The organism is Streptomyces sp. EDA2-14 (genome assembly GCF_054963755.1).
In genome coordinates this window covers 226,897-341,515 of record NZ_JBUEGE010000003.1, presented here as the reverse complement: position 1 = coordinate 341,515, position 114,619 = coordinate 226,897, and the positions used below count along the sequence as shown (strand labels likewise).

Annotated in this window: 96 protein-coding genes (2 of these 96 running past the window's edge); 54 read left to right on the top strand and 42 right to left on the bottom strand. The window is 71.9% G+C overall.

Annotated features, from left to right (window positions below; translation table 11 throughout):
- The 3 genes from ACY34M_RS11335 to ACY34M_RS11325 form a co-directional block, all read left to right on the top strand.
- On the top strand, nt 1–602 hold the 3' portion of the coding sequence (locus tag ACY34M_RS11335; RefSeq protein ID WP_462718285.1) for a TauD/TfdA dioxygenase family protein. 334 nt of this gene lie to the left of the window's left edge; the window shows 602 of its 936 coding nt (coding positions 335–936); the start codon falls outside the window, past its left edge; the stop codon is at nt 600–602.
- A gap of 97 nt (nt 603–699) precedes the next feature.
- Nucleotides 700–1,998 carry an MFS transporter gene (locus ACY34M_RS11330; protein ID WP_462718284.1) on the top strand — a complete coding sequence of 433 codons (1,299 nt, stop codon included), beginning with the start codon at nt 700–702 and terminating at the stop codon, nt 1,996–1,998.
- A 113-nt stretch (nt 1,999–2,111) separates the two neighbouring features.
- On the top strand, nt 2,112–3,827 hold the full coding sequence (locus ACY34M_RS11325) for an aldehyde dehydrogenase family protein (RefSeq protein WP_462718283.1): 1,716 nt from the start codon (nt 2,112–2,114) through the stop codon (nt 3,825–3,827).
- 153 nt (nt 3,828–3,980) lie between these two features.
- On the opposite strand, the gene ACY34M_RS11320 is transcribed toward ACY34M_RS11325, so the two are convergent.
- From ACY34M_RS11320 to ACY34M_RS11305, 4 genes are all read right to left on the bottom strand, one after another.
- Nucleotides 3,981–4,283 (bottom strand): SHOCT domain-containing protein, encoded by a 303-nt coding sequence (locus ACY34M_RS11320; protein WP_462718282.1) that lies wholly within the window; start codon nt 4,281–4,283, stop codon nt 3,981–3,983.
- A gap of 50 nt (nt 4,284–4,333) precedes the next feature.
- The gene (locus tag ACY34M_RS11315) at nt 4,334–4,774 is read right to left on the bottom strand and encodes a DUF6325 family protein (RefSeq protein ID WP_462718281.1); all 441 of its coding nucleotides are present in this window, start codon (nt 4,772–4,774) and stop codon (nt 4,334–4,336) included.
- Between the two features lie 158 nt (nt 4,775–4,932).
- Nucleotides 4,933–6,852, bottom strand: coding sequence for a potassium channel family protein (locus ACY34M_RS11310; RefSeq protein ID WP_462718566.1), 1,920 nt, complete (start codon nt 6,850–6,852; stop codon nt 4,933–4,935).
- Nucleotides 6,853–6,991: 139 nt separating this feature from the next.
- Nucleotides 6,992–8,239, bottom strand: coding sequence for an MFS transporter (locus tag ACY34M_RS11305; protein WP_462718280.1), 1,248 nt, complete (start codon nt 8,237–8,239; stop codon nt 6,992–6,994).
- A gap of 367 nt (nt 8,240–8,606) precedes the next feature.
- Between ACY34M_RS11305 and rsgA the strand changes: the two genes are divergently transcribed.
- The 3 genes from rsgA (at nt 8,607) to ACY34M_RS11290 (ending at nt 11,846) form a co-directional block, all read left to right on the top strand.
- Nucleotides 8,607–9,743, top strand: a complete 1,137-nt coding sequence (gene rsgA / locus ACY34M_RS11300; protein ID WP_462718279.1) for a ribosome small subunit-dependent GTPase A — start codon at nt 8,607–8,609, stop codon at nt 9,741–9,743.
- Between the two features lie 196 nt (nt 9,744–9,939).
- Complete coding sequence (locus tag ACY34M_RS11295) at nt 9,940–11,322, top strand: bifunctional transcriptional activator/DNA repair enzyme AdaA (protein WP_462718278.1); 1,383 nt, start codon at nt 9,940–9,942, stop codon at nt 11,320–11,322.
- Between the two features lie 8 nt (nt 11,323–11,330).
- Complete coding sequence (locus tag ACY34M_RS11290) at nt 11,331–11,846, top strand: methylated-DNA--[protein]-cysteine S-methyltransferase (RefSeq protein ID WP_462718277.1); 516 nt, start codon at nt 11,331–11,333, stop codon at nt 11,844–11,846.
- A 22-nt stretch (nt 11,847–11,868) separates the two neighbouring features.
- On the opposite strand, the gene ACY34M_RS11285 is transcribed toward ACY34M_RS11290, so the two are convergent.
- The 4 genes from ACY34M_RS11285 to ACY34M_RS11270 form a co-directional block, all read right to left on the bottom strand.
- On the bottom strand, nt 11,869–12,537 hold the full coding sequence (locus ACY34M_RS11285; RefSeq protein ID WP_462718276.1) for a 4'-phosphopantetheinyl transferase family protein: 669 nt from the start codon (nt 12,535–12,537) through the stop codon (nt 11,869–11,871).
- Nucleotides 12,538–12,566: 29 nt separating this feature from the next.
- Nucleotides 12,567–13,223, bottom strand: coding sequence for a DedA family protein (locus ACY34M_RS11280; protein WP_462718275.1), 657 nt, complete (start codon nt 13,221–13,223; stop codon nt 12,567–12,569).
- 76 nt (nt 13,224–13,299) lie between these two features.
- Nucleotides 13,300–13,782, bottom strand: coding sequence for a DUF456 domain-containing protein (locus ACY34M_RS11275; protein WP_462718274.1), 483 nt, complete (start codon nt 13,780–13,782; stop codon nt 13,300–13,302).
- A gap of 58 nt (nt 13,783–13,840) precedes the next feature.
- On the bottom strand, nt 13,841–14,821 hold the full coding sequence (locus ACY34M_RS11270) for a helix-turn-helix transcriptional regulator (protein WP_462718273.1): 981 nt from the start codon (nt 14,819–14,821) through the stop codon (nt 13,841–13,843).
- 192 nt (nt 14,822–15,013) lie between these two features.
- On the opposite strand from ACY34M_RS11270, the gene ACY34M_RS11265 reads away from it, so the two are divergent.
- The 3 genes from ACY34M_RS11265 to ACY34M_RS11255 all read left to right on the top strand — a co-directional run bounded on the left by ACY34M_RS11265 (nt 15,014) and on the right by ACY34M_RS11255 (nt 23,061).
- A complete protein-coding gene (locus ACY34M_RS11265) occupies nt 15,014–18,769 on the top strand; it encodes a S8 family peptidase (RefSeq protein ID WP_462718272.1) in 3,756 nt (1,251 codons plus the stop codon).
- A gap of 1,413 nt (nt 18,770–20,182) precedes the next feature.
- The gene (locus ACY34M_RS11260; protein ID WP_462718271.1) at nt 20,183–21,226 is read left to right on the top strand and encodes a protein phosphatase 2C domain-containing protein; all 1,044 of its coding nucleotides are present in this window, start codon (nt 20,183–20,185) and stop codon (nt 21,224–21,226) included.
- A gap of 89 nt (nt 21,227–21,315) precedes the next feature.
- Entirely contained in the window at nt 21,316–23,061 is a 1,746-nt protein-coding gene (locus ACY34M_RS11255; RefSeq protein WP_462718270.1) for a pyruvate dehydrogenase, read from the top strand.
- A 6-nt stretch (nt 23,062–23,067) separates the two neighbouring features.
- Here the strand turns inward: ACY34M_RS11255 and ACY34M_RS11250 are convergent, their stop codons facing one another.
- The gene (locus ACY34M_RS11250; protein WP_462718269.1) at nt 23,068–26,130 is read right to left on the bottom strand and encodes an alpha-mannosidase; all 3,063 of its coding nucleotides are present in this window, start codon (nt 26,128–26,130) and stop codon (nt 23,068–23,070) included.
- Nucleotides 26,131–26,348: 218 nt separating this feature from the next.
- On the opposite strand from ACY34M_RS11250, the gene ACY34M_RS11245 reads away from it, so the two are divergent.
- Complete coding sequence (locus tag ACY34M_RS11245; RefSeq protein WP_462718565.1) at nt 26,349–26,849, top strand: ATP-binding protein; 501 nt, start codon at nt 26,349–26,351, stop codon at nt 26,847–26,849.
- A 30-nt stretch (nt 26,850–26,879) separates the two neighbouring features.
- On the opposite strand, the gene ACY34M_RS11240 is transcribed toward ACY34M_RS11245, so the two are convergent.
- Together ACY34M_RS11240 and ACY34M_RS11235 are read right to left on the bottom strand one after the other, a co-directional pair.
- The gene (locus tag ACY34M_RS11240; protein ID WP_462718268.1) at nt 26,880–27,965 is read right to left on the bottom strand and encodes a DUF2637 domain-containing protein; all 1,086 of its coding nucleotides are present in this window, start codon (nt 27,963–27,965) and stop codon (nt 26,880–26,882) included.
- A gap of 187 nt (nt 27,966–28,152) precedes the next feature.
- The gene (locus ACY34M_RS11235) at nt 28,153–29,007 is read right to left on the bottom strand and encodes a (2Fe-2S)-binding protein (protein ID WP_462718267.1); all 855 of its coding nucleotides are present in this window, start codon (nt 29,005–29,007) and stop codon (nt 28,153–28,155) included.
- Between the two features lie 137 nt (nt 29,008–29,144).
- Between ACY34M_RS11235 and ACY34M_RS11230 the strand changes: the two genes are divergently transcribed.
- The gene (locus ACY34M_RS11230) at nt 29,145–29,903 is read left to right on the top strand and encodes a GntR family transcriptional regulator (protein ID WP_462718266.1); all 759 of its coding nucleotides are present in this window, start codon (nt 29,145–29,147) and stop codon (nt 29,901–29,903) included.
- A gap of 83 nt (nt 29,904–29,986) precedes the next feature.
- On the opposite strand, the gene ACY34M_RS11225 is transcribed toward ACY34M_RS11230, so the two are convergent.
- Nucleotides 29,987–30,748, bottom strand: coding sequence for a hypothetical protein (locus ACY34M_RS11225; protein ID WP_462718265.1), 762 nt, complete (start codon nt 30,746–30,748; stop codon nt 29,987–29,989).
- Nucleotides 30,749–30,878: 130 nt separating this feature from the next.
- Complete coding sequence (locus tag ACY34M_RS11220) at nt 30,879–32,630, bottom strand: PucR family transcriptional regulator (RefSeq protein WP_462718564.1); 1,752 nt, start codon at nt 32,628–32,630, stop codon at nt 30,879–30,881.
- A gap of 357 nt (nt 32,631–32,987) precedes the next feature.
- On the opposite strand from ACY34M_RS11220, the gene ACY34M_RS11215 reads away from it, so the two are divergent.
- From ACY34M_RS11215 to ACY34M_RS11195, 5 genes are all read left to right on the top strand, one after another.
- Nucleotides 32,988–33,890, top strand: coding sequence for an FAD binding domain-containing protein (locus ACY34M_RS11215; protein WP_462718264.1), 903 nt, complete (start codon nt 32,988–32,990; stop codon nt 33,888–33,890).
- The gene (locus ACY34M_RS11210) at nt 33,890–34,468 is read left to right on the top strand and encodes a (2Fe-2S)-binding protein (protein WP_462718263.1); all 579 of its coding nucleotides are present in this window, start codon (nt 33,890–33,892) and stop codon (nt 34,466–34,468) included. Before ACY34M_RS11215 ends, ACY34M_RS11210 begins: the two co-directional genes overlap by 1 nt.
- Nucleotides 34,469–34,473: 5 nt before the next feature.
- The gene (locus ACY34M_RS11205) at nt 34,474–36,864 is read left to right on the top strand and encodes a xanthine dehydrogenase family protein molybdopterin-binding subunit (protein ID WP_462718262.1); all 2,391 of its coding nucleotides are present in this window, start codon (nt 34,474–34,476) and stop codon (nt 36,862–36,864) included.
- 164 nt (nt 36,865–37,028) lie between these two features.
- Nucleotides 37,029–38,480, top strand: coding sequence for an NCS2 family permease (locus ACY34M_RS11200; RefSeq protein ID WP_462718261.1), 1,452 nt, complete (start codon nt 37,029–37,031; stop codon nt 38,478–38,480).
- Nucleotides 38,481–38,524: 44 nt separating this feature from the next.
- Nucleotides 38,525–39,661 carry an XdhC family protein gene (locus tag ACY34M_RS11195; protein WP_462718260.1) on the top strand — a complete coding sequence of 379 codons (1,137 nt, stop codon included), beginning with the start codon at nt 38,525–38,527 and terminating at the stop codon, nt 39,659–39,661.
- Nucleotides 39,662–39,849: 188 nt separating this feature from the next.
- On the opposite strand, the gene ACY34M_RS11190 is transcribed toward ACY34M_RS11195, so the two are convergent.
- Both ACY34M_RS11190 and ACY34M_RS11185 read right to left on the bottom strand, forming a co-directional pair.
- On the bottom strand, nt 39,850–40,308 hold the full coding sequence (locus ACY34M_RS11190; protein WP_462718259.1) for an SRPBCC family protein: 459 nt from the start codon (nt 40,306–40,308) through the stop codon (nt 39,850–39,852).
- Between the two features lie 127 nt (nt 40,309–40,435).
- On the bottom strand, nt 40,436–43,447 hold the full coding sequence (locus ACY34M_RS11185) for a glycoside hydrolase family 3 protein (RefSeq protein ID WP_462718258.1): 3,012 nt from the start codon (nt 43,445–43,447) through the stop codon (nt 40,436–40,438).
- A gap of 573 nt (nt 43,448–44,020) precedes the next feature.
- Between ACY34M_RS11185 and ACY34M_RS11180 the strand changes: the two genes are divergently transcribed.
- From ACY34M_RS11180 to ACY34M_RS11170, 3 genes are all read left to right on the top strand, one after another.
- Complete coding sequence (locus ACY34M_RS11180) at nt 44,021–45,808, top strand: hypothetical protein (protein WP_462718257.1); 1,788 nt, start codon at nt 44,021–44,023, stop codon at nt 45,806–45,808.
- A 140-nt stretch (nt 45,809–45,948) separates the two neighbouring features.
- Complete coding sequence (locus ACY34M_RS11175) at nt 45,949–46,503, top strand: MarR family winged helix-turn-helix transcriptional regulator (RefSeq protein ID WP_462718256.1); 555 nt, start codon at nt 45,949–45,951, stop codon at nt 46,501–46,503.
- A complete protein-coding gene (locus tag ACY34M_RS11170) occupies nt 46,500–49,052 on the top strand; it encodes an MFS transporter (RefSeq protein WP_462718255.1) in 2,553 nt (850 codons plus the stop codon). The genes ACY34M_RS11175 and ACY34M_RS11170 overlap by 4 nt, the downstream gene beginning before the upstream one ends.
- 116 nt (nt 49,053–49,168) lie before the next feature.
- Here the strand turns inward: ACY34M_RS11170 and ACY34M_RS11165 are convergent, their stop codons facing one another.
- Nucleotides 49,169–50,692, bottom strand: coding sequence for a glycosyl hydrolase family 18 protein (locus ACY34M_RS11165; RefSeq protein WP_462718254.1), 1,524 nt, complete (start codon nt 50,690–50,692; stop codon nt 49,169–49,171).
- A 1,056-nt stretch (nt 50,693–51,748) separates the two neighbouring features.
- Between ACY34M_RS11165 and ACY34M_RS11160 the strand changes: the two genes are divergently transcribed.
- Entirely contained in the window at nt 51,749–52,075 is a 327-nt protein-coding gene (locus ACY34M_RS11160; RefSeq protein WP_462719459.1) for a hypothetical protein, read from the top strand.
- A 45-nt stretch (nt 52,076–52,120) separates the two neighbouring features.
- Here ACY34M_RS11160 and ACY34M_RS11155 read toward each other — a convergent pair whose 3' ends face one another.
- Nucleotides 52,121–52,507 carry a fic family toxin-antitoxin system, toxin component gene (locus ACY34M_RS11155; protein ID WP_462719458.1) on the bottom strand — a complete coding sequence of 129 codons (387 nt, stop codon included), beginning with the start codon at nt 52,505–52,507 and terminating at the stop codon, nt 52,121–52,123.
- On the bottom strand, nt 52,504–52,815 hold the full coding sequence (locus tag ACY34M_RS11150) for a type II toxin -antitoxin system TacA 1-like antitoxin (protein WP_462719457.1): 312 nt from the start codon (nt 52,813–52,815) through the stop codon (nt 52,504–52,506). Before ACY34M_RS11150 ends, ACY34M_RS11155 begins: the two co-directional genes overlap by 4 nt.
- 760 nt (nt 52,816–53,575) lie before the next feature.
- On the opposite strand from ACY34M_RS11150, the gene ACY34M_RS11145 reads away from it, so the two are divergent.
- Both ACY34M_RS11145 and ACY34M_RS11140 read left to right on the top strand, forming a co-directional pair.
- Entirely contained in the window at nt 53,576–54,196 is a 621-nt protein-coding gene (locus tag ACY34M_RS11145; RefSeq protein ID WP_462719456.1) for a 2OG-Fe dioxygenase family protein, read from the top strand.
- 30 nt (nt 54,197–54,226) lie between these two features.
- A complete protein-coding gene (locus tag ACY34M_RS11140) occupies nt 54,227–54,841 on the top strand; it encodes a LysE family translocator (protein ID WP_462719455.1) in 615 nt (204 codons plus the stop codon).
- Between the two features lie 50 nt (nt 54,842–54,891).
- On the opposite strand, the gene ACY34M_RS11135 is transcribed toward ACY34M_RS11140, so the two are convergent.
- Both ACY34M_RS11135 and ACY34M_RS11130 read right to left on the bottom strand, forming a co-directional pair.
- The gene (locus ACY34M_RS11135; protein WP_462719454.1) at nt 54,892–55,125 is read right to left on the bottom strand and encodes a hypothetical protein; all 234 of its coding nucleotides are present in this window, start codon (nt 55,123–55,125) and stop codon (nt 54,892–54,894) included.
- A gap of 375 nt (nt 55,126–55,500) precedes the next feature.
- Nucleotides 55,501–56,661: a magnesium and cobalt transport protein CorA gene (locus ACY34M_RS11130; RefSeq protein ID WP_462719453.1), complete on the bottom strand. Its 1,161-nt coding sequence runs from the start codon at nt 56,659–56,661 to the stop codon at nt 55,501–55,503.
- A 118-nt stretch (nt 56,662–56,779) separates the two neighbouring features.
- Here ACY34M_RS11130 and ACY34M_RS11125 point away from each other — a divergent pair, with 118 nt between their 5' ends.
- The gene (locus ACY34M_RS11125) at nt 56,780–57,883 is read left to right on the top strand and encodes a winged helix DNA-binding domain-containing protein (protein ID WP_462719452.1); all 1,104 of its coding nucleotides are present in this window, start codon (nt 56,780–56,782) and stop codon (nt 57,881–57,883) included.
- Between the two features lie 27 nt (nt 57,884–57,910).
- On the opposite strand, the gene ACY34M_RS11120 is transcribed toward ACY34M_RS11125, so the two are convergent.
- Both ACY34M_RS11120 and ACY34M_RS11115 read right to left on the bottom strand, forming a co-directional pair.
- On the bottom strand, nt 57,911–58,555 hold the full coding sequence (locus ACY34M_RS11120) for a LysE family translocator (protein ID WP_462719451.1): 645 nt from the start codon (nt 58,553–58,555) through the stop codon (nt 57,911–57,913).
- A 103-nt stretch (nt 58,556–58,658) separates the two neighbouring features.
- The gene (locus tag ACY34M_RS11115) at nt 58,659–59,486 is read right to left on the bottom strand and encodes a LuxR C-terminal-related transcriptional regulator (RefSeq protein WP_462719475.1); all 828 of its coding nucleotides are present in this window, start codon (nt 59,484–59,486) and stop codon (nt 58,659–58,661) included.
- Nucleotides 59,487–59,659: 173 nt separating this feature from the next.
- Between ACY34M_RS11115 and ACY34M_RS11110 the strand changes: the two genes are divergently transcribed.
- Together ACY34M_RS11110 and ACY34M_RS11105 are read left to right on the top strand one after the other, a co-directional pair.
- Complete coding sequence (locus ACY34M_RS11110) at nt 59,660–61,345, top strand: AMP-binding protein (RefSeq protein WP_462719450.1); 1,686 nt, start codon at nt 59,660–59,662, stop codon at nt 61,343–61,345.
- On the top strand, nt 61,342–62,964 hold the full coding sequence (locus ACY34M_RS11105) for an AMP-binding protein (RefSeq protein WP_462719449.1): 1,623 nt from the start codon (nt 61,342–61,344) through the stop codon (nt 62,962–62,964). Before ACY34M_RS11110 ends, ACY34M_RS11105 begins: the two co-directional genes overlap by 4 nt.
- Nucleotides 62,965–62,988: 24 nt before the next feature.
- Here ACY34M_RS11105 and ACY34M_RS11100 read toward each other — a convergent pair whose 3' ends face one another.
- Together ACY34M_RS11100 and ACY34M_RS11095 are read right to left on the bottom strand one after the other, a co-directional pair.
- Nucleotides 62,989–63,495, bottom strand: a complete 507-nt coding sequence (locus ACY34M_RS11100; protein ID WP_462719448.1) for a GNAT family N-acetyltransferase — start codon at nt 63,493–63,495, stop codon at nt 62,989–62,991.
- A gap of 55 nt (nt 63,496–63,550) precedes the next feature.
- Nucleotides 63,551–64,252 carry a hypothetical protein gene (locus ACY34M_RS11095; protein ID WP_462719447.1) on the bottom strand — a complete coding sequence of 234 codons (702 nt, stop codon included), beginning with the start codon at nt 64,250–64,252 and terminating at the stop codon, nt 63,551–63,553.
- Between the two features lie 219 nt (nt 64,253–64,471).
- Between ACY34M_RS11095 and gcl the strand changes: the two genes are divergently transcribed.
- Nucleotides 64,472–66,259, top strand: coding sequence for a glyoxylate carboligase (gcl, locus tag ACY34M_RS11090; protein ID WP_462719446.1), 1,788 nt, complete (start codon nt 64,472–64,474; stop codon nt 66,257–66,259).
- Between the two features lie 173 nt (nt 66,260–66,432).
- On the opposite strand, the gene ACY34M_RS11085 is transcribed toward gcl, so the two are convergent.
- Nucleotides 66,433–67,620 (bottom strand): cytochrome P450 family protein, encoded by a 1,188-nt coding sequence (locus ACY34M_RS11085; RefSeq protein WP_462719445.1) that lies wholly within the window; start codon nt 67,618–67,620, stop codon nt 66,433–66,435.
- Between the two features lie 32 nt (nt 67,621–67,652).
- Nucleotides 67,653–68,498: a patatin-like phospholipase family protein gene (locus ACY34M_RS11080; protein ID WP_462719444.1), complete on the bottom strand. Its 846-nt coding sequence runs from the start codon at nt 68,496–68,498 to the stop codon at nt 67,653–67,655.
- Between the two features lie 128 nt (nt 68,499–68,626).
- On the opposite strand from ACY34M_RS11080, the gene ACY34M_RS11075 reads away from it, so the two are divergent.
- A complete protein-coding gene (locus ACY34M_RS11075; protein WP_462719443.1) occupies nt 68,627–69,280 on the top strand; it encodes a TetR/AcrR family transcriptional regulator in 654 nt (217 codons plus the stop codon).
- Between the two features lie 414 nt (nt 69,281–69,694).
- Here ACY34M_RS11075 and ACY34M_RS11070 read toward each other — a convergent pair whose 3' ends face one another.
- From ACY34M_RS11070 to ACY34M_RS11060, 3 genes are all read right to left on the bottom strand, one after another.
- Nucleotides 69,695–71,152, bottom strand: a complete 1,458-nt coding sequence (locus tag ACY34M_RS11070; protein WP_462719442.1) for a catalase — start codon at nt 71,150–71,152, stop codon at nt 69,695–69,697.
- A 211-nt stretch (nt 71,153–71,363) separates the two neighbouring features.
- A complete protein-coding gene (locus ACY34M_RS11065; RefSeq protein ID WP_462719441.1) occupies nt 71,364–72,260 on the bottom strand; it encodes a 2-hydroxy-3-oxopropionate reductase in 897 nt (298 codons plus the stop codon).
- 53 nt (nt 72,261–72,313) lie between these two features.
- Complete coding sequence (locus ACY34M_RS11060; RefSeq protein WP_462719440.1) at nt 72,314–73,150, bottom strand: TIM barrel protein; 837 nt, start codon at nt 73,148–73,150, stop codon at nt 72,314–72,316.
- 268 nt (nt 73,151–73,418) lie between these two features.
- On the opposite strand from ACY34M_RS11060, the gene ACY34M_RS11055 reads away from it, so the two are divergent.
- The 11 genes from ACY34M_RS11055 to ACY34M_RS11005 all read left to right on the top strand — a co-directional run bounded on the left by ACY34M_RS11055 (nt 73,419) and on the right by ACY34M_RS11005 (nt 85,450).
- Nucleotides 73,419–74,201 carry a hypothetical protein gene (locus tag ACY34M_RS11055; protein WP_462719439.1) on the top strand — a complete coding sequence of 261 codons (783 nt, stop codon included), beginning with the start codon at nt 73,419–73,421 and terminating at the stop codon, nt 74,199–74,201.
- A complete protein-coding gene (locus tag ACY34M_RS11050) occupies nt 74,198–76,459 on the top strand; it encodes a hypothetical protein (protein WP_462719438.1) in 2,262 nt (753 codons plus the stop codon). The genes ACY34M_RS11055 and ACY34M_RS11050 overlap by 4 nt, the downstream gene beginning before the upstream one ends.
- Nucleotides 76,456–78,078: an ABC transporter substrate-binding protein gene (locus ACY34M_RS11045; protein WP_462719437.1), complete on the top strand. Its 1,623-nt coding sequence runs from the start codon at nt 76,456–76,458 to the stop codon at nt 78,076–78,078. Before ACY34M_RS11050 ends, ACY34M_RS11045 begins: the two co-directional genes overlap by 4 nt.
- 49 nt (nt 78,079–78,127) lie before the next feature.
- On the top strand, nt 78,128–78,394 hold the full coding sequence (locus ACY34M_RS11040) for a hypothetical protein (RefSeq protein WP_425828061.1): 267 nt from the start codon (nt 78,128–78,130) through the stop codon (nt 78,392–78,394).
- A gap of 50 nt (nt 78,395–78,444) precedes the next feature.
- Nucleotides 78,445–78,756, top strand: a complete 312-nt coding sequence (locus ACY34M_RS11035; RefSeq protein WP_462719474.1) for a helix-turn-helix domain-containing protein — start codon at nt 78,445–78,447, stop codon at nt 78,754–78,756.
- A 160-nt stretch (nt 78,757–78,916) separates the two neighbouring features.
- Nucleotides 78,917–79,423, top strand: a complete 507-nt coding sequence (uraD, locus tag ACY34M_RS11030) for a 2-oxo-4-hydroxy-4-carboxy-5-ureidoimidazoline decarboxylase (protein WP_462719436.1) — start codon at nt 78,917–78,919, stop codon at nt 79,421–79,423.
- 18 nt (nt 79,424–79,441) lie between these two features.
- On the top strand, nt 79,442–79,849 hold the full coding sequence (gene uraH / locus ACY34M_RS11025) for a hydroxyisourate hydrolase (RefSeq protein ID WP_462719435.1): 408 nt from the start codon (nt 79,442–79,444) through the stop codon (nt 79,847–79,849).
- Nucleotides 79,850–79,854: 5 nt separating this feature from the next.
- Nucleotides 79,855–80,790: a factor-independent urate hydroxylase gene (pucL, locus tag ACY34M_RS11020; protein WP_462719434.1), complete on the top strand. Its 936-nt coding sequence runs from the start codon at nt 79,855–79,857 to the stop codon at nt 80,788–80,790.
- An 87-nt stretch (nt 80,791–80,877) separates the two neighbouring features.
- Nucleotides 80,878–82,290 (top strand): nucleobase:cation symporter-2 family protein, encoded by a 1,413-nt coding sequence (locus tag ACY34M_RS11015; RefSeq protein WP_462719433.1) that lies wholly within the window; start codon nt 80,878–80,880, stop codon nt 82,288–82,290.
- Between the two features lie 43 nt (nt 82,291–82,333).
- Nucleotides 82,334–83,719, top strand: a complete 1,386-nt coding sequence (locus tag ACY34M_RS11010) for an 8-oxoguanine deaminase (protein WP_462719432.1) — start codon at nt 82,334–82,336, stop codon at nt 83,717–83,719.
- Between the two features lie 357 nt (nt 83,720–84,076).
- On the top strand, nt 84,077–85,450 hold the full coding sequence (locus ACY34M_RS11005) for a nucleobase:cation symporter-2 family protein (protein WP_462719473.1): 1,374 nt from the start codon (nt 84,077–84,079) through the stop codon (nt 85,448–85,450).
- Nucleotides 85,451–85,496: 46 nt separating this feature from the next.
- On the opposite strand, the gene ACY34M_RS11000 is transcribed toward ACY34M_RS11005, so the two are convergent.
- From ACY34M_RS11000 to ACY34M_RS10985, 4 genes are all read right to left on the bottom strand, one after another.
- Nucleotides 85,497–86,441 carry a hypothetical protein gene (locus ACY34M_RS11000; protein WP_462719431.1) on the bottom strand — a complete coding sequence of 315 codons (945 nt, stop codon included), beginning with the start codon at nt 86,439–86,441 and terminating at the stop codon, nt 85,497–85,499.
- 211 nt (nt 86,442–86,652) lie between these two features.
- Nucleotides 86,653–87,075, bottom strand: coding sequence for an acyl-CoA thioesterase (locus ACY34M_RS10995; RefSeq protein WP_462719430.1), 423 nt, complete (start codon nt 87,073–87,075; stop codon nt 86,653–86,655).
- Nucleotides 87,076–87,160: 85 nt separating this feature from the next.
- Nucleotides 87,161–87,787, bottom strand: coding sequence for a hypothetical protein (locus ACY34M_RS10990; protein ID WP_462719429.1), 627 nt, complete (start codon nt 87,785–87,787; stop codon nt 87,161–87,163).
- 86 nt (nt 87,788–87,873) lie between these two features.
- A complete protein-coding gene (locus ACY34M_RS10985) occupies nt 87,874–88,467 on the bottom strand; it encodes a histidine phosphatase family protein (protein WP_462719428.1) in 594 nt (197 codons plus the stop codon).
- 218 nt (nt 88,468–88,685) lie between these two features.
- Between ACY34M_RS10985 and ACY34M_RS10980 the strand changes: the two genes are divergently transcribed.
- Together ACY34M_RS10980 and ACY34M_RS10975 are read left to right on the top strand one after the other, a co-directional pair.
- A complete protein-coding gene (locus ACY34M_RS10980) occupies nt 88,686–91,634 on the top strand; it encodes a DEAD/DEAH box helicase (protein WP_462719427.1) in 2,949 nt (982 codons plus the stop codon).
- On the top strand, nt 91,631–92,944 hold the full coding sequence (locus tag ACY34M_RS10975) for an SWIM zinc finger family protein (protein WP_462719426.1): 1,314 nt from the start codon (nt 91,631–91,633) through the stop codon (nt 92,942–92,944). Before ACY34M_RS10980 ends, ACY34M_RS10975 begins: the two co-directional genes overlap by 4 nt.
- 39 nt (nt 92,945–92,983) lie before the next feature.
- On the opposite strand, the gene ACY34M_RS10970 is transcribed toward ACY34M_RS10975, so the two are convergent.
- Nucleotides 92,984–93,220, bottom strand: coding sequence for a hypothetical protein (locus ACY34M_RS10970; RefSeq protein ID WP_462719425.1), 237 nt, complete (start codon nt 93,218–93,220; stop codon nt 92,984–92,986).
- 350 nt (nt 93,221–93,570) lie between these two features.
- Entirely contained in the window at nt 93,571–94,779 is a 1,209-nt protein-coding gene (locus ACY34M_RS10965) for a pyridoxal phosphate-dependent aminotransferase (protein ID WP_462719424.1), read from the bottom strand.
- 113 nt (nt 94,780–94,892) lie between these two features.
- On the opposite strand from ACY34M_RS10965, the gene ACY34M_RS10960 reads away from it, so the two are divergent.
- The 7 genes from ACY34M_RS10960 to ACY34M_RS10930 all read left to right on the top strand — a co-directional run bounded on the left by ACY34M_RS10960 (nt 94,893) and on the right by ACY34M_RS10930 (nt 101,296).
- Nucleotides 94,893–95,528, top strand: a complete 636-nt coding sequence (locus tag ACY34M_RS10960) for a winged helix-turn-helix transcriptional regulator (RefSeq protein ID WP_462719423.1) — start codon at nt 94,893–94,895, stop codon at nt 95,526–95,528.
- Between the two features lie 293 nt (nt 95,529–95,821).
- A complete protein-coding gene (locus tag ACY34M_RS10955) occupies nt 95,822–96,604 on the top strand; it encodes an MHYT domain-containing protein (protein ID WP_462719422.1) in 783 nt (260 codons plus the stop codon).
- Nucleotides 96,605–96,676: 72 nt separating this feature from the next.
- Nucleotides 96,677–98,938 (top strand): sensor histidine kinase, encoded by a 2,262-nt coding sequence (locus tag ACY34M_RS10950; RefSeq protein WP_462719421.1) that lies wholly within the window; start codon nt 96,677–96,679, stop codon nt 98,936–98,938.
- Nucleotides 98,935–99,375: a roadblock/LC7 domain-containing protein gene (locus ACY34M_RS10945; RefSeq protein ID WP_462719420.1), complete on the top strand. Its 441-nt coding sequence runs from the start codon at nt 98,935–98,937 to the stop codon at nt 99,373–99,375. The genes ACY34M_RS10950 and ACY34M_RS10945 overlap by 4 nt, the downstream gene beginning before the upstream one ends.
- On the top strand, nt 99,372–99,803 hold the full coding sequence (locus ACY34M_RS10940; protein ID WP_462719419.1) for a DUF742 domain-containing protein: 432 nt from the start codon (nt 99,372–99,374) through the stop codon (nt 99,801–99,803). The genes ACY34M_RS10945 and ACY34M_RS10940 overlap by 4 nt, the downstream gene beginning before the upstream one ends.
- Entirely contained in the window at nt 99,784–100,362 is a 579-nt protein-coding gene (locus tag ACY34M_RS10935; protein WP_462719418.1) for a GTP-binding protein, read from the top strand. The genes ACY34M_RS10940 and ACY34M_RS10935 overlap by 20 nt, the downstream gene beginning before the upstream one ends.
- A 19-nt stretch (nt 100,363–100,381) precedes the next feature.
- Complete coding sequence (locus tag ACY34M_RS10930) at nt 100,382–101,296, top strand: HipA family kinase (RefSeq protein WP_462719472.1); 915 nt, start codon at nt 100,382–100,384, stop codon at nt 101,294–101,296.
- 8 nt (nt 101,297–101,304) lie between these two features.
- Here ACY34M_RS10930 and ACY34M_RS10925 read toward each other — a convergent pair whose 3' ends face one another.
- On the bottom strand, nt 101,305–101,937 hold the full coding sequence (locus tag ACY34M_RS10925; protein WP_462719471.1) for a class I SAM-dependent methyltransferase: 633 nt from the start codon (nt 101,935–101,937) through the stop codon (nt 101,305–101,307).
- A gap of 58 nt (nt 101,938–101,995) precedes the next feature.
- Between ACY34M_RS10925 and ACY34M_RS10920 the strand changes: the two genes are divergently transcribed.
- The gene (locus ACY34M_RS10920) at nt 101,996–102,679 is read left to right on the top strand and encodes a TetR/AcrR family transcriptional regulator (RefSeq protein WP_462719417.1); all 684 of its coding nucleotides are present in this window, start codon (nt 101,996–101,998) and stop codon (nt 102,677–102,679) included.
- Between the two features lie 45 nt (nt 102,680–102,724).
- Here the strand turns inward: ACY34M_RS10920 and aceB are convergent, their stop codons facing one another.
- Nucleotides 102,725–104,347, bottom strand: coding sequence for a malate synthase A (gene aceB / locus ACY34M_RS10915; protein WP_462719416.1), 1,623 nt, complete (start codon nt 104,345–104,347; stop codon nt 102,725–102,727).
- A gap of 200 nt (nt 104,348–104,547) precedes the next feature.
- Nucleotides 104,548–105,159, bottom strand: coding sequence for a nucleotidyltransferase family protein (locus tag ACY34M_RS10910; protein WP_462719415.1), 612 nt, complete (start codon nt 105,157–105,159; stop codon nt 104,548–104,550).
- Between the two features lie 232 nt (nt 105,160–105,391).
- On the opposite strand from ACY34M_RS10910, the gene ACY34M_RS10905 reads away from it, so the two are divergent.
- Complete coding sequence (locus ACY34M_RS10905) at nt 105,392–105,709, top strand: DUF5955 family protein (protein WP_462719414.1); 318 nt, start codon at nt 105,392–105,394, stop codon at nt 105,707–105,709.
- A 24-nt stretch (nt 105,710–105,733) separates the two neighbouring features.
- Here ACY34M_RS10905 and yczR read toward each other — a convergent pair whose 3' ends face one another.
- The gene (gene yczR / locus ACY34M_RS10900; RefSeq protein ID WP_462719413.1) at nt 105,734–107,212 is read right to left on the bottom strand and encodes a MocR-like transcription factor YczR; all 1,479 of its coding nucleotides are present in this window, start codon (nt 107,210–107,212) and stop codon (nt 105,734–105,736) included.
- Between the two features lie 113 nt (nt 107,213–107,325).
- Here yczR and ACY34M_RS10895 point away from each other — a divergent pair, with 113 nt between their 5' ends.
- Nucleotides 107,326–107,829, top strand: a complete 504-nt coding sequence (locus tag ACY34M_RS10895; protein ID WP_462719412.1) for a universal stress protein — start codon at nt 107,326–107,328, stop codon at nt 107,827–107,829.
- Between the two features lie 5 nt (nt 107,830–107,834).
- On the opposite strand, the gene ACY34M_RS10890 is transcribed toward ACY34M_RS10895, so the two are convergent.
- Both ACY34M_RS10890 and ACY34M_RS10885 read right to left on the bottom strand, forming a co-directional pair.
- On the bottom strand, nt 107,835–108,458 hold the full coding sequence (locus ACY34M_RS10890; RefSeq protein WP_462719411.1) for a response regulator: 624 nt from the start codon (nt 108,456–108,458) through the stop codon (nt 107,835–107,837).
- Nucleotides 108,455–109,642, bottom strand: coding sequence for a sensor histidine kinase (locus ACY34M_RS10885; RefSeq protein WP_462719410.1), 1,188 nt, complete (start codon nt 109,640–109,642; stop codon nt 108,455–108,457). The genes ACY34M_RS10890 and ACY34M_RS10885 overlap by 4 nt, the downstream gene beginning before the upstream one ends.
- A 136-nt stretch (nt 109,643–109,778) precedes the next feature.
- On the opposite strand from ACY34M_RS10885, the gene ACY34M_RS10880 reads away from it, so the two are divergent.
- Both ACY34M_RS10880 and ACY34M_RS10875 read left to right on the top strand, forming a co-directional pair.
- The gene (locus ACY34M_RS10880; RefSeq protein ID WP_462719409.1) at nt 109,779–110,852 is read left to right on the top strand and encodes an ABC transporter permease; all 1,074 of its coding nucleotides are present in this window, start codon (nt 109,779–109,781) and stop codon (nt 110,850–110,852) included.
- Nucleotides 110,849–111,547, top strand: coding sequence for an ABC transporter ATP-binding protein (locus tag ACY34M_RS10875; RefSeq protein WP_462719408.1), 699 nt, complete (start codon nt 110,849–110,851; stop codon nt 111,545–111,547). Before ACY34M_RS10880 ends, ACY34M_RS10875 begins: the two co-directional genes overlap by 4 nt.
- A 151-nt stretch (nt 111,548–111,698) precedes the next feature.
- Here the strand turns inward: ACY34M_RS10875 and ACY34M_RS10870 are convergent, their stop codons facing one another.
- Complete coding sequence (locus ACY34M_RS10870; protein WP_462719407.1) at nt 111,699–112,499, bottom strand: IclR family transcriptional regulator; 801 nt, start codon at nt 112,497–112,499, stop codon at nt 111,699–111,701.
- Between the two features lie 226 nt (nt 112,500–112,725).
- On the opposite strand from ACY34M_RS10870, the gene allB reads away from it, so the two are divergent.
- Nucleotides 112,726–114,078, top strand: coding sequence for an allantoinase AllB (gene allB / locus ACY34M_RS10865; protein ID WP_462719406.1), 1,353 nt, complete (start codon nt 112,726–112,728; stop codon nt 114,076–114,078).
- 4 nt (nt 114,079–114,082) lie between these two features.
- Nucleotides 114,083–114,619, top strand: the beginning of a protein-coding gene (gene alc / locus ACY34M_RS10860) for an allantoicase (RefSeq protein ID WP_462719405.1). The gene runs 597 nt beyond the window's last position; the window shows 537 of its 1,134 coding nt (coding positions 1–537); its start codon is at nt 114,083–114,085; its stop codon lies beyond the right edge, outside the window.

The following is a 114,619-nucleotide window of genomic DNA, read 5'->3' as shown; positions in this document are numbered from 1 at the left end:
TCCCGAAGACGGAGACCGTGGGCCTGTCCCGGCTCGCCAAGGACGCCAAGGCGGCGGGCAACAAGAACATCTGGCACAGCGACCACTCGTTCATGGCCAACCCCTCGCTCGGCGCCGTGCTGCGCGCCGTCGAGGTGCCCGCCGCGGGCGGCGACACCATGTGGTGCGACATGGGCGCCGCCTACGACAACCTCCCCGACGACCTCAAGGAGCGGATCGAGCACCTCGTCGCCGTCCACGACTGGGAGGCCAGCTGGGGCGCGCTCATGAACGGCGAGCAGAAGGCCGCCTTCCGCGCCGACTGGCCCGAGGTCGAGCACCCCGTCGTGGTGCGCCACCCGCGCAGCGGCCGCAAAACGCTGTACGTGAACGAGCCGTTCACCCGGTACATCAAGGGCCTGTCCGAGGAGGAGAACCGCGAACTCCTCGACATCCTGGTGCTCCAGGCGCGCATCCCCGAGTTCCAGATCCGCTTCCACTGGGAGCCCGACTCGATCGCGATCTGGGACAACATCGCCGTCCAGCACTACGCGGTCAACGACTACTTCCCGGCCAAGCGCGTCATGGAGCGCATCGCCATCGCCGGAGTGCCGCTCTCCTGAGCCGGACCCGACCCGGCCCGACCCGGCCCGCACCGCACGCCGGCCGTGGTGCGGGCCGGTTCCCCCACCACCCCTGCCCATTCCTCCAGGAGGCTCCATGACCGCGGCACCGACCCTGTCCCAGCAGCCCGCGGGGGACGCCGAGGTCACCCGTGGCGGCAGCGCCCGCGCATGGACGGTGACCGCGCTCCTCGTGGTCTTCATGATGGTCAACTTCGCGGACAAGTCCGTGCTCGGCCTCGCCGCCGACGAGATCCGCGCCGATCTGCACCTGAGCGCCACCCGGTTCGGGCTCGCCAACAGCGCGTTCTTCCTGCTCTTCTCCGTCGCCGCGATCGTCGTCGGGATGGCGGCGGACCGGGTGTCGCCGAAGCTGCTGCTCCTGGTGATGGCCGTGCTGTGGTCCGTGGCGCAGGTGCCCGCGGCGATCGGCGGGGGACTGGCCGTGCTCATCGGCTCGCGCGTGTTCCTGGGCGCCGCCGAGGGCCCGGCCTTCCCCGTCGCCCAGCAGGCCACGCTGTCCTGGTTCCCCGACGACAGGCGGAACCTGCCCGGCGCGCTGATCACCATCGGCATCACGCTCGGCGTGATCGTCTCCTCGCCGGGCCTGTCCTGGGTGATCCGGCACCACGGCTGGCGCTCGGCGCTGTGGGTGCTCGCCGGGATCGGCGTGGTGTGGGCGGTGCTGTGGTCCCTGTTCGGCGCGGACAGCCCGCGGACCCGCGCCGCGAAGTCCACCGGGGCCGTGGACGACGGCGCGCCCGCCGTCCCGTACCGGAAGATCTTCGCCAGCCGCACCTGGATCGGCAGCACCCTCGCCTACTTCATGAGCTACTGGTCCGTGGCGCTGATGCTGGTGTGGATGCCCTCGTACCTGCGCAACGCCCTCGACTACTCGGCGTCCACCGCGAGCAGGCTGATCGTCGCGCCGTGGGCGGTCGGCGCCGTCGTCCTGCTCGGACAGGCCGCGCTCACCGGGCGGCTCATGCGGCGCGGCGTCGGCAGCCGCACGGCCCGCGGACGGGTCGGCGGAAGCATGCTCGCCGTCGGCGCCGTCTGCTGCCTCCTCGTACCGTTCGTCGACTCGGTGCCCGCGCAGACCGTGCTCGTCTCCCTCGGCTTCGGCTTCAGCGGTTCCTACGCCACCGTGGCCGCGACCACCGTCGCCGAACTCGCCCCGCCCGCCCGCGGCGGTGGCGCCCTCGGTCTCATGAACGCCCTCGTCACGGTGTCCGGACTGCTCGCGCCCGCCGTCGTCGGCGCCCTCGTCGACGCGCAGGGCGACGCCGGATACCAGCACGCCGTGCTCGTGACCGGGGTCCTCGTCGCGGTCGGCGCCGTGCTCGCGTTCGCCCTGATCGACCCGGAACGCGATCGCGCCCGGTTGACCGGGTGAGCATGCGTCATCCAGCCTGCCCTTACCGGCGGTTACGCCGAATGGCATGATCGCCTCAAGGAACAGCCCCTCCCCGCTCGACCCACCCCCACCCGCGTACCAAGGAGTTGACCGTGAGCGCCGCAGCCGCACTCGACACCTCACCGCTCGACCAGGCCGTCCGTGACCTGCGCGAGCACGCCGCGTCCTGGACCGCGACCCCGCTGGACGAGCGGATCGCGCTCCTGGAGCGGACGCTGCCGCGGATCTCCGAGGGCGCCGCCGCGATGGTCGCCGACGCGGCCGCCGCCAAGGGCTACGCCGAGACCTCCCCGTGGGCCGCCGAGGACTGGATCACCGCGCCGTGGGCCCTCGCCCAGCCGATCACCGCCTACCTGCACGTGCTGCGACGCCTCGCCGCGGGCAAGGAGCCGGTCGACCCCAAGTCCGTCCGCAGCCACGAGGGCCGCACCGTCGTCGACGTGTTCCCGACCGTCGCCACCGACCGGCTGCTGCTCAACGGCTTCACGGCGCAGGTGTGGACGCTGCCCGGCACCACCCGCGAGCAGGTCCTGGACCGCGCGGCGGGGGAGTACCGGGGCCGCGCCGCCGAGCCGACCGTCGCGCTCGTCCTCGGCGCGGGCAACGTCGCCGCGATCACCCCGCTGGACATCCTCCAGAAGCTGTACGCGGAGGGCGAGGTCGTCATCGCCAAGATGAACCCCGTCAACGCCTATCTGCGCCCGCACTTCGAGAAGGTCTTCGCCGAGTACGTCGACCGCGGCTGGGTGCGCTTCGTCGACGGCGGCGCCGCCGAGGGCGCGTACCTCACCCAGCACGAGGACATCGACACCATCCACGTCACGGGCAGCGACCGCACCCACGACGCCATCGTGTGGGGCACCGACGAGCAGGCACAGGAGCGCCGCGCCGCGGACACGCCGCTCAACGACAAGCCGTTCACCAGCGAACTCGGCGGCGTCAGCCCCTGCATCGTGGCGCCGGGCCCGTGGAGCGACGCCGACTTCCGCTTCCAGGCCGAGCACATCGTCACCAGCAAGCTCAACAACTCGGGCCACAACTGCATCGCCACACAGGTCCTCGTCGTCCCCCGCGAGTGGGACGGCACCGAGAAGCTGCTCGCCGAGATCCGCAAGGTGCTGCGCGCACTGCCCGCGCGCCCCGACTACTACCCGGGCGCCGCCGACCGCGTCGGCAAGGTCACCGAGGCCCACCCGCAGGCCGAGAAGCTCGGTATCGACGACTCCTGCCGCGTCCTGGTCCCCGAGATCGAGGGCATGGACGACGTCATGCTCACCGACGAGGTGTTCGCCAGCGCGCTCGGCGTGGTCGGTCTCCCCGGCGCCGACGCGCCCCACTTCCTCGCGGCGGCCACCGAGTTCGCCAACGACAGGCTCCCCGGCACCCTCGGCGCCACCCTGATCGTCCACCCGAAGACGGAGCGCGCCCACGCGGGCGCCGTCTCCGACGCGATCGCGGGGCTGCGCTACGGCACGCTGGGCGTCAACGTCTGGTCGGCCTTCGGCTTCCTGCTCGGCTACACCCCGTGGGGCGCCTTCCCCGGCAACGACCGCAAGGACATCGGCAGCGGAATCGGCTTCGTGCACAACGCGTTCATGCTGGAGGACATCGAGAAGACGGTGGTGCGCGCGCCGTTCGCCCCGTCCCCGCGCGGCCTGTTCACCGGCTCGCCCTCACTCTCCCCGCGCCCCCCGTTCTACGTCACGAACCGCACGGGCCTGACGACGATGAAGCGCCTCACGGACTACACGACGAACCCGTCCCCGACCAAGCTCCCGGCCATCTTCGCGTCGGCACTGCGCGGCTGACCGGCGCATCAAGCCCCTGGCCCCGAATCCTTCCAGCCCCGCCGGCGATTGAGGCGCGGGGTCCGGGGCAGAGCCCCGCGGCGCAGGAACGGAGCGCCGCAACAGAACTCCGGTCGGCCCACCGTGTGGGGCGGTGGGCCGGCCGGCGCCCCCTCACCCGTTGAGCACCCGCGCCTTCTCCACCGCGAACTCCTCCTCCGTGAGCACCCCTTGCGCCTTCAACTCGGCGAGCGCCTGAAGCTGCGACACCCGATCCGTCCCACCGGCGGCAGGAGCAGGCGCTGGCGCGGGCGCCGCCTGCGCCTGGTACGCCGCCCCGGCGTCCATCTGGCGCCGCATCTCACGGTCGGACATCCTCCGGTTGACCCCACGGGAAACGGCCGTGCCGGTGGCGGAGATCGCCGCGGTGCGGGCGATGGTGCCAAGGAGTCCGGGCCGTCCGAATCGTTGCGGCATGCTGACCGTCCTCTTCGTTCTCTTCGTACGCTCTTGTGACGTCGGGGTTGTCAGGCCGTGGCGAGGGCTTCGATGGCCTCGTCGACGGTCCCTCGCGGAATCCGCTCCAGCATCAGCACCTGTCCCTTGGAGTCGCGCACGGCCGCGCCGAGCCGGGCGGCCCAGGTGTTCTCCCAGGCCAGGACGAGCGCGGAGGACTCGGCCCGAAGACTGTCGGCGACGGTCTTCAGGTCCTCGTCGCTGAGCAGGTCGAAGCGCACGTCGGCGACCTGCTGGAACACCTCGGTGACCTCGGGGTCGCCGAGCTCGACGACGTCGACGGACCCGTCGGCCGCCTTTCGGATGAAGCACAGGTCGAGGATGCGGACGGTCCCGTCCTTCTGCAGGTCCCGCAGTGCGGGAGCGATCTCGCCGTTGAACCGGTTGCCGTCGAAGGCGAGCACGGCGACGTCGACCGGACCGACGGTGTCGGCATTGAGGCCACTGGCCACGAGCGAGCACCTTCCCTAGGTTTCCGTAGCTTTCCGTATCGAGTGACGCATACGAACCACGTAAATCAGGCGAGCCAGGAAAATCAGGCGAACCTGATCAATCGGATGAAACGGATACTAGGGCGAGACTACAGCGAGACCGGGCCCGGCGTCCCGGCTCACTGATGCGGCGCATACGTGGAGCACGGCGGCTGCGAGTCCAGGAGCTCGGCGAGCCCCCGCCGGGTGGCGGCGAGGACCACGCGGTCGGTGGGCCGCAGCACGTAGTCGGGCCGCATCTCCCAGACGGGCCCCGGCTCCGGGGCCGACTCGTCCTCCTCCGGCGCGGCCCCGGCATCGGTCCGCCGCTCGCCGGGCGCCGTGGAGTCGACCGCCAGCACCCGCCAGGCACCGGCCCGGAACGACTCGGCGACCGTACGCCCGTCCAGGTGCGGATGGCCCGCCACCTCCAGCTCGGCGAAGAGCAGCACACGGCGCTCGACCGGGATCGCGCCGAGGATCTGGCGCCCCATCATCGCCCCGGCGAAGGCGGGCGCCGCGAGGGTCGTGACGCTGCGGCTGCGGGTCAGGGCGAGCGGGTGGGCGGCGCGCAGCGTGCGGTAGACGGCGGTGGCGAAGGCGTCGTCGTACAGACGCAGGCTCACCTGGAGGTTCGGCTTGACCGAGCGGGCGTACAGGGCGGCCTCGAGGTTGGTGGTGTCGAGGCTGGTGAGGGCGAGGAAGGCGCGCGAGCGGTTCACCTTGGCGGCCTCCAGGACCCCCTCGTCGCGTACGTCGCCGATGACCGTCGGCACGCGCAGGCGGCGGGCCAGCGGCACGCCGCGGGCCTCCGGGTTCTCCTCCACGCACACCACGGGGACGCCGAGTTCGTGCAGCCGGGCCAGTACGCGGGTGCCGATCTTGCCGAGGCCGAGCAGCACGATGTGCCCCGACAGGCCGCGCGGCGGGCGGCGCAGCGTGGACGCCGAGCGGAAGGTGCCCATGGCCTCCAGGACCGCGGCCATGAGCACGGGCAGCAGCAGCAACCCGGCGAAACCGGTGAGGAGTTGGATGATCTGGCGGGCCGCGGGCTCGCCGATCGCCGGCTCGTCGATGGCGAACAGGTCGAGCATGGTGAGATAACCGGCCCGCAGCGGGCTCGGCTCGGTCGTCGCCCAGGTGGCGAGTGCCAGACCGAGCACGCAGATCGCGAGCACGGCGAGCGACCAGCGCACCCGGCGCGAGAACAGCTGGCCGAGGGGGAGTGTCCGCGCGGCCAGCCGCCGCGGCGGCAGCACGGGCTCCGACGGGGTGACCGTGTCGAGGACGACGCTGCCGCGCCCGAACGCGGCGCCGACCTCCTCGTCGTCCGGCAGCAGGATCGGCTCCTCCTGCCCCGAGGTGTCCGAACCCTCCGTGTCCGACGGGTCGTTGTTCGACGACGACAGGATCGCGAGCGTGCACAGTCCGGGGGCGGCGGCCCGGCTCCGGCCGCGCGGAGCGCGCTCGACGGCACGCAGCAGCAGCCCGTCGGTCTGCACGATCTTGCCGCTGCCCGCCACGGCGGTCGCGGCGAGCGCGGGCGCCGCCGTGTCCGCGTCGGACAGGATGGTCGTCGACGAGTCGAAGGCCTCCGAGGCGAGCTCCGGCTGCGCCAGCGCGGCCGCCTGGTCCAGGAGCCCCGCCAGGTGCTGGCCGAGCTTGCGGTCGAAGAGCCGGATGACGAGGCGGAGTCGGGGGTTGAGCCGGCGCGCCGCCAGCGCGGCACGGATATTGGTCTCGTCGTCGTCGTGCACGAGGGCCAGCGCGTCCGCCCGGGCCACTCCGGCCTCCGTCAGCGTGTCCTCGCTGAGCACCGCGGCCTCGATGACCCGCGGCGTCTGCCCGGCGAGCGAGTCGCCGTCGGACGGCGTGAACCGGCCCATCGCGGACTGCACCCGGCCCAGCAGGGCGGCGGCCCGCATCCGGCCGCCGCCCTCCTGAACGGGCGTGCCCTCGGGGCGTGTCGACGGGACGACGATGGTGACCTGGGTGCGGTACAGCTCGCGCAGCTCGTTGCCGAGCCGCTCGGCCAGAGCGTCGTCGCCGCAGACGACCATGTGCCGGGGCAGGGGCGTCTGTTGAGGGTGCTGCGGTTGGTGAGACGGCTGGGACTGGTCGGCCTGGTGTGGCTGGTGGGGAAGTGACACCGTGTCATGGTGCGTGTTCGATGTGTGTGTCGTCCACCGACTCAGGGGGTCACCGAGTGAAAGAGCGGTGGCGGGTGGATGAGGACGGTGCTCCCGCGACGGTCCGGCCGGGTCGGTGGCCGGTGGCGGCATCGGTGCCACGCCCCGGTGCGACGGGCACGGCCAGGGCCGCGACACCCGCGATGACCGCCGCCAGTCCGAAGCCCGCCGCGTAACCCGTCGCGCCGATCAGGGCGCCCATCAGGGGCGGGGTCAGGGAGGCGGTCAGGTTCTGGCCGGTGTTCTGGACCCCCATGGCGCGGCCGGACCAGGAGCGGCCCGCGAGTTCGGCGACCGCCGTGAAGGCCAGGCCGTTGGTGCTCGCCGTGACCCCGCAGGCGATGACCAGCAGCGCGTCCGAGGCCGGCGTGGGCCACACGGCGCCCAGCGCGGTCAGGCAGAGCACCGCGGCCGTGGCGTAGGCGAGTTGGCGCATGGGGCGTACGCGGCTGCCGACGCGGTCGGACCAGCGGCCCGCCACCACGCGGGAGAGGGCGCCGAGCACCTGGGCGACGGCGAGCAACTGACCGGCCGCCACCGCTCCGTAGCCGCGTACGTCGACCAGGAAGACCAGGGCGAAGGCGCCCGCGGTGAACTGGGGGACGCACAGCAGGGCGCTCGTCCCGTGGATGCGCCACAGGGAAGGGTTGCGGTAGGGACTGCCCGACCGCTCCTCGGGCTTGGCCCCCGAAGTCGGCTTGTCCTGCGGGGGGTTGGCCGCCAGGGCGCCCACCAGCAAGGCGAACAGGGCGCACAGCGCGGCGCAGAAGACCCCCGGCCCCCGCACTCCGAAGGATTCCGAGAGTCCGGGGACGGACAGCGCCGCGACGCCCATGCCCAGGGGCGTCGACGTCTGCCGGATCCCCATCGCGAGGCCGCGCTCCTCGGCGGAGAACCAGCCCATCACCAGGCGGCCGCTGGCCGCGTACACCGAGGCGCTGGCGGCCCCGGACAGGGCGAAGAGGAGGCTCAGCGGGACCAGGCCCGTCACTTGGGTGCCCAGGGCGAGGAGCGCCGCGGTCGCCGTCAGCCCTGTCGTGATGACGACGCGCTCGCCGATGCGGTCGGCCAGCGCGCCCCAGGCGACCAGGGCGAGGACCAGACCCGCGGTGGGGCAGGCGACGACGAGACCGACCTGGCTCAGGCTCAGGGAGCCGTCGCGGCGCAACTCGTCGGACATGTAGGGCAGTCCGTAGACGAAGACACAGGCGACGGTCTGCGCCCCGGTGCCCAGCGCGAGGATCAGCCAGCGCCGCATAAGGGTTCCTCTCTTGTTCCTGTCCTCGACCTTCGGGCTCCGAATGTATGCAGGCTACAAGTGTTATGTCTGTAGGTCGAGACGGTCATCTCGCGATACGGGACGCTCGGGGTCGATGGAAATTCGCTGGCGGGCCGTCGGTGCGGCTGGCTATGGTCGAGTCCGGTCGAACGGCTGCCGCGAGCCGCCGTCGCCGTCGACGTTGGCGTGGTGCGATTCAGGAGGTGTTGACCGATGGCTGTGGTTGCGACGGGCGCTGCCCGCATCCGGAAGTTCGTCAAGTCCACCTCTGTGGCCGCCGGCTGACCACACTCTCTTGCGCGCCCGAGTGCGCGCCGCCGGGGCCACCCATGTGAAGGGTCACCCCTTGTCTTCCTCCTCTCTTCCGAGCTCTTCTCTTTCGGGTTCGGGTTCGGGTTCGGCTTCGTCGCATCCGCTCGCCCCGTACGGCTGGGACGCGGGCTGGGAGTCCCAGTTCGCTCCGTACGCCGAGCGGGGGCTCCTGCCCGGCCGGGTCGTCCGTGTCGACCGCGGGCAGTGCGACCTCGTCACGGCGGACGGCGTCCTGCGCGCCGACACCGAGTACGTCGTGCCCCGCGACCCCATGAAGGTCATCTGCACCGGCGACTGGGCCGCCGTCGACCCGGCCGGCGCCGATCCCCGCTACGTCCAGGAGTATCTGCCGCGCCGCACCGCCTTCGTGCGGTCCACCTCCTCCAAGCGGTCCGAGGGGCAGATCCTCGCCGCGAACGTCGATCACGCGATCATCGCGGTGTCGCTCGCCGCCGAGCTCGACCTCGGGCGGATCGAACGGTTCCTGGCGCTGGCCTGGGAATCGGGTGCGCAGCCGTTGGTCGTCCTGACGAAGGCCGACCTCGTCCCTGACCCGGTCGGGCTTTCGTACCTCGTCTCCGACGTCGAGGCGGCCGCGCCCGGCGTGCAGGTGCTGCCCGTCAGCGCGCACGACGGGGACGGGACGGAGGTGCTGCGGGCGGTCGTCGCCGGCGGTACGTCCGTGCTGCTCGGTCAGTCCGGGGCGGGGAAGTCGACGCTGGCCAACGCGCTGATGGGGGTGGACGTCATGGACGTGCGGGCCGTCCGTGACATGGACGGCAAGGGGCGCCACACCACGACCACCCGCAATCTCTTCGCCCTGCCGGACGGGGGCGTGCTCATCGATACGCCGGGGCTTCGAGGGGTCGGTCTGTACGACGCCGAGGGCGGGGTCGGGCAGGTCTTCGCGGAGATCGCGGCGCTGGCGGAGGACTGCCGGTTCCACGACTGCGCGCACACTGTCGAGCCCGGCTGCGCGGTGCTTGCCGCGCTGGACGACGGCACGCTGCATCAGCGGCGGCTCGACAGCTACCGGAAGTTGCTGCGGGAGAACGAGCGGCTTGCGGCGCGGACCGATGCGAGGTTGCGGGCCGAGATGCGGAAGGTGTGGAAGCAGCGTGGTGCGCAGGGCCGCGCCGCCCTCCAGGCCAAACGGGGTCCCGTCCGCTGACGGCCTGGCGGAGCCCCGTGGCCAACGCCCCGGGGCTCGATGCCACTCAGCTTTGGGCGGCAGGGTGGGCAAGGCGGCACCCCGACGCAGGCCGCTGGTGACCGGAACGTCGGCCACCGCCCGGTCGAGCCACGCGCAGCGCCCCGTCCGATTTCCGCCAGCCGGGTGTCCCGCGGCACGGCACACTTGACGTGTGATGACCGATGAAGACACGCGGTATGAAGCCGTCCGGAGCCGTGACGCGCGGTTCGACGGGGAGTTCTTCTTCGCTGTCGAGACGACCGGGATCTACTGCCGGCCCAGCTGCCCCGCGGTCACCCCCAAGCGGCACAACGTCCGGTACTACGCCACGGCCGCCGCGGCCCAGGGCTCGGGTTTCCGGGCCTGCCGCCGCTGCCGCCCCGACGCGGTACCGGGCTCCGCCGACTGGAACGTGCGCGCCGACGTCGTGGGCCGCGCGATGCGGCTCATCGGCGACGGGATCGTCGACCGCGAGGGCGTCGGCGGGCTCGCCACCCGGCTCGGATACAGCGCCCGCCAGGTGCAGCGCCAGCTCACCGCCGAACTGGGCGCGGGCCCGGTCGCCCTCGCCCGCGCCCAGCGCGCCCACACCGCGCGCGTCCTGCTCCAGACGACCCCGCTGCCGATCACGGAGATCGCCTTCGCGGCAGGCTTCGCGAGCGTCCGCCAGTTCAACGACACGATCCGCGAGGTCTACGCCCGCACCCCCACGCAACTGCGCGCCGACGCCCCCGACAAGCACCGCGCCGCGGCCCCCGCCGCCGGGATCCCGCTGCGGCTCGCCCACCGGGGCGCCTATCAGGCCGGGCCCGTGTTCGATCTGCTCGCGCTCGAACTCCTCCACGGAGTCGAGGAGTTGACCGGCAGGCCGGGTGCCCGCACCTTCCGGCGCGCGCTGCGGCTGCCGTACGGCACCGGTGTCGTACGCGTCGACGAGGCCACCCACGAACAGTCCGGCGCGCAGGCCGAGCACCGGGGCGGCTGGCTGGACGCGCGGATACAGCTGACCGATCTGCGCGACCTGACCACCGCCGTCGGCCGCCTGCGCCGCCTCTTCGACCTCGACGCCGACCCGTACGCGATCGACGAACGGCTCGCCGACGACCCGCGGCTCGCCCCGCTGGTCGCCGCCCGGCCCGGACTGCGCTCACCCGGCGCCGCCGACCCCGAGGAACTGGCGCTGCGCCTCGTCGCAGGGCCCGAGGAGTCCGCGCGCCTCGTCGAGCGGTACGGCAAGCGGCTCGACGCGCCGAGCGGAACCGTCGACCGCCTGTTCCCCACGCCGCTCGACCTCGCCGACGAGCCGGGCACCCTCGGCGCGCTCGCCCGCGCCCTGCACACCGGCGCGCTCCGCCTCGACGCGGGCGCCGACCGCGACGCCGCCGAAGCGACCTTGCGCGCCCTGCCCGGCATGCGCCCGCACACCGCCGCCCTGATCCGCCTGCGCGCCCTCGGCGACCCGGACGTGGGCGTGCCCGACGACCTCACCGCCGACGACGCGTGGCGCCCCTGGCGTTCGTACGCGCGTCAACACCTCATCGTAGAAGGACAGTTGTGAAAGAGACCGTGGAGACCCAGCCCCAGACTCAGACCGGGACCGTGTACTACGCGAACGTGGCCAGTCCGCTGGGCGAGCTGCTGCTCACCGCCGACGCGTCCGGCGCCCTCACCTCCCTCTCCGTCCCCGAGCAGAAGGGCGGCCGGACCGTGGGTGAGGGATGGGTGCGCGCCCCCGGGCGGTTCGCCGAGGCCGAGCGGCAGCTCGCCGCGTACTTCGCCGGTGAACTCAAGGAATTCGAGTTGGAGTTGAAGCCGGAGGGCACCGAGTTCCGGCGGCGGGTCTGGGACGCGCTCGAAGACGTGCCGTACGGGGCCACCACCACGTACGGCGAAGTGGCCGCCCGCATCGGCGCCTCGCGCGCCGCCGTACGGGCCGTCGGCGGCGCGGTCGGCGCCAACCCGCTGCTGATCCTGCGGCCCTGCCACCGCGTGATCGGCGCCGACGGTTCGCTGACCGGGTACGCGGGCGGCCTGGAGCGCAAGGTGCGGCTGCTGACCCTGGAGGGTTCCCTCCGGGGCTGAGGTCCCGCCGCGAGCGCGGCGGCTACGTCTCCGGGCCGAGCGCGACCGCCGCCGTGTACCCCTCCGGCACCGGCACGTCGCGCAGCGACCAGCCGTCCGGCGTGCCGGGGGAGTCGGCCCGTACGCCCACGTAGTCGCGCTCGGTGCCGCGCGCCAGGCCCGTGCCGAGGCCCTTCAGGTAGGCCTCCTTGCGGACCCACGCGCGCGCCAGGGCGAACCGGCGTTCCTGCGGGTCGTCCAGCTCCGCGAGCTCCGCCCGCTCGCGCGGGTGCAGCACCGCCGCCAGCTCGTCGGCGACCTGGGCCGACGGCAGCTCCTCCACATCGGCGCCGACCGGCGCGGACGCCACCGCCACCAGGGCGAGGTCCCCGCTGTGGGAGAGCGAGAAGTGCAGCCCGGGAACGTCCGCGAGGGCGGGGCGGCCGTGCGGCCCGCCGCATCCGGGACAGGCGAGCCGCGTGAACCGTACGTCGCCGGGGGCACGGCCGAGCCGCTCGCCGAGGATGCCGCGGAGCGCCACGTGCGCGGCGACGTAGCGCACCCGGTGCCGGTCGAAGCGGAACGCGGCGGCGCGCCGCGACTCCTCGGCGTCCAGGACCCCCGCCGGGGCCGCGCCGGATGCCGCGTCCCCGGCGGTCCCGACCAGCCACAGCGCGACCGGCCCCGCGGCGGGCAGCTCCCGCACACTCATTCCCGCGTCCCCCTCAAGCCCTCGTCCCCTCACACGTCGTGCTTCTCGCGGCTGCGGCCGCGCCAGCGCACGACCACGTACCCCACGAGCGCGACCACCGCCGCCCCGAGCACCACCGTCGAGAACACCCCGACGTATTCCTCCACGAGATGCCACTGGTCGCCCAGCCAGTACCCGGCCAGGATCAGGATCGCGTTCCACGCCAGCGAGCCGACCGCGGTCAGCGCGAGGAACGTCGGCAGCCGCATCCGCTCCACGCCCGCAGGGACCGAGATGAGGCTGCGGAAGATCGGCACCATCCGCCCGAGCAGCACCGCCTTCGTGCCGTGCCGCTGGAACCACGCCTCCGTGCGCTCCAGGTCGGAGACCTTCACCAGCGGGATCCGGTGCCACAGCGCGTACATCCGCTCGCGGCCGACGACCCGGCCGATCCAGTAGAGGACCGCCGCGCCGGCCACCGAGCCGAGCGTCGTCCACACGATCGCCGAGAGCAGCGTGATCGAACCCATGCTCGCGGCGAAGCCGGTCAGCGGCAGGACGATCTCGCTGGGCAGCGGCGGGAACAGGTTCTCCAGGGCGATCAGGAGACCGGCGCCGGGGCCGCCGAGCGCGCCAATGAGGTCGGCCGCCCAGCCGGCCAGGCCGCCGGTGGGTTCCGCCGCCGCGGCCAGGGTCAGGGAGTTCATGCGCGCTCTGTCTCTCCAGCGTGGACGATCTCCCGAGGGTAACCGTTCGGCAAAGTCGTCGGCCCGGGCGGGCTGCTCAGCCCCAGATCGCCGCGCCCAGCCAGGCCCCGAAGATCAGCAGGCACGCGAACAGCTCCACCAGCACGTTCGTGCCGCCCGCCCGCATGGCCGTGCGCGTCGACGCGACCGCGTCCCCATGCCCACCGAGCCGCAGCCGCTCGGACACGTAGATCCCGCCCATGAACCCCGGGACCGCCCCGATCACCGGCACGACGAAGAACCCGACGACCGCGCCCGCGCCCGCCCAGAACTCCAGCCTGCGAGTGGCCCCGGCCTGCCGGAGCCGGCGCGGCGGCAGCAGCCAGCGCAGGGCCTGGGAGGCGAGCAGCACGGCGCTGGCGCCGACGAGGATGCCCCAGGCCAGGGCGTTCGGCTCGCGCAGCGCCCACACGGCGACCGCGGCCCACACGAGCCACGATCCGGGTACGCCCGGCACCAGCACCCCGCACAGGCCCAGCACCATGACGGCGCCGACCAGGAGGAGTTCCCACGCTCCCATGTGCACAGGGTCCCCCGGGTGCGGCGAAAGCGCAGGTCATCGGAGTCTCAATGAGGACTCATCTGGCCACCCAGCCCCGTTCGTACGCATGCCACCCGAGCTGCAGCCGCGTCGTCACGCCCGCCAGCTCCATCAGCCGTTTCACCCGTCGCTGCACCGTCCTGAGCCCCAGGTCCAGCTGCTTGGCGACACTCGCGTCGGTGAGGCCCGCGAGCAGCAGCGAGAGAATCTCCAGGTCCAGGCCGTCGGGCCCCTCCGCGCCGACCTCCGTGACCTCGCCGTCCGCCCCGAGCCGCAGCGGCAGCGCCTGCCGCCACACCGCCTCGAAGAGCCCGCTCAGCGTCTCCAGGAGACCGCTGGCGTGCACCACGAGCGCGGCGGGCTCCGCGGCCTGCCGGGTCAGCGGCACCATCGCGAGCGCCCCGTCGGCGATCACCAGCTTCGTCGGCACCCGGTCCACGACCCGCACCTGCTCGTCGCGGCCGATCGCCGCCGACAGCTCGGTCAGACCGGTCGGCGAGGACAGCACCTCGCGCTCGACGACGACGCGGTAGCCGACGCCCCGGCTGACGGCCTGCTCCTCCGCGTCGTTCTCCGTGGCGGGCACCGCGATCGGGCTGCCGGTGACGAGGGCGCACACCTCCTCGGTCGCGCCGAGCTGGATCTGCAGGAACCGCTGGGCCGCGGCCGCCGCCCCGGTCACCACCTCGACGAGATCGTGCGCGGCGGGCTCGGTGGCCTGCGCCCGGAACTCCGCGGCGAGCCGGGCCGCCGCCAGCTCCGCCTCGTCCAGCTCGTGCCGCCGCTGGGTGAGCAGCGCGCCGAGCGCCACCCCCGGCGGCGCCGCCACCCAGCGTCCCGGCCGCGCCGACGACTGGGCGGCGAGCCCGTGCTGTTCCAGGCGGCGCAGCGTGCCCTCGGTCTCGTGCTCGGCGCGGGTGAGCCGGCGTGCCAGGTCGGGGACGTCGGCCGCGCCCACCGCGACGAGCGCGCGGTACGCCGCCTCGTGCCCCTCGTCCAGACCGATCGCGTGCAGCATGCGGCGATTCCCTCCCCAGTGAACCGTTCCAACACCCCCCGTGGCGGGAAACAGCCACGGCACATTCCCGCCGCTCCCCATCTTCCCCGCACCGGCCGTCCCTCTGCCAATGTGGCGCCACCGCAGCACCAACACCCGCTGGGAATGCGGCCTTTGGCCCGTATTCACCTGCGCTTCCATGTGGGGAGAGCGATGCGCCCGATATCGCGTGCGGCCCTGGGCGCGGCGACCGCCGCCGCCCTGGCAGTCACCGCGGCCGTCCCGGCCGGAGCCGTCCCGGGGAGTGCCCCGGACGGTGACCGGCCGGTCGTCGGCAGCGCCGCGGCGGCGGCCAAGAACTCGACCGTGACGGTCACGCTGGTCACCGGCGACCGCGTCGTCGTCACCACCGACGCCGAAGGACGGCCCACCGCGGCGGCGCTGCCCGCCGCCGACGGCAGCACGCCGCTGCTCCAGACGCGGCAGAACGGCAAGGACCTGTACGTCTACCCGGACAGCGCCGCGCAGGCGCTCGCCGACGGCCGCGTCGACGAGGAACTCTTCAACGTCAGCGGTCTGATCCGGCAGGGCTACGACGACCGGCACAGCGCGACGCTCCCGCTCATCGCCACCTACGACACGTCCGTCGACGTCGCCCGGAGCGCCCCCGCCGCGCCGCGCGGCGCGCAGCGCGGACCCGTCCTCGACCCGGTCGACGGCGTCGCCCTCAAGGCCGACAAGAAGCACGCCGCCGACTTCTGGGACGACGTCTCGAACCCTCGCTCCCGCGCGGCCGGGGACCTGAAGAAGCTGTGGCTCGACGCCAAGGTGAAGTCGCTGCTCGCCGACTCCACGAAGCAGGTGCACGCCGACGCGGCGTGGGCCGCCGGTTACGACGGCAAGGGCACCAAGGTCGCCGTCCTCGACACCGGCGTCGACACCGAGCACCCCGACCTCAAGGGCCGCGTCGCCGAGTCGAAGAACTTCACCGACTCCGCCGACGCCGACGACCACCAGGGCCACGGCACGCACACCACGTCCACCGTCGGCGGCTCCGGCGCGGCGAGCGGCGGCAAGGAGAAGGGCGTCGCGCCCGGCACCACCCTGCTCAACGGCAAGGTCCTCGACGACGGCGGTTCCGGCGCCACTTCGTGGATCATCGCCGGGATGCAGTGGGCCGTCGACCAGAAGGCCGACGTGGTGTCCATGTCACTGGGCAACCCGTCCGAGCTGGACTGCTCCGACCCCATGTCGCAGGCCACGCAGGAACTCGCCCGGTCCTCCAAGGACACCCTCTTCGTCATCGCCGCCGGAAACACCGGACCGGCCGTCAACTCCGTCTCCTCGCCGGGCTGCGTGCCCGAGGTGCTCACCGTCGGCGCCGTCGACAGCGACGACGCGACCGCGAGCTTCTCCAGTCGCAGCCCCGTGCGGCGCACGCACACCCTCAAGCCGGAGATCGCCGCGCCGGGCGTCGCCGTCAAGGCCGCTGCGGCGGGCGGCCGGGGCGTGTACGCGTACCAGTCCATGAGCGGTACGTCGATGGCGACACCGCACGTCGCGGGCGCCGCCGCCCTCGTCAAGCAGCGTCACCCCGACTGGACCGCCGAGCAGATCAAGCAGGCGCTCGTCGCGTCCGCCGACTCCGGGATCCCCGGCGACGTGCGGGAGACCGGTGGCGGGCGGCTCGACGTGAAGGCCGCCGTCGACCAGAAGATCCTCGGCGCGGGCGCCGTGCAGGGCGGCACCTTCGACTGGCCGCAGAAGAGCGGCGACCGCACCACCGTGCAGGTGCCGTACACCAACACCACCGACAAGCCGGTGAAGTTGAGCCTCGCCGTCGACCGGGTCACGGGCAACGACGGCTCCGCCGTGAAGTCGGCGGTCGCCGGGCTCGGCGCCCGTACGGTCACGGTCCCCGCGGGCGGCACCGCCCGGGTCCCGCTGGCGATCGACCCGACCGCGCACCTCAAGGCCGCCCAGTACGGCGACGTCACCGGCCGCGTCCTCGCCAAGGGCCCCGGCGGCACACACCTCAGCACCCCGTTCTCGCTCTACGTCCAGCCGGAGACGGTCACCCTGCGCGTCAAGGTCGTCGACCGCCGGGGCGAACCGGCCGCCGCCGGTTCCTCGCTCGACCTCATCGGCACCGACGTCGCGTCCGGCGAGCGGCGCGTCAACGACGGCGCCACCGAGCAGACGTACGAGGTCAGACCGGGCGCGTACGCCCTGACGGCGTTCGTCGCGACACCGGAGAGCGAGGGCACGCTCGTGGACTCCGCGACGTTCCTCGGCCGTCCGCAGCTGAACCTGACCAAGGACACCACCGTCGTCCTCGACGCCCGCAAGGCCCACCGGCTGAGCGTCAGGACGGAGCGGGAGAGCGAGGTGCGCGGCGCCACCCTCGGGTTCGCCCGCACCTTCGGCAAGGACAACTGGCTGCACGCGGCGAGCATCCAGGGCTCGCGCACACTGCGCGGCTACTACGCCGACGTGCAGGGCGAAGTCCGCGACGGGGACTTCGAGTTCGACAGCTTCTGGCGCGCCGCAGCCCCGCAGATCAGCGCGTTCGGCGTGGTCGGCGGGCCCGCGCTGCATCCGGTGACCGGCTCCACGAACTCCTCGAACCTGGACGGCACGGGGAGCTCCGAGATCGTCTCCGGGGGCGCAGGAACGGCCGAGGAACTGGCCTTTGCCAAGGGCAAGTTGGCGCTGGTGAAGCTGCCCGAGGGCGGCTCGGCGAGCGCGGTCGCGACGGCCGCGACCAAGGCGGGCGCCAAGGGCGTCGTCCTCCACCGGGAGGCCGCGGGCCGCTGGTACCCGGCGGCCGGTTTCGTCGGCGCGCCGCTCCCGATGCTCGCGCTGGAGACGGCGGAGGGCGCGGCGCTGGCCGGGCGGATCGCCGCGGGCACCACGACACTTCACTGGAAGGCGACCGCCAAGAGCCCGTACGTCTACACGCTGGCGTTCCCCGAGACCGGGCAGATCCGCGGCGACCGCACCTACCGGGTGTCGGACCGGAACCTCGCCACCAACAAGGCCACGTACAAGGCGATGGGCGCCGCCACCGACTACATCGACCTGCCGTCGGTCTCCCGCCCCAACGGCCTGGCGACCGCCTTCGGCGACCTCGCGCTGGTCGCCGCGCCGTCCACCCGCACCGAGCTGTACTCGCCCGGCACCACCGGCTACGGGCACCAGGTGTCGAGCAGCTTCCCCTGGGGCGAGTTCATGATCGACCCGGTGCGGACGTACGCGAAGGGCGAGCGGCGCGCCGAGACCTGGTACGGCGGCGCGATGGCTCCGACCGCGCCGCTCGACGACTCCGGCGAGCAGGCCCTCGCGGCGGAACGCCAGGGCGATCTGATCGGTGTCGCGCCAGGCTTCTGGGGCGACGGGGAACACCAGGGCATCCAGGGCTCGTTCGGCGACATCGGCAATGTCCGGCTGAAGCGTGACGGCGAGCTGATCGGCACCAGCGCCTGGCCGTCGGGAGTCTTCACGGTCCCGGCCGAGGACTCGGCATACGAACTGACGCTGAACACGATGAAGTCGAACGGCGGCAAGGTCTGGCTGCGCTCGCCGCAGACCACGACGACGTGGTCGTTCCGCTCGCACCTGGAAGAGACGGTCTACTCCAGGGGCATCCCGCTCCTCTTCCCGCACATGACGCTCCCCGAGGACGACATGAAGACCGTCCCGGCGCGGGACGGCCTGCGGATCACGCTGACGGCGACGGGCCACGCGGGCTACACGCCGGGCACCCTGACCAAGGCCGCGCTCTCGTACTCGTACGACGGCGGGGAGACCTGGACCGACGCCAGGACCTCCAAGCGTGACGGCGAGTGGACCGCGACGGTCGACCACGCGGGGGCCTCCGGCGAACCCGTCACCCTCAAGGTCCGGCTGACCGACTCGAAGGGCAACTCCGTCGAGCAGACGGTGACCCGAGCGTACGACGTGCGTTAGTTCGGACGCTCACCCGATCCGGTCCGCCGGGCGGCCCTCCCGTGGGGGGTGGGGCCGCGCGGCGGACCTTTCCGCTGTCTGATTTTTCCGATGCACCGTTTTCGTGCGGCCCAGGCCGTGGACAATATGGGCATGAGCCAGCAGGGGGAGAGGCACACCGGTCGGCCGTCCCAAGAGGACGACTGGTGGCGGAAGTTGTACGACAACGAGGCCGACACCGGCCCCACCCCGACACCGGACACCCTGGACGACCGCTTCACATCCGTCGAAGCGGTCTCCGACCCCACCGACCCCCCACGAGCACCGAGGGCCCGCCCCCCGAAGGACGAGCCCCCCACCGCCGACACACCCCCGCGCATCGAGTACACCCCACCGAGCACCCCCCTACCGGACGCCGCTCCACCCCTCCCGGGACCCCCGCCACCGGAAGCCGCTCCACCCCTACCGGGGCCCCCGGCACCGGACGCCGACGCGCTCTGGCCTGACGCCCCGCGGCCCACCGCGGCCCGGCCTTCGCCGCCGCCCGCCGATGCCCCGCCTCTGGCGGAGCCCTCGCGATCCGACGCCGACGAGCCCCGGCCGGACGCGCCGGGGGCCGAAGCGGCCGGGCCTTCGCCGGAGCCTCCCGAGCCCGCAGACGCCCCGCCTCTGGCGGGGCCCTCGCGGTCCGACGCCGAGGGTCTCCGGCCGGACGCGCCCGGAGCGGTCCCACCTTCGCGGCAGGACCCCCAACCCGGCGCCACCCTGCCCCTGACGGGGACCCCGCGATCCGGTGCGGATGGGCCCCGGCCGGATGCGCCCCGGTCCGGGGCCGTCCTGCCTTCGCGGCAGGCACCCGAGCCCGCAGATACCCCGCCTCGGGCGGAGCCCCTGCGATTCGACGCCGACGGTCCCCGGCCGGACGCGCCGGGGGCCGAAGCCGCCGGGCCTTCGCCGGAGCCTCCCGAGCCCGCTGACGCCCCGCCTCTGGCGGGGCCCTCGCGATTCGACGCCGAGGGGCCCCGGCCGGATGTGCCCGGGGCCGTCCCGTCCTCGCGGCAGGACCCTCAACCCGACGCCACCCTCCCCCTGACCGGGACCCCGCGATCCGACGCCCACGGCCCCTCGCCGGAGGCGCCGTCGCCGTTGCCGGAAATGCCGTCGTCCCCGCCGAGAGGTGCCCGGTCCGATGCCGCCCCGCCGCTGCCGGAGGGCCTCTGGCCCGGCGCCATGCCGCCGCTGCCGGAGGGGCCGCCGTCCGATGCCATCGCGCCCCGGTCGGAGGGACTGTGGCCCGGTGTCGCCCCGCCCCGGCCACGGAGCTCGCCGTCCGGTGCCGGTGCGCCGCCGTCCGAAGCCGTTCCGTCGTCCTGGCCGGAGGTGTCGCCGCCGCTGCCGGAAGCGTCGCCGGGGGACCCGCGAGCCGATGTCGCCGTGCCACCGCCGCTGCCGGAGGCGCCCCCGTCCGGCTCATCGGCGGCGCACGCCGAGGGGGATCCTCCGCAGGCGCCCCGTGTCATCTACGTGGGCGACGGGCCGCCCACCTACGAGGCGGAGCCGACCGCGTTGCCGCAGGCTGATCCTGCGGGGCTCGGGGAGCTTGTTGCGGACACGGTGCTGGACGGTGCGCGGTGCGGGGGATCCACGCTGCGTGTCGCTTCCGTGCGGGGCGACTCCGCGCGGTATCGGGGGGAGCCGCGGCGGGACAGCGTGCTCACCGCCCGGTTCGGGAGCGGGCCGGGCGCGTTGATTCTCGTGGCGATGGCCACCGGCGCCCGCGCCACACCCGGCGCGCACCGGGCCGCCGCCGAGGTCTGCGAGTGGATCGGCCGGGCCGTCGGGCTCAGCCACACACGGCTCGCGGAGGACGTGCGGGCGGGCCGCCGCGGCGACCTGAAGTCCGGACTGCACCGGCTCACCGACCGCAGCCTCGGCAAGCTGCGGGCCGGCGCCACCGAGCAGGGCCTCGACCCGGACGAGTACGCGGCGACACTGCGCTGTCTGCTGCTGCCCGCCGACCCGGCCTGCCGCACCCGCGTGTTCTTCGGCGTCGGCGGAGGCGGCCTGTTCCGGCTGCGGGACGGCGAGTGGCGGGACATAGAGCCCAGCGTTCCCGAGCAGAGCGGCGCCCCGGTGGTCGGCTTCGGCTCGTCCCCGCCCGCCGGAACCTCGGACGAGGACCGGCTCACGATGGACCTCAACATCACGACACCCCCGAGCCCCTACGCGCCCGCACCCCCACCGCCCCGCGACGTCTTCCGGTTCCGCGCCTCGGTCGCCCGACCGGGGGACACCCTGCTGCTGTGCTCGGCGGGCCTCGCCGACCCGCTGCGCGGCGAACCCGATCTCGCCCGCCACCTGGCCGACCAGTGGTCCGACGCCGATCCGCCGGGCCTCGCCGCGTACCTCGCGGACACCCAGGTCCGGGTGAAGGGGTACGCCGACGACAGGACGGCCGCGGCCGTCTGGGAGGCGTGAGCGCGCCCCGTATGGATTCATGGAACCCGGAAGCAGTGGACAGAAGCAGGAGAAACACCGGCACCGGGTTCCGAAAGGGCGCGTGAGTCATGGCCAAGCAGAACGTCGCCGAGCAGTTCGTCGACATCCTCGTCCGCGCAGGCGTCGAGCGCATGTACGGAGTCGTGGGCGACAGTCTCAACCCGGTCGTCGACGCGATCCGGCGCAACGACGCGATCGACTGGGTCCACGTCCGGCACGAGGAGACCGCCGCCTTCGCGGCCGGCGCGGAAGCCCAGATCACCGGGAAGATGACCGCGTGCGCCGGCTCCTGCGGGCCCGGCAACCTGCACCTCATCAACGGCCTGTACGACGCCCACCGCTCGATGGCCCCCGTACTCGCCCTCGCCTCGCACATCCCGTCCAGCGAGATCGGTCTCGGCTTCTTCCAGGAGACCCACCCCGACCGGCTGTTCTCCGAGTGCTCGCACTACAGCGAGATGATCTCCAGCCCGAAGCAGATGCCGCGCGTCCTGCAGACCGCCATCCAGAACGCGGTGGGCCAGTCGGGCGTCAGCGTCGTCACGCTGCCCGGCGACGTCGCCGACGAGGCCGCCCCCGAGGGCTCGACGGAGACCGCGATCGTCACGTCCCGGCCCAGCATCCGCCCCGGCGACGCCGAGATCGACAAGCTCGTCGAGCTGATCGACGAGGCCGGCAAGGTCACGCTGTTCTGCGGCAGCGGCACCGCGGGCGCGCACGCCGAGGTCATGGAGTTCGCCGAGAAGATCAAATCCCCGGTCGGGCACGCACTGCGCGGCAAGGAGTGGATCCAGTACGACAACCCGTACGACGTCGGGATGAGCGGACTCCTCGGCTACGGCGCCGCGTACGAGGCCACCCACGAGTGCGATCTGCTGATCCTGCTCGGCACCGACTTCCCGTACAACGCCTTCCTGCCGCAGAAGGACGTGAAGATCGTCCAGGTGGACGTGCGGCCCGAGCACCTCGGCAGGCGCTCGAAGCTGGACCTCGCGGTGTGGGGCGACGTCCGCGAGACGCTGCGCTGCCTCACGCCGCGTGTGAAGCCGAAGTCGAACCGCAAGTTCCTCGACCGGATGCTGAAGAAGCACGCGGACGCGCTCGAAGGCGTCGTGAAGGCGTACACGCGCAAGGTCGAGAAGCACACGCCCATCCACCCCGAGTACGTCGCCTCGGTCCTCGACGAACTCGCCGACGAGGACGCCGTGTTCACCGTGGACACCGGCATGTGCAACGTCTGGGCGGCCCGCTACATCTCGCCCAACGGACGGCGCCGCGTCATCGGCTCGTTCTCGCACGGCTCGATGGCGAACGCGCTGCCGATGGCGATCGGCGCCCAGTTGCCCGACCGGAACCGGCAGGTCGTCTCCATGTCGGGCGACGGCGGGTTCTCGATGCTGATGGGCGACTTCCTCACCCTCGTCCAGTACGACCTGCCGGTGAAGGTCGTCCTCTTCAACAACTCCTCATTGGGGATGGTCGAGTTGGAGATGCTGGTGGCCGGGCTGCCCTCCTACGGAACCACCAACAAGAACCCCGACTTCGCCGCGATCGCCCGCGCCGCCGGTGCCTACGGCGTCCGTGTCGAGAAGCCGAAGCAGCTCGCGGGCGCGCTCAAGGACGCCTTCAAGCACAAGGGCCCCGCGCTCATCGACGTGGTCACCGACCCCAACGCCCTGTCGATCCCGCCGAAGATCAGCGCCGAGATGGTCACGGGCTTCGCCCTGTCCGCCTCGAAGATCGTGCTGGACGGTGGAGTGGGCCGGATGGTGCAGATGGCCCGCTCCAACCTCCGCAACATGCCGCGACCGTAGCCGCGGTCACACCGGCCGCAGCCGCAGCGTCAGGATCTGGAAGGGGCGAAGCCGCAGCGCGAGACCGGTGTCGGAGGTCTCGGCCGGGCGCTGCGGCCGCTCCAGGAGGTCCGTCTCGTCCGCGCCCGCCACCGGGAACGCCGCCGTGAGCGTCGCCTCCGCGCGCCCGCCCCGCGACTCGTAGAGCCGCACCACGACATCCCCGCTGCGGTCCTCGGCGAGTTTCACGGACTCCACCGTCACCGCCGGATTGTCGATCTCGACGACCGGCGGCGCGGCGGGCGCGGCGGCGATCCGCAGCGGCAGGTTCAGCGCGAGTCCGCCCGCCACCGCGTCCCCGGTCGTCGCGCCCGGCAGCAGCGCGTAAGTGAAGCGGTGCGTGCCGAGGTCCGTCTCCGGATCGGGGGAGTGCGGGGCGCGGAGCAGCGTGAGCCGGACCGTCGTGCCGAGGCCCTCGTCGTGCTCGGCGCGGGTCACGTCGTGGCCGTACGTGGAGTCGTTGAGCAGCGCGACCCCGTAGCCCTCCTCGGCGACGCGCAGCCAGCGGTGCGCGCAGATCTCGTATCGGGCCGCGTCCCAGCCGGTGTTGGCGTGCGTCGGCCGGTTGACGTGGCCGAACTGGATCTCGGCCGAGGACCGCTCGGCGTGCACGTCCAGCGGGAACGCCGCCTTCAGGACCTTCTCCGACTCCTGCCAGTCGACGTCCGTGACGACGTCGAGACGCCGGCTGCCCGCCGCGAGCCGGTACTCCTGCGTGATCCGGGACTTCCCGAAGGAGCGGGTGACGCGCACGGAGACCCGCAGCGGACCCTCCTCGACCAGCTCCACCGACTCGGCCCCGGTGAGGTCGGTGCGGGTGTGCCGGTAGTGGGCGTCCAGGTCCCAGGCGTCGTACTGGGTCGGGTGGTCGGGGTGCAGTTGCAGGAGGTTGCCGCGGCTGCCGGGGGCCAGTGTCTCGCGCCCGCCGTCGTTCAGGTCCCGTACGGAGGTGAGGAGGCCGTCGCTGTCGATGGTGACGGTGAGGTGTTCGTTGGCGAGGACGATCGAGCCCGTCTCCCGCGTCGCCGCCGCGTGCGCTCCGGGGCCGCGGGTGTGCTCGGCGGCCTCGGCGAGGGAGCGGGTGCCGAGCCCGTCGACGTTCACGTGGATCAACTGGCCTTTGTGCGCCACGACTTCGCTGCGCGGATACGGAGAGGCGTTGAGCGCGGACGGCTCCGTTCCGCCGAGGTGGCGTACGGCGTCGGCGGTGATCCCGTCCAGTTCCGCGAGCACCTGTGTGTAGGTCTCGCGGGCCTCCCGGTGGACCCAGGCGATCGACGAGCCCGGCAGGATGTCGTGGAACTGGTGCAGCAGCACCGTCTTCCAGATCCGGTCGAGGGCGTCGTAGGGGTACGCGTACGACGGGTCGTGCAGCGCGGCGGCCGTGCACCACAACTCGGCCTCGCGCAGGGCGTGTTCGGAGCGCCGGTTGCCCTGTTTCGTCTTGGCCTGCGTGGTGTACGTGGCGCGGTGCATCTCCAGGTACAGCTCGCCTGACCAGACGGGGGCCTTGGCGCCGTACTCCTCGTGCGCCGCCTCGAAGAACGCGGCGGGTCGCTCGATGTCGACGCGCGGCGAGCCTTCGAGGTCGCGCAGGCGGCGCGCCTTCTCCAGCATCTCGCGGGTCGGGCCGCCCCCTCCGTCGCCCCAGCCGAACGGGACGAGTGAGCGGGAAGCGCCGCCCTTCTCCGCGAAGTTCTTCTCGGCGCGGGCCAGTTCGCTCGCGTGGAACTGGGCGTTGTACGTGTCCACGGGCGGGAAGTGGGTGAACACACGGGTGCCGTCGATGCCCTCCCACCAGAACGTGTGGTGCGGCATCTTGTTCGTCTGGTTCCAGCTCAGCTTCTGCGTCAGGAACCACTTGGCGCCCGCGAGCTTCGCCAGCTGCGGGAACGCGGCGGTGTAGCCGAAGGAGTCCGGCAGCCAGATCTCCTCGGTCTCCACGCCCAGCTCGTCCTGGAAGAACCGCTTGCCGTGCACCAGTTGGCGGGCGAGGGCCTCACCGCCCGGCATGTTCGCGTCCGACTCCACCCACATCGAGCCGACCGGGGACCAGTTGCCGTCCGCCACCGCCTTCTTGATGCGCTCCCAGATGTGCGGCTGGTGCTCCTTCACCCACGCGTACTGCTGCGCCTGCGAGCACGCGAAGACCAGCTCCGGGTAGTCGCCGGCGAGCGCCGTGACGTTCGCGAAGGTCCGGGAGGCCTTGCGGACCGTCTCGCGCAGCGGCCACAGCCACGCCGAGTCGATGTGCGCGTGCCCGGCCGCCGAGACCCGGTGCGCGCTCGCGTGCGCGGGACGGGCGAGCACCTCGGCCAGCTCGGCGCGGGCCGCCGTCGCCGTCCCGGAGACGTCGTGCAGGTCGAGCGCGTCCAGCATCCGTTCCAGGGCGCGCAGGATGTCGTGGCGCCTGGCCCGGTCCGCGTCCAGCTCGTGCATCAGCTCCGAGAGGACCTCGACGTCGAGCACGAGGTGCCAGACCTCTTCGTCGAGTACGGCCAGGTCGGCAGAGCGGAATCGGTAGATGGGGCGATCCCCGGCGGTCAGTACGTCGCCGAGGAAGGTGGGCTCGTAGTCCCGCAGGACCGTCGGATTGGCCGCGGCCTCGAGCAGCAGGTGCACCGGCTCCCCGCCGGTGGCGGACGCCGCGACCGTCAGGTGCCGGTTGCGCGGGTGGATGCCCTTGAGGGGTACGCCCTCGGCGTCGTAGAGCAGCCCCTCCGCCTGGAAGCCGGGCCCCTGCCCGCTGAAGCCGGGGTCGACGACCGCCTCGACGCGGCGCCCCGCCCACTCCTCGGGCACCCGCCCCTCCAGGCGGAACCAACTGGTCGACCACGGCCTGCCCCACACGGTGCCGGACTCGAACGGCTCGTACGTCCCCACCAGGGCCTCGGCCACCGGGACGGGCTCTCCCGGCGCGTGCCACACGCTCATGCCCAGCGGTGTCCGCGCCCCGTACTGCGCGGGGCGTACGAACTGGCGCATCGCCCGCTCCAGGCGGCCTTCCACGAGGTGTCGGTCGTCGTGCACGGCGGCTCCTTCGGTGCTCCTGCTGTACCGGTCCTGCTCCCGTCCCCACGCTTCCTTACCCGGCGGGGCGGCGCACACCCTCACAAGTGGTGCACCAATCAACAAGCGTGCCGTTCGGACAGCGGGGCATCCATCCCCGTGTACGCGTTCGAAGAGCAGGCCGAGGGCAGCAGCAGTCCAGCCAGAGAGGCATGGGGATCGGCGTGTGGGCGGGGGCCATGAAACGGCAGCCAAGAGGAGTCGTCCCCGTGGGCGACAGGGGCTCGACGTACGAGAAAGGGGGTGTGGCGGACACGGCGGATCCCGAGGACGGACCTCCGGTCCAACTCAAGCGCAAGCTGGGCAAGGCTGATCTGCGGGCTGTCCCGGAGACGAGGCGCGCGCTGCGCGAACTCCTCCGGCAATGGGGGAGGCCCGGGAGATCAGAGGTGGCAGAACTCCTCACCAGCGAGATCGTGACGAACGCGCTGGTGCACACGGACTGCGAGGCGGAACTCACCGCGACCGTGGGGCCGCACACCCTGCGCGTCGAGGTCCGTGACTTCGTCTCGCGCAGGCCCAAGCCGCGCGTACCGCACGCCGACGACGGTACGCAGGGCACCAATGGGCGCGGACTGATCCTGGTCCAGTCCCTCGCGGACTCCTGGGGTGTCGCGGCGCTCGGGCCGGGGGCCACGGGAAAGGTGGTCTGGTTCGAACTGGACGGCGGCGCCGCCTGAGATCACGACGCCGCCGTACCACGGACGGGCTCAACCGAGCTGCTGCTCAAGGTCCTTGAGCTTCTGCTCCAGAGAGTCGAGCCGGGGCAGCGCCTGCGTGTCGTCCTCCGCCGTGAGATCGACGGTGACGGGCGCCTTCTGGTCACGGGATCTGCGGATGCCCTTGACGGCCTGGAGCGAGGGCCGGGTGCGCACGGGAAGCTGCTCCGGTGCCGGTGTCGCCTGCGGTAGTTCCGACGGCGTCGCCGCCGCCGATATGGCGGACTCCGAGCCGGTCTGCGCGGTGCTGGCCTCGACCTGCCGGCCACCGCGCGGGGCGAAACCCCGGCTCAGCGCCTTCAGTTGGGCACGCTCCAGCTTCTGGTGCTCCCGCTGGCGCATCCGGTTCTCGGTCTTCTCGCGCTTGTCCTCGCGGACCTCGTCCACCGCCTCGTCCAGGGTGCGCACGTTCTCCAGGAGCATCAACGACCAGGCGTTGTACGTCTCCAGGGGTGCGCGCAGCCACCGCACGATGCGGATCTGCGGCAACGGGCGCGGCACCAGGCCCTGTTCGCGCAGCGCCGCGCGGCGCGTCTGCTTCAGGGCGCGGTCGAACAGGACGGCGGCCGACAGGGACATCCCCGCGAAGAAGTGCGGGGCGCCCGCGTGGTCCAGGCCCCGCGGCGCGTGCACCCAGTTGAACCAGGCGGCGGCGCCCGCGAACGTCCACACGAGTATGCGCGAGCCGAGCGCCGCGTCGCCGTGGCTGGCCTCGCGCACCGCGAGCACCGAGCAGAACATGGCGGCGCCGTCGAGCCCGAACGGGACGAGGTACTCCCAGCCCCCGGACAGGTTCAGGTTCTGCTTGCCGAAGCCGACCAGTCCGTGGAAGGAGAGCGCGGCGGCGACCGCCGCACAGCAGAACAGCAATACGTACGAGGCGGTGCCGTAGACGGCCTCCTTGCGCCTGCGGCGCTCCTCGCTGCGCTCCCACGACTCGTCGGAGAACGATCCCGAGTCCTTCTTGGTGCCCCCGGCGCGCCTGCCGCGCGCGAGCACTGCCACCGCCGCCAGCATGCCCAGGAGCAGCACGGCGCCCGGAAGCAGCCAGTCCAGCGATATGTCGGTCAGTCTCATCTGGGGTCCCTTGCGTCGCGTTAGGGCTTAACGGGCGCAATATTGGCCCAGCGGTCCGAGTCCGCAGGGAGTTTCGGGGCAAGAGAACGCCATTGGAGTGGGAGGGGGCGCGTAAATTGGCCGTACGCTCGAACTCCCGCTTGAGAAAGGGAAGTTGGGTTCGAATTACGTCACTCGAACGGGTGGTTCAGGCCGCCGCGGTTGCGGTGAGCCTGCTGACCCGGTCCGCGTCGCAGGTGCGCGGGCACGTCACGCAGGTGTCCTGCGGACGCAGCGTGTAGAACATGCAGCAGCTCGCACGGTCGCGGGTGGGCAGCGACTCCCCGGCGGGTCCCTTCAGTTCACGGAACGCGGCCTTCCCGACGTACGGCTTCGTGGCGCCGGGCAGCAGCGCCTCCAGGTCGGTCATCGCGCGCCGCTCCTCGCCGAGGAGATGGCCCAGGTACCAGAGGCTCTCGACGATCTCGTCCGTCGCCATGCCCCACAGGGCGCGCGGGCCGCGCCGCATCCGCGGTCCGAAGCCGCTCAGCACCGGCTGAAGGTGTTCGGCGACGGCCGCGCGGACCTCGGCGCGCAGGGCCTCCTCGTCGGGGACGACGCGGGCGCCGGGCAGGGCCGCCGCCGGGTCGTCGGGGAGGCAGGCGAACTCGGTGACGTGGACCGCGAGCCGGCCGAGCGTGCGCTGGAAGGCGACCTCGGACGCCGGGAAGCGGGGCACGCGGCGGTGCAGGAACCAGGGGAGCGTGATGAGCAGGCAGGCGGGCCACGCGTAGCGGTGCAGGCCGAAGCTGGCGATCACGTCGGGACGGGCGGCCGTGCCGTAGTCCTTGAGCACCTGTGCGTTGTCCCACGCGAGGAAGGCGTCCACCGCGGCGCCGCCCTCGGCGAGCTGCTCCGTGCGCACCCAGCCCGCACCCTCGGGCAGCGCCTCGCCCACGGGCACCTCGATGACGCTCAGGCCCGGAAACACCTCGGTGAGGCGGGCGTACGCGGCCGAGACCGCGCTGGGAGGCGCGTCGAGCGCAGACGTGGTGAGGGGCATGTCGGGGCCACCGATTCACGATCGTTTACAGGTAAGCCTTACCTTACCCGAGCGGGGTGGGGTTTGAACTGTCGGCCCGGCCCTCTATCGTTCTTCGTTGAGCTTCGGACAAACGGCAAGGAACGGCGGCGAAGGGGATGACCGGGGTGGAGCGGACGAGACCACGCGTGGCACGCGAGTCCTCCATCGGGGTGCCCGAGCAGCGGTCGGCGTCGGCCTGGGCGCCCGCGCCCGCGTTTCCCGAGCGGAGCCGCGGCGAGCACACCCACAGTGAGCCCCCCGCGCCGGGGCTCGTGGCACGCGGAGCCGTCGAGCGGACCTCCGTGCGCGGTCAGGTGCTCGACGCGCTGCGGGCCGCGCTCGTCTCCGGCGACCTCGCGCCCGGCGAGGTCTACTCCGGCCCCACCCTGGGGGAGCGCTTCGGGGTGTCGGCGACGCCGGTGCGCGAGGCGATGCAGCAGCTGGCGCGGGAGGGCGCGGTCGAGGTCGTGCCGAACCGAGGGTTCCGGGTGACCCGGCGCTCGGACCGCGAGCTGGCCGAGCTCGCGGAGGTGCGGGCGCTCGTCGAGGTGCCGGTGGTGACCCGGCTGGCCCGTACGGTGGCGCCCGCGCGGTGGGCCGAGCTGCGGCCGCTGGCCCGCGCCACGGCTGCGGCGGCCGCCGCGGGGGACCGGGCCGGGTACGCGGAGGCGGACCGTGCCTTCCACCGGGCGCTCCTCGCGTTCGGCGGCAACGACCAGGTGGTCCGGGTGGCCGACGATCTGCACCGGCAGGTGGGCTGGTCCGCGTCCGACCTGGCGCTCGACGCGATGCAGCACGCCGCGCTGCTGGATGCGCTCGAGGTGCAGGACGGTGGGGCCGTCGCCCTGCTGGTGCGCGAGCACATCGGCGGCTGACCGTCACCCGTGGTTGCGCCCACGGGGCTCCGCCCCGGACCCCGCGCCTCAATCGCCGGCGGGGCTTGATTTACGGCACCTGGTCATGCCGCCGCCGGTAGCACCCCCGCCAGCCATGTAGGTACGCCGTCCAGCAGGCGGAAGAGGCGGGCTGCCTCGGCGCGGAGGCGAGCCTTGGTGTCGGGTTCGGGTTCCGCCTCCGCCAGCGAGGCAAGCGCCGGGGCCGTACCCACCAGGTAGCCGAGTTCCTCGCGGATCCGCAGCGACTCCGCGAAACCGTGCCGCGCCTCCGTCAGCTCGCCCTCACGCAGCGCGAGCCCGGCGATGTGCCGCCAGGTGAAGGAGAGCAGCAGCGCGTCACCGTGCGCCGTGGCCCCCGCATGCGCCCTGCGGTACGCCGCGCGGGCCGCCTGCGGCGAATCCGCCAGGTTCTCCGACATCAGTCCGCGCCGGAAGTCGAGCAGCGCCCGCCCCGGCGTCCCCGGCGCGATGAGCGCCGCCGCCCGCCCGAACGCCGAACGCGCCTCGTCGGACCGGTCCCGCGCCTTCAACAGCGTTGCCGAGTAGGCGAGTTGGCCGCGCTCACAGGCGGCCGCACCCCGCTCCTCGTCCGTATGGGCCAGCGCCTCCGCCGCGCGCAACGCGTCCTCCGCGTCCGCCCATCCCTGCTCCGTGTACAGACACCGCTCCACCAGCAGCGCCGCCCGCTGGAGCGCCGCCCCCGCGTCCGTCGCCGCGCGACGGTCGAGGAGCGCCGCCGCGTCGGCCCAGCAGCCGCGCGAACGCAGCCGCCATACCGCGGTCTGGAGTGGATCGTCCGCTGCGTTCGTTCCGGTACCAGACATGGCGGTATGCGCCACATTGCCCTCCCGAGCACGCCATCGAGCCGAGTTTGCCGTGGGGCATCTCAGCACGGATCAAGGCGCCCGGCCAAGGGGGTGGGTGAAAGATTTCACAAACCCATGGGCCCGTGCGTCAGCTCATCCGCAACGCAAGGAAGAAGTCCAACTTGTCTTCCAGGCGCGAAAGATCACGACCCGTCAGCTGTTCGATGCGGCCCACCCGGTACCGCAACGTGTTGACGTGCAGGTGCAGCCGGGACGCGCAGCGGGTCCACGAGCCGTCGCAGTCGAGGAACGCCTCCAGCGTCGCGACCAGCTCCGCGCGGTGCTTGTGGTCGTACTCGCGCAGCGGGTCGAGCAGCCGCGCCGTGAACGCCCGGCGCACGTCGTCCGGGACGAAGGGCAGGAGCAGCACGTGGGACGCCAGCTCCTGGTGGCCCGCCGCGCAGACCACGCCCGTGCGGGCCGCCGCCACGCGCCGCGCGTGCCGCGCCTCCTCCAGGGCGCCGCGCAGCCCCTCCGCGGAGTGCACCGCGGCGCTCACGCCGATCGTCAGGCGCCCGTCGTCGGCGAGTCCGGCCGCGAGGGGTTCGCGTACGGCGCTCAGCAGCGTGTCCGCGAGCAGGCCCTGCTCCGAGCCGTCGTGCTCCGCGGCCACCGCGGGCAGCGGCACCAGGGCGATCGCCTCGTCCCCGCCGTGCGCCACGGCGATCCGGTCGGACGGCTCGGCGGTGTCGGGGCGCGCCCCGGCCTCCGGGGCGACGAGGATCTCCTCGAGCAGCGACTGGGCCACCGCCCCGCCGTCGCCCTTTCCCGCCCGTCGCCCGCCGCCCTCGACCGAGGACCCTTCGGACCCGCCCCCTTGATTCGCCCACTCCACGCGCGCCACGACGACCTGCCAGTGCGGCGCCGCGCCGAGTCCCGGCAGCAGCACGGGCGCCGCGACGCGCAGGCGTGCCGCGATCTCCGCCGGGGCCGCGCCCGCCTGCACCAGCTCCAGGACCTCCTGCGCGAGCCTGCGCCGCACCGTGCGCGCCGCGTCCCGCCGCTCGCGCTCGACCGAGATCAGCTGGGTGACGCCCTGCAGCAGGTCGAGCCGCTCGTCCGGCCAGTCGCCCGCGTCGGCCTCGACGGCGAGCAGCCAGTCCGCGAGGACGCTGGCCCGCGCGTCGTCGGGGGCGGGGGCGGGGGCGGCCGGGGCGTCCTTCGGCGCCGAGCCGATCGGGAACAGCGAGTACGTGACGCCGTCCACCGACACCCGGTGCGGGCTGCGCCGCCCCGTGCGCAGGGCCGCCAGGTGCTCCGCCGCGAGCCGGGTCCTGAGCGGCGCGGGCAGCTCGGGACCCGCGGCCGCCGACCCTGCGATCGCGCGCCCGGTCGGTGAAAGCACCCAGGCCCGCAGGTCCAGGTCGCTGCCGAGCAGGTCGAGGACGACGTCAGGGCCGCCGCCCGCGGGCCCCGAGGTCATCAGCCGGCGGTGCCGGTCGACGACCGCCGCGAGGTCCCCGGCCCGCTCGCCCGATACCTGCCGCACGACGTGCTCGGTGATCGTCGCGAAGGCCACCGACTCGCTCACCGCGAACAGCGGGAGCCGGTGCCGCGCGCAGGCCTCGACGAGGTCCTCGGGCACGGAGCCCAGCTCCGCCTCGCCGGCCGCGAGCGCGGTGGCCCCGGCCCCGGCGACATGGCGTACGAAGGGCTCCGAATCGGCCGCGTCCCGGCGCCAGGCGAGGCCGGTGAGGACCAGCTCGCCGCCGGACATGTAGCGGCTGGGATCCCGCAGGTCCGTGGTCATCACGCCGCGGACCGTGCGTTCGAGTTCGTCCTCGCCGCCGAGGAGCCTGAGGCCCAGCGCGTCCGTGTCCAGCAATGCGCGCAGCCGCATGTCGTCGTCGCCGCCGATCTGTCTCGAAGTCGTAGCCAAGTGGAACCCGACAGACCCGTGGCCTGGGTTTCCGGGGAAAAACGGTGAGGTTACTGATGCCGCCCGTTCATACGAATCTACAAGACACCCGCGCGGGCCAGCCAACGCGTTCATGTTTTCCGTGACTGACACTGCCGGAGCACAGGCGGTGTACTGGCCTCACTCCGCGTGAACAGCACATGGAAAGCATCAACATCCGCACTGAACGAGCCCCTGTGATCCGCACATCCCGTGGCTCGATCGCATCGCCTGACACGACGCACGATCCACGCACGATCCCTGCCCGATCCACCAACCTCACGGAGAAGAGAGCCGAACATGGACTTCCTTCGCCCCGGCAGCTGGGAGGAGGCGCTCGCCGCCAAGGCCGAGCACCCCACAGCAGTGCCGATCGCAGGTGGCACCGATGTCATGGTCGAGATCAACTTCGACCATCGCCGCCCCGAGTACCTCCTCGACCTCAACCGCATCGTTGAGCTGAACGAGTGGGAGGTGGGCGAGGGGCCGCGCGGCGACACCGTCCGGCTCGGCGCCTCCGTCCCGTACACCAGGATCATGGAGCACCTGCGAGGCGAGCTGCCGGGCCTGGCGCTCGCCTCGCACACCGTCGCATCCCCGCAGATCCGCAACCGCGGCGGCGTCGGCGGCAACCTCGGCACCGCGTCGCCCGCGGGCGACGCCCACCCGGCGCTGCTCGCCTCCGGCGCCGAGGTCGAGGTGGAGTCGGTGCGCGGCTCGCGGCGCATCCCGATCGACGAGTTCTACACGGGGGTCAAGCGCAACGCCCTCGCCGAGGACGAGCTGATCCGCGCCGTGCACCTGCCCAAGGCGACCGGGCCGCAGCAGTTCTCCAAGGTCGGCACGCGCAACGCGATGGTCATCGCCGTGTGCGCCTTCGGCCTGGCCCTGCACCCCGAGACCCGCACCGTACGCACCGGCATCGGCTCGGCGGCACCCACGCCGATCCGCGCCAAGGAGGCCGAGCAGTTCCTGAACGCCGCGCTGGAAGAGGGCGGGTTCTGGGACAACGGCAAGATCATCACCCCGTCGGTCGCCAAGCAGTTCGCCACGCTGTGCTCCGGCGCCTGCAACCCGATCGACGACGTGCGGGGCACCGCCTCGTACCGCCGGCACGCGGTCGGCGTCATGGCGCGCCGCACGCTCACCTGGGCCTGGGAGTCGTACCGCGGCTCGGGCGTATCCACGGAGGGAGTCGCGTAATGCGCGTCAATTTCACGGTCAACGGCCGTCAGCAGGAAGCCGACGACGTGTGGGAGGGCGAGTCCCTGCTGTACGTGCTGCGCGAGCGGATGGGCCTGCCGGGTTCCAAGAACGCGTGCGAGCAGGGCGAGTGCGGATCGTGCACCGTCCGGCTCGACGGCGTCCCGGTGTGTTCCTGTCTCGTCGCCGCCGGGCAGGTCGAGGGCCGCGAGGTCGTCACCGTCGAGGGGCTCGCCGACCACGCCAAGGCCCGCTCCTGCGGCTCCCACGAGAGCGGTACGTCGCTCCAGGAGGCGCAGGGCTGGTCCGCCAAGGGCACCGACTCGCAGACCGGCGAGGGCGGCGAACTGGCCCCGATCCAGCAGGCGTTCATCGACGCGGGAGCCGTCCAGTGCGGCTTCTGCACGCCTGGTCTGCTGGTCGCGGCCGACGAGATGCTGGAGCAGAACCCGAACCCGTCCGACGCGGACATCCGCGAGGCGCTCTCCGGGAACCTCTGCCGCTGCACCGGCTACGAGAAGATCATGGACGCGGTCCGGCTCGCCGCGGCGCGCCAGACCCAGCCCGAGGGAGTCTGAGCAGCATGGGTACGACAGGAATCCCCGGCAAGGTCACCCAGGGTTCGCAGACCAAGGGCGGCATCGGCGAGTCCACGCTCCGGCCGGACGGAACCCTCAAGGTCACCGGCGAGTTCGCCTACTCGTCCGACATGTGGCACGAGGACATGTTGTGGGGCCACATTCTGCGCTCCACCGTCGCGCACGCCGAGATCGTGTCCATCGACACGGGCGAGGCGCTGGCGACGCCCGGCGTCTACGCGGTCCTCACCTACGACGACCTCCCGACCGCCGTGAAGAACTACGGCCTGGAGATCAAGGACACCCCGGTCCTCGCGCACGGCAAGGTCCGCCACCACGGCGAGCCCGTCGCCTGCATCGCGGCCGACCACCCGGAGACGGCGCGGCGCGCCGCCGCCAAGATCAAGGTGGAGTACCGCGAACTGCCCGTCATCACCGACGAGGCCTCCGCGACCGCCCCCGACGCGGTGCTCGTGCACGAGGGCCGCGACGACCACCACGCGGGCCACGTCCCGCACCCGAACATCGTGCACCGCCAGCCGATCGTCCGGGGCAACGCCGAAGAGGCCGCCAAGAAGGCCGACTTCGTCGTCAAGGGCGAGTACACCTTCGGCATGCAGGACCAGGCCTTCCTCGGCCCCGAGTCCGGCCTCGCCGTGCCCGCCGAGGACGGCGGCGTCGACCTCTACGTCGCCACGCAGTGGCTGCACTCGGACCTCGGCCAGATCGCCCCCGTCCTCGGCCTGCCCGAGGACAAGGTGCGGATGACGCTCTCCGGCGTCGGCGGCGCGTTCGGCGGCCGCGAGGACCTGTCGATGCAGATCCACGCGTGCCTGCTCGCGCTCCGCACCGGCAAGCCCGTCAAGATCGTCTACAACCGCTTCGAGTCCTTCTTCGGACACGTCCACCGCCACCCCGCGAAGCTCACTTACGAGCACGGGGCGACGAAGGACGGCAAGCTCACGCACATGAAGTGCCGCATCGTCCTCGACGGCGGCGCCTACGCCTCGGCCTCCCCGGCCGTCGTCGGCAACGCCTCGTCCCTCGCCGTCGGGCCGTACGTGCTCGACGACGTCGACATCGAGGCCATCGCGCTGTACTCCAACAACCCGCCCTGCGGCGCCATGCGCGGCTTCGGCGCGGTCCAGGCGTGCTTCGCGTACGAGGCGCAGATGGACAAGCTCGCCGACAAGGTGGGCATCGACCGGGTCGAGTTCCGGCAGCTCAACGCCATGGAGCAGGGCACGATCATGCCGACGGGCCAGCCCGTCGACTCGCCCGCCCCGGTCGCCGAACTGCTGCGCCGCGTCAAGGCGATGCCGCTGCCGCCCGAGCGCCAGTGGGAGTCCAGCGAGGGCGCCGACGTGCGCCAGCTGCCCGGCGGCCTGTCCAACACCTCGCACGGCGAGGGCGTCGTACGCGGCATCGGCTACGCGGTCGGCATCAAGAACGTCGGCTTCTCCGAGGGCTTCGACGACTACTCGACCGCCCGCGTCCGCATGGAGGTCGTCGGCGGCGAGCCGGTGGCCACCGTGCACACGGCGATGGCCGAGGTCGGCCAGGGCGGCGTCACCGTGCACGCGCAGATCGCCCGCACCGAGCTGGGGGTCACGCAGGTGACCATCCACCCGGCCGACACCCAGGTCGGCTCGGCCGGTTCGACGTCCGCGTCCCGCCAGACCTACGTCACCGGCGGCGCCGTCAAGAACGCCTGCGAGCTCGTCCGCGAGAAGGTCCTGGACCTCGGCCGCCGCAAGCTGGGCACGTACCACCCGGCGTGGGCCACCGCCGAACTCCTCCTGGAGGGCGGCAAGGTCGTCACCGACGGCGGCGAGGTCCTCGCCGACCTCGTCGACGTACTGGAAGACGAGTCCGTCGAGGTCGAGGAGGAGTGGCGGCACCGCCCCACCGAGGCCTTCGACCTGCGCACCGGGCAGGGCAACGGGCACGTGCAGTACTCCTTCGCCGCGCACCGCGCCGTCGTCGAGGTCGACACCGAACTCGGCCTCGTCAAGGTCGTCGAGCTGGCCTGCGCCCAGGACGTCGGCAAGGCGCTCAACCCGCTGTCCGTGATCGGCCAGATCCAGGGCGGCACCACCCAGGGCCTCGGCGTCGCGGTGATGGAGGAGATCGTCGTCGACCCGAAGACGGCGAAGGTGCGCAACCCCTCCTTCACCGACTACCTGATCCCCACGATTCTCGACACGCCGACCATCCCGGTCGACGTGCTCGAACTCGCCGACGACCACGCTCCCTACGGGCTGCGCGGCATCGGCGAGGCACCGACCCTGTCGTCGACCCCGGCCGTCCTCGCGGCGATCCGGAACGCGACGGGCCTGGAGCTCGACCGGACCCCGGTCCGGCCCGAGCACCTCACGGGCACGGCTCCGGCCTAGTCCGCCTCCTCGCGCGGGGTGACGGCCGCTTCCTCGAGGCACCGTCACCCCGCCGTTCCTCCCCTGCGTCTCGGGCCGTCCCCCGGGTCGTGCAGCCATCCCAAAACCCGTATGCCGTAGGGCAGTTCACGGGTGCCCCTATGAACCTTGGGAAACGAGGCACCATGACCCAGCAGTCCGTGGAGCCGAAGACCGCCGCCGACGACGCGGGCACGGGCTCGCGTCCGCCCGCCGGCAGGTCTTGGCTCGACCGCTACTTCCACATATCCGACAGAGGATCGACGTTCGCGCGCGAAGTGCGCGGCGGCATCACCACCTTCATGGCGATGTGTTACATCCTCCTGCTCAACCCGCTGCTGCTCGGCGGCCCCGACGCGGCGGGCAACAGGCTCAGCCACGCCGGACTGATCACCGCGACCGCGCTCGCCGCCGCCCTGTGCACCCTGCTGATGGGCTTCCTCGGCAAGGTCCCGCTGGCGCTCGCCGCGGGCCTGTCCGTCTCCGGCGTGCTCGCCACCCAGGTCGCGCCCAACATGACGTGGCCGCAGGCCATGGGCATGTGCGTGATGTACGGCGTGGTGATCGTGCTGCTCGTCGTCACCGGGCTCCGCGAGATCATCATGAACGCGATCCCGCTGGCCCTGAAGCACGGCATCACCATCGGCATCGGCATGTTCATCGCGCTGATCGGCCTGGTCAACGCCGGCTTCGTCGGCAAGGGCGCCCCGGTCACCCTGGGCACCGGCGGACAGCTCAAGGGCTGGCCCGTGCTGCTCTTCGCGGTCACCCTCCTCCTGATCTTCATGCTCCAGGCCCGCAACATCCCCGGCGCGATCCTGATCGGCATCGTCGTCGGCACGGTCCTCGCCGTCATCGTCAACGCGGTCTTCGACCTCAGCCCGAAGGTCTGGGGCGGCAGCCCGCCCGAGCTGACCGGCAGCGCCGTCTCCATGCCCGACTTCTCGCTCTTCGGGCACGTCGAGTTCGGCGGCTGGGACTCCATCGGCGGGATGACCGTCGGCATGATCGTGTTCACGCTCGTGCTCGCCGGGTTCTTCGACGCGATGGCCACCATCATCGGCGTCGGCACCGAGGCGAAGCTCGCCGACGACAAGGGCCGCATGCCCGGCCTGTCCAAGGCACTGTTCATCGACGGCGCGGGCGGCGCGATCGGCGGTGTGGCGGGCGCCTCCGGGCAGACCGTCTTCATCGAGTCCGCCACCGGCGTCGGCGAGGGCGCGCGCACCGGCCTGTCGTCCGTCGTCACCGGCTTCCTCTTCGCGCTCGGCCTGTTCTTCACGCCGCTCGCGCAGATCGTGCCCGGCCAGGTCGCCGCCGCGGCGCTCGTCGTCATCGGCGCGATGATGATGCAGAACGCCCGGCACGTGGACTGGTCCGACCGGGCCGTCGCGGTGCCGGTGTTCCTGACCGTGGCGCTGATGCCGTTCACGTACTCGATCACGGCCGGCGTCGGCGCCGGAGTCATCGCCTACACGGCGATCAAGGCGGCGCAGGGGAAGTTCCGCGAGATCGGCGCCTTCATGTGGGTGCTGACGCTCGTGTTCCTCGTCTACTTCGGCCTGCACCCGATCGAGAGCTGGCTGGGCGTCAAGTAGGCCCGCCCACGCACCTTTCCACGAACCGTTAAGGAGACCGAGACATGCTGGACATCGCCGACGAGCTGCACCGGTGGGTCGAGCAGGGACGCGCGTTCGCCGTGGCCACCGTGGTGGCCGTCGGCGGCAGCGCGCCCCGGCAGCCGGGCGCGGCGCTCGCCGTCGACAGCGAGGGCACCGCGATCGGTTCGGTCTCCGGCGGATGCGTGGAGGGCGCGGTGTACGAGCTGTGCCGGCAGGCCCTGGAGGACGGGGAGCCGGTCCTCGAACAGTTCGGCTACAGCGACGACGACGCCTTCGCCGTGGGGCTCACCTGCGGCGGCGTCATCGACATCCTCGTCACGCCGGTACGCGCGTCGGACCGTGCCGTACGGGGGGCGCTCGGCGCCGCCGCCACGGGGGAGGCGGCGGCGCTCGCGCGCATCGTGTCGGGGCCCGCGGAGCTGATGGGGCGGGCGCTGCTCGTCCGCCCCGACGGCGCGCACGAGGGCGGTTTCGGGGCGCATCCCGAACTGGACCGCACCGTGGCGGGGGAGGCGGCGGCCTTCCTCGACGCGGGGCGCACCGGCACGCTGGAGATCGGCGAACAGGGCTCGCGCTGCGGTTCGCCGCTCACCGTCCTCGTCGAGTCGTCCGTGCCGCCGCCGCGCATGATCGTCTTCGGTGCGATCGACTTCGCGTCGGCGCTCGTCCGCATGGGCACGTTCCTCGGCTACCGGGTCACGGTGTGCGACGCACGCCCGGTGTTCGCGACGGCCGCGCGGTTCCCCGACGCCGACGAGATCGTCGTCGAGTGGCCGCACACGTACCTGGAACGGACCGAGACCGACGGCCGCACCGTGCTGTGCGTCCTGACCCACGACGCCAAGTTCGACGTCCCGCTGCTCCGGCTCGCGCTGCGGCTGCCGGTGGCGTACGTGGGCGCGATGGGCTCGCGGCGCACGCACCTCGACCGCAACGAGCGGCTGCGCGAAGTGGGCGTCACAGAGCTGGAGTTGGCACGCCTGCGCTCCCCGATCGGCCTCGACCTGGGTGCGCGTACGCCGGAGGAGGTGGCGGTGTCCATCGCCTCCGAGATCGTGGCGGACCGCCGGGGCGGCACGGGCGTGTCCCTGACGGGGGCGCACACGCCGATCCACCACGACCCGGCCCCGGCGAGGCCCATCAACTCGGTGGCGTGAGGCCCCTACCCCTGTTGGGCAGCACCGTGGGCCGCCTTGCCCACCCTGCCGCCCAAGGCGGCAGATTGCCCAAGGCGAGGTCGGTAGCCCACGGGCGAATTCATCCCCGGCGGCGGGTGGGCAAAATCAAGCCCCGCCGGCGATTGAGGCGCGGGGTCCGGGGCGGAGCCCCGAGGCCGTAACCTCTGTTACCCGTGAGGCGACGACTCCTCGCCCACGTCACCCGCCCCGAGCAACGCGTCCACCGCCCGCCCGAACACCCACCGCCCCGCCGCCGCGACCACCCGGTCCGCCGCGCGCGGCACCCCGCGTACATGCAGCTCCTCGCGCCACTCGACGCGCGAACCCCCGTCCCCGAGCGCCCGCACCTCGAACTCGGCCCACCCGGTGACGACCCGCCCCCGCTTCTCCATCCGGCAGCGACGCGGCGGCTGCCACGCGACGATCTCCATCGGATCGTCGAAGCCCCACCGCCCCACCCCGGTGCGCGCCACGAACACCGTGCCCGCCGCGTCCGGCGGCGGTGTCGTCACCGTGACACGCGTGAGCGGCACGGACTCCCCGTGCCGCTCCCAGTCGGTCAGCCGCCGCCACGCCTCGGCGGCGCGCAGCGACGTGTCACGGACGATACGGATTTGGGCCGTCATGTCGCGATGGTATGCACACGTTCGAGTGAGGCACCGCGCCCGGGGCCGGGGCGGCGTGTCGCGCGGGAGCCCGTAAATCGGTCTCCCGCGCGACGAGTTGCCACGAGCCCGCACCGTCAGGCAGGCATCACGCCGCCTTGTACGCGACGGCCAGCTTCTTCAGCGCCCCCTTGCGGTCGCCGGTGAGGGCGAGGTGCTCGGCCTCGGCGAAGGGCTTGGCCCACGCCTCGGTCACCTTGCCGCCCGCCTTCCGCTGGACCTCGACCCGCGCCGCGGCCACCAGGTCCCGCTCACCCTTCCCGTTGCCGGTCGCCCTGGTCGTGAGCCCATAGCCGTACGGGAACTGCGGATCGTACGAGGCGTCGCCGACGTTGATGGGCAGCTGGGCCTCGGACTTCGGCCAGGTGACGGGGAGTTGGCCGGTGAATCCCCGCTTGCCGTAGAGGACGTCGGCGACGCCGTCGCCCTCCGAGCCCGGCAGCCAGGACGCGACGAGCGCGTCGATGTCGCCGAGCTGGTCGCCGATCAGCTGCGGCCGTCCCGAGACCACCAGCACGGCACACTTCATGGCGTCGCAGACCTTGTCGACGGCCGCCCTGTCGGCGTCGGACAGCTTCAGGTCGTGGCCGTTGCCGACGTCGCCGACGCCCTCCGCGTACGGGGTCTCGCCGACGACGACCACGCCGACGTCGTACCCGGAGGTGGGCGCCGAGGCGTCCTTCGAGTAGTCGACCTTCGCGCCGGGCGCGGCCTTCTTCATCGCCTGGAGGATCGTCGTGCCGTCCGTGATGTTCCCGGACGAGCCCTGCCAGGAGACGGTCCAGCCGCCGGTCTGGTTGCCGATGTCGTCGGCGTTGGACCCGGCGACGTACACCTTCTGGGACTGCTTGAGCGGCAGCACGTTCCCGTCGTTCTTCAGGAGGACCTGCGACTTGGCCGCCGCCTCCCGTGCCACGGCGCGGTGCGCGGCGCCGCCGATCCTGTCCTTGTTGCCGGTGTCGGCGTACGGCTTCTCGAAGAGGCCCAGCCTGAACTTCTGCGTGAGGATGCGGGAGACCGCGTCGTCCACGCGCGCCTCGCTCACCCGGCCCGCGGTCGTCTCGGCGAGCAGGGTCTTCTCGAAGTCCGCGTACGCGTTCGGCACCATGATCATGTCGAGGCCCGCGTTGATCGACGTACGGACGTCGGAGGCGTAGTCGCCGGGGATCTGGTCGATACCCGCGTAGTCGCTGATCACGAAGCCCTCGAAGCCGAGCTTCTTCTTCAGCTCGCCGTTGATCATCGCCGCGTCGGCGTGCATCTTCACCGGGCCCTGGTCGTCGCCGATGATGTCGAGCGAGGAGTACGAGGGCATGACCGTGCCCACCCCGCGCTTCACGGCGTCGCCGAAGGGCGCCAGGTGCACGGCCTCCAGCTCCTGCCGCGTCACCTTCGTGATGCCCTGGTCGATGGTGTACGAGCCGGTGGTCGAGGAGCCGTACTCGGTGCCGCCGTCGCCGACGAAGTGCTTGGCCGTGGCGAGCACCTTGTCGCCCCGGTCCAGGTCGCTGCCGTTCGCGCGGCCCTGGAAGCCCTTGATCATCGTCTCCATGGACTCGACGAGGGCCGGGTCCTCGCCGAACGACTCGTAGGAGCGGCCCCAGCGTTCGTCGCGGCTCACGCACAGGCAGGGTGCGAAGTCCCACGGGACGCCCGTCGCGCGCACCTCGGAGGCGGTGACCGCCCCGGTCCGCTCGGCCAGCTCGGGGTCGCGGGCCGCGCCGATGCCGATGTTGTGCGGCATGATCGTGGCGCCGACGACGTTGTTGTGGCCGTGCACCGCGTCCACGCCGTAGATCAGCGGAATCTGGAATCGCGTGGCCTGTGCCCGCAGTTGATAGCCGTCGATCATCTTGGCCCAGGCGTCGGGCGTGTTCGGTGTCGGTACGGAGCCGCCGCCGGAGAGCAGCGAGCCCAGGTTGTGGCTCGCGATGTCACCGGGCGACTTGAGCGCGGCGCGCTCGGCCTGCGTCATCTGGCCGACCTTCTCCTCCAGCGACATGCGCGAGACGAGGTCGGCGACCCGCTTCTTGATCGGGGCCTTCGTGTCGAGGTACGGCAGCCCGTGCGCGTCGATGACGACCTGCGGCGACTCGGCGGGCGCCTTGGCGCCGCTCACGGTCAGCTTCAGCGGGATCGTCTCCGCGGTCTCCGCCCTGGCGGAATCCTTGGTCGTGGCGACCTTGACGGTCTTGGCGGCGCCGGAGGCCGTGCCCGCGGGGAACGTGACCTTGCCGGTGGCCGGGGTGTAGTCCTTGCCCGCGTCGGCGGTGCCGCCCTCCGTCCTGTACTCGACGGTGACCTCGTCCTCGATCGGGACGTTCCCGGTGGTCGTGACCGACAGCTTCACCGCCGCCGAGCCGCCCTCCTTCACCGGGTACACGGCCGCGTCCGTCGACACCTGCGCCCGCAGCGACTGGTCCGCCTTGCCGTACAACTCCACGTGGTCCATGGCGAATTGGCTCTTCTTGCCGGTCGGCAGGGTGACCGCGTAACCCCACATCCTGTCGAGCCCGAGGATGTGGTCGATACCGCCGACGGGCTGGTAGTCCGTGCGGTACTCGAACTGTGTGAACGGGATCTCGACCTGCTTCCAGCCGGTGAAGTCGTCCGTGAACGACGTCGTCCACAGCTCGGACGCCTCGCCGTGCGCGCCGCCGTCCTTGATCTCGAAGTTCATGGTGCGGCCCGAGTCGTCGCCGTACCACCAGAAGCGGACGCCCTTGTGCGCCGACCAGTCGTGGGCCGGCTTGTCGGCGGCGTAGTCGTGGCTGAAGCCGCCGTAGCCGCTGATGTCGTACGCGCCTTCGAGGACCTTGGCGCCCTCGGGGGCGTCCACGCGCTCCTTGAGTTCGAGCTTCGGGTGGTCGTCCGTGTCGCCGCCCCAGGTGAAGATGCCCTCGGCGGGCTGCGAGGCGAAGGGCACCTCGCCCTCGAAGCGGTCGACGGGGGTGGGGGCGGGGTCGTCGGCCGCGGCGGAGGCCGCCGTGGTGCCGGTCAGCGGCAGCAGACCTGCCGCGAGCGCCGACACGGCGAGTAAGGCCGCCCGTCTCCTGCGGCTTCTGCGGCCCGATCCGGTGGTGGAGTCGGTGTGACGCAAGGTTCCCTCCCGGTGGTCCCGTTGCGGGTGCTGGTGGTGCGTCGTGTCGTGCCTGGTGTGTCCTGGCGTTGCTAAATTCAAGGCTTGAGTTAAAGGGGGAGGGGTGGGGGCGTCAAGGGTTCGGAAAGTAAAGGGAGTTGAGGCCGGGTCGGCTGCTTGTGACCGATTGACAGGCGGGGCGTCGCCCCCGATCGTTTGCTTCGGGGTGTGGCACCGGACGGTTGGGGGACCGCGATGAGGTGGCAGGGGGGCGCGTCGTCCGACGACGCGGAGCGGCAGGGGAGCGGCGGGTTCGGCCCGCCTCCGGCAATGCCACCGGTACCGCGGACGCCGCCAATGCCGCCTGCGCCACCGATGCCCCCGGACCCGCCCGCCGTGGACCCGCCCTCCGTGGATCCGCCCTCCGCCGGGCCGGGTGCTGCCGGTCCGGGTTCCGCTGGGTCGGGTTCTGCCGGGCCGGGTTCCGCCGGGCCGGGTTCTGCCGAGTCGGGTTCCGCTGGGCCGGGTTCCGCCGGGCCGGGTTCTGCCGAGTCGGGTTCCGCCGAGTCGGGCTCTGCCGAGTCGGGTTCCGCCGTGCCGGGCTCTGCCGAGCCGGGCTCTGCCGGGCCGGGTTCCGGCGGGCCGGCCTCCGCTAGGCCAGCCTCCGCTGGGCCGGGCCCTGCCGAGCCGGGCCCTGCCGAGTCGGGCTCCGCCGAGCCGGGCTCCGCCGAGCCGGGCCCCGCTGGGCCGGGTTCTGCCGGGCCGGGTTCCGTCGAGTCGGCCCCCGTCGAGCCGGGATCCTTCGGACCGGCCCCCGTCGAGCCGGGATCCTTCGGGCCGGTTCAGGAAGTCGCCTTCGGGCCGCCCGAGCGGCCTGCCCGGCCGCCCGCCGGGCCCGCCGATCCGGCGCGCGCCGTCGCGGCGGGGCTGCTCAACCTCAGCGGGCTCGGCCTCGGGTACGTCCTCGTGCGCCGCCGCCTGCTCGCCCTGCTCTGCGTCGCCGGGACGGCCGCACTCCTCACCCTCGCGCTGCCCGCCGACCCGGACGGCGTACCCGAATGGGCGCTGATCGGCTACGCGGTGCTGCTGCTCGCCGCCGTCGCGGACGGCGCGCGGCGCGGACTGCGGGCACCCACGACCGCCGTACAGATCAAGCCCGTTGTGGCCGTCGCGCTCGGTGTCGTGCTGCTCGCCGTGCCCGTCGGGGGCGCCGTCGCGTACGACGGGCTGCGCGACAACGCCGTCGAGAACATGCTGCTCGACCGGCTCCACCGCGCCGACACCCTCGTCAAGAACGCCTCGGACCGCGACTTCGCGGACGCGCGCGGCGACTACCGCACCGCGCTCGACCGGTACCGCGCCCTCACCGAGGACCACCCGGACTCCAAGGCGGCGCACCGGGTGCACGGCAGCCTCGACACCTACTACAAGGCGGTGTCCGCGCCGTACGCCGACGGCGACTCCTGCGCCGCCGTCGCACCCCTCGAACATCTCCGGGAGGTGCCGCAGACGATCGACCGCGGCGTCCTCGGCTCCCTCGCGGCCTGGCCCGACAAACCGCTCGCCGCGTCGCTCCTGAAGTGCGGCACGGAAAAGCTCGGCACCGCCGAGTCCGACGGCAGGGGCGGCGAACTCGGCCAACTCCTGCGCGCGTTCCCGAAGTCGGCGCAGGCCGGCCAGGTGGGGCCCGCCGTGCGCGCGGCCGTCGACCGGCGCGCGGGCGAGCTGAAGGGAGCGGAGCCCTGCCCCGCCACCCGGGCGCTGCGCCGTATCGGCGACACCGCGGAGCAACTGCCCGCCCCCGTGCCCGCGCAGGTGCGCGGCAGGGTCGCGACGGCGGTGGAGGACGGCACGTACGCCTGCGGCATCGACCAGTTCGAGGACAAGAAGTTCGGCGCCGCGCGCACCTCGCTGACGGACTTCGCGAGCACGTACCGCAGCGACGAGCGGCGGGCCCGCGCCCAGCAGGTCGCCATCGCCGCCGAGATCGCACAGCTGCGCCCGGCTGCGGGGGACCGGCTGCCGCCGAAGGCCGCGCCGGGCGGCTCCCGCATGGAGATGGTGATCAGCAACGACGGCCCCGACCCGGTCGAGGTCCTGTACACCGGACCGGTCACGGGCCGGATCACCATCGCCGCCTGCGGGTCCTGCAAGACGTACCCGAGCGAGGCCGCGGGCCGCGCCAAGGCGTGCAAGGCAAGCGGCAAGGGCTACCCGAAGAAGACGCTGCGGCTGCCCGCGGGCACGTACCACTTCCTGCACAAACCGGGCGGCGCGAGCGGTACCGCGCGCGGCCGGGCCGCGGGCGGCAGCATCCAGCCCGGCTACACGTACACGCAGTGCAGCTTCGTCGTCACGGACGAGTCCGGTACGCCGCTCTAACGCCGGGTTACCTGCTCTGACCTGCGTAAACGATGCTCGTGCGACCCCCTGGTGAAGCGCTTATAAAAGGTGGTTACACTCACTTGCTCGATACAAGCAACTGCATGTGAAGCCATTGCATGTGAGCGGAGAGGCGGGACATGGGCAAGGGGACGGTCCATGACCGTGCGGCATCGGATGACATCCCGGAGACGGGAAGCGTGGGTACCGAGGAGGCCGCGGAAGGACTCGGCAGCCAATTGGTCCGGTTCTCGAGACTGCTGACTGCCTACCGGCAGAAGGCCAGGCTGGAGAGCCGGTCCGGCGAGCGGGTCCTGCTGGCCAAGCTGGTGCGCGACGGCGAACGCCGCGCCACCGACCTGGCCGCCGCGACCTTCCTCGACCTGTCGACGGTCAGTCGGCAGGTTCGGGCCATGGTCGACAGGGGACTCGTCGAACGGCGTCCCGACCCGGAGGACGGACGGGGTGCGCTGCTGCGCGCCACCGCCGCCGGGGAGGTCGCGTTCGAGGAGTACCGGCGCCAGCGCGACGCGGGATTCGCGAAGCTGCTGGAGCCCTGGTCGCCCGAGGACCGGTACCAGCTGATCCGGCTGCTCTCCCGCCTCAATGACGATCTGGAAGAGTTTGAATACGCGCGTCACGAGCCCGGGCACGTACCCGGTCCCGGTGGCGAGCAGGGAGCAACGCAAGAATGACTGAGGCCGTGTCCGCGTCCCGCGGAGACACCGCTGCCCAAGCAATATCCACCCCTCCGAAGACCCCCATGTCCGGTGCTCTGAGCCACCGGCAGATCCTCACCATCCTCAGCGGCCTGATGCTGGGGATGTTCCTGGCCGCTCTCGACCAGACCATCGTCTCCACCTCGATCCGCACCATCGCGGACGACCTCGACGGCCTCAGCCAGCAGGCCTGGGCGACGACGGCGTACCTGATCACGTCGACGATCGCCACGCCGCTCTACGGCAAGCTGTCCGACCTGCACGGCCGCAAGCCGTACTTCCTCGCGGCGATCACGATCTTCATCGTGGGCTCGGCGCTGTGCACCTTCTCGACGTCGATGCCCGAACTCGCCGCGTTCCGCGCGGTGCAGGGCATCGGTGCCGGTGGTCTGATGTCGCTGGCGCTCGCGATCATCGGCGACATCGTGCCGCCGCGCGAGCGGGCCCGGTACCAGGGCTACATGCTCGCCACCTTCGCCACGTCCAGTGTCGCGGGGCCGCTCATCGGCGGCGCCCTCGCCGGTCAGGACAGCATCCTCGGCGTCACCGGCTGGCGCTGGGTGTTCCTGGTCAACGTGCCGATCGCGATCATCGCGCTGTTCGTCGTCGCCAAGGTGCTCAACATCCCGCACGTCCGCCGCGACCGGCGGATCGACTGGTGGGGCGCCTTCACCATCGCGCTCGGCGTCGTACCGCTGCTGCTCGTCGCCGAACAGGGCCGCGAGTGGGGCTGGGGCTCCACGGGCTCGATCGTCTGCTACGTCCTCGGCGGCGTCGGCATCGTCTCGTGGATCCTCGTGGAGCGCCGGGTCGGCGACGACGCGCTGATCCCCATGCGGCTGTTCCGCAACGCCATCTTCAGCAAGACCAGCTTCCTGTCCGTGCTGATCGGCGCGGGCATGTTCGGCGGCATGCTGATGATCCCGCAGTACCTCCAGATCGTGAAGGGCGCGAGCCCCACCAAGTCCGGTCTCGAGATGCTGCCGCTGATGGCCGGCATGATGATCGCGTCCATCGTCTCCGGCCAGATCACCGGGAAGACCGGCCGCTACAAGATCTTCCCGACCATCGGCACCCTCTTCATGGTGGCGGCGCTGCTGCTCTTCCACTTCAAGGTCGAGTGGGACACCCCGCTGTGGGAGACCATGCTCTACATGGGCCTGTTCGGGCTCGGCCTGGGCTGCTGCATGCAGACGCTGGTGCTCGCGGTGCAGAACGCGGTGCCGCCGCAGGACATGGGTGTGGCGACCGCCTCGTCCACGTTCTTCCGGCAGATGGGCGCCACCGCCGGTACGGCGATCTTCCTCTCCGTCCTCTTCTCGAACGTCGGCGACAAGATCTCCGAGGCCTTCAGGTCGGCCGCGAAGACCGCGGACTTCCAGGCCGCGCTGCACGACCCGTCGGTCGTCTCCGACCCCGCCAACAAGCCGGTCCTCGACATGCTCAAGGGCTCCGGCGGGGGCGGCGACGTGCTGTCCGACTCCTCGTTCATCCAGCACCTGGACCCGCGCCTCGCCGAGCCGTTCAAGCAGGGCTTCGCCGACGCCATGCACGTGGTGTTCCTGATCGCGGCGGGCGTCATCGTCCTCGCGTTCCTGATGGTCCTGTGGACCAAGGAGGTCCCGCTGCGCAAGATGTCGGGGCTCCAGGCGCGCGAGGCGGCGGAGAACGGCGAGGCGCCGCCCGCCGAGGGCCCGGCCCCCGCCGACGACCCGGCCGCGGACGCCGCGCCGGCGGCGCCCGTACCCGCCGTGGCCACGCCGCTCGACGCGAGCTCGGGCATCAGGGGCTACGTCCGCGAACGCGACGGCTCGCCGCTCGTGGGCGCGGTGGTCACGCTGATCGACCTCCGCGGCGGTCAACTGGGCCGTACGACGACGGGTCCCGACGGCGCGTACGCGCTCGGGGCGCCGGCCGGCGGGACGTACGTCCTGATCGGTTCCGGTGGCTCCCGGCAGCCGCAGGCCACGACCCTGACGGTCGGCGAGGGCTTCCTCGACTTCGACCTGATGCTGGCCGGGGCCGCAGGACTGACCGGCACCGTCGTCGCGGCGGCGGGCGAACTCCCGGTGCCCGGCGCGCTGGTGATCGCCACCGACGTGCGCGGCGAGGTGATCGCGTCCGGCGCCGCCGACGCGGAGGGCAACTTCGCCTTCGGTGACCTGGCGCCCGGCAGCTACACCCTCGCGGTCAGCGCGGAGGGCCACCGGCCCACGGCCCTCCCGGTCGAGGTCGCGAACGGCGCTCCGAACCGCTGCGAGGTCCGGCTCGTCCCCGGCGCCCGCGTCCACGGCGTGGTCCGCGGCGCGAGCGGCGACCCGCTGAACGACGCCCGCGTCACGCTGCTCGACGCCGCGGGCAACACGGTCGGCACGGCGGTCACGGGCATCGACGGCGTCTACGCCTTCGACGACCTGGACGCCGGCCAGTACACCGTCGTCGCCAGCGGCTACGCCCCGCAGGCCCTCCCGCTGAGCCTCAACGGCAACGGCAGGAACGACGCGGACGTGGAGCTGAGCCACTGAGTCGCGGAGCCGGCAGGTAACGAGGGCCGTGGCCCGGCACCCGGGAAACCGGGCGCCGGGCCACGGCCTTTCGGCGTTGTGTCGGCAGGTTGTGTCGGCAGGGGGGGGGAGGGGCCTCAGCAGGCGCCGAAGTCCTGCCACACGCCCCACTCACCGGTGGTGCCGGGCTCCTCGCCCGTCGTCCACCACTTGGCCTTCCAGGTGTGGCCCTTGTGCGACACCTGCTGTCCGCCGGTGTAGACCGCGCTCTTGGACCAGGCCGCCGCCGTGCACTGGTTGCCGCTGCCACCGGTGACGGTCAGGGAGTACGTCGCCGTGTGCGCGGCCGAGGGGCTCGCGCCGCTGACGACCAGGTTGTACGTGCCATTGACCGCCGCCGAGGTCGTGGTGATCTTCAGCGTCGAACTGCCGCCCGCCGTCACGGAGCTGGGGCTGAGCGTGGCGGTGACCCCGGCGGGCGCCCCGCTGACCGTGAGGTTCACGCTCTGGGCCGAACCGGCGGTGACCGCGGTCTTCACGGTGGCCTCGGTGGAGCCGCCCGCCGTGACCGTCCCGGAGGCCGGGCTCGCGCTCAGCGAGAAGTCGTTGCTGGGCGCGGTGCTGCCGCTGGTGAAGGGCGCGAAGATGCGCGAGAAGTCCCAGGTGTTCTGCTCGATGCCGGAGCAGCCGTCGGCGGCGGCGCCGCCGGGGCAACTGCCGTTGTCGCGCTGGAGCGCCCAGAAGGAGATCATGTTGATCCCCTTGGCGACCGCCCAGTCGTACACCGTCCTGGCGTTGGCGAGCGTGAAGGTCTCGGCGGGGCCGAAGTCGTCGACGCCGGGCATCTCGGTGATGCCGATCATGCCCCACAGCTGGGCCGGGGTCTTGCTCGGGTACAGCGTGGCGAGCTGGTCGTACAGGCCCTGCGCGGCGGTCTGGGTGTCCTTCGCCATGTCGTGGGACGCGTTGTCGTAGTAGTCGAACGTCATGATGTTCGCGACGTCGACCCGGGCGCCGTTGGTCACCGCGTTCTTCAGCACGGCGAGACCACTGGCGGCGAGGCCGTGGGTGGTCGTCGGCAGGGTGTACGAGATCTCCAGCTTGCGGCCGTTGGCGGCGGCCCAGTCCTGGACCTTCTTGATCGCCTTGTTCCGCCGGTCGATGCCCGCGCTGTTGTCCAGCGAGTCGACCTCGATGTCCATGTCGAGCCGGGGGATGTCGTACGTCGTGACGACCTTCTGGTACACGGCCGCGATCTGGTCGACATCCGTACAACTGTCGGCGATCTCGGTCCCCGTGGTGTCGGCGGTGTAGCCGCCGAAGGACGGGATGACGTCGCCGCCGCGGCCCTGCATCGTCTTGATGTCGGCGCCGAAGGACGACGCGGCGATCGGCAGCGAGGTGTCGCCGTTCCAGTACGCGGTGCAGGAGCCCTTCGTCGCGGTCTGGAGGAACGCCATCGTCAGGTGCTTGGCACCGGACTGGGCGCTGAGGGCGGCCGGACTCTCGCCCGTCCACGACTCGAAGTACGGGGCGAAGACATGGGCGGGCAGCGGCGTCGCGGCCTGCGCGGGGGCACCCGCGACCGCGGTCAGGCCCAGCGCGGCCACCGTGGTGACGGCGGCGGTGAGAGCGGCTCTGAGAGAGCGGATACGTCTCATGACCATCCAAGAGGTGAGGTTGCGCCAACTGGGGTGTGACGCACTCGAGTTGCCCTACGGATAGTCCTGTGATCATGCACCGGTCAATGGTCCGGACCAAATGAGGACTAGACCAATGTGGCGGGTGTGCGGCACTCCACGACGCCTGAAGATGCGCGGCGCGCCTCACGTCCGCTGGTCAGAAGCCCGCGCTCGCACGCCGGGCCGTTCCGTGAGGCCCTCGCGACCTCAGAGCCAGTCCCGGCGCTTGAAGATGATGTCCGCGCAGTGATCCACCCGGATTCCAGCCCGTGTCGGTGTCGGCGTGCGGGGTCGATGGCCGTGCGCCCGCCGTGTTCCGTTTGTCGGCCTGTGGCAAGTGACAGAGGCGATGCATGCAGCTCAGTTTGTCAAGTGTCCCTTGAGACCTGAGGACTTGGCGCTCTAGCCTCTTGGTGGAGGCGTTGGGACCAAGCGCCGCGTCAAGACCGGCTGCTGTCCGCGCCCTGCCGTGCCTCCCAGTCCACGAGGCGTCTGATCGCGTGTGGTTCGCATGCCTGCTGGGGCCGCTGATCGCCGACAGATGTGGCTCCGGCTCCCGTCTGCTGCCGTCCGGGGAGTCACCGGGCCGTGGGCAGACATCCGCGCGGGACCCGGGACTGGGGAGTGCCCGTCCCGCGCACGCGACGGCCGCTGCCGCTCCGCTCTCGCCGGTGGCGGCCGTCGCGCACGCGGCGACGCGCGGCTCCGACCGCCCGAGGACGGCAGGTCAGGGGCGTTCCGACGGGGCATTCCGACCGGGCATTCCCGCACGGCAGGCACCGTGCTCGCGGGGCCGCGGAATGTGTCGCGGCGGACGCGCTCGGGCCCGGTCGATCGAGTCGCACGACCCAGCTGGATCCGTTCATTCCGCGCACTGCAACAGTCCGATTCCGGCGCTGCGCGGCACTTTCTCTCCGGCGGCACGCCGCGGGCCAAGGGGGCGGCAGACTGCGCCCATCCCCGAGCGGCGGTGTGCAGGGATGCGGACGAAGGGCGAGCGTGAGCGATGAGCCGGGACGAGGCAACCTGCCGACAGTGAAGTCGAGGACGGTGCGCCGCCGTACCGAGATCGTGGAGGTCCTGCGGCCGTTCGCCGGGCCGGCGCGGCTGGTGACCCTTACGGGGGTCGGCGGGGTGGGCAAGGGCATCGGCCAGCAGACCTGGGACACCATCGGCCGGGCCCAGATCGGCCTGCCCGGCCTCCTCGCCGCCCGCCGAGCCTGCGAACGCCAGGCCCGAGAGATTGCCGGGGACCCCGTGTACGAGACGGCCTTCCGCAAGGGGCTGGCGGACAGCCTCGACGAAGGCCTGGCCTACGCCCTGCACCAGCGGGATGCCCACCCTCGGAATGGTGATCAGTGACGATCAATTGGCTGACGGGCGGCGTCGAACGGCGCTTGCCGAGGATCAGGTGACGGTCCAGTCGCGGAGCTGACGCGCGGTTCCGGCGACGCCGAGGCGGTCCGAGGCGGCGTCGCGCACGAGCTCGACCGCGGCCTTGGGCGGGTAGTCGAGGTGCTGGCCGTGGAGCAGCAGGTAGGCCTCGGTGGAGTGCCAGGCGAACGCGGCGTTGGAGTGTTCCAGGCAGGGCAGCTTCGTCAGTGTCTGCAGGAGCGCCGCAGCTTTCAGGTGCAGTGACCCGTAGATGTCGTGCTCCAGGGCGCGCGCGTTCACGCGCGCCACCGCCGCGTACAGCGGCCCGTAGTCGTCGGCCTGCGGATCGCCGTCGAGGAGCTCGGCGGCGTGGAGGAGGAACTGGACGTCGAGCGGGTGCCGGGGGCCGGGCTGGGTCACGCGGCGTGCCCCTGCCCCGGCCGCTGCGCCTCGAGTTCGCGGCGCGCGCGCTGCTCGGCGGCGCGCTGCTCGGGGCTCGGATCCAGGTCGTCGGCGTCGCTGAACGCGGCTCCGCTGTGCGCCATGGACGCCCGGAAGTTGCTCAGGAAGGACCGCTCGACCGCGGTCGCCCTGTCGTAGGCGGCCGACAGGATGTACTCCTGCAGCGACATGTTCTGCTGCCGCGCCGCGGTCTCGATGGCCTCGCGCTGCGCCGGGTCGGGGAATCGCAGGTTCAGGGCCTTCGGGGAGCTTCCGCCATTCGTCATGGTACCGATGGTACTACTGGCCCCACGGCGGATCCAGTGGCCGCGTACGTGCAGCGCAGTGGCACGCTGACCAGCATCTACAGGCTTGTCCCGCAATTGTCGCCGGCACCGTCGGAGATCGTCATCGTCCTTCCTGTAGCGGCATGGGCGTCGCTCGTGCTGCATGACGCGGCGAGGTCCGTTCAGTCTGCGCACTGCCGCGGTCGCGTTCCGGCGCTACCGGGCACTTTCTCTGCAACCGCACGCCACGCGCCGAAGGGCGGCAGACTGCGTTCCTGTTCCCGTGCGGTGCCACTGCGCCTGCTCGACCTCGTGCGCCTGCAGTGCCCCGGGTCCGCCATTTCTCCCACGCTCCGTGCGAGTTGAGGAAGTCGTTCGCGTTCGGTGTCCGTGGCTGGGGCGGGGCCGGAGCGTATGCACCGCTCGTCGTCCGGCGCCGCCGATGAAGAGGCAGTGGCCCGCCACGGTCCCGACTCCAGACGCACCTCCAAACTCGCCCGCCAAATCACGTCCCAACGCGGTGTGTTCGCGCATCTCGAGCGGGGCTCCGAGGTACGGGACCAGCGAGGGGCGCCTCATCCACCCAGTCTCGCCCCGCGGACACCAGGCGTCCCGATCGCGCCATGCGACAGCCGTGTTCAGGACACGTTCACAACTTCTCCTTGAATTGATTACAAAGCCGGGAGAGCTTCTGTGCGATCACAGCGCACGACTTCGTGTCTTTCAGGGGGAAGATTCCGTTGACCGTCCGCACTCCGCCTTGGACGACTGGGAGAAGTTCCGGGCCAGTTGGGCGGAGATGCCGCGCGACACGTACATGGCCGACCAGGGCCGCTACCGCACCCGCCGCCACGCCACCTTCGCCGCCAGCGAGGGCGGCGAAGACGTGGTCGTCATGCCGCATCAGCCGCACTACCAGACCCTCGACTACAACGAGCTCAACGGTGGCGTCGCCCGCCACTACGAACCGATCGAGGACCGCATCCGTCAGGGCAGCACATTCCAGAGCCTCCTCCGGCTCGGCGCGGAGACCGCCGGGGCCCTGGCTCCGCTGTCGAAGTGGCACATCGAGGCCCACCAGTTCCGGATCACCGCCCACGCCGCCGAGAGCGGCCTGCCCACTCCGGAGGGCATCCATCGTGACGGGGTCACCTTCGTGCTCATTACCCTCGTCGACCGGGACAATGTCACCGGCGGCGCCAGCACCGTGTACAACCTGGAGAAGCAGCCCCTCACCTCGTTCACCCTCGGCGAGCCGGGCGAGCTGCTCCTCGTCAACGACGAGCGGGTCTTCCACGGGGTGAGCCCCGTCGCGCCGGCCGACACATCCCGCCCCGGCCACCGCGACGTACTCGTCATCACCTACCGCCACGCCAACTGACCACATCCATCCCGGCAGAAGGACCTTGTCATGGCCGAAGTCATCGCCGTCGCCGTCATCACCGTCCTCGCGGTCATCAGCCCCGGCGCCGACTTCGCCATGATCGTCCGCAACAGCTACCTCCACGGCCGCACCGCCGGGCTGCTGTCCGCGGCGGGCATCAGCCTCGGCGTCCTGGTCCACGTCGCGTACACCATGCTCGGGATCGGGCTCCTGCTGTCCCGCACGCCCGCGCTGTTCACCGTCGTCAAGATCGTGGGCGCCTGCTATCTGGTCTGGATCGGCTACAAGACCTTCTCCGCCCGAGCCGAGATCGAGACCTCGGCGAGCCCCGACGCGCCCGCCCTCACGTCCGTGCAGGCGCTGCGCACCGGCTTCCTCACCAACGCGCTCAACCCGAAGACGATGCTGTTCGTCGTCAGCACCTACACCCAGGTCGTCCACCACGACACCCCGCTGCTCCAACAGACCGGCTACGGCCTCTTTATGGCCTTGGCCCACCTCGTCTGGTTCAGCCTCGCCGCCGCCCTCTTCTCCTCCGCCGCCCTGCGCACCAGGATGCTCCGCCGCCAGGTCGCCCTGAACCGCGGCATCGGGACCGTGCTTGTCGCTCTCGGCGTCTCCCTTGTCTTCGCCTCGGCCTGACAGTGCGAGGAGCCGGCGCGGGGTGACGTCCACCGGCGTGGAGCCTGTGATCATGCGGTCGGCACACGTGCGCGTGCCGACCGGTCCGGCAGACAGGCCACTTCGCGGCAGCTCGCGCGGGCAACGATGACCGTCAGGGTGCCGATGGAGGCCGGTCGGTCGATCACAACCAGGACCGTTCCTTTGCGCTGAAGGTGGGCGAACAGGTCGCGCAGCGAGGGTTCGCTGTCGGGCAGCGGCTTGTCGAAGGTGGTGCGGTGTCCGTCTCCCAACGGCTTCCTCACCAGTTGCAGCGCATCATTCGCGCGAGTGGGGGTCCAACTCCCCGGCATCCGGGAACGCGCGGAGGCCCGCTCTGGGCCGGAGGCGCCAGGAGATGTCGGCGTAGCAGGCGGCTGCACTCTCACCGGCCTCGCGTCGGCCGCCGGGCAGGAAGAGGAACTGGCACCCATGCTGAGGAAGGGCTGAGGAAGGCGAGAGGGGTGCAGCGATGCGTTGTTCACTGTCCGTGTTGGCCAGTGTCTCCAGCGGGCTACGGCGAGGAAGAAGTGATCCGGATGGAGGGCTCGCGCTGGGGGGCGGTCGGTCAGAGTTCCGCGCGTCTCGGGGCCCGGCCGGACCGGTCAGGGTCGCTGCGCTTGCGTCTGGAACTCGATTACTCAGAGCCAGTCCCGCCGCTTGAAGATGAGGTACAAACTGGTGCATACGCCCGCCATCAGGAGCATGGCGAAGGGGTATCCGAACACCCAGTGCAACTCCGGCATGTGGTCGAAGTTCATGCCGTAGATCGTGCCGACCAGGGTCGGCGCGAAGAGGATCGCCGCCCATGAGGAGATCTTCTTGATTTCCTCGTTCTGTTCGAAGCCGGCCTCCGCCAGCGCCCGCATCTCCGCGTTCTGCTGCTGCGTCACCAGCGTCGCGTTCACCGTGAGGATGTCGGTGAGGGCCTGGCGGAAGGAGTCGACCCGCTCGCTGGTGTGCGTGACGTGGTCGGCCACGTCGCGGAGGTAGCGCTGGAGTTCCTCGTCCGTGCCGTACTTGGCGAAGCCCGCCATCAGGCCGTGCAGCATGCCGACGAGGGGGCGGGTCGCGCGCTGGAACTCGACCATTTCGCGGGAGAGTTCGTAGATGCGGCGGGAGACCTCGGGGGCGCCGGAGAAGACCTCCGTCTCGATCTCGTCGACATCGTTCTGGACGCCCTCCACCACCGGCGCGTAGCCGTCGACCACCGCGTCCAGGATCGCGTACAGGACCGCCTCCGGGCCGAGGCGCAGCAGGTCCGGGGCCGACTCCATGCGGCGGCGGACCGCCGACAGGTCGGGGGCCGCGCCGTGGCGGACGGTGATGACGAAGTCGGCGCCCACGAACACGTGCAGCTCGCCGAAGTCGACCTCCTCCGGCGCGTCCAGGTAACGGGCCGCGCGCAGGACGACGAAGAGGGTCTCGCCGTAGCGCTCCAGCTTCGGGCGCTGATGCGCCTCCAGCGCGTCCTCCACCGCGAGGCCGTGCAGGTCGAACTCGGCCGCCAGCGACTTGAGTTCGGCGTCGGAGGGGCGGGCGAGGCCGATCCACGCCATCGTGTCCGGCTTCTCGCGCAGCTGCCGGTAGGTGTCCGTGAGGGTTTCCGGGGTCGCGACCCGCACCCCGTCCCGGTACAGCGCCGTGTGCACCACGCTGCCCTGCTCCTGCGGCGCCGGCTCGTCGGCGGGCGTGGCGGACGGTGTCGAGGGCGGGGGAGTCGAGGCGGTCGACCGGCGCCAGGAGTAGCGGCGCGGGCCACCGTTCTCGTTCCTGCCGGCTCGTCCCTGCCGTCGTGGCATCGCCGCCTCCCTCCGAGGTCGTACTGACGGGTCCCCGGAAGGGTAACCAGCGAAGATGACGGCGCCGCGCAGCGCATCGCGGACAGCATGTGACCTATATCGCCACTACCTTTCCCATATGACGACGAAGCCGATGACCGCCCGCGCCCTGGGGCGCGCCACGCTGGAGCGCCAACTTCTGCTCGACCGGGCCCCGCTGGGCGTCGAGGACGCCGTGGACCGGCTGCTCGGACTGCAGGCGCAGGAGGTCAGGCCGCCATATCTCGCGCTCGCCGCGCGCCTCGCCGATTTCACGCCCGCCGCGCTCTCCGCCGCTCTGGAGCAGCGCCGCCTGGCCCGGCTCGTCACCATGCGCTCCACCATCCACCTGCACATCGCCGACGACTGCATGACCATTCGGCCCCTCGTGCAGTCCGCCCGTGACCGGGAGTTGCGGATGTTCCGCAAGGGGCTCGTCGGCGTCGATCTCGACCGGCTGCGCGAGCTGACGCGCGCGTACGTTGAGGAGGAGCCGCGCACCCCGAAGGAGATCCGGGAGCTGCTCCTGGAGCAGTGGCCGGACGCCGACCCGCAGGCCCTCACCATCGCGGCCCGCGGCTGCCTCCCGCTCGTCCAGGTCACCCCGCGCGGACTGTGGCGGCGCAGCGGCGGGGTGCGGCTGACCACCGCCGAGCAGTGGTTCGGCCGGCCCACCGAGCCGGCGCCCGACCCCGACGACACGATCCGGCGCTACCTCGGCGCCTTCGGGCCCGCCTCCGGGAAGGACTTCCAGCAGTGGGCCGGTATCACCCGCACCAAGGAGGCCTTCGAGCGGCTGCGGCCCGAGCTGGTGACCTTCCGCGACGAGCACGGCGTCGAGCTGTTCGACCTGCCCGACGCGCCCCGGCCCGACGAGGACACGCCCGCACCGCCGCGCCTGCTGGCCGAGTTCGACAACCTCCTCCTCTCGCACGCCGACCGCACCCGCGTCGTCCACGAGGTCGACCGCGGCAGCAACTGGCAGGTCAACACTTTCTACTTGACGTTCCTCGTCGACGGGTTCCTCGCCGGGCTGTGGACCTTGAAGGAGAACGGGGAGGCGGGCACCGTCGTCACCCTCGACCCCTTCAGGACCCTCACCCGCGCCCAGCGCGACGAACTCGTCGCCGAAGCCGAGCGCACCGCCGCCGTCCTGGAGGCGCCGGGCCCGGTCACCGTGGACTTCGGGACCGTCCGCCGCTGACGGCCCCGCTCAGGCCGCTCAGTCCGCTCAGTCCGCGCGGCCCGTCGCCGCCACCGTCACGCCGAGACCTATCAGCGCGAAGCCGCCCGTCCCGCCGATCATCGAGAGCCGCCGGTCGGAGCGCGCGAACCAGGAGCGCGCCGCCGACGCCGTGAGCCCCCACAGCGTGTCGGTGACCAGGCCTATGGAGATCGGGACCAGGCCCAGCAGCAGCATCTGCGCGGTCGCATGGCCCGCGTCGTGGTTCACGAACTGCGGGAGCACCGCCGCGAAGAACACGATGCCCTTCGGGTTCGTGATCCCCACGAGCGCGCCGTCGGCCACCGTGCGCAGATCGCCGCGCCGGGGGCCCGCCGGGCCCCGTATGTCCGAAACCTTCATGTCGCCCCGGTGCCGGAACGCCTGCACGCCCAGGTACACGAGATACGCGGCGCCCGCCAGCTTCACCGCGAGGAGCAGTGTCGCCGACCGCTCCACGAGCGCGCCGATCCCCAAGGCCACCGCCACCACCAGCAGGTACGAGCCGAGCACGTTGCCGAGCGCCGTCGCCACCGCCGTACGCCGCCCGTGCGCGAGCGCCCGCCCGATCACGAACAGCACGCTCGGCCCCGGAATCACGATCACCAGCAGCGACATCACCGCGAAGGCCATGTACCGGTCCATCGACACCATGTGCGCCACACTCCCCGCCCCTCGTCGCGTCCCTCACCCCACGCGGAACCTCACGACGACCATTGAAGCCCACCCCACCGACAATCACCGGGCTCGGTCGCCGCTACGGCAATATCCCGGCCCGCCGGGCCGCCACCACCGCCTCGCCCCGCGTATGCGTCCCCAACTTCCGCATCGCCGAGCGCAGATACCCCTTCACGGTCTCCGGGCGGAGCCCCAGGCGTACGGCCGCCGCCGCGTTCGTCGCGCCCGCCGCCACGCACGCGAGCACGTCGACCTCGCGCGGCGCCAGCGTCACCGGCGCCTCCGCGGGCCGCACCGGATCCGAAGCGGCCGCCAACTTGCCGCACACCGCCAGCAGCTCGCCCCGCAGCACCGGATCGACGAGCTTCGGCGCCAGGGCCCGCAGCGCCCCGTGCGCTTCCCTGACCTCCTCCCACGCCCCGGTGTCCGCCGGGTCGTCGGGGGCCGGGGCCCGCGTCACGGCCAGCAGGGACTGCACCTCGTCGCGGACCACGAGCGCCTGCTCCACGTCCCGCGCCGCCGCCATCGCCGCGTCCAGCGCCCGGTCGCCGAGCGGCCGGGCCGTGCGCAGCGCCCCGTAGAGGACACCCCGCACCCGGCGCCGTACGACGACGGGCACCGCGAGGACCGCCTGAAGGCCCTCCGCCGCGACCGCGGCGTCGTACTCGTGGCTGATGTGCCGCGAACCGTGGTAGTCGGTGACGGCGCACGCGCGGGCGAGGGTGAGGGCCTTGCCGCCCAGGCCGTTGCCCGCCGTGATGCCGAGGCCGTGCAGCGCGCCGGTCGCCGCGCCGCTGAGCTCGGCGATCCGTACCTGTCCCGGCGCCCGGCCCGCGCCCGCGGTAAGACCGCCGAACGCCACCGGAAGCCCCGTGCCCCGGCGCAGCCGCACCAGCGCCGCGCGCATCTCGACCGCCGCTGCGGTTCCCGAGCTCACCGTCCATCACCTCGCCGCGCACTGTTCACCCCCGTATGGGGGTGGTGAGACCTGCGTCACTCCCTACACGATGGCAGACACGGCCCGCGACGGTGCGGGACATGCGGTGGATCCCGGGCCACCCAAGGACATACGGAGCACACATGACGACGGCGAACGGACCCACGGAACAGTTCCGCACAGCCCGTGACTTCCTGTTGCGGCACGCGCGGGACTACGAGTCGGCGTACGAGGGCTTCTCCTGGCCCCGTCCCGAGCGGTTCAACTGGGCCCTCGACTGGTTCGACGTCGTCGCCGACGGCAACGACAAGACCGCCCTGCACATCGTCGAGGAGGACGACAGCGAGGCGCTGTTCTCCTTCGACGCGCTGCGGCGCCGCTCCAACCAGGTCGCCAACTGGCTGCGCGGGCACGGCGTGGGCGCGGGCGACCGGGTGCTGCTCATGCTGGGCAACCAGGTCGAGCTGTGGGAGGTCATGCTCGCCGCGATGAAGCTGCGGGCCGTCGTCATCCCCGCCACGCCGCTGCTCGGCCCCGCCGATCTGACCGACCGCGTCGAGCGCGGCCAGGCCCGGCACGTCGTGGCGCGACCCGAGGACGTCGCCAAGTTCGCCGAGGTGCCGGGGGAGTACACCCGGATCGTGGTCGGCGCGGACCGCGCCGACGAGGGCTGGCTCCGCTACGAGGACGCCGCGGGCGCCGCCGACACCTTCGAGCCCGACGGGGAGACCCGCGCCGAGGACCCGCTGCTCCTGTACTTCACCTCCGGTACGACGGCCCGCCCCAAGCTCGTCGAGCACACCCACGTCTCGTACCCCGTCGGGCATCTGGCGACGATGTACTGGGTCGGTCTTCGCCCCGGCGACGTGCACCTCAACATCTCGTCGCCCGGCTGGGCCAAGCACGCCTGGTCGAACTTCTTCGCGCCGTGGAACGCCGAGGCCACCGTCTTCCTCTACAACTACACGCGCTTCGACGCGGGGCGCCTGATGGCCACGATGGACCGCGCGGGCGTCACGTCCTTCTGCGCGCCGCCCACCGTGTGGCGCATGCTCATCCAGGCCGACCTCACTCAGCTCCGCACCCCGCCCCGGGAGGTCGTGGCCGCGGGCGAACCGCTCAACCCGGAGGTCATCGAGCAGGTCGAGCGCGCCTGGGGCATCACCATCCGCGACGGCTTCGGGCAGACCGAGACGTCCGTGCAGGTCTCCAACAGCCCCGGCCAGCGCCTCAAGTCCGGCTCCATGGGGCGGCCGAGCCCCGGCTTCAAGGTCGAGCTGCTCGACCCGGTGACCGGTGCGCCGGGCGCCGACGAGGGCGAGATCAGCCTCGACCTCTCCGCCCGCCCGGTCGGCCTGATGGTCGGCTACCACGGCGACCCGGAGCGCACCGCCGAGGCGATGGCGGGCGGCTACTACCGCACGGGTGACATCGGCTCGCGCGACGCCGACGGCTACCTCACGTACGTGGGCCGCGCCGACGACGTCTTCAAGGCCAGCGACTACAAGATCAGCCCCTTCGAGCTGGAGAGCGCCCTGCTCGAACACGAGGCGGTCGCCGAGGCGGCCGTCGTGCCCGCCCCCGACGAGCTGCGGCTCGCCGTGCCGAAGGCGTACGTCGTGCTCGCGGAGGGGTACGAACCGGGTCCGGACGCCGCCAAGCTGCTCTTCGAGCACTCCCGCGCGGTCCTCGCCCCGTACAAGCGCGTGCGCCGCGTCGAGTTCGCCGAGCTGCCCAAGACGGTCTCAGGGAAGATCCGCCGCATCGAACTGCGCGAGGCCACCGCCAAGGGCTCGGCCGCCGAGTACCGCGAGGAGGACTTCAAGTGAGCCCCTTCTCCGGTCAGTTGTCGTACACGCACGGAACCAGCGAGGTGCCGCTCCTCGGCGACACCATCGGCGGCAATCTGCGCAAGACCGTCGCCGCCTGGCCCGAGCGCGATGCGCTCGTCGACGTGCCGAGCGGGCGCCGCTGGACGTACGCCCAATTCGGCTCCGACGTAGACGAGTTGGCGCGCGGGCTCCTCGCGCGCGGGATCGCCAAGGGCGACCGCGTCGGCATCTGGGCGGTCAACTGCGCCGAGTGGGTGCTCGTGCAGTACGCGACCGCGCGGATCGGCGCGATCCTGGTGAACATCAACCCGGCCTACCGGGCGCACGAGCTGGCGTTCGTGCTCAAGCAGTCCGGAGTCTCGCTCCTCGTCTCGTCGACCGAGCACAAGGGCACCGACTACCGCGAGCTCGTCCGGCAAGTGGCCCCCGAATGTCCGAAGCTGCGCGAACAGGTCTTCATCGGTACGGACAGTTGGCACGCCCTGGTGGCGGCCGCGAGCGCCGTCACCGAGGAGCAACTGGCCGACCGTGCGGCCGAGTTGTCCTGCGACGACCCGGTCAACCTCCAGTACACCTCCGGCACCACCGGCTTCCCGAAGGGCGCCACGCTCTCCCACCACAACATCCTCAACAACGGGTACTGGGTGGGGGAGACGGTCGGCTACACCGAGCAGGACCGGGTGTGTCTGCCCGTGCCCTTCTACCACTGCTTCGGCATGGTGATGGGGAACCTGGCGTGCACCTCGCACGGCGCCTGCATGGTCATTCCGGGCCCGTCCTTCGAACCGGTCGCCACCCTGCGAGCGGTGCAGCAGGAGCGCTGCACGTCCCTGTACGGCGTACCGACGATGTTCATCGCCGAGCTGAACCTGCCGGACTTCGCCTCGTACGACCTGAGCACCCTGCGTACGGGGATCATGGCGGGCTCGCCGTGCCCGGTCGAGGTGATGAAGCGGGTCGTCGCCGAGATGCACATGGCCGAGGTCTCCATCTGCTACGGCATGACCGAGACGTCGCCCGTATCGCTCCAGACCCGCCGTGACGACGACCTGGAGCGGCGCACCGGCACCGTCGGCCGCGTCCTGCCGCACATCGAGGTCAAGGTGATCGACCCGGTCACCGGCGTCACCCTGCCGCGCGGCGAACCCGGCGAGCTGTGCACGCGCGGATACAGCGTGATGCTCGGCTACTGGGACGAACCGGAGAAGACCGCCGAGGTCATCGACGCCGGCCGGTGGATGCACACGGGCGACCTCGCGGTGATCCGCGAGGACGGCTACGCGCAGATCGTCGGGCGGATCAAGGACATGATCATCCGTGGCGGCGAGAACATCTCCCCGCGCGAGATCGAGGAGTTCCTCTACGGCCACCCGAAGATCGCCGACGTACAGGTCGTGGGCGTGCCGCACGAGAAGTACGGCGAGGAGGTCCTGGCCTGTGTGATCCTGCGCGACCCCGCGGACACGCTCACGCTCGACGAGGTGCGCGCCTTCTGCCACGACCGGCTCGCGCACTACAAAATTCCCAGCCGGCTGCGCCTTCTCGAACGGTTCCCGATGACCGTGAGCGGGAAGGTCCGGAAGGTGGAACTTCGTGAAGGGTACGGGGAGTTGTAGAACGTACAACTGCAGATGGGGGGCTCACAGCTCCCTTCGCATGCACACCCTGGGCCACCGGTCCAGGCCGTGCTCCGCCTCGGCCGCGCGGATCGCGCGCAGGCCCGGCGTGAGTTCGGCTTCGGAGAGCCGGCGGAAGCCGAGACGCTCGTAGTACGGGGCGTTCCACGGGACGTCGGTGAACGTGGTCAGGGTGAGACCGGTCAGGCCCTGGTCGCGCGCGCAGTCGGCGGCGCACGCGAGCAGGGCCTGACCCACGCCGCGCCGCGCGGCGTCCGGGTGCACGGTGACCTGCTCGATGTGGAACGCGCCGTCGACGACCTCGGCGACCAGATACGCGACCACCTCCCCGGCGTCCTCGGTGGCGACCCAGGCGTGCCCCGCCCGCCGGAACCGCTCCAGCTCGGCGAGCGTGGGCGGCGCGTCGTCGGCCACGGCGGCCATGCCGACCGTACGGAAGATCTCGCCTCCGGCCGTCTCGATCGCCTGGAGGCGGGGCAGGTCGGCGGGCTCGGCGCTACGAATGATCACCGGGAAAGTATGTCGGGGCGGCGGCGCCTGCTCACCCGGATTGCGCGCCGCCCGCTCATCCGGATGGTGCGCCGCCCGCGATCAGCTCGTCCGCCGGGCTGTTCACCGGCTGCGGCACCCCGGCCAGGTCGAGGACGAACAGCGGGACGCCGAGTGTGTCGGCCCGGCTGCGGGCCGCGTCCGCGTAACCGGCCAGCGAGAAATAGGCGCAGACCGCGGACTCCGCCATCGACTTCAGCCACAGGCACTCCACGTCCCGCAGTGTCGCGGGCCGCACCGACGGCTCGACCTGCGCGACGACGCCGCTCGCCGCGAGCCCGATGCCGGAGGGCGGGCGCTGGTCGGCCCGGCGCACGTCGTCGTAGCCGAGCCAGTGCAGATACAGGGCCACGGCCGTCACGGCGTCGCGTGCGGTGCGGATGGCCACGGGCTGGAACGCGGGGCGCGGGGGCGCCGCCGTGCGCGGCAGCGGGATGTGGGCGGGCGGGGGCGCCTGGTCGTCGTGGACGGGGACGCGCAGCACGGAGCCGCAGTCGCAGCCCAGCTCCGGCCGGGGCCAGCGGTCGTGCCGGCCGCACATCGGGCAGCGCAGCGTCACCCAGTCGTCGTCCCAGGTGCGCTCGGAGACGGGGACGGGGGCCGCGCCGCGGACCATCGGCGGCGCGACGGGTGCGCCGCAGGCGCAGGGCAGGGCCCTGGGTGCGTACAGATGCTCGCGCCGGCAGGTGGGGCAGCGCAGGCGGGCGGGCTCGGTCACGGCAACTCCCCCTCGCTCCTGACCGGGAACGGATCGACGTCTGTCTCATCATCCACCTTGACGGCCTCCGAAGCCCCCCTCTACATTGCTTCCATATAGCAGAACCTAGTTTCCGCATTATGGAAGTACACGGAATTCAGAGCTCGCCGCGGGGCGCGACGGGAGCGCGAATCCGACAGCCGTAGCCGTACACAGACACAGCAGGAGTCGGGAGCACTCATGGCTCGAATGACCGCCGCCCGCGCGGCCGTTGAGATCCTCAAGCGCGAGGGCGTCACGAACGCGTTCGGCGTGCCCGGTGCCGCCATCAACCCCTTCTACAAGGACCTCAAGGAGAGCGGTGGCATCGACCACACGCTCGCCCGCCACGTCGAGGGCGCCTCGCACATGGCCGAGGGCTACACCCGTGCCAATCCGGGCAACATCGGTGTCTGCATCGGCACGTCGGGCCCCGCCGGAACCGACATGATCACCGGTCTGTACTCGGCGACCGGCGACTCGATCCCGATCCTGTGCATCACGGGCCAGGCGCCCACGCACCTCCTGCACAAGGAGGACTTCCAGGCCGTCGAGATCGCCGCGATCGCCAAGCCGGTCACGAAGATGGCCGTCACCGTCCTGGAGGCCGCGCAGGTCCCGGGCGTCTTCCAGCAGGCCTTCCACCTGATGCGCTCGGGCCGTCCCGGACCCGTCCTCATCGACCTGCCGATCGACGTCCAGCAGACGGAGATCGAGTTCGACCCCGAGACGTACGAGCCGCTGCCGGTCTACAAGCCGGCCGCGACCCGCGCGCAGATCGAGAAGGCGATCAAGCTCCTCGTCGAGTCCGAGCGGCCGCTGATCATCGCGGGCGGCGGCATCATCAACGCCGACGCGAGCGACCTGCTCGTCGAGTTCGCCGAGGTCACCAACACGCCGGTCGTTCCTACGCTGATGGGCTGGGGCACGATCCCCGACGACCACGACCTGAACGCCGGCATGGTGGGCCAGCAGACCGGCCACCGGTACGGCAACGCCACGTTCCTGGAGTCGGACTTCGTCCTCGGCATCGGCAACCGCTGGGCCAACCGCCACACCGGGTACAAGCTCGACGTCTACCAGGGCGAGCGCAAGTTCGTGCACGTCGACATCGAGCCGACCCAGATCGGCAAGATCTTCGCGCCGGACTACGGGATCACCTCCGACGCCAAGTCGGCGCTCGAGCTCTTCGTCGAGGTCGCCAAGGAGCTGAAGGCCGCGGGCAAGCTGCCGGACCGCTCCGCGTGGGTCGCCTCGCACCTGGAGCGCAAGGAGACCCTCCAGCGCCGGACGCACTTCGACGACATCCCCATGAAGCCGCAGCGCGTCTACGAGGAGATGAACAAGGCGTTCGGCAAGGACACCCGCTACGTCACGACCATCGGTCTGTCGCAGATCGCGGGCGCCCAGATGCTGCACGTCTACAAGCCGCGGCACTGGATCAACTGCGGCCAGGCGGGCCCGCTCGGCTGGACGATCCCGGCGGCGCTCGGTGTCTCCAAGGCGGACCCGGACACGCAGGTCGTCGCCCTCTCCGGCGACTACGACTTCCAGTTCATGATCGAGGAACTGGCGGTCGGCGCCCAGCACCGGATCCCCTACGTCCACGTTCTGGTGAACAACGCCTACCTGGGCCTCATCCGGCAGGCGCAGATCGGTCTCGACATCAACTTCCAGGTCAACCTGGAGTTCGAGAACCAGAACAGCCCCGAGCTGGGCGTCTACGGCGTGGACCACGTCAAGGTCGCCGAGGGGCTCGGCTGCAAGGCGATCCGCGTGACGGACCCGAACGAGCTGGGCACCGCCTTCGAGCAGGCCAAGAAGCTCGCGCAGGAGTACCGGGTGCCGGTCGTCGTCGAGGCGATCCTGGAGCGCATCACGAACATCTCCATGAGCCCGACGGCCGACATCAGCGCGGTCAAGGAGTTCGAGGAACTCGCGACGGAGCCGGGCCACGCGCCGACGGCCATCCGCCCGCTGAAGGTCTGATACGCGGACGACGTAGGAAGGGGTGGGGCCCGGTGTGGCCCCACCCCTTCGCGTGCGTGCGGTCGGTTCCGGCCGGACCGGAACAGGAAGTCCTCCACGAGCACCCGGACGCGCTGCCCAAGGGGCCGACCGGCAAGATCCTCAAGCGCGGGATCCGGCTGCCGTCCGCTGCCTCACCCCAGTTGAAGCGGCAGATCCCGCAGCCCGCGCAGCAGTGTGCCGGAGCGCCAGGTCAGCGACGCCGGGTCCGTGGCGAACGCCAGCGAGGGACGGCGTGCCAGCAGGCGCCGCAGGGCGATCTCGCCCTCGGCGCGGGCCAAAGGTCCGCCCAGACAGTGGTGCGGGCCGTGCCCGAACGCGAGGTGGGTGGGGCCGGTGCGGCGCAGGTCGAAGCGGTCGGGGTCGTCATAGTGCGCGGGATCGCGGGAGGCCGCGGCGAGGCTGACCAGGACGGCGTCGCCCGCGGCGACCGGTGTCCCCGCGAGGTCCAACGGCTCCGCGGCGAAGCGGAACGCGGTCGAGTGGACCGGCGTGTGAAAGCGCAGGGTCTCCTCGACGGCCGCGGCCGCGAGCCGGGGATTCGCGCGCACCAGGGCCAGTTGGTCGGGGTGCGCGAGGAGGCTGTACAGCGTGGCCGAGATCAGGCTGACGGTCGTCTCGTGCCCGGCGACGAGCAGCAGGAAGACCATGCCGAGGAGTTCGTCGCCCACGAGGTCGCCGCTTTGCCCGGCAGCCGCCAGTTCGCCGAGCAGCGTGTCGTCGGGATCGGTGGCCTTCTGGGCGGTCAAGTCGGTGAGCAGCCCGGCCAGTTGTGCGGAAGCCTTGGCGGCCGCCTCCTCGGAGGTGGGCATCACCAGCTCCCGCGACCACGCCTGGAAGAGTTCGCGCCCGTCCTCGTGTATGCCGAGAAGTTCGCAGATCACGGCGATCGGCAGGGGCAGCGCGAACGCGGCGACCGCATCCACGGTGCCCCGCTCGGGCAGGTCGTCCAGGAGGGCATCGGCGAGGGCTTCGACGCGCGGGCGCAGCGCGGTGATCCGCCCGGGCGTGAAGTGCCCGGCGACCAGTCTGCGCAGCCGTGTGTGGTGCGGCGGGTCGCTCTGCAGCATGTTGCGGCCGATGGCGTGGCCGCCGTCGGTCCGCCAGGTCGCCGAGTGGCGGATGTCGTTGCGCAACCGGGGATCGGTCATGGCCTCGCGCGCGGCGTCCCGCGTCACGACGAGCCAGCTCTCGCCGCTTCCGGGGACGAGCACACGATGGACCGGGCCGCGTGCACGCAGCGCCGCGTAGACGGGATGCGGATCGCGGGCCGGATCGAGACCGGCGGGCGCCAATTCTTCCAACGTGGGTGCTGCTGACATGAGTTGGCTCCCTCGGTTCGGTGGCGTGGCGGTCATCCGTGCAGGAGGTCGTCGATCGCGCCGCTCGCGGCGAGGGCCCCGGCCTGGGCGTGACCGGCACGCGCGGCGCCCGCCCTGCGGTGGTCCGCGGTCATGTTCCGGCCCATGGCGCGCCGCGCCGCCGCGTCGGGGGTGATGAGGGTGACGTCGCTTCCGGCCGCCGTCAGCGCGGCCGCCTGGCCGCGGGCGTGCGGGTGCGGTCCGACGGCGGACGGGAGGGGCACCACGGCGAGGACGCGCCGGTGGCCGCGGGCCAGTTCCAGCGGAGCGGTCGAGCGGCTGCCCCCGTCCATCCACCGCCGGCCGGCCACCGTGATCGGCGGCCACACCACGGGGACGGCGCAACTGGCGGCGACCGCCTCGATCAGGGGGACGCCCGACTCCCGGCCGAAGGCGTCCGGCTCTCCCGTGGCGGCGTCCACGACCGCGACGCGCAGGAGGCGCTCGGGCCAGTCCCGTACGCCGTTCAGCAGCGTGTGCACCGTGTCGAGGGCCGTCGACTGCGGGACGGTGCGCGACGCGAGCGCGGCCCGGCCGAGGCGCCGCACGGAGCGGTCCGGATCTCTCGACCCCAGTGCGGCCCGCAGGAAGCGGAGCGTTTGGCCGGTCGTGACCGCCAGTTCGACGCGGTCGGCGCCTGCGAGCTGGCGCTCGTACAGCTCCTGCGGCGACTCGCCCGACATCATGCGCGCGCCGAAGACGGCTCCCGCGGACGCGCCCGCCGTCAGGTCGACTCCGGCGGGGTCGAAGCCGGCCTCGGTCAGACCGGCCAGGACGCCGACCAGCCAGGCGCCGCCCACGGGACCGCCGCCGCCAAGCACCAGTGCCCGCTCTCCCATGCTCACTCCTCGCTCACCTCGTCGAAATGGGGAGTGCTCCCCGTTTCGACGGGACGATAGCATCATTACTGGGGACCACTCCCCGGATATCGAGGGCGGCGAGGGGAGTACGGCATGGGGAGTACGGGATGACCGACGGTGCATCCGGCACGGCGACGCGCCGGCGGCGTGACGCGCGACGCAACCGCGAGCTGCTCGTCGAGGCCGCGCGCGAGGTGTTCAGGGAGCAGGGCCTCATGGCGCCGCTCGACGCCGTCGCCCGTCGCGCGGGTGTGGGCAACGCGACGCTGTACCGGCACTTCCCGCGCCGCGCCGATCTCGTCGACGCGGTCTTCCGGGACCAGTTGAGCGACACGATGGCCGCCGGTGAGCGGGCCCGCACGGTCGCGGACGCGTGGGCGGGGCTGACCGGATATCTGGAGGTCGTCTTCACGGTGCTGGCCACGGACCGCGGTACGAACGACCTGATGACGACGAGCCTGGAAGGTGTGGCGGCCCTGGAAGCCGTTCATGCGCACAACCGTCGGACCCTGGAGGAACTGCTGAGGCGCGGGCAGACGCAGGGGTCCGTGCGGCCCGATGTCACCGTGCAGGACGTCCTGTTCGCGCTCGCCGCGCTCGGCCGCGCCGTCCCCGCGCTGGCCGACGCGGTCGCCCCCGACGCCTGGCGCCGACCGCTCGCCCTGCTTCTCGACGGCCTGCGCCCCGCGTCGCCGGAGGCGACGCTTCCGTCCCCAGCTCCGACACCCGGTCAACTCGACGCGACACTGGCGAAGTTGTGAACGGCGGCAGGCCCGGCGCGGTGCGCGCCGGGCCTGCCGGACCGTGAAGTTGTTGCCGTCCGACGGCGCGCGACTGGCGGAACATGCATGCGCGCCACCGGACGGAGACTGGGGACGCCCCATGGAGGGGCGATCTGGACGGGGACCGAAGAAACCCCCAACGGGGAGACCCCGTCAGGGGATTGGCTGGGACCGCGGCGGCTGTCGTACGACGGTTTCCCGCCCGCTCTCCCTCAGGTCGAGAGAGGAGCGGCAAACCTTCACCACCGCACTGGCTCGTACGCTGCACAAGCCGCCGCGGTCCTCGTCCGCCCGCAGCCGTTTCGCGTGACCACCCCTCATCCGGGTCGTGCGAACGGCGCGGGGCCTTGCGTACGGATTGACCTCCCGGCATCCCGTACGCAGTCTGGTGGCTCAGTCCTCGCGCAGGGCGCGGACCGCCTCCTCCACGCGCTTGCCGTAGTCGGCGTCGGCGGCGTGGAAGTGGGCCAGGTTCTTCTCGACGATGTCGTCGCGCGAGACCTGGGAGAGACCGCCCGCGATGTTCGCGACCAGGCGTCCCTTCTCGTCCTCCGACATCAGGCGGTACAGCTCGCCCGCCTGGAAGAAGTCGTCGTCCTTCGTGTGGGCCGGGGCCTCGTGCGTACCCGTGTGGCCGTGGATGGCGAGCGGCGCGGCCAGCGGGCGGCCGGTCTCGACGGGGCCGTCGAAGGAGTTCGGCTCGTAGTTCTTGCGGGCGCGGTCGTAGGCGTTGCTGGCCATGGCGCCGTCGCGGCCGTAGTTGTTCGCGTCCGTCGCCTTGGGGGCGTTCACCGCGAGCTGCGTGTGGTTGACGCCCAGGCGGTAGCGGTGCGCGTCCGCGTAGGCGAACAGGCGGCCCTGCAGCATCTTGTCGGGGGAGGGGCCGATGCCCGGAACGAAGTTGTTCGGGGAGAAGGCGGCCTGCTCGACCTCGGCGAAGACGTTGTCGGGGTTGCGGTCGAGGACCAGACGGCCGACGCGCTGCAGCGGGTAGTCCTTGTGCGGCCACACCTTGGTGAGGTCGAACGGGTTGAAGCGGTAGTCCGCCGCCTCGGCCGCCGGCATCAGCTGGACGTACACGGTCCAGGACGGGTTGACGCCGCGCTCGATGGCCTGGAGCAGGTCCGTCTGGTGGGAGTTCGGGTCCTTGCCCGCGATCTCAGCGGCCTGGTCGGACGAGAGCGAGCGGATGCCCTGGTTCGTCTTGAAGTGGTACTTGACGAAGAAGGCCTCGCCCTTGTCGTTCGTCCACTGGTAGGTGTGCGAACCGTAGCCGTTCATGTGGCGGTACGACGCGGGGATGCCGCGGTCGCCCATCAGCCAGGTCACCTGGTGCGTGGCCTCGGGGGCGTGCGCCCAGAAGTCCCAGACGTTCTCCGGCTCCTGCTTGCCCGTGAACGGGTCGCGCTTTTGGGAGTGGATGAAGTCGGGGAACTTCAGCGGGTCCTTGATGAAGAAGACCGGGGTGTTGTTGCCGACGAGGTCGTAATTGCCCTCTTCGGTGTAGAACTTCAGCGCGAAGCCGCGCGGGTCGCGGACGGCGTCCGCGCCACCGAGGTTGTCGGCGACGGTCGAGAAGCGCAGGAAGACCTCGGTGCGCTTGCCGACGGTGTTCAGGAAGTCGGCGTACGTGTAGTCGGTGACGTCGTCCGTCACCTCGAAGTAGCCGTACGCGCCGGAGCCACGGGCGTGCACCACGCGCTCAGGGATGCGCTCGCGGTTGAAGCGGGCGAGCTTCTCCAGGAGGTGCTGGTCCTGGAGGAGGATCGGGCCGCCGACGCCTGCGGTGGCGGAGTTCTGGTTGTCGGCGACAGGGGCGCCGGACTCGGTGGTGAGCACACGCTTCGGCATTTGTTCGGGCGACCTTCCGTGCAATTGCTGCTGACGATGAGAGCGGTTAACGGGGGCGATGGTGTGGAGCGTAAGGACCCCTGAACAGCTACGTCAACAGTTTGTTGAAGTTATGGGTGTGCGAATCAAGGGTTCCGGGCCGCGGCGACGCCTGGGCGCGACAGGACAGGTGTCAGCGCCGCCACGGCCCGGAAGACTGGGGGTCGGTGCCTTACTTGGGCTGGTCGCCGGAGAGACGCTCGACCGCGCGCAGCAGCGCCGAGTGGTCGAGGCCGCCGTCGCCCTGGGCGCGCAGCGAGGCGACCAGCTGGGCGACCGTGGCGCCGACGGGCAGCGCGGCACCGACATTGCGGGCGGCGTCGGTGACGATGCCCATGTCCTTGTGGTGCAGGTCGATGCGGAAGCCCGGCTTGAAGTCGCGGTTGAGGAAGTTGTCCTTCTTGCGGGTCAGGACGGTCGAGCCGGCCAGACCGCCGTTGAGGACGTCGAGCGCGGCCTTCAGGTCCACGCCGGACTTCTCCAGGAAGACCACGGCCTCGGCGCACGCCTGGATGTTCACGGCGACGATCAGCTGGTTGGCGGCCTTCACGGTCTGGCCCGAGCCGTGCGGACCGCACAGCACGATGGTCTTGCCGAGCGCGTCGAGCAGCGGCTTGGCCTCGTCGAACTCGGCCTGCTCACCGCCGACCATGATGGACAGAACGGCCTCGATCGCACCGGCCTCGCCACCGGAGACGGGGGCGTCGAGGACGCGGATGCCCTTGTCCTTGGCGGCCTTCGCGAGGTCCACGGAGGTCTGCGGGGTGATCGACGACATGTCGACGAGCAGGGCGCCCGACTTCGCGTTCTCGAGGATGCCGTCGGGGCCGTAGGCGATGGCCTCGACCTGCGGGGAGGCCGGCACCATCGTCACGACGACGTCGGCGTCCTTGACGGCCTCGGCGATCGACTTCACGGCGGTGCCGCCGGCGGCCGTGAGGCGGTCCAGCTTGTCCTGCTCCAGGGTGAAGCCCGTGACGTCGTAGCCGGCCTTGATCAGGTTCTCCGACATGGGGGAGCCCATGATGCCGAGACCGATCCACGCGACCTTGGGGAGGTTGTTGCTCATGAGGGTTGCTCCAAATGCCTTGATACGTAGATGAGTTGGCGTCAGCCGAAGAATCAGGCGGCGCGGTGCTCGCGCGGCAGCCACTCGAAGGCCTCGGCGCTCGGGGCGTCGCCCGGCTTGTACTCCAGGCCCACGTAGCCCTCGTAACCGGCCTTCTTCAGCTGGTCGAGCAGCTCCTCCAGCGGCAGCGAACCGGTGCCGGGGGCGCCGCGGCCCGGGTTGTCGGCGATCTGCACGTGCGCCGTCTTGTCGGTGTAGGCGCTGATGATCGCCGTCAGGTCCTCGCCGTTCATGGACAGGTGGTACAGGTCCATCAGGAACTTGGCGTTGCCGAGGCCGGTCGCCGCGTTCACCTTGTCCACGATCTCGATCGCCTTGGGGGCGCTCACGATCGGGCACTTCGGCGACTCCGGCGCGTTCAGCGCCTCGATCAGCAGCACGGCGCCGACGCGGTCGGCCGCGCGGGCCGCCAGCTTCAGGTTCTCCAGGGCGAGCTCGTCCTGCTCCTGCTCGGAGGCGCCGTCGACGCGGTTGCCGTACAGCGCGTTGAGCGCCGTGCAGCCGAGGGACTGGGCGAAGTCGGCCGCGACGTCGATGTTCGCGCGGAACTTCTCGCTCTCCTCGCCGGGGATCGACAGGGCGCCCCGGTCCGGGCCCGGCAGCTGGCCCGCGTAGAAGTTCAGGCCGGTGAGCTGGACCCCCGCGTCCTTGATCGCGGCGCGCAGCGCGTCGAGCTCGGACTGCTCGGGGGTGGGGGCGTCGACCCAGGGCCACCACAGCTCGACCGCGGTGAAGCCCGCCGCGGCGGCGGCCGCGGGGCGCTCCAGGAGCGGGAGCTCCGTGAAGAGGATCGACAGGTTGACGTTGAAGCGCTGGTCCGCGAATCCCATGGGGGTCGGCGCTCCCTTCTGGTCGATGTTCCGCATCCGGTGGCGTGTTTCCGGTGATTCCGTATTGCGGAAGTTCGTTTCTGCTTGATGGAAGGTTGCCTGGAGGGGCTCGTGGCTGTCAAGAGGGGACGTCGAAATTCGCCGCGCCCAGGTTTCTGTTCGGGTCTCGAGAAACCGCTGGACGGCGCGTGTGTGACCTTGGTCTTCGGGGAAGGTGAACGCCCGTTGCCGGTCACGGGAGTTGGGGGAGATGGGCGGATCCCGGTCAGTGCCGACGAACGGACTCTCGCCGGTCTACGACGAGACGGGGGCCGCGTCGGCGCGGTTCTTGCGCTGGCTCGTCGAACAGACCGGTGCGGGCGGGGCGAGCCGGGTGGCCAGCGCCGATTTCGCCGTGCACGAGCGGTGCAGCGTGGATCTGGTCGCCGATGTCGTGGAGCGCCTGGGTGCGCTCGGCTGGCTCGCCGAGCACAACGACTCGGGCGCCGACCCGCCGCTCGTCAGCCCCACCGCCGCGGGACTCGCCGAGGCCGCCGTCTGGGACGAGGCCTACGCCGACCGGGAGGCCAGGCGCCGCTACGCGAAGGCGGCCCTGTTCGCGTACTGGGACCGGGCCGGGCAGCACCGCAGCGGCGAGGAGTCCAACCCCGAGGAGTTCCTGTGGGCCAGCGAGGCCTTCTACTGCGGCCGCCAACTCCTCCTGGAGGACCTGGAGTACGCCAGGAACCACCTGGAACTGCCCGCGCCCGTCCACGTCGGCCCGGCGGAGCAGGGCGAGGGCGTGGTGATCTCGTACGAGCAGCTGGCCCAGCTCGTCCAGAGCTCCCTGCCCGAACCGTCCGAGACCGACAGTGAGCTGCGGCAGGTGCGCGCGCTCGCGGACGAGCTGACCGACACCATCGACCGCGGCGGCCGCCCCGACGAGGGCCTGGTGCGGCGCTTCATGGAACGGGTCCCCGGCGTGCTGCAGAGCGAGAGCGCATCGGTGGGCAAGGAGGTGGTGGTCGGATTCCTGGCCGACTTCGTGCGACAGACCCTGAGGCTGCCATGACCGATCACGGGGGCGTGACGACCGGGGCCGAGGACCAGATACCGGAGGTGTACGCGCGCCAGCCGCTCCTGAGCCGGCTGGTGCCGCGCCTCATCGGTCTGGAACGCGACAGCCATCGCAGGTGCCGCCACCGGGAGTTCACCGAGGACCTGCCCGTCGTCCTGCTCAGCGGCCGGCACGGCACCGGCAAGAGCGCCATGCTCAACGACCTCCAGCGCGCCTACGCCCCGGACACCGGCCCCTGGCCGGGACCGCGCGTGCCCTTCGCCCGCATCAACTGCACGGAGCTGGAGGAACGGGCCAGGGTCGGCCCCGAGATCGCCAACAACTCGTACGTGGTCGAGATGCTGGTCGAACTGGTCCGCCAGCTCTCGCTCCCCGTCGCCGGGTTCGGACGCCTGCGCTTCCCCAGGACCACCGCGGGACTGCTCGCCGTGATCTCGGCCCGGCGCCCCGGCATCGACGACGAACTCGACGTCGCCGACCGGCACGCCGCCGCCCTGATGGGCCCCTGGCCGACCGGCGATCCCCCGCCCACCTGGGACGCGCTGTTCCGCCCCGCGCTGTCCGTGCCGCAGGGCGGCGGCTCGCCCGATCCGGCCGAGTTCCCCGAGGCGGCCGTGCGCACGTACCTCGCCAGGCAGTACCGCCGCCGCACCCGCAGGCTCGGCCCCCGCGGCCTCGTCAGCTGGTACGAGAACCACCGCAGCGAGAGCGACAACCGGCTGCGCGGAATGCCGCCCGACGCCGCCACCGAGCCGCCCCGCGTACCCGCCGCCCAGCGCGCGAAGGCCGTGGCCCGGCTCTGCCAGGAGTTCCACCAGGGCCGGGGCTTTCGGCGCGGCGTCGAACGCATGCTGATGGCCGCCTTCCTCAGGGACGTGCGCTACGGAAGGCTGCGGCGCGGGAACCGGGCCCCCAGGCCCCTGATCCTGCTCGACAACGTCCACACCGACACCGGCCGCGACTTCCTCGAACTCCTCCTGGAACAGCGCGCACTTCAGGAGCGCGGCGCCCGCGACCCGCTCGTCGTCCTCGCCACCGAACTGCGCGGCGACGCCGGCGCCGCCATCGACAACGACGCGACACCGGAGGAGGAGCAGGAGACCGCCCCGTACCCGCGGGCCACCCGCCAGCCCCTGCAGGAGGTCGGCGCGCGCACCCGGTGGAGCCGCGACAGCGAGGAGCCGTCCGAAGGGGTGCTGCTCCTGCCGCTGCCGCCGCTCGACACGGAGCACCTGGAACGCATGCTGCGCAGCGACGAGCGGGTCACCTTCGACCCGTACATCGCGGCGGCGCTGCACGACCTCACCCGCGGCCACCCCATGGGGGCCCGTAGACTGTGCGACGCGGTCGTGCACAAGGCGCGCGGCGAGGAGTGGGTGGCCGCCGAGGAACTGCTCGACCTGGACCGGCCCGGCGGCGCCGGTGAGTCGGTCGTCTGGGGGCTGCTCGACACCCTCGTCGGCAGCGAGAACCACGACGAGCTGTGCCTGTTCTCGCTGGCCCGGGACCGGGAGGCGGCCGAACAGCTGGCCGACCGGTGGGTGCCGCGGCGGATCGACGACCTGGCCGCGGCCGACGGCGTCGCCGCCCAGCTGGAGCGGGAGCGCTGGTCGCGCGGCCCCGGCAGCCGGCCGTTCATCACGGACCGTTTCCTGCGCGCCCTGCTCGTCCACCAGATGCGCAGCGGACGTGGCGCGGGCGGCGTCGGCTGGGGCGACGCGCACGGGCTGCTCGCGCAGCACCACGGGCGCCGGGCCGAGGGCCGCACGGGGCGGGCCGGGCGCGACGAGTGGGCCCGCTTCCTGTGGCACCGGCTCGCCGGGGGAGGGGCCCGGGAGGTCGTCGACCGGCTGCACGCGGAGTTCGTACGGTCCGACGGCGACGCGCTGGAGTGGCTGCGCACGCTGCGGACCGTGGCGCACGCGCCGCGGCCCCCCGGCGACCTCTGGTTCGAGCAGTGCCAGGAGATCGGCAAGGGGCGCAGGGACCACGTGCAGCTCCGGGCGGACCCCGAGGTGGGACTGGAGAAACAGGCGATCCACCGGCTGCTGCACGCCCTCTGGTACGCGGCCGACGAGCTCGCGGAGGCGGACCGGGTGCTCACCGCGCGGATCGGTCAGGACCTGTCGTTCCTGTCCGCCCAGCACCTGACCGGGCGCGCCGTCCTCGCGCAGGCCGCGGTGCGCTGGCCGCGGGCCGTGCGGGACGGCGAGGACTGGCCGCTGGAGCGCAGCTGGGGAGGGGTGGCATGAGGGGCCGGCGGACGGACCGCAGGAACTGGTCCTGGCTGCCGCGAAGGCTCCGGTTCCGCGTCTTCGGCCTGATCGACGTGATCGCCCTGTGGGTGGTCGTCGCGGCGCTGGTCGGGGGCGGGGCGTGGTGGGGCGTCGGGACGTATCTGGACAACCGGAACTACTGCTCCGCGGACCACGACCTGCGGCGGGCGGGGGACGCCGGGGAGTGCGTCGGCGTCACCGCGCGGCCGTACGAGTTCGAGCCGGAGCTGAAGGGCGTCCTGGACCGCATCGCGCGCGAGAACGGGCGGGCGCGGGCGGGCGCGCCGCAACGGCAGGTGGTGAGCGTGGGCGTCGTCATGCCGTACACCGAGAAGACGCGGGGCGCGGCGATGTCCAAGGAGCTGATCCTGCACGCGCTGCAGGGCGCGTACGTCGCGCAGTACGAGCACAACCACGGTTCGACGACCAGAGGCAGCGCGGTCCAGCTCCTCTTCGCCAACGTGGGCGAGTACCTCGGCCACTGGCCGGACGTGACCAGGGAACTGAGCGCCCGGACCGACGACAGGGACGCTCCCCTCGTCGCCACCATCGGCTTCCCCAACAGCGACAGCAGGACCCTGGCCTCTGTGCGGAGCCTGGAGAAGGCCAGGGTTCCGGCCGTCAGCGCCGCGCTGAGCGCCACCGACATGGAGAACCCGTACCTGTTCAAGGTGTCGCCCTCCAACGCCCAACTGGTCGACGCCCTGAAGGAGTACGCGAAAAGCAGTGACGTCAACCGCAGGAAGACGTTCATGATCGCGGACGACCGGGACGACAAGTACGTCTCCGACCTGCGCGAAGTCCTCCGGAAGAAGTTCGGCGCCGAGTACGGCATCACCGACGACCCGGTGCGGCGGACGGTCGAGATGTACCAGGGCAGAAAGGGGCCGGCGCGGGGCGACACACAGGACTTCAAGAAGTCGGTGGAGGCGATGTGCGGGGCCGGCACCAGGACGGTGTTCCTGGCCGGCCGCGACGCCGACCTGCAGCCCTTCGTGGAGGCCGTCGACGAGACGGGCTCCTGCCGGTACCGGCCCGACGACCCGCTGCGCATCCTGCGCGTCAGCACGGCCCGTGACCCGGTCACCGAGACCCGCACCATCCGCGAGACGACCCGTCGGCTGCACATCCGGATCGTGACGGCGGCCGCCGTGGACGCGCCCCGCTGGGAGCGTGGCGAGGGGCAGACGCCCCGGCACTTCGGACGGTTCGCGAGCGCGTACGAGCGCTCCTTCGCAGGCCAAGGGAAACGAGCCCTCAACGACGGGTACGCCGTGATGTACCACGACGCCCTCGCGGCGGTGAGCAACGCCGTCAAGCAGGCCGGCGCGAGCGGCGACCAAGAGGTGACCAACGACGACGTCCAGGACCAGCTGCGCAAGGGCAGCCCGCAGAACGACTGCGCACAATGCGTGCAGGCGGCGAGCGGGGACTTCACGTTCGTCGACGCCGACGAGGGCGACGCCGGGACCGGGGTCGGTCAGTGGCCCGTGTGCAAACCGGTACCCATCGTGACGTTCCCCGAGGGCGACGGGAGCAGAGTGCCGCTCTACCGGACCTACGAGAACCCGCACAGCAAGTGCCCCGCACCCTGATCCCGACGGTGGCTCCCGGTAACCGCCCGGCGCACGTTAGGTTGAACGCGTGCGATTGAGAGTGGAGTTCACGACGGAGCCCTTCGACCTGGAGGAAGCGCCCGAGCACGCGCTCGCCGCCCGCCGGGTCATCGAGGCGGCCGATCTCGACGAGGTGGACGTGGGGCCGTTCGGCAACACGGCGGAGGGTGGCGCCGACGAGGTGCTGACGGCGGTCGACGCCCTGCTGCGCAGCAGCCTCGAAAGCGGGGCGACGCGCATCTCGCTGCAGGTCAACGTGGTGGGGGACCCCAAGGGGAAGGGTGACGACGCGTGAACGACACCGGGGACGCCTTCATCACGGCGGTCAAGCCGCTGGTGGACGCGATGGGTGGGGAGCTGATGCCGCCGGACGGCGCGGGCCCCGACGACGTCGTGCTGGCGTGGCAGGGGGCCGATGTCGTGGCCGTGCGCCTGCCCCAGCTGGCGGACTCGCTCGACCACATTCTGGCGGCCCTGGAGCGCACCAAGGGGATGCCGCTGTCCGCTCTCGACCGCCGGCAGAAGCAGGAGGTCGTACGGCTCCTGGAGGCGCGCGGAGCGTTCTCCGTGCGCCACGGTGTGGAGACCGTGGCCGGCGCGCTGGGTGTTTCGCGCTTCACCGTCTACAACTATCTCAACCGGGACAAGACCTCCTGACCTGGGACGATACCGAGCCAGACGCACGCCTCCGCACCGCCGTCCGATATTCGGACGGCGGTTTTTTGTCACTCCGAGTTTTCAACAAAGTGTTGACGTGGTGTTTCCGGGGGCGTTAGCTATCTGCAGCCCGTCCAGCACAAGGCCACGGAGGCACCCCGTGACTTCAGGTTCGACGCCGGGTCTTTCCCGGTTCAACGCCTCGGACGAGAGCACGGCGCAGGCCGAGCTCCACGAGGTGTGTGCTTCATCGGCGTGGGGGAGCAAGATTCTCGCCCAGCGCCCCTTCGCTTCCGCAGAGACTCTCTTCACCGCCAGTGACGCCGCGATGGCCGAGCTGACCGCGGACGACCTCGCCGAGGCGATGGCGGGGCACCCGCCGATCGGCCGCCCGAAGCCCGGCGACCCGACGTCCTCGCGTGAGCAGCGCGGCATGGCGGGCGCCTCCGAGGAACTCAAGAAGGAGATGCTCGAGCTCAACCTGGCCTACCAGGACAAGTTCGGCCATGTCTTCCTCATCTGCGCCACCGGCGCCACCGGGGAGCAGATGCTCGATGCGCTCAGGACGCGGATCGGTCACACGGCCGAGCAGGAGCGGGAGATCGTCCGCACCGAACTCGGCAAGATCAACCGGATCCGCCTGACCCGCATCGTCGAAGCACCTTAAGAACAGGAAAGACGCCTGATGAGCACCGAGACCACGGCATCGGTGTCCACGCACATCTTGGACACCAGCATCGGACGCCCCGCCGAGGGCGTCGCCATCTCCCTTGCGGCGCGCGCCGGTTCGGGCGCGCAGTGGCAGGCGCTCGGCGGTTCGGCCACCGACGCGGACGGGCGCTGCAAGGACCTGCCGGCGCTGCCGGAAGGCACCACCCACGTACGTCTCGACTTCGAGACCGAGTCCTATTTCTCGGAGTCGCACAAGAATCAAGCCGATGCGCAGCAGGACGCCCCCGCGAATCGGGACAGCGACACGACCGGAGCGTTCTTCCCGGAGGTGGCGATCACGTTCGCCGTCACGCCGGGTGAGCACTACCACGTGCCGCTGCTGCTCAACCCGTTCGGCTACTCCGTTTACCGAGGGAGCTAGCAGACATGCCCACGATCCTGGGACACAACCAGTACGGCAAGGCCGAGAACCGAGTCGTAAAGATCACGCGGGACGGCGACACCCACCACATCAAGGATCTGAACGTCTCGGTCGCCCTCAGCGGTGACCTCGACGACGTCCACCTCACCGGCTCGAACGCCAACTGCCTGCCGACGGACACGACGAAGAACACCTGCTTCGCGTTCGCCAAGGAACACGGCATCGAGTCCGCGGAGAGTTACGGCATCGAGCTGGCCCGGCACTTCGTCGAGAGCCAGCCGTCGATCCACCGGGCGCGCATCCGCATCGAGGAGTACTCGTGGGAGCGCATCGCCGGCTCCGACGCGGGCTCCAAGTTCATCGGTGCCGACGAGGTCAAGCACTCCTTCGTCCGCAAGGGCCAGGAGACGCGCCTGGTGCAGGTCACCTATGACGGCGAGAAGTTCGAAGTCCTCAGCGGGCTCAAGGACTTGACCGTGATGAACACCACGAACTCCGAGTTCTGGGGCTACATCAAGGACAAGTACACGACGCTCAAGGAGGACTACGACCGCATCCTCGCGACGTCGCTCTCCACCTGGTGGCGGCACAGCTGGACGGGCGAGAACGACGAGCGCACGCCCAACTGGAACAAGTCGTACGAGCAGTCGAAGAAGCACATCCTCCAGGCCTTCGTCGAGACGTACTCGCTGTCGCTGCAGCAGACCCTCTTCCAGATGGGTTCGCGCGTCATCAACAACCGCAGCGAGATCGACGAGATCCGCTTCTCCGCGCCGAACAAGCACCACTTCCGGCAGGACCTGTCGGCCTTCGGCCTGGAGAACGAGGCGAAGGACGGTGCCGTGTACTGGGCCGCCGACCGCCCCTACGGCCTGATCGAGGCCACCATCCTGCGGGACGGCGCCGACCAGCGCATCCCGGTCGACATGACCAACCTCTGACGCTCCAGGCGTAGTTGACGCGGCAGCGCGCCCCTTCCCACCCGCAGTTGGCGGGGGCGCGCCTGCACCCGGAGGGAACATAAAGCAATGGCAGTGCCAGCAAAGGGGCCGGCTGAAGCCGAGGGCCCGTGTTCCACCCCATCGGAGAGCGCCGCCTCGCAGGTGCATCCCGTGGATGAAAAGCTCCACCCGTCGCGGCTCGTCCCCGCCGCACTCCAGCACATCGCCGCCATGTACGCCGGCGTCGTCACCCCGCCGCTCATCATCGGCCAGGCCGTCGGCCTCGACACCGCGGGCCAGACCCGGCTGATCGCCGCCTCGCTGCTCATCGCGGGCGTGGCCACCCTGCTCCAGACGCTCGGCGTCAAGGGCTTCGTCGGCAACCGGCTGCCCTTCGTCAACGCCGCGTCCTCCGCGGGCATCGCGCCGATGCTCGCCATCGCCGAGAACAACGCCAAAGGCGATCAACTCCCCGCGATCTACGGGGCGGTCATGGTCGCCGGTGTCTTCTGCCTGGCCATCGGCCCGTTCTTCGGCCGGCTGCTGAGGTTCTTCCCGCCGCTCGTCACCGGCGTCGTCATCACCCTCATCGGTGTGACGCTCATGCCGGTGCCCGTCGGCTGGGCCCAGGGCGGCGACAAGACCGCCGCCGACTACGGCGACATGCGCTACCTCGCCCTCGCCGCGTTCACGCTCGTCGTCATCCTGCTGATCCAGCGCTTCGGCAAGGGCTTCGTCAAGCAAGTCGCCCTGCTCGCGGGCCTGTTGATCGGCACGCTCGCCGCGATCCCGTTCGGCATGGCGGACTTCAGCGCCATCGGGTCGGCTCCCGTGGCCGCGCTCCCCACGCCGTTCGCCTTCGGCGCGCCCGAGTTCCAGCCCGCCGCGATCATCTCGCTCTGCCTCGTCATGCTCGTCCTGATGACCGAGTCCAGCGCCGGCATGCTCGCCATCGGCGAGATCTGCGAGCGCGACTGCGACGGGAGGACCATCACCCGCGGACTGCGCACCGACGGCATCGCCACCTTCGTCGGACCGATCTTCGGCGGCTTCCCTACCTCCGCCTTCGCCCAGAACGTCGGCGTGGTGTCCCTGACGAAGGTACGCAGCCGCTACGTCGTCGCCGTCGCGGGCGGCACCCTGCTGATTCTCGGCATCTTCCCGATGCTCGGCGCGGTCGTCTCGCTGGTCCCCATGCCGGTCCTGGGCGGCGCGGGCATCGTGCTGTTCGGCTCGATCGCCGTCAGCGGGATCCGTACGCTCTCCGAGGCGGGCCTCGACGACAGCTCCAACATCATCCTGGTGGCTGTCTCGCTCGGTGCGGGCATCATCCCGCTCGCCGCGCCCACCTTCTACGCCGACTTCCCGGCCTGGGCGCAGACCGTGCTCGGCTCGGGCATCAGCGCAGGCGCGCTCGTCGCCGTCTCGCTGAACCTTTTCTTCCACCATCTCGGCACCCGTGGCGGCGCGCGCGCAGCCACGGCACTCAAATCTTCCTAGGGTCCTGCCGTGCCCACACGTCACACCGACTGAAGGAAGCACCATGGCTCCTGCCACGGCAAACCGCATCGTCATCGAGAACGTCGCCATCGCGACGGTCGACGCGCACGACACCGAGTACGCCTCGGGCCACATCGTCGTGGCGGACAACAGGATCGAGTCCATCGGCGCGGGCAGCGCGCCCGAGGGCCTCGAAAACGTCGTCCGCCGGATCGACGGCACCGGCCACCTGGCCACACCCGGCCTCGTCAACACGCACCACCACTTCTACCAGTGGATCACCCGTGGCCTGGCGACGGACCACAACCTGTTCAACTGGCTGGTGGCGCTGTACCCGACGTGGGCGCGCATCGACGAGCAGATGACGTACGCGGCGGCGCAGGGCTCCCTCGCGATGATGGCCCGCGGCGGTGTCACCACCGCCATGGACCACCACTACGTGTTCCCGCAGGGCTCGGGCGACCTCTCCGGATCGATCATCCGGGCCGCCTCCGAGATGGGCGTGCGCTTCACCCTGGCGCGCGGCTCCATGGACCGCAGCGAGAAGGACGGCGGACTGCCGCCCGACTTCGCCGTCGAGACCCTCGACGGCGCGCTCGCCGCGACCGAGGAGACGGTGAACAAGCACCACGACGCCTCCTTCGACGCGATGACGCAGGTCGCGGTCGCCCCCTGTTCGCCCTTCTCCGTCTCCACGGAACTCCTCAAGCAGGGCGCCGAGTTGGCGCGCCGCCTCGGGGTCCGGCTGCACACCCACGGCAGCGAGACCGTGGAGGAGGAGAAGTTCTGCCACGAGCTGTTCGGCATGGGCCCGACCGACTACTTCGAGTCGACGGGCTGGCTCGGCGAGGACGTGTGGATGGCGCACAGCGTCCACATGAACGACTCCGACATCGCCGCGTTCGGGCGTACGAAGACGGGTGTCGCGCACTGCCCGTCCTCCAACGCCCGGCTCGCGGCGGGCATCGCCCGCGTCCCCGACATGCTCGCGGCCGGCGTACCGGTCGGCCTCGGCGTCGACGGCACCGCCTCCAACGAGTCGGGCGAACTCCACACCGAACTGCGCAACGCCCTCCTGATCAACCGCCTCGGCGCGCACCGCGAGGCGGCCCTGAACGCCCGTCAGGCGCTGCGCCTGGGGACGTACGGAGGCGCTCAAGTGCTCGGCCGGGCCACCCAGATCGGGTCGCTCGAAGCCGGCAAGCTGGCCGACCTGGTGCTGTGGAAGATGGACACCCTCGCCCACGCATCGATCGCCGATCCGGTGACCGCGCTCGTCTTCGGCGCGGCCGCACCGGTCACCCTCTCCCTCGTGAACGGCAAGCCGGTGGTCGAGGACAGCCGCCTGCTGCACGTCGACGAGGACGCCATCGCCCGCTCCACGCGGACGGAGGCGCAGCGCCTCGCGCGGATCACCGCCGAGAGCTGACCTTTTGAGACTCCGGTCAGGGGGGACGGCCCCTGGCCGGGGACTCGAGCTGCCGAGCGGGCTGCTCGAGTGCCGCCCCCGGGATGTGGCCCAAAGCCTCACGTCCCCGGGGCGGCCAGTAATACCTGGGCGCACAACAACCGAACAGAGCCGCACCACCAGCATCACCTTGCACCTTGCACCACCTCCCAGAAGCGAAAAGCGCCGGCGGCCTGCCGGGGCTGGAAAACAACCGGAGGAGCCGCAGTGGCGACGAAGCCCGGGTTCACCAAGCAAGGCACCACCCCCGACGAGGCCGAAGAGGCGCGGGCGGGGCATACCAAACATCCGGTAGACGAGAAGCTGCCGCCGCTGAAGATGGCGACGACGGGTCTTCAGCACGTCGCCGCGATGTACGCGGGCGTGGTCGCGCCCCCGCTCATCGTCGGCGCCGCGATCGGGCTCAGCCCGAAGGACCTGACGTTCCTGACGGGCGCCTGCCTGTTCACGGCGGGCCTCGCGACCTTCCTCCAGACGCTCGGCATCTGGAAGATCGGCGCCCGGCTGCCGTTCGTGAACGGCGTGACCTTCGCGGGCGTCGCCCCGATGCTCGCCGTCGTCGGCTCCACGAAGGACAAGGACGACGCGCTGCCGATCATCTTCGGCGCGGTGATCGTCGCGGGTGTGCTCGGCTTCATAGCCGCGCCGTTCTTCTCCAAACTGGTCCGGTTCTTCCCACCGGTCGTCACCGGCACGGTCATCACGCTCATCGGTGTCTCGCTGATGCCGGTCGCCTTCGGCTGGGCCCAGGGGCCCGACGCGAAGGCGGCGGACTACGGTTCGATGAAGAACCTCGCGCTCGCCGGCATCACGCTCGTGATCGTGCTGGTCATCCGCCGCTTCACGAGCGGCTTCGTCAAGCAGATCGCGGTGCTGCTCGGTCTGGTGATCGGCACGGTGGTCGCGATCCCGTTCGGCGCCACGGACTTCTCGCCGGTCGGCGAGGCGGACCTCATCGGCTTCCCGACCCCGTTCCACTTCGGCGCCCCGCAGTTCGCGGGCGCGGCCATCGTCTCGCTGTGCGTCGTCATGGTCGTCTCGATGACCGAGTCGACCGCCGACATGCTCGCCCTCGGTGAGATCGTCGACCGCCCGGCCGACGAGAAGACCATCGCGGCGGGACTGCGCGCCGACACCCTCGGCACCGCCATCAGCCCGCTGTTCAACGGCTTCATGTGCAGCGCGTTCGCGCAGAACATCGGTCTCGTCGCGATGACGAAGATCCGCAGCCGGTTCGTGGTCGCGGCGGGCGGCGGTTTCCTCGTCCTGATGGGCCTGTGCCCGGTGGCGGCCTCGCTGATCGCGGTCGTGCCGCGCCCGGTGCTCGGCGGCGCCGGTGTCGTGCTGTTCGGCTCGGTCGCGGCCAGCGGTATCCAGACCCTGGTCAAGGCCAACCTGGACAAGGACAACAACGTCCTCATCGTCGCCGTCTCGCTCGCGGTCGGCCTCATCCCGATCGCGGTGCCGGAGTTCTACCACGCGTTCCCGGAGAACGCGAAGATCATCCTGGACTCGGGCATCTCGACGGGCTGCGTCGCGGCGGTCGTACTGAACCTCCTCTTCAACCACATCGGCAAGGGGCGCGACGCCGACGACGTCACGCATCCGATGGAGGGGGGCAGCGACATCGCGGGACCGCGCACCAAGCCCGCGGCGGCCGAAACCGCCGGAACCGCCGGGGCCGCGCACTGACGGAGGGTGGGGTGGCGCGAGGCGCGTGGCGCCACCCCAAGCCGCGTCAACGTCCGCACACGCGCGCCGACTTCACGTACCCGCCCAGATTCTCGTCGTCCGTGCCGAGCAGCGCCGCGCCCTTCGCGTCCGCGCCCGGCAGGCACTCCACCGCCTCGATCTTGCGCCCGTCGAACCTTTCCGGCGAGGTCCGCGGCTTCGCGATCCGCAGCGTCGCCCTGCTGCCCGACGCGTTCAGCGACACCTGCCCCGCCTCGCTCACCGCCGAGGCGAACGGCCCGTCGTCCCCGGCGTCCGAGGCCGAACTCACCATGATCCGGCCCGATGTGGTGATCGAGATGTCGGAGACGTGGCGCACGTCCCCCTTCGGGTAGGACGCCCGGAACTCCGCCTCGCGTACGGCCCCGAACTCCGCCTCCCCGTACTCGTCGACGGCGAACGGCGCCGCGAACACCGCCGCCGGACGGTCCGCGCCGGCCCCTCGCTCCGCCCACACCGCGACGGTCTTCCCCTGCGCCGACGTGCCGAGTGCGAAGCCCTCGAAGTTCGCGTCCTCGGGTATCGCGGGCAGCGGCCCCACGTCGAGCACCCGTACGGTGTCGCCCGCCAGTTGCAGCCGGTACACGAGGCCCCTGCTGGCCAGCGCCACGAACTCGCCGGGCGAGCCGGGCACCGCCTCGATCGCCTCCAGGTCCTTGGGCTCCGGGCCCTCCCACGCGACCGGGGTGACCTTCGTGTCCTTCGGCGCGGACGGGTGGAAGGACACACGGCTGACCCGCCGCTCGCCGGGCTTCTTGTTGTCGTGGACGATCAGGGCCTGCGCCGAGCCGTCGGCCGCGGCCCCGCCGGTGAGCGCGAGCCCGCTGACCCCCGACTTCGCGTCGTCGCCCACCTGCTGCCAGCCGTCGGCCGGTTCGCCCGCACTGGCCGGCGCGGCAAGGGCCAGCGTGACGAACGCGGCGGAGAGCAGGGACTTGTGGCGCAACTGCATGGGCGGATGCCTCTCGCGTGGGGGAGCGTGCGGGTGTGCCGTGCACGAGGTTGACGCGCGTAGAAAGTGGGGTCGTATCGGACCGTAGCGATCTTCTCGGGAGGTGGCAAGGGTGTCTCGACGACTGCCCCGCACGGAGCGCTCGCGGTGTACTGCTGCCTCAACCCGGTGCGGGTGCCGACCCGTCAGGCCGGCACCCGCACCGCGTCGCTCACAGGCCGAAGACCGCCGGGGACGCGGCCAGTTCCTTGAAGATCTTGCCCGGCTCCTTCACCAGCTTGCGCTCGGTGAGGTCCATGATGCCGCTCACCGCGGACACCTCGGCCGCCACCGTGCCGTCCGCCTTGGTGATCGTCTGGTGGACGCGGAACACCTTGCCGTCGCCGAACTCGAAGGCGCAGCTCACGTCGACGACATCGCCTGCGCGCAACTCCCGCCGATAGCGGATGTTCGTCTCCAGGACGACGGGGCCCACCCCGTGACCGAGCAGCGCGCCCTCGTCGAGGCCGCCGTGGCGCAGGAACGACCAGCGCGCGTGCTCCGCGTACTGCAGATAGACGGCCTGGTTGAGGTGTCCATTGACGTCGATCTCGTACCCGCGGACCTCGACCGGTACGGAAAACTGCTCTGTCACGACGTTCCTCTCGACAGTGGGCGTTGCGCGGGGCGTTGTGTCGATCATGCCAACCCGCGGGCCGGGTACGGCATCGCGTGCACTGTTACGTGCGTCTCGGTGACGCCAGCAGGTAACGGGCCCCGCCGCGCGGCTCCGCGTGCTCGCTGACCTGCCAGCCCGCCGCGCCCAGCGCCGCCGCGCACTCCGCGAGCCCCGCCCGCTCCGGATGCCGTACGGCGACGGCCTCCGGCTGCGGGGTGTCGCGCACCCGGTAGCCGGGCGTGTCCTCTCCGGCGGGCGCGCAGCCGGCCGCCTCCAGGGCGAGCGCGGCCGACTGCGCGAGCCGCCCCCGCTCCCAGGCGCAGGGCCGGTCCGTCGCCCCGTCGGGGCTGGTCATCCGGCGTATCTCCAGCAGGCCCTGCCAGGCCGTCCGCACCTCGCGCGCCCGCGCGGGCCCCGATCCGGCCGACTCCTCCCCACCGAGCCGCGCCGCGAACAGGCCACTGGGCGCGGCCGGTTCGGGCTCGGCGGCCGGCGGCTCGGCACCGGCCTCGCGCAGCCGGTGCCCCGCGGGCGTCAGGAAGTGGTCGTGCGGAGGACGCGGGTGCCGGAACGCCAGCTTCAGCACGACGAGCCGCGCGAGCTGGGCAGGGCTGCCCGAGATCCGGCCGGTCTCCGGATCGGCGGCCTCGATGATGCGGCGCTGTGTGGCAGTCGGCGGTCTGGTCATGGCGTGCCTCCCGTCTCGTGCCTCCCGTCCTTTGACGATGGTGCACGACGGGACTGACAACGGGCCGGGGGAGCAGGCCCCGCGGCTCAGGGGCGCAGGTTCCAGCCGGAGATCACCGGTCTGCCGTGCTCGAAGGTGAGACGGCTGACCGTGCCCGTCGCCAGCAGGAAGTGCGAGCCGCCCGATGCGGGCAGGCCCAGGCGCCGCGCGGTCAGGACGCGCAGGAAGTGGCTGTGCGAGACGAGGACGACGCTGCCCTCGTTGTTGGAGAGCGCCGCGTCCACCTTGGAGAGCATCCGGTCGGCCCGCTCACCCACCTGCTCCGGTGTCTCGCCGGGATGCTCGGGCGGCCCAGGAGGCACCCCGTCGTCGAACAGGTACCAGTCGGGCCGGGTGCGCTGGATCTCCCGCGTGGTGATCCCCTCGTACGCTCCGTAGTCCCATTCGTGCAGGTCGGAGTCGACGGTGTAGCGCTTGAGGCCGGCGAGCTCGGCCGTCTCGCGGGTGCGCTGGAGCGGGCTCACGAACACCGCTCCCACGTGGTAGCTGTTCACGAGCGGCGCGACCCGGCGCGCCTCCTCACGGCCGTTCTCGGTCAGCGGGATGTCGGTCAGGCCGGTGTGCTGTCCGGTCAGGGCCCATTCGGTCTCGCCGTGCCGGACGAGAAGCAGATCACCCAAGGTTCGCGCCTGTTCGCTTGAAGGTGGACAGATACGGGGTTGTGCATGGATACCCGCTCATTGTCGCCGGGCGGGGCGCGGGGCGCTGGAGGCGGGCCACGGATCAAGGATTGTCAGACCCGGCCCGTAAGGTCGTAGGGGTCGTCGGGCCTGAGTCCGCCGAGTCGAGAGAGCGGTCCTGAGCCGGCCGAGTCGAGAGAGAGGGAGGTGGCGCGAGGGTGCTGGAGCTTTCGGGTGTCCCGCTGGGCGCTGCCGCCGTCTTTCTGCCCGATCCGCTGCCGCGTGCGGGGCGGATCGCCTTCTGGTGCCCGGACGGGGCGGAGGGACCGGACGGGCCGCGTCTTCCGGGGGCCGACACGCAGCTCACCGTCGTGCGCCCGCACGGCTCGGCCGTGCGCAGCCACAAGGTGCCCGCGCTCGTGCTCCCGGTCCTCGACGCCCTACCGCCGCTCCTGCGGGCCCGCCGCACCCGGGGCGCCCACCCCGCGGCCGCCGCCTGGGGAGCGGCCGCTGCGCACGCCCTGCACCTGGTGGCGCGGGGCCGCCTCCTTCCGGGGCTCACCGCGTCCGACCACGACGCGTGGCGCGCGGGCCCGCTCGACGAGGACGACGTGGCGCAGCTGCGGGCCATCGCCGCCGCACTGCCGCCCGAGGGGTACGCGACGCCGGTGCCGGGGAGCAAGCCGCTGCGGGTGCCGCAGCCCGAGGCGCTGGTGCGGGCGCTGCTCGACGCGGTGGCCGACGCCCTGCCCCGCACCCCGGCCGCGGCGCACGCGGCGGGCGCCCCGTTCGCCGCCGCGGCGGCCCAGCACATTCCGCGGGCCCGGCCCTGGGCGGTCGAGGCGGCGGCCGGGCTCGACGCGGGCGTGAAGGTGTCGCTGCGGCTCGACCTGTCGCAGTACGCCCTGTTCGACAGGGACGAGGAGCCGGAGCCGGGGGCGCAGGCGGAGTCCTCCGAAGGCTCGGGCGCGCGCCGCGCGGGCGCCGCCGTCGTCCAGGTGCACAGCCTCGCCGATCCCACGCGCGTGGTCGACGCCGCCGGACTGTGGGCGGGAGAGGCCGGGGACCACTTCGGCCCGCGCACCCGGATCGACGCGGTCCTCGCGGTGCGCAGGGCCGCACTCGCCTGGCCGCCGCTCGGCCGCCTCCTGGAGCAGGACGTGCCGGACGTCCTCGCGCTGTCCGAGAGCGAGCTGACGGATCTGCTCGGGCCCGGCGCGGCGCGCCTCGCCAAGGCCGGGGTCACGCTGCACTGGCCGCGCGACATCGCCCGCTCGCTCACCGCGACGGCCGTGGTGCGCGCGCAGGCCGCGCCCGGCTCGGCCACCGACGGCACGGCGTTCTTCGACAGCGAGGAACTGCTGAAGTTCAACTGGCAGGTGGCGCTCGACGGGGACCCGCTGACAGAGCGCGAGATGGATCTGCTCGCCGAGTCGCACCGCGCGGTGGTGCGCCTGCGCGACCAGTGGGTGGTCGTCGACCCCGATCTCGTACGCAAGGCGCGCAAGCGGGAGTTGGGCCTGCTGCAGCCCGTCGACGCGCTGGCGGTCGCGCTCACCGGCGAGGCCGAGGTCGACGGGGAGCGGGTCGCGGCCGTGCCCACGGGCCGCCTCGCCGAGCTGCGCGACCGGCTCACGCGCGGCATCGACACCGTGGAGCCGCCCGAGGGACTGCACGCGACGCTGCGCGACTACCAACTGCGGGGCCTCGCCTGGCTCGACCTCATGACCTCGCTCGGTCTCGGCGGCTGCCTCGCCGACGACATGGGCCTCGGCAAGACCGTCACGCTCATCGCGCTGCACCTGCGCCGCGCCCGCTCCGCGCCCACGCTCGTCGTCTGCCCGGCGTCGCTGCTCGGCAACTGGCAGCGGGAGATCGAGCGGTTCGCCCCCGGCGTCCCGGTGCGCCGCTTCCACGGCGTGGACCGCGCCCTGGCCGGCGTCGAGGGCGGCTTCGTCCTCACCACGTACGGCACCCTGCGCACCCGCGCCGGCGAACTCGCGGGACACACCTGGGGCATGGTCGTGGCCGACGAGGCGCAGCACGTGAAGAACCCCAACTCGGCGACGGCGAAGGCGCTGCGCACGATCGAGGCCCCCGCGCGCGTGGCGCTCACCGGCACACCCGTGGAGAACGACCTGTCCGAGCTGTGGGCGCTGCTCGACTGGACGACGCCCGGACTGCTGGGCCCCCTCAAGGCGTTCCGCGCCCGGCACGCGCGCGTGGTCGAGGGCGAGGTCCCCCTGCAGGGACACGGCGGGACGAACCCGGAGGCGATCGAGCGGCTCGCCCGCCTGATCCGCCCGTTCATCCTGCGCCGCAGGAAGTCCGACCCCGGCATCGTGCCCGAACTGCCCCCGAAGACCGAGTCCGACCACCCCGCGCCGCTCACCCGCGAGCAGATGTCGCTCTACGAGGCCGTGGTGCGCGAGTCGATGGCGCAGATCGAGGAGGCCGAGGGCATCGGCAGACGCGGCCTCATCATGAAGCTGCTCACGTCGCTGAAGCAGATCTGCAACCACCCGGCGCAGTACCTCAAGGAGGGACAGGGCGACGGCTCCCGCCCGCGCCTGGCGGGCCGCTCCGGCAAACTCGCCCTGCTGGACGAGCTGTTGGACACGATCGTCGCCGAATTCAATGAGGGAGCGGAGCGACTTCCTTCGAAGGGCGGTGGTGGGAGAGGGGAGGGCGGCTCGGTGCTCGTCTTCACCCAGTACGTGGCGATGGCCAAGCTGCTCTCCACGCATCTGACCACCCGCGGCATCCCCAGCCAGCTCCTGCACGGCGGCAGCACGATCGTCGAGCGCGAGCGCATGGTCGACCGCTTCCAGTCCGGCGAAGTGCCCGTCTTCCTGCTCTCCCTGAAGGCGGCCGGCACCGGACTCAACCTCACGCGCGCGGGACACGTGATCCACTTCGACCGCTGGTGGAACCCGGCCGTCGAGGAGCAGGCCACCGACCGTGCCTACCGCATCGGGCAGACCCAGCCCGTGCAGGTCCACCGGCTCATCACGGAGGGCACGGTGGAGGACCGGATCGCCGAACTGCTCGCGACGAAGCGGGCGTTGGCGGACGCAGTGCTCGGCACGGGCGAGGCGGCGCTCACCGAGCTGACCGACCGGGAGCTCACGGACCTCGTGACGCTGCGCAGGGAGGCGACGCGATGAGTCCGACGCGAAAGCCCCACAGGACACACCGGCCGCACGTGCCGGGCCGCGCGGACGCCGACGAGCAGGCGCGGGCCCGGCACCTGGACACCCGCCGGACGTTCCCGCCGCTGCCGCCGCGCGCCGAGCCGGGCGGCGGCTTCGCCCTGACATGGTGGGGGAACGCCTGGGTCGAGGCACTCGAGGACACCGCCCTCGACCAGGGCCGCCTCACGCGCGGACGTGCCTACGCGGACCGCGGCCACGTCGACGCGATCACGGTCACCCCTGGCCGCGTCGTCGCCTACGTACACGGCTCGCGCTCCCGCCCCTACCGGGCCGAACTGCGGCTGCGCACGCTGACGGACGACGCCTGGGACCGTTTCCTGGAGACGGCGGCGTCCCGTCCCGAGCACATGGCGTCGCTCCTCGACAAGGACGTGCCGCACGCGCTCGCGGCCGTCGTGGACCTGCTGCCCGTGGCGGACGACCTCGTGCCCGAGTGCACCTGTCCGGACCGCGGCGAGCCCTGCAAGCACGCGGCGGCGCTCTGCTACCAGACGGCGCGGCTCGTCGACGAGGACCCGTTCGTCCTCTTCCTGCTGCGCGGCCGCGGCGAGCAGGAGCTGCTGCGCGATCTCACCCGGCGGGGGGCGGTGTACGCGGCGGCGGAGCAGTCCGAGGCGAAAGGCCCGGAGCCGGCCTCCGTCCCGGCCCGGGAGGCGTTCGCGGCAGCGGATCAACTGCCCGCGCCGCCGCCGGAGTTCCCGGCCCCGGTCCACCCGGAGCGCCCGCCCTCCTACCCCCAGGCGCCGGACGCCCCCGACCCCCTCGCGCTCGACCTCCTCGCCACGGAGGCGGGCGTCCGCGCCCACGCGCTGCTCACCACGGGCACGGACCCGATCGCCGTGCTGTCCCCGTGGCAGGACGCGGTCCGGCTGGCCGCCGCCCACCCCGGCTCGGGGCTCACGGCGGCGACCCGCGCGCTGTACGCCTCGCTGTCGCGCGGCACCGGGCGCACCCCCACGGACCTCGCGCGCGCCGTCGCGGCCTGGCGGCAGGGCGGCCTCGAAGGGCTCTCGGTCCTCGAAGAGGAGTGGGACCCGCCGGCGGGCCCCTTCGACCGCGCCCGCCCCGCCCTGCTCGCCACCGGCCACCCGGAGTTCCGCCCCCGGCGCAACAGCCTGTCGACGGCCTCCGTCCAACTCCGCCTCGGCCGCGACGGCCTGTGGTACGGGTACGAGTCGGAGCCCGGCGGCGAGGACTGGTGGCCCAGAGGCGAGCCGGGCCCGGACCCGGTGGCGACGCTCGACGCTCTGCTCGGCCCGTAGGCGCACTCCCACGGAGGCGACGTTCGGAACCGGCGGCGGTCAGGCGGTGGACGCGGCGGCTTCCTCCTGGGAGCGCAGCATCTGCGCCATGGCCTCCAGGCTCTGCGCCGCGGACGTGCCGCCACCGCACGTCAACGAGGCGATGAGATTGCCGAGCAGGCCGTCCCGGTCCGCGACGATCCTGACCTGGCCGACTTCGACGACGAGGCCCAGCAGATCAAGCCGCAGTCCCTGCGGAATGTCGAGCACGACACAGTCCGGAGCAGGTGTTGTCATTCTGACGCTCCCTGTTGAAGAGGCTGAGGTGCCCCTCCCGGTACCCCCTGCGGGGCGGCTCGTACCCGCTCGCGGCGCCGCGTCCGATGCCGCTTCGTCGGGCGCGCCGCCCGCCCGGGCGCGTCGGCGGTCCGGCCGGGCCGGGGTCTTCGCTGTTCGGAGCGGGAGGGCCCGTGGACCCGAACATGGCGGGCGGGCCGCACTACGCAGCCGCGGGGAGTCCGAAGAGGCCACCGGCGAAAGGCTGTTCGGCCTACGCTCCCACCCATCGGGCTGCGTAGCCCGTCTCCGCGAGACGTCGCACCGTGCCTGGCGAGCCGGACCGACGCGGGATCACATGCGGCGGGAGATCACTGCCGGTACCCGCTCAGGAAGCGACCGATCCGGCTGATCGCGGCATCGAGGTCGTCGGCGTAGGGGAGCGTGAGGATCCGGAAGTGGTCCGGGGTCGGCCAGTTGAAGCCGGTGCCCTGGACGACCTGGATCTTCTCGCGGAGCAGCAGGTCGAGGACGAACTTCTCGTCGTCGACGATGTTGTGCACCTTCGGGTCGATGCGCGGGAAGGCGTAGAGGGCGCCCTTGGGCTTGACGCAGCTGACGCCGGGGATCTCGTTCAGCTTCTCCCACGCCTTGTCGCGCTGTTCGAGGAGCCGGCCGCCGGGCGCGGTGAGTTCGCGGATCGACTGACGGCCGCCGAGCGCGGCCTGGATGGCGTACTGGGCGGGCGCGTTCGGGCACAGCCGCATGGAGGCCAGCATCGTCAGGCCCTCCAGATAGCTCTTCGCGTGCTGCTGCGGTCCCGTGACCACCATCCAGCCGGAGCGGAACCCGGCCACGCGGTAGGTCTTCGACAGGCCGGAGAAGGTGAGGACGACGAGGTCGGGGGCGAGGGCCGCGGCGGTGTGGTGCACCGCGTCGTCGTAGAGGATCTGGTCGTAGATCTCGTCGGCGAACACCATCAGGCCGTGCCGCCGGGCGAGGTCGAGGATGCCCTCGACGATCTCCTTCGGGTAGACGGCGCCGGTCGGGTTGTTCGGGTTGATGAGGACGACCGCCTTCGTGCGGTCGGTGATCTTCGACTCCATGTCGGCGAGGTCCGGGTACCAGTCCGACTGCTCGTCGCAGAGGTAGTGGACGGCCTTGCCGCCGGAGAGCGTGGTGACCGCCGTCCACAGCGGGAAGTCCGGGGCCGGGATGAGGACTTCGTCGCCGTCCTCCAGGAGCGCCTGGACCGCCATCGAGACCAGCTCGGAGACGCCGTTGCCGAGGAAGACGTCGTCGACGCCCACGTCCAGGCCGAGTGCCTGGTAGCGCTGGGCGACGGCGCGGCGCGCGGAGAGGATGCCGCGGGAGTCCGTGTAGCCGTGCGCCTGCGGGAGCATCCGGATCATGTCCTGGACGATCTCCTCCGGCGCCTCGAAGCCGAACAGGGCCGGGTTGCCCGTGTTCAGCCGCAGCACGCTGTGGCCCGCCTCCTCCAGCGCGTTGGCGTGCTCGATCACCGGGCCGCGGATCTCGTAACAGACCTCGCTCAGCTTGCTCGACTGCCGGAACTCCATGCGCGTGTGCCTCCCGGACGTACGGATGTCGCAGACGTACCTCGTGTTTCGTCTTGCTTGGTTTTACCAAGTGGCTGCTTGGAAAGTCCAACAAGTTGCATAGACTGCGCGCCATGCCACGCCGAAGCTACGACCAGTACTGCGCCGTCGCCCGCGCTCTCGACGTCGTCGGGGACCGCTGGACGCTCCTGATCGCGCGCGAACTCCTCGCCGGACCGCGCCGCTACACCGATCTCCACGCCGACCTGCCGGGCGTCAGCACGGACATGCTGGCCACCCGGCTCAAGGACATGGAGCGGGACGGTCTCGCCGAGCGCCGCAGGCTCGGCGCGCCCGCGTCGGTGTACGTGTATGAACTCACCGAGCGGGGCCGGGGCTTGCTGCCCGTCCTCCGGGCCCTCGGGGAGTGGGGCGCGCCGGGCCTCGCCGAGCGGCGGCCCACCGACGCGGTGCGGGCGCACTGGCTGGCGCTGCCGCTGTCCGGGCAGTTGGCTGAGCTGGGGGAGCCGGGCACGGTGGAGGTCCGGGTCGACGAGGGCGTGTTCCACGTCCGGGTGGGCGCTGAGCCGGTGTACGGGGACGGGGTCCACCCCGACGGCGAGCCGGATGTGCGGCTCACCCTGGACGCCGAGGTGTGCGCCGAGGTCGCCCGCGGCGCGGTCGGTCTGGTCGAGGCGGTGCGCGCCGGTCGCGTCATCGTGACCGGCGAGGGTGCGCTGGCGAAGACGCTGCGCGCCGGGACCTCTTGAGCGGACCTGCCTCCACCCGGAGCGTCACCTCCTGAAACCTCTCCCCATAGGCGTCCCGCGAGGAACGACGGCAATGTCCGGACCGTCCCGAGGCGCGGCGTGACAAGAGTCGCAACCGCGCCGACGGTCACAGGACACACGACTTTGTGAAGACCCCATGAACTCGGGCCGTACCGATCAGTAACCCCCCTGGTTCAGGCCAAACAGCGCTCTGATCAAGCCGTCATATGCGTGTTAGCGTCCCGGTCGATCGGGGGGCCGATGCGAGTCCTTGTGAAGAGTGAGAGGAAAACGTGGGGCACATGCACCACATGACAGGAGGCTGGATCACTCCAGTCCTGTCCTATGTGATGGCGGTCGTGGGATCCGCTCTCGGCCTGCGCTGCACCGCGCGTGCCCAGGCCGCCGGCCGGCGCTCGCGGCGCAACTGGCTGCTGACCGCGTCCGTCGCGATCGGCGCCGGGATCTGGACGATGCACTTCGTCGCGATGCTCGGCTACGCGGTCGACGGCACGGCCATCCGCTACGACATCCCCCTCACCCTGCTGAGCCTCGTCGTGGCCATCCTGGTGGTCGGCGCGGGCATGTTCATCGCCGGGTACGGAAAGTCCCGCGCCCTCTCCGTCGTCCTCGGCGGACTCGGTACGGGACTCGGCGTCGCCGCGATGCACTACATCGGCATGTCGGCCGTGCGGCTCAACGGATCGCTCGCCTACGACCCCGTGCTCGTGGTCGCCTCCGTGGTGATCGCCGTGGTCGCCGCGTCCGCCGCGCTGTGGGCCGCGCTGTCCGTGCGCGGACCCGTGGTCGCGGCCGTCGCAGCCCTCGTCATGGGGCTCGCGGTGAGCAGCATGCACTACACCGGCATGGCCGCCGTGAAGGTCAGCGTGCACGCGGGCACCGCCCCGCTGACCGGCGCCACCGCCACCGCGTTCATCCTGCCGCTGGCCGTCGTGCTCGGCTCGTTCCTCTTCCTGACCTGCGCCTTCGTCGCGCTGTCGCCGACCGCCGACGAGCGCGCGCAGAGCGAGGCCGCGGCCCGCCCGCTGCACGAGGTCGAGCTGCCCGCCACCTAGGCGCGGCCGCCCGCCCCTTGGGCGGACGCCACCCACCCCCACACCACCAGGCCCCGCCGAGGAGCTGTCCCCATGCCCGCGCGCTTCGCGCTGCCCGAACGGCTGCGCTCCAAATCGATCAGAGCCAAGGTCGTCACCCTGCTCACGGTCCCCGTCGTCTCCGTGATGGCCCTGTGGGGCCACGCCGCGGTGACCACGGCGTCCCAGATATCCGACAGGGAGCAGCTGAAAGAGGTGAACTCGGCGCTCGTCACGCCGATCTCCCGGTTCACCATCGCCGTGCAGGACGAGCGCGCGGCCGCCATGAAGTACCGGGCCGCCCACGACGCCACCAACCGGCAGGGCTTCACCGAGGCGACGGCCCGCACCGACAAGGCCGCCGACGCGCTCGGCGCGGGCCTGCGCTCCATCAGCACCGACCTCGCCGACCTCGACGCCGCGCTGCCGGACCGTATCCAGAAGCTGAAGTTCAGCGCCGACTCGATGTCCGGACCGCGCCAGAAGGCCAAGGCCCAAGGCGGCACCGGCGCCATCGACGGCTACGACACCGCCGTCCAGCGGGCCCTGTCCGTCCGCGCCGGACTCGCCGCCGCCGACAGCGACTCGGCCCGTACGCTGCTGCAACTCGCCCGCGCCCGTGAGGCGTTGAGCCGCCAGGACGCGCTGTTCGGCGCCGCGCAGACGAGCGGGTCCATGACGCCCGACCAGTACCGCGCATTCGTGGGCGACGTGGCGGTGCAGCGCAGCCTCACCGAGGCCGCGCTGCCCGACCTGAAGGGCCAGGACGCCACCGCCTTCCGTGCCGCGCTCGGCACGGCGGGCGCCGAAGACCTCGGCCGCGTACAGGACATGGTCCTCGCCGCAGGGCCCACGCGCGCCGCCGACGCGGTGCCCGAGCGGCGCTGGCAGTCGGACACCCGCGACACCCTCACCGCCCTCGACAAGGCCGAGTCGCGCTCGATCGACGCGGCCGCGGGCGCCGAACCGTACTCCCTGTCCGCCCTGGGCAGTTCCGGCATCGCCGTCGTCCTCGGCCTGCTCGGTGTGATCGTGTCGCTGCTGCTCTCCGTACGGATCGGCCGCGGACTCGTCGCCGACCTGACGGGGCTGCGCAACGCCGCGCTCGACATGGCCGCGAACCGGCTGCCCGCCTCCATGCGGCGCATCCACAACGGCGAGGACGTCGACCTCGACAAGGAGGCGCCGCTCGACGAGACCCCGCACAGCGACGAGGTCGGTCAGGTCGGCGCCGCCCTCACCACCGTGCAGCGCGCGGCGCTGCGCGCGGTCGCCGACCGGGCCGCGGTCCTCACGGGAGTCTCCGGTGTGTACGTGTCGCTCGCCCGGCGCAGCCAGGTGCTGCTGCACCGCCAGCTCGACCTCCTCGACGCGATGGAGCGCCGCACGGAGGACCCCACCGACCTCGAAGACCTCTTCCGCATCGACCACTTGACGACGCGCATGCGCCGGCACGCCGAGTCGCTGCTGATCCTCTCCGGTTCGGCGCCGGGCCGTGCCTGGCGCAATCCGGTGCCGCTGATCGACGCCGTGCGTGCGGGGCTCGCCGAGACGCCCGACTTCGACCGGGTCCAGCTCCAGGACATCCCCGAGCTGTCGCTCGCCGGTTCCGCCGTCGCCGACGTCGTCCACCTCGTCGCCGAACTCGCCGAGAACGCCTCGGCGTTCTCGCCGCCGCACACGCCCGTGGTGGTCCGCGGCGAGCCCGTCGGGGCGGGGGCCTGCCTGGAGATCGAGGACCGGGGCCTCGGCATGAGCGACGAGGCGCTCGCCGATGCCAACGCGCGCATCAACGCCGCCGACATCGACCTGCTCGACTCCCGCAAGCTCGGTCTGTTCGTGGTCAACCGGCTCGCCGAGCGGCAGCGGCTCGACGTCACCCTGCGGCGCTCGATCTACGGAGGCATCACCGCCGTCGTCTTCATCCCCCAGAACCTCCTGGAGTCCCCGCACCCCGGCCTGCGCGGGGTTCCGGCGCCGGAACCGGTCGAGCCCGCGGCGCCCCTCCCGCAGCGGACCGCCACCCCGACGGCCAAGGCCGACCGCCCCACGCCCCGGAGCTCCGCCCCGGACCCCGCGCCTCAATCGCCGGCGGGGCTTGAAGAGCCCGACCTCCCGCAGCGCGTGCGGCAGGCAAATATCAGTCCCGAGCTGCGGGACGCCGTGCCCGCGCAGGAGGACGGGGCGGGCGCCGGGGGACGGTCGCCGGAGGCCGCCCGCGCCACCATGACCTCGCTGAGCTCGGGCCGCAGGCGCGCCCGCGCCGTCCGCGAAGAAAGCGGCCCGGCCGCCCCGAACGACGGAGGACACCGATGACCCCGACGTACAACGTCACCGGCCTGGGCGGCGACGACGAACACCGCATGGGCATCGACTGGCTCCTCGACGAGCTGGCCGCCCGCGTCGCCGAGGTCCGGTACGTGGTCATGCTGTCCGGCGACGGACTGTGCGTCGGCGCCTCCACCGGCCTCGGCCGCGACGAGTCCGAACGCTTCTGCGCGATCGCCTCCGGCTTCCACTCTCTCGCCAAGGGCGCGGGCCGCCACTTCTCCGCGGGCGGCGTCGTCCAGACCATGGTCGAACTCGAGGGCGGCTTCCTGTTCGTGGTCGCCGCCGGCGAGGGCTCCTGCCTCGCCGTGTTCACCGACGGACACGCCGACATCGGCCTCGTCGCGTACGAGATGGCGCTGCTCGTGGACCGCGTGCGCGAACACCTCGGCGTACCCACCCGCTCGGACGGCGATACCGCGTGACGCCGCAACCCCCCGACCGCATGGACGCCTGGTCCGACCGGTACGACGAGGACGCGGGGCCCCTGGTCCGGCTCTACGCCATGACCTCGGGCCGCGCCAGGACCGGCAACGGGGCGGAACGCATGGACCTCATGGCCATCGTCCGCCCCACCCACACCCGCCCCCGGGGCCCGCTGCCGCCGGAACAGCGCGAACTGCTCGCCCTGTGCCTGCGCGGACCGCGCCCCGTCGCCGACCTCGCCTCCGACTCCGGCCTCCCGCTCGGCGTCGTACGCGTCCTGCTCGGCGACCTGGCGGCGAAGTCCCTCGTGACCGTCGCCGCGCCGAACTCCTCGGCCCCCGACCCCGCCACGGGCGAGTCCACCGGCTACGCCCGCCCCGACGCCCGTCTCCTCCGAGAAGTGATCAATGGCCTTCGCGCACTCTGACCCGTCCGCCCGCGCCGACTTCACGGCCCTGAAGGTGCTGATCGCGGGCGGCTTCGGGGTCGGCAAGACCACCCTCGTGGAGTCGGTCAGCGAGATCCGTCCGCTGCGCACCGAGGAGGACCTCACGGTCGCCTCGCGCGGCGTGGACCACCTCGACGGCGTCACCACGAAGACGACGACGACCGTGGCCATGGACTTCGGCCGCATCACGCTGCGCGAGAACCTCGCGCTGTACCTGTTCGGCACGCCCGGCCAGGACCGGTTCTGGTTCCTGTGGGACGAGCTGGCCACGGGCTGCCTGGGCGCGGTCGTCCTCGCGGACACCCGCCGCCTCGCCGACTGCTTCCCCGCGGTCGACTACTTCGAGAGCCGCGGCATCCCGTTCATCGTCGCGGTGAACTGCTTCGACGGCGTACGGTCGCACTCCTCGGAAGCGGTCTCCCGCGCGCTCGACCTCGGGCCCGACACCACGGTGCTGCTGTGCGACGCGCGCGACCGGGAGTCCGGCAAGGAGACGCTCATCTCGCTCCTGGAACAGGTGCTGCGCCAGGACGCGTGAGTGCCCGTATTAGCCTGACCTGGTGCCCACGCTCAGAGAGATCACCGCGACCCGCTATGTGAACCCGCTGCGCACCGGCGGCTCCGTGCCCGGCGTGGTCGAGGCGGACGACCTCGGTACGTACGTGCTCAAGTTCACCGGGTCCGCGCAGGGCGTGAAGGCGCTCGTCGCGGAGATCGTCGTGGGCGAGCTGGCGCGCGCGTTCGGCCTGCGCTTTCCCGAGCTGGTGCTCGCGCACTTCGACCCGGCGCTCGGCGCGGACGAGCCGCACCAGGAGGTCAAGGAACTCCTGGAGGCGAGCGGGGGCCTCAACCTCGGCATGGACTTCCTGCCGGGCGCGGTGGACTTCACGCCGGAGCTCGCGGAGTCCTTCCCCGTCGACCCGCTGGAGGCCGGCCGCATCGTCTGGCTCGACGCGCTGACGGTCAACGTCGACCGCACGGTGCACAGTTCGAACCTGATGGTCTGGCCCACGCTCGGCGTGGCCCCGCCGAAGCTCTGGCTCATCGACCACGGCGCCGCGCTCGTCTTCCACCACCGCTGGGACGGCGCGGACCCGGCGAAGCCGTACGACTTCCGGCACCACGCGCTCGGCGGCTACGGCCCGGACACGCGCGCGGCCGACGCGGAACTCGCGCCCAAGGTCACCGAGGAGCTGCTGCGCGGGATCCTCGCCCTAGTGCCGGACGCCTGGCTCACGGACTTCCCCACACCGGACGAGGCCCGGGACGCCTACGTCACCCACCTCTTGGCCCGCGCCCGCGCCTCCGCCTCCTGGCTCCCCACGGACTTCCCGTCCCGCGACGAACTGGCGGCGGCCGACGCGCGGCGCGCGGCGGCGACGGAGCGGGGCCGCCCCGCGTGGCTGAAGCGCGTCCCGGACCTCCACGGAAAGCCCCCGGCGGAACAGGACTGGTCACGTCACGTGGGCTGACGGCACGCTCACTCCGTCGCCGTGCGGTGCAGGGTGAACCAGAAGGTCGGGAAGGGGTTCGTGCCGGGGGTGATGTCGGTCAGGTGCCACCCGGTGAACCTGGTGCGCAGTTCCTCCTCGGTGACCCCGGAGATCAGGTCGTCGAGGACCCCGGGGCCGTAGCCGAACATCAGCCACCGCGCTCCCGGCGCGGCCCGCGCCGTGAGGCCGGCGGCGTACGCGTCGCGGCGGTGCGGCGGGATGCCGCAGTAGCAGCTCAGGTCGAAGAACAGGTCGTACGGGCCGCGCACGCCCACCTCGTCCAGCCGCGTGGCGTCCCCGCACAGGACCGTGACGTCCACCCCCGCCGCCTCGGCCTTCTCCCGGGCCCGCATGACCGCGCGGTCGACCAGGTCCACGGCCGCCACCCGCCAGCCGTGCCGGGCCAGGTACACGGAGTTGGTCCCGGTGCCGCAGCCGAGTTCGAGGGCGCGGCCGGGCGGCAGCGCGCCGGGCCCCTCCACCACGTCCACCAGCTCGGGCGGTGTGACGCCGGAGTCCCACGGCGGCCTGCCGTCCCGGTAGTAGTCCTCCAGCGCGCGGCGCACCGCCGCCTCTTGGTCGAGCTCCTCAGTCGTCCACGTCCTGGTCTCGCGCATCATGGCCCCCAAGAACTTAGAGTCGAACTCTAGTGTCTGACTCCAGAGATAGACTCCCGGCATGGCCGCGGTCAAGGGATCCGACGAACGCACGGGCAAAGTCACCGGCAAGGGCACGGGCAAGCGCCCCGACAAGCGGGCCGAGCGCTCGCGGCGCACCCGCGAGAAGGTCGTCACGGCCGCGCGGGACCTGTTCGTCGCGCAGGGGTACGGGGCGACGAGCCTTCAGGAGGTCGCGGACCGCGCGGGCGTGGCCGTCCAGACGGTGTACTTCGTGTTCGGCAACAAGCGCGCGCTGTTCAAGGACGTCGTCGACACGTCCATCGCCGGTGACGCCGAACCGGTCGCCACGATGGAGCGGGACTGGTTTCGCGACGCGTGCGCCGAGCCCACCGCGGCCGGGCAGCTGCGCGCCCATGTACGGGGGGTGCGCGAAATCCTCGGCCGGGTCGCCCCGATCATGCCGCTGATCGCCGCTGCCGCGGCCACGGATCCGGAGATCGCCGCACAGTGGCCCGCGAGCCCGGACCCGCGCTACACGGTCCAGTACGCCGCGGCCGAAGCACTGATCACCAAGCCCGACGCCCGCCCCGACGTCGACGTCACCCGCGCCGCCGATCTGCTGTACGGGCTGCTCAGCCCCGAGCTGTACCTGGTCTTCGTCCGCGACCGCGGCTGGTCGCCCGAGGCCTGGGAGGAATGGGCCCGCGCGGCCCTGACGGCCGACCTCTGCGCCCACGCGTAAGGGCCCGGCGCCACCCCGGCGCCGGGCCCCACACACCGCGAAACGTCAGCCGAGCTGCTCGTACGCAGGCAGCGTCAGAAAGTCCGCGTAGTCCGCGTCCAGGGAGACCTGGAGGAGGAGGTCGTGGGCCTGCTGCCACTTGCCGGCCGCGAAGGCCTCCTCGCCGACCTCGGCCTTGATGTTCGCCAGCTCCTCGGCGGCGACCTTGCGGGCCAGCTCGGCGGTGACGGGCTCGCCGTTGTCGAGGACGACGCCCGCGTTGATCCACTGCCAGATCTGGGAGCGGGAGATCTCCGCGGTCGCCGCGTCCTCCATGAGGTTGAAGATCGCGACGGCGCCGAGGCCGCGCAGCCACGCCTCGATGTAGCGGATGCCGACCTGGACGGCGTTGACCAGACCGTCGTAGGTGGGCTTCGCGTCGAGGGAGTCGATGGCGATCAGGTCGCCGGCGGCCACCGAGACGTCCTCGCGCAGGCGGTCCTTCTGGTTCGGCTTCTCGCCGAGGACCTTGTCGAAGGACTCCATGGCGATCGGGACGAGGTCCGGGTGCGCGACCCAGGAGCCGTCGAAGCCGTCGCCGGCCTCGCGGTCCTTGTCGTCGCGGACCTTCGCGAACGCCACCTTGTTGACCTCGGCGTCGCGCCGCGACGGGATGAAGGCCGCCATGCCGCCGATGGCGTGCGCGCCGCGCTTGTGGCAGGTGCGGACGAGGAGTTCGGTGTACGCCCGCATGAACGGGGCCGTCATCGTCACCGCGTTGCGGTCCGGCAGGACGAACTTCTGGCCGCCGTCACGGAAGTTCTTGACGATGGAGAAGAGGTAGTCCCAGCGGCCCGCGTTCAGGCCGGAGGCGTGGTCGCGCAGCTCGTAGAGGATCTCCTCCATCTCGTACGCGGCCGTGATCGTCTCGATCAGGACGGTGGCGCGCACGGTGCCCTGCGGGATGCCGACGTAGTCCTGCGCGAAGACGAAGATCTCGTTCCAGAGGCGGGCCTCCAGGTGCGACTCCGTCTTCGGGAGGTAGAAGTACGGGCCCTTGCCGAGCTCGATCAGCTTCTTCGCGTTGTGGAAGAAGTAGAGGCCGAAGTCGACGAGCGCGCCGGGGACGGCCTTGCCGCTGCCGTCCACGAGGTGGCGCTCGTTGAGGTGCCAGCCGCGCGGCCGCATGACGACCGTGGCCAGCTCATCGGCGGGCTTCAGCGCGTACGACTTGCCGGAGCGCTCGTCCGTGAAGTCGATGGCGCGGTTGTAGGCGTTGGTGAGGTTGAGCTGGCCGCCGATGACGTTCTCCCACGTCGGGGCGGAGGCGTCCTCGAAGTCGGCGAGCCAGATCTTCGCGCCGGAGTTCAGCGCGTTGATCGTCATCTTGCGGTCGGTCGGGCCGGTGATCTCGACACGGCGGTCGTTCAGGGCGGCCGGGGCCTCGGCGACCTTCCAGGTGTCGTCCGCGCGGATGGCGGCGGTCTCCGGGAGGAAGTCGAGCGTGGAGGTGCGGGCGATCTCGGCGCGGCGCTCGGTGCGACGGGCGAGCAGCTCGTCACGCCGGGGCGTGAAAAGGCGGTGCAGCTCGGCCACGAAGGCGAGGGCCGCCTCGGTGAGCACCTCGCCCTGTCCGGGCAGGGTCTCGGCGTCGACGATGGCCAGCGGGGACGGCGCTGGTGCGGACATGTGGCTGTCACTTCCTTCAGCGAGCGAACGGCCCGTAAGGCACTGGGTGCCGGGCCGCCTGGGTATGGCTGCTGGCCCCGCTTCGGGGGACCGGCCCTTCTCAACAGTGGATATTAGTTTCCTTATCGTGGAAGTTCAATGGTTTGTTGACGTCGAGATTCTCAGAGTCGACAGAACGTGGCTCTGCGTGCCACGCACTGTTACTCAAGGTGCTGGAGATCGGCCGCCGTGTCGATGTCGTACGCCTCGGCGACGTCCCCGCACTCCACGAGCCGCAGCGCCCCCGCGTGCTCCTTGAGGTACGCGCGGGCCCCGCGGTCCCCGCTCGCACTCGCCGCGATCCCCGCCCAGTGGTCCCGGCCGAACAGCACCGGATGCCCGCGCTCCCCGCCGTACGAGGCCGCCGCGAGCGAGGCGGGAGGGACGGGGGAGTCATGTGCCGCGAGCACGCGCGCCACCGCCGCCGCACCGATCCCCGGCTGGTCCACCAGGAGCACGAGCGCGGCGGACGCCGTCGTGTCCGCGAGCGATGCGAGACCCGCCCGCAGCGAGGAACCCATGCCGTCCTCCCACTCCGGGTTCTCGGCCACCCGGCATCCGTCCAGTACGGCCCGCTCCCGTACGTCGCAGGCCGCCGCCCCGAGTACCACGTGCACCGGATCGCATCCCCCTTCCCGCAAGGTGCGCACCGCGTGCTCCACGAGCGGCCGTCCCCGGTGTTCGAGCAGCGCCTTCGGTCGTCCGCCGAGCCGCCGCCCGCCACCCGCGGCGAGCAGCAGCCCCGCCACCCCGCCTGTGCTCTTCGTCGTCATGCTCCTTGCATATCGCACGGAGGGGGCGTCGGGATCGTGATCGAAGCCGTTCGGATTTTCACAGTTGCCTTGCGCAACGGACTGGCGTAACGCCTGCGTGTGGCGTTAACTGGGCGCCCACAAAACTGAGTTGAGCGCTCGGCCGTCGCTCCGGTCGGGTTACGCGGTAGTAGGGCTTGAGCGGTACCTGAGCAGGACAACACACGCACAATGACGTGCAAGGGGGAGAGCTGTGTTGCGGAGCGTGGAGCAGAGGCTTGTGACCGGGAGCGACGAGGACCCGCGGATCGCCGAATTGCGCACTGCCGTGTCCCGATTGCGCCGCGAGCTCGCCGCGCACCCGGTGGAGTTCCCCGACCGGGGGATCGCGGAGGACGAGCTGGCGGCGCTGGACGCGATGGCCGGCGGGGGCAGGCCCGAAGTACCGAGGCTGCGGCGTTCCCTGCTGCTCGTGGCGGGGGCGATCGGCTCGGTGAGCGCACTGTCCGGGGCGCTGTCCCAGGTCAGGGGCGCCGTGGAACTGTTCGGAGGCCCGCCCGCACAGCGCTGACGACCTCCCGGCGGGGGAGGGGCCCTACGCCACCCAGTGCGGGCGGCCCGGCTCCTCGCCCGCCCCGCCGAGCCCGCCGTCGAGGGCCGCCGCGATCCGCCGCACCGCCTCCTCCGCGACGTCGAGCGGCTGGACGTACGGCACCCGCAGCCGGTGCTCGAACGTGCCGGGGTCCGCGCCGAACCGCGAACCGCCCTCGATCCGCACCCCGTGCCGCAGCGCGGCCCGCCCGAGCGCCGAGGCGATCGGGCGTCCCAGGTCCACCCAGAGCGAGAGCCCGCCGGGCGGCAGCTCCCAGCGCCAGTCCGGGAACTCGCGGCCGAGCGCGTCGGCGAGCCGGTCCCGCCGCTCGCGCAGCACCGGGATCCGCCCGCTCAGGATCGTCTCCTCGCGGTCGAGCAGCCGGCCCGCCACCAGCTGGTCCAGGACCGAGCCCGACATGTCCGCGGTGACCCGCAGCGTCGTCAGCTCGGTGATCAGACGGGTGCCCGCGCGCACCCAGCCGACCCTGAGGCCGCTCCAGTGCCCCTTGCTCAACGAGCCGACCGTGACGATCTGCTCGCCCCCGCCGGACGGCGCGAGCGAGGCGAACGGCGGCTCCGTCACCCCGTCGAGCGCGATGTCCGCGATCGTCTCGTCGATGACCAGCCAGGTGCCGGTGGCCCGCGCCGCCGCGATGATCCGCTGCCGCTGCTCGCGCGGCATCAGCCGGCCCGTCGGGTTCTGGAAGTCCGGGATGAGGTACGCGAGCCGGGGCGCCGCCTGCCGCAGCGTCGCACCGATCAGCTCCACGTCCCAGCCGTCCTCGGTGACCGGCACCGGCGCCGTGCGCATCCCCAACTGCCGGATCACCGACAGCGCGTTGGCGTACGACGGGTTCTCCACCAGGATCCGGTCGCCGGGCCTGCCGAGCAGCGTCAGGGTCAGCGCCACGGCTTGCTGGGCGCCCGTCGTGACCAGGATCTGCTCGGGCAGCGTGGGCAGCCCGCGCCGCGTGTACCGCTCGGCGATCCGCGCGCGCAGCTCGGGCAGACCGTACGGGTGGTAGCCGTTGGTCACCGCGTGCCGGGCCACGTCGGGGCCCGCGGCGGCGTACGCGGCCGACAGCTCGTCCTCCAGGAAGCCGGGTGCGGCGACCGCCAGATCGATCACGTCGTCGCCCGCGGCGGGCGTGGCCACGACGGTCGGGCGCGCGCCCTCCGGCAGCTCGGTCCACGTCCCGGAGCCGCGCCTGCTGCGCGCGTACCCGCTCTCGCGGAGCAGGTCGTACGCGGCCGTCACGGTGGCCCGGCTGACGCCGAGGGAGGCCGCGAAACCGCGCTCCGCGGGCAGCCGCGTGTGCAGCGGGATCCGCCCGTCGAGCAGCAGTGTCCGCACGCCCTGCGCGAGCGCGCGGTAGCCGGGGCGCTCCCCGGCCACACCGGTCAGAAGCGCGCCGAGCCGCTTGCCGCCGAGCGCGCGCCCACCGCCGTCCACGCTGCGGACCACCGACTCGTCGCCCATGCCACATCTCCGTAATTGGCCCTGCTGTCCAGGCCAATCAGCGTACAGAGTGGGACTCGATCGGCGAAGAGTGGCCTGGAGGAGGCCACTGGGCGCGTACGAGGAGGGGTGTCATGGAGGGCGAGCGGGTCGGTGGGCGTGTGGTGGTCGGGGTCAGCGGCTCCCCGGCGAGCCTGGCCGCGGTGCGCTCGGCGGTCGCCGAGGCCCGCAGATCGGACCGGCCCCTGGTGGCCGTGCTCGCGTGGGAGCCGCCGGAGGGCGAGGCCATGTACCGGCGGTGGCCGGACGCCACGTGGGCCCGGCACTGGTACGAGCAGGCCCGCGCCCGGCTGGCGGCGGCGTTCGACGAGGCGCTCGGTGGCCTGCCGCCCGACCTCGACGTGACGCCGCGCGTGGTGCGCCGGCGCCCCGGCCCGGCCCTCGTCGAACGCGCGGCGCGCCCCGACGACCTGCTGGTCATCGGCGTACGTCCGCGGAGCCTGCGCCGGGCCGCCCACCGCCACGTGCGGCGGCACGCGGTGTGCCCGGTGCTGACGGTGCCGGTGCGGCCGCTGCAACGGGCGGAGCTGCGGGCGCTGCGGCGGGTCCGGGCGACGGACTTCGACGTGACGCGCTGAGCGGCTCAGCGGCGGCGCAGCAGCCCGTCGCGCGTGGCCCGCGCCACGGCAGCCGTCCGCGAGTCCACGCCCAGCTTCGCGTAGATGTGCACGAGGTGGGACTTGACCGTGGCCTGGCTCAGGAACAGCTCGCGGGCGATCTCCGCGTTGGACAGCCCGTCGCGGACGTGCCGCAGCACCTCCAGCTCGCGCCGGCTCAGCGCGTCCGCGGGCGCCCGCATCCGTCCCATCAGCCGGTCCGCGACGGCGGGCGCGAGCGCGGAACGCCCCGACGCCGCCGTGCGCACCGCGGCGGCCAGCTCCTGCGGCGGCGCGTCCTTCAGCAGATAGCCAGAGGCCCCCGCCTCCACCGCGGCGAGGATGTCCGCCTCGGTGTCGTACGTGGTCAGGACGAGAACGCGCGGACCGTCGTCCAGGGCGGCGATCCGCGCGGTGGCCTCGGCGCCGTGCATCGTCCCCGCGCCGAACTGCAGGTCCATGAGGACGACGTCCACGTCCCCGGCCAGCTCGACCGCGCGCTCGGCCGTCGCGGCCTCCGCGACGATCGCGAAGTCCGGCTCCGCGTCGAGCACGGCGCGCAGCCCGGCCCGTACGACGGGGTGGTCGTCGGCGAGCAGCAGCCGGATCACGCGGCACCTCCGACGGGCATCGGCACCGGCAGCGTCACCGCGACGGCCGTCCCCCGGCCCGGCGCCGACTCCACGGTGAACGTGCCGCCCAGCTCACTCACCCGCGAGCGCATCGCGACGAGTCCGAACCCTCCGTCGCCGCCGTCCGGCGCCCGCTCGGGGTCGAAGCCGTCGCCGTCGTCCACCACGTCGAGGGCCACCGAGGTCTCCATGAAGCTGAGGGTGATCTCCGCACGGCGCGCGTGCGCGTGCCGCACCGTGTTGGCGAGCGCCGACTGGGCGATGCGCAACAACGCCACCTCGTACGGAGTGGGAAGTTCGAACGGGGTGCCGCTCGCCGAGAAGCGGGCGGTGAGAGCCGGTTCCGTGGCGCACAGCCGGTCGAGGGCCCCGGCCAGGGAGCCGCCCTCGAGGCCGGGCGGGGCGAGTGCGCGCACGAAGCGGCGGGCCTCCGCGAGGTTGTCCTGCGCCGTGGCCCGCGCCTGCTCGACGTGTCCGGCGGCGGGGGAGCCGGCGGGCAGTTCGCGCCCCGCCGCGACCAGCAGCAACTGGATCGAGGAGAGCCCCTGCGCCAGCGTGTCGTGGATCTCCCGGGCCAGCCGCTCGCGCTCGGCGAGGGTGCCGCCCGCGCGCTCCGCCGCCGCGAGCTCGGCGCGGGTCGCGACCAGCTCCTCGATCAGCCGCTGCCTGCGCTCGCTCTCCCGGTACAGCGCCTGGTAGCCGAGCACGGTCGCCACGGCGACGGCCGCGCCGAGCAGCGGTCCTATGAACGCCCCCGGATTCACCGCCCCGTCATGACCGACGTACGAACAGATGGCCGCGCCCGCAGCGATGCCCACGGCCGGGACGCCCCAGCGCGCGGGCAGCAGATGCAGCAGCAGGAAGTACAGCGGGAACGCCAGCCACAGCGCGTCCGGCGAGAGCACGAGCAGTACGGCCCATACGACACCCAGCGCGGCGAGCCACCACGCGGCGCCCGCGCGCGTGGACCGCACGACGGGCAGCGCGGCGCCCACCCCGTAGACGACGCCCATCAGCCCGGCCACCGTCACGACGGCCGCGACCGGCTCGGCGGAGCGCCCGGTCAGGGCCCGTACGACGACGAGCGCGAGCAGGCCCGCCAGCAGCAGATGCAGGCAGAGGCGCAGCGCGCGCAGGGCGGGGGTGAGCGAACGTGGATCCATACCGCTCTCCAGCGTACGAAGCCGGGAGAGGGAACCGGTCAACCGAAAGGTTGAAAGACACGTCCCCCCTTCGATTCGGGTGAAGCGTGCTGTGGCGCGATGCCCGCGCGGGCCCCGGAGCAGCAGTCTGGACCGCATGTTCGTCGCATGGAGAGATCTACGGTTCGCCAGGGGCAGGTTCGCCCTGATGGGATCCGTGATCGTACTGATCACGCTGCTTGTGGGACTGCTGTCGGGACTGACGGCGGGGCTCGCACGGGACAATACGTCGGCGCTCACCGGGCTGCCCGCCGACCACCTCGCCTTCGCCCGGCCCGCCGACGGGCAGTCGGTGTCGTTCACGGCGTCCACGGTCCGCCCCGAACAGTGGCGCGACCTCGCGGCGCGGGACGGCGTCGAGAGCGCGGAGCCGCTCGGCATCGGCACGGTGAACGCCGAGGCGGGGCGGCAGACCGCGGCGGTCTCCGCGTTCGGTGTCCGCGAGGACTCGGGGCTTGCGCCCGACGCGACGGAGCCCGGCACGGCGATCCTCTCCACCAAGGCGGCGCAGGAACTGGGCGCCGCCACGGGCGACAGGCTCACCCTCGGCGGCGCGCACCTCAAGGTCGCGGCGGTCTCCGGCGACGCCTCGTACAGCCACACCCCGGTCGTCTGGACGCATCTCGACGACTGGCAGCGCATCACGCCCACGGGAGGCGGCGGCGAACGCGCCACGGTGATCGCACTGCGCACCGCGGCGGGCGCGAACCTGCCGGCGGCCGACAAGGCGGCGGGCACGGAAACCAGGACCATCGACGGTGCGCTCTCGGCCATAGGTTCCTACCAGGCCGAGAACGGCTCGCTGCAACTGATGCGCGGATTCCTCTTCGTCATCTCGGCGCTCGTCGTGGGCGCGTTCTTCACGGTGTGGACGATCCAGCGCAGCGCCGACATCGCCGTCCTGAAGGCCCTCGGCTCCTCGACCCGCTACCTCCTGCGGGACGCGCTCGGCCAGGCGGTCCTGATGCTGGTGGCCGGCACGGCGATCGGCACGGGCCTCGCCTCCCTCTTCGGCGCCTTCGTCCCGGACACGGTGCCCTTCGTCCTCGACCCGCTGACCGCGCTCGGCCCGGCCGCCGTCATGACGGTCCTCGGCCTCGCGGGCGCCGCCCTCTCCATCCGGCGGATCACCGCCGTCGACCCCCTCACCGCCCTCGGGAGCGCCCGATGACCCTGCTGCTCGACGACATCACCCTGACCTACGCGGACGGCGACGGCCGCCTGACGGCCCTGGACCGGGTCACCCTGGAGGTCCCGCCCGGCGGCCTGACGGCAGTGGTGGGCCCTTCGGGCTCGGGCAAGTCGAGCCTCCTGGCGGTGGCGGCGACCCTGGTCACCCCGGACACCGGCCGAGTGATCATCGACGGCACGGAGGCCACGACCCTGAGCCGCGCGGAATCGGCCGAACTGCGCCGCCGCGCCATCGGCATCGTCTTCCAGCAGCCCAACCTGCTGCCGTCCCTGACAGCCCTGGAACAACTCCAGGTCATGGCCCACCTGGAGGGCCGCAAGCCCCGAGAAGTACGCGACAGGGCACGCGAGCTGCTGGCGGCGGTGGGCCTGTCGGACCAGTCCCACCGCCGCCCGCACCAGCTCTCGGGCGGCCAGCGTCAGCGCGTGAACATCGCGCGGGCGCTGATCAACGAGCCGCGCGTCCTCTTGGTGGACGAACCGACCAGCGCGTTGGACCACGAACGCGGCGCGGCGGTACTGGACTTGCTCCGCAACCTGACGCGAGAGCGGTCCACGGCGACCGTGCTGGTCACACACGACAAGGCGCACCTGACGGTGGCGGACGAGGTCCTGGAGATGCGGGACGGCGCCATCCAACAAGCGCCGGTCATTTCAAGCCCCTGCGGCGATTGACCAGCGGGGTCTGGGCAAATCAAGCCCTTGCGGCGATTGAGCAGCGGGGTCTGGGCAAATCAAGCCCTTGCGGCGACTGAACAGCGCAGCCCGGGCAAATCAAGCCCCTGCGGCGATTGAGCAGCGGGGTCCGGGGCGGAGCCCCGAGACGTCAACCACTCTGCCCGGTGGAAGCAAGCGCCTCGGACAGCTCACGGGCCACCTGCTGCAACACCGGCACAATCTTCTCCGTCGCCGCCTCGGTCACCCGCCCCGCCGGCCCGGAGATGGAGATGGCCGCGGCGGTGGGCGAGTCCGGCACGGACACCGCGAGGCACCGCACCCCGATCTCCTGCTCGTTGTCGTCCACGGCGTACCCCGCCTGCCGCACGTCCTCGAGCGCGTCGAGGAAACCCTCGGGCGTGGTGAGCGTCTTCTCGGTGGCGGCGGGCATCCCGGTCCGCCCGAGCAGCGCTCGCACCTCGTCGGCGGGCGTGTGCGCGAGCAGCGCCTTGCCCACACCGGTCGAGTGCGGCAGCACCCGGCGCCCCACCTCGGTGAACATCCGCATGGAGTGCTTGGACGGCACCTGGGCGACGTACACGACCTCGTCGCCGTCGAGCAGCGCCATGTTCGCGGTCTCGCCGGTCTCCTCGACGAGCCGCGCCAGGTACGGGCGCGCCCACGTGCCGAGCAGCCGGGACGCGGATTCGCCGAGCCGGATGAGCCGCGGCCCGAGCGCGTAGCGCCGGTTGGGCTGCTGGCGTACGTATCCGCAGGCGACGAGCGTGCGCATCAGGCGGTGGATGGTCGGCAGGGGCAGTCCGCTGCTGGCGGAGAGCTCGCTCAGGCCGACCTCACCACCCGCGTCGGCCATGCGTTCCAGCAGGTCGAAGGCGCGCTCGAGGGACTGGACACCGCCGGTGGGTGCGGACTTGGCGGTATCAGTGGTGCTGGCGTCGGACGTCGGCACAGCGCGTTCCTTTCGGGGTGGCAGGCAGAACTGCACCCTACCGGCGGGCTGCCGGGCGGAGATCCCTTGACCAACAAGTTCGTCGGTAGCTACGTTCTGCTTGCCGGAATCTTAATTCCACTTTGTGGAAACGTCCAGGGTCGCGGGTCTGCCGTGCGGGTCTTGACGGTTCCCGAAGTCTGAGTGAAAGTCCTTCAACAGAACGTTGAAGTCAGAGGAGGCCCAGGTGTCGGACGCCGAAGTCCAGATCGAACTCGTCCTGCGCTCGACGCGCGTCATCACTCCCGAAGGTACGCGCCCCGCCTCGGTCGCCGTCGCCCAGGGGAAGATCGTCGCCGTGCTCGCGCACGACGCGGAGATCCCGGCCGGCGCCCGCCTCGAGGACTTCGGCGACGACGCGCTGCTGCCCGGCATCGTCGACACGCACGTCCACGTGAACGACCCGGGCCGCACCGAGTGGGAGGGCTTCTGGACCGCCACCCGCGCCGCGGCGGCCGGCGGCATCACGACCCTCGTCGACATGCCGCTCAACTCCCTGCCGCCGACCACGACCGTCGACAACCTTCGTACGAAGAAGGACGTCGCCGCCTCCAAGGCGCACATCGACGTCGGTTTCTGGGGCGGCGCGCTGCCGGACAACGTCAAGGACCTGCGCCCGCTGCACGACGCCGGTGTCTTCGGCTTCAAGTGCTTCCTGTCGCCCTCCGGCGTCGACGAGTTCCCGCACCTGAACGCCGACCAGCTCACCGCCTCCATGGCGGAGATCGCCGGCTTCGGCGGACTGCTCATCGTGCACGCCGAGGACCCGCACGAGCTGGACGTGGCGCCCCACAACAGCGGCCCCAAGTACGACGACTACCTGGCGACCCGGCCGCGCGTCTCCGAGGACGTCGCCATCAAGGGCCTGATCGACACCGCCAAGCGGATCGGCGCCCGCATCCACATCCTGCACCTGTCGTCCTCCGACGCGCTGCCGCTGATCGCCACCGCCAAGGCCGAGGGCGTCGAGCTGACCGTCGAGACGTGCCCGCACTACCTCACGCTCACCGCCGAGGAAGTCCCGGACGGGGCCAGTGAGTTCAAGTGCTGCCCGCCGATCCGCGAGGCCGCCAACCAGGACCTGCTGTGGCAGGCGCTCGCCGACGGCACGATCGACTGCATCGTCACCGACCACTCGCCGTCGACCGCCGACCTGAAGACCGACGACTTCGCCACCGCCTGGGGCGGCATCTCCGGCCTCCAGCTCAGCCTCTCCGCCATCTGGACCGCGGCCCGTCAGCGCGGCTACTCCCTCGAGGACGTGGTCCGCTGGATGTCCGAGCGCACGTCGAAGCTGGTCGGCCTCGACGACCGCAAGGGCGCCATCGCGGCCGGCCACGACGCCGACTTCGCCGTCCTCGCCCCCGAGGACACCTTCCAGGTCGACCCGGCCGCCCTCCAGCACCGCAACCGCGTCACCGCCTACGCGGGCAAGACGCTGCACGGTGTCGTGAAGTCGACCTGGCTGCGCGGCGAACGCATCGTCGCCGACGGCGAGTTCACCGCTCCGCAGGGGCAGCTGCTCGAAAGGAACAAGTAAGAACATGTCCGCGAACTCCGGGTCCTCCGGCATACCCCGCTTCACCGGTGACGCGAGCCCCTACGGCGGCGGCGACCCGTACGCCGACTACCGCACCGCGGACTTCCCGTTCACCAAGGACGCGAACCTCGCCGCGCGCCAGCTCGGCGCCGGTGTGATCGCCGCGAACGACGAGTTCTTCGCCCAGCGCGAGAACCTGCTCGTGTCCGAGCGCGCCGAGTTCGACCCGGAGCACTTCGGCCACAAGGGCAAGATCATGGACGGCTGGGAGACCCGCCGTCGCCGCGGCGCGTCGGCCGAGCACCCGTGGCCGACGCAGGAGGACCACGACTGGGCCCTCGTCCGCCTCGGCGCGCCCGGCGTGATCACCGGCATCGTCGTCGACACCGCCCACTTCCGCGGCAACTACCCGCAGGCCGTCTCCGTCGAGGCCGCGTCCGTCGAGGGCGCGCCCACGCCGGAGGAGCTGCTCTCCGACGACGTGAAGTGGACGACGCTCGTGCCGCGCACGGCCGTCGGCGGCCACGCCGCGAACGGCTTC

What these genes read in the sequence shown, in the direction of transcription:
- ACY34M_RS11015 (WP_462719433.1), top strand. Translation starts at nt 80,878, where the DNA reads ATGGCAGTGCCAGCAAAGGGGCCGGCTGAAGCCGAGGGCCCGTGTTCC.
- ACY34M_RS11045 (WP_462719437.1), top strand. Translation starts at nt 76,456, where the DNA reads ATGAGGGGCCGGCGGACGGACCGCAGGAACTGGTCCTGGCTGCCGCGA.
- ACY34M_RS11050 (WP_462719438.1), top strand. Translation starts at nt 74,198, where the DNA reads ATGACCGATCACGGGGGCGTGACGACCGGGGCCGAGGACCAGATACCG.
- ACY34M_RS10950 (WP_462719421.1), top strand. Translation starts at nt 96,677, where the DNA reads ATGCCCGCGCGCTTCGCGCTGCCCGAACGGCTGCGCTCCAAATCGATC.
- ACY34M_RS11140 (WP_462719455.1), top strand. Translation starts at nt 54,227, where the DNA reads ATGGCCGAAGTCATCGCCGTCGCCGTCATCACCGTCCTCGCGGTCATC.
- ACY34M_RS11205 (WP_462718262.1), top strand. Translation starts at nt 34,474, where the DNA reads ATGGGTACGACAGGAATCCCCGGCAAGGTCACCCAGGGTTCGCAGACC.
- ACY34M_RS11270 (WP_462718273.1), bottom strand. Translation starts at nt 14,821, where the DNA reads ATGCTGCACGCGATCGGTCTGGACGAGGGGCACGAGGCGGCGTACCGC.
- ACY34M_RS11330 (WP_462718284.1), top strand. Translation starts at nt 700, where the DNA reads ATGACCGCGGCACCGACCCTGTCCCAGCAGCCCGCGGGGGACGCCGAG.
- ACY34M_RS10970 (WP_462719425.1), bottom strand. Translation starts at nt 93,220, where the DNA reads ATGACAACACCTGCTCCGGACTGTGTCGTGCTCGACATTCCGCAGGGA.
- ACY34M_RS10990 (WP_462719429.1), bottom strand. Translation starts at nt 87,787, where the DNA reads ATGACCAGACCGCCGACTGCCACACAGCGCCGCATCATCGAGGCCGCC.
- ACY34M_RS11120 (WP_462719451.1), bottom strand. Translation starts at nt 58,555, where the DNA reads ATGGTGTCGATGGACCGGTACATGGCCTTCGCGGTGATGTCGCTGCTG.
- ACY34M_RS11200 (WP_462718261.1), top strand. Translation starts at nt 37,029, where the DNA reads ATGACCCAGCAGTCCGTGGAGCCGAAGACCGCCGCCGACGACGCGGGC.
- ACY34M_RS11255 (WP_462718270.1), top strand. Translation starts at nt 21,316, where the DNA reads ATGGCCAAGCAGAACGTCGCCGAGCAGTTCGTCGACATCCTCGTCCGC.
- ACY34M_RS11285 (WP_462718276.1), bottom strand. Translation starts at nt 12,537, where the DNA reads ATGAGTGTGCGGGAGCTGCCCGCCGCGGGGCCGGTCGCGCTGTGGCTG.
- uraH (WP_462719435.1), top strand. Translation starts at nt 79,442, where the DNA reads ATGAGCACCGAGACCACGGCATCGGTGTCCACGCACATCTTGGACACC.
- ACY34M_RS10885 (WP_462719410.1), bottom strand. Translation starts at nt 109,642, where the DNA reads ATGGATCCACGTTCGCTCACCCCCGCCCTGCGCGCGCTGCGCCTCTGC.
- ACY34M_RS11310 (WP_462718566.1), bottom strand. Translation starts at nt 6,852, where the DNA reads ATGGTCGTCTGCGGCGACGACGCTCTGGCCGAGCGGCTCGGCAACGAG.
- ACY34M_RS11210 (WP_462718263.1), top strand. Translation starts at nt 33,890, where the DNA reads ATGCGCGTCAATTTCACGGTCAACGGCCGTCAGCAGGAAGCCGACGAC.
- ACY34M_RS11295 (WP_462718278.1), top strand. Translation starts at nt 9,940, where the DNA reads ATGACCGATGAAGACACGCGGTATGAAGCCGTCCGGAGCCGTGACGCG.
- ACY34M_RS11225 (WP_462718265.1), bottom strand. Translation starts at nt 30,748, where the DNA reads ATGTCTGGTACCGGAACGAACGCAGCGGACGATCCACTCCAGACCGCG.
- ACY34M_RS11215 (WP_462718264.1), top strand. Translation starts at nt 32,988, where the DNA reads ATGGACTTCCTTCGCCCCGGCAGCTGGGAGGAGGCGCTCGCCGCCAAG.
- ACY34M_RS10910 (WP_462719415.1), bottom strand. Translation starts at nt 105,159, where the DNA reads ATGACGACGAAGAGCACAGGCGGGGTGGCGGGGCTGCTGCTCGCCGCG.
- ACY34M_RS11065 (WP_462719441.1), bottom strand. Translation starts at nt 72,260, where the DNA reads ATGAGCAACAACCTCCCCAAGGTCGCGTGGATCGGTCTCGGCATCATG.
- ACY34M_RS11000 (WP_462719431.1), bottom strand. Translation starts at nt 86,441, where the DNA reads ATGCAGTTGCGCCACAAGTCCCTGCTCTCCGCCGCGTTCGTCACGCTG.
- ACY34M_RS10945 (WP_462719420.1), top strand. Translation starts at nt 98,935, where the DNA reads ATGACCCCGACGTACAACGTCACCGGCCTGGGCGGCGACGACGAACAC.
- ACY34M_RS11125 (WP_462719452.1), top strand. Translation starts at nt 56,780, where the DNA reads ATGACGACGAAGCCGATGACCGCCCGCGCCCTGGGGCGCGCCACGCTG.
- ACY34M_RS11245 (WP_462718565.1), top strand. Translation starts at nt 26,349, where the DNA reads ATGAAACGGCAGCCAAGAGGAGTCGTCCCCGTGGGCGACAGGGGCTCG.
- ACY34M_RS11005 (WP_462719473.1), top strand. Translation starts at nt 84,077, where the DNA reads ATGGCGACGACGGGTCTTCAGCACGTCGCCGCGATGTACGCGGGCGTG.
- ACY34M_RS10880 (WP_462719409.1), top strand. Translation starts at nt 109,779, where the DNA reads ATGTTCGTCGCATGGAGAGATCTACGGTTCGCCAGGGGCAGGTTCGCC.
- ACY34M_RS11305 (WP_462718280.1), bottom strand. Translation starts at nt 8,239, where the DNA reads ATGCGGCGCTGGCTGATCCTCGCGCTGGGCACCGGGGCGCAGACCGTC.
- ACY34M_RS11070 (WP_462719442.1), bottom strand. Translation starts at nt 71,152, where the DNA reads ATGCCGAAGCGTGTGCTCACCACCGAGTCCGGCGCCCCTGTCGCCGAC.
- ACY34M_RS11265 (WP_462718272.1), top strand. Translation starts at nt 15,014, where the DNA reads ATGCGCCCGATATCGCGTGCGGCCCTGGGCGCGGCGACCGCCGCCGCC.
- ACY34M_RS10895 (WP_462719412.1), top strand. Translation starts at nt 107,326, where the DNA reads ATGGAGGGCGAGCGGGTCGGTGGGCGTGTGGTGGTCGGGGTCAGCGGC.
- gcl (WP_462719446.1), top strand. Translation starts at nt 64,472, where the DNA reads ATGGCTCGAATGACCGCCGCCCGCGCGGCCGTTGAGATCCTCAAGCGC.
- ACY34M_RS11320 (WP_462718282.1), bottom strand. Translation starts at nt 4,283, where the DNA reads ATGCCGCAACGATTCGGACGGCCCGGACTCCTTGGCACCATCGCCCGC.
- ACY34M_RS11220 (WP_462718564.1), bottom strand. Translation starts at nt 32,630, where the DNA reads ATGCGGCTGCGCGCATTGCTGGACACGGACGCGCTGGGCCTCAGGCTC.
- ACY34M_RS11130 (WP_462719453.1), bottom strand. Translation starts at nt 56,661, where the DNA reads ATGCCACGACGGCAGGGACGAGCCGGCAGGAACGAGAACGGTGGCCCG.
- ACY34M_RS11175 (WP_462718256.1), top strand. Translation starts at nt 45,949, where the DNA reads ATGGGCAAGGGGACGGTCCATGACCGTGCGGCATCGGATGACATCCCG.
- ACY34M_RS10935 (WP_462719418.1), top strand. Translation starts at nt 99,784, where the DNA reads ATGGCCTTCGCGCACTCTGACCCGTCCGCCCGCGCCGACTTCACGGCC.
- ACY34M_RS11240 (WP_462718268.1), bottom strand. Translation starts at nt 27,965, where the DNA reads ATGAGACTGACCGACATATCGCTGGACTGGCTGCTTCCGGGCGCCGTG.
- ACY34M_RS10960 (WP_462719423.1), top strand. Translation starts at nt 94,893, where the DNA reads ATGCCACGCCGAAGCTACGACCAGTACTGCGCCGTCGCCCGCGCTCTC.
- ACY34M_RS11035 (WP_462719474.1), top strand. Translation starts at nt 78,445, where the DNA reads ATGGGTGGGGAGCTGATGCCGCCGGACGGCGCGGGCCCCGACGACGTC.
- ACY34M_RS11085 (WP_462719445.1), bottom strand. Translation starts at nt 67,620, where the DNA reads ATGTCAGCAGCACCCACGTTGGAAGAATTGGCGCCCGCCGGTCTCGAT.
- ACY34M_RS11275 (WP_462718274.1), bottom strand. Translation starts at nt 13,782, where the DNA reads ATGGGAGCGTGGGAACTCCTCCTGGTCGGCGCCGTCATGGTGCTGGGC.
- ACY34M_RS10965 (WP_462719424.1), bottom strand. Translation starts at nt 94,779, where the DNA reads ATGGAGTTCCGGCAGTCGAGCAAGCTGAGCGAGGTCTGTTACGAGATC.
- ACY34M_RS11280 (WP_462718275.1), bottom strand. Translation starts at nt 13,223, where the DNA reads ATGAACTCCCTGACCCTGGCCGCGGCGGCGGAACCCACCGGCGGCCTG.
- aceB (WP_462719416.1), bottom strand. Translation starts at nt 104,347, where the DNA reads ATGTCCGCACCAGCGCCGTCCCCGCTGGCCATCGTCGACGCCGAGACC.
- ACY34M_RS11080 (WP_462719444.1), bottom strand. Translation starts at nt 68,498, where the DNA reads ATGGGAGAGCGGGCACTGGTGCTTGGCGGCGGCGGTCCCGTGGGCGGC.
- ACY34M_RS11195 (WP_462718260.1), top strand. Translation starts at nt 38,525, where the DNA reads ATGCTGGACATCGCCGACGAGCTGCACCGGTGGGTCGAGCAGGGACGC.
- ACY34M_RS10975 (WP_462719426.1), top strand. Translation starts at nt 91,631, where the DNA reads ATGAGTCCGACGCGAAAGCCCCACAGGACACACCGGCCGCACGTGCCG.
- yczR (WP_462719413.1), bottom strand. Translation starts at nt 107,212, where the DNA reads ATGGGCGACGAGTCGGTGGTCCGCAGCGTGGACGGCGGTGGGCGCGCG.
- ACY34M_RS11235 (WP_462718267.1), bottom strand. Translation starts at nt 29,007, where the DNA reads ATGCCCCTCACCACGTCTGCGCTCGACGCGCCTCCCAGCGCGGTCTCG.
- ACY34M_RS11165 (WP_462718254.1), bottom strand. Translation starts at nt 50,692, where the DNA reads ATGAGACGTATCCGCTCTCTCAGAGCCGCTCTCACCGCCGCCGTCACC.
- ACY34M_RS11115 (WP_462719475.1), bottom strand. Translation starts at nt 59,486, where the DNA reads ATGCGCGCGGCGCTGGTGCGGCTGCGCCGGGGCACGGGGCTTCCGGTG.
- ACY34M_RS11190 (WP_462718259.1), bottom strand. Translation starts at nt 40,308, where the DNA reads ATGACGGCCCAAATCCGTATCGTCCGTGACACGTCGCTGCGCGCCGCC.
- ACY34M_RS10875 (WP_462719408.1), top strand. Translation starts at nt 110,849, where the DNA reads ATGACCCTGCTGCTCGACGACATCACCCTGACCTACGCGGACGGCGAC.
- ACY34M_RS11110 (WP_462719450.1), top strand. Translation starts at nt 59,660, where the DNA reads ATGACGACGGCGAACGGACCCACGGAACAGTTCCGCACAGCCCGTGAC.
- ACY34M_RS11075 (WP_462719443.1), top strand. Translation starts at nt 68,627, where the DNA reads ATGACCGACGGTGCATCCGGCACGGCGACGCGCCGGCGGCGTGACGCG.
- ACY34M_RS10925 (WP_462719471.1), bottom strand. Translation starts at nt 101,937, where the DNA reads ATGATGCGCGAGACCAGGACGTGGACGACTGAGGAGCTCGACCAAGAG.
- ACY34M_RS11010 (WP_462719432.1), top strand. Translation starts at nt 82,334, where the DNA reads ATGGCTCCTGCCACGGCAAACCGCATCGTCATCGAGAACGTCGCCATC.
- ACY34M_RS11230 (WP_462718266.1), top strand. Translation starts at nt 29,145, where the DNA reads ATGACCGGGGTGGAGCGGACGAGACCACGCGTGGCACGCGAGTCCTCC.
- ACY34M_RS10920 (WP_462719417.1), top strand. Translation starts at nt 101,996, where the DNA reads ATGGCCGCGGTCAAGGGATCCGACGAACGCACGGGCAAAGTCACCGGC.
- ACY34M_RS11060 (WP_462719440.1), bottom strand. Translation starts at nt 73,150, where the DNA reads ATGGGATTCGCGGACCAGCGCTTCAACGTCAACCTGTCGATCCTCTTC.
- pucL (WP_462719434.1), top strand. Translation starts at nt 79,855, where the DNA reads ATGCCCACGATCCTGGGACACAACCAGTACGGCAAGGCCGAGAACCGA.
- ACY34M_RS11150 (WP_462719457.1), bottom strand. Translation starts at nt 52,815, where the DNA reads ATGACGAATGGCGGAAGCTCCCCGAAGGCCCTGAACCTGCGATTCCCC.
- ACY34M_RS11170 (WP_462718255.1), top strand. Translation starts at nt 46,500, where the DNA reads ATGACTGAGGCCGTGTCCGCGTCCCGCGGAGACACCGCTGCCCAAGCA.